The organism is Kribbella sp. NPDC058245, assembly GCF_042882005.1.
GTDB lineage: Bacteria > Actinomycetota > Actinomycetes > Propionibacteriales > Kribbellaceae > Kribbella.
Genome location: NZ_JBHVWY010000009.1, coordinates 113361 through 227983, shown reverse-complemented (window position 1 = coordinate 227983; position 114623 = coordinate 113361). Strand labels below are relative to the sequence as shown.

107 protein-coding genes (1 of these 107 only partly in view) are annotated in these 114623 nt (G+C 68.6%); 83 read left to right on the top strand and 24 right to left on the bottom strand.

Annotated elements, in window-relative coordinates:
* Positions 1-42 precede the first annotated feature (42 nt).
* Complete coding sequence (locus ACFVWG_RS22440; RefSeq protein ID WP_391545301.1) at positions 43-558, top strand: GNAT family N-acetyltransferase; 516 nt, start codon at positions 43-45, stop codon at positions 556-558.
* Positions 559-986: 428 nt separating this feature from the next.
* Here ACFVWG_RS22440 and ACFVWG_RS22435 read toward each other — a convergent pair whose 3' ends face one another.
* A complete protein-coding gene (locus tag ACFVWG_RS22435) occupies positions 987-2213 on the bottom strand; it encodes a DUF349 domain-containing protein (protein ID WP_391545300.1) in 1227 nt (408 codons plus the stop codon).
* Between the two features lie 247 nt (positions 2214-2460).
* On the opposite strand from ACFVWG_RS22435, the gene ACFVWG_RS22430 reads away from it, so the two are divergent.
* The 5 genes from ACFVWG_RS22430 to ACFVWG_RS22410 all read left to right on the top strand — a co-directional run bounded on the left by ACFVWG_RS22430 (position 2461) and on the right by ACFVWG_RS22410 (position 8390).
* Positions 2461-3150, top strand: coding sequence for an MBL fold metallo-hydrolase (locus ACFVWG_RS22430; protein ID WP_391545299.1), 690 nt, complete (start codon positions 2461-2463; stop codon positions 3148-3150).
* Between the two features lie 13 nt (positions 3151-3163).
* Positions 3164-4495, top strand: coding sequence for a histidine--tRNA ligase (hisS, locus tag ACFVWG_RS22425; RefSeq protein WP_391545298.1), 1332 nt, complete (start codon positions 3164-3166; stop codon positions 4493-4495).
* A complete protein-coding gene (gene aspS / locus ACFVWG_RS22420) occupies positions 4492-6267 on the top strand; it encodes an aspartate--tRNA ligase (protein WP_391545297.1) in 1776 nt (591 codons plus the stop codon). Before hisS ends, aspS begins: the two co-directional genes overlap by 4 nt.
* A 102-nt stretch (positions 6268-6369) precedes the next feature.
* Positions 6370-7317, top strand: a complete 948-nt coding sequence (locus tag ACFVWG_RS22415; RefSeq protein WP_391545296.1) for a glycoside hydrolase family 19 protein — start codon at positions 6370-6372, stop codon at positions 7315-7317.
* Between the two features lie 119 nt (positions 7318-7436).
* The gene (locus tag ACFVWG_RS22410; RefSeq protein WP_391545295.1) at positions 7437-8390 is read left to right on the top strand and encodes a glycoside hydrolase family 19 protein; all 954 of its coding nucleotides are present in this window, start codon (positions 7437-7439) and stop codon (positions 8388-8390) included.
* Between the two features lie 56 nt (positions 8391-8446).
* Here the strand turns inward: ACFVWG_RS22410 and ACFVWG_RS22405 are convergent, their stop codons facing one another.
* The 4 genes from ACFVWG_RS22405 to ACFVWG_RS22390 are packed head-to-tail and all read right to left on the bottom strand — an operon-like array spanning position 8447 to position 11348.
* Positions 8447-9292, bottom strand: coding sequence for a hypothetical protein (locus tag ACFVWG_RS22405; RefSeq protein WP_391545294.1), 846 nt, complete (start codon positions 9290-9292; stop codon positions 8447-8449).
* On the bottom strand, positions 9289-9885 hold the full coding sequence (locus tag ACFVWG_RS22400) for an RNA polymerase sigma factor (RefSeq protein WP_391545293.1): 597 nt from the start codon (positions 9883-9885) through the stop codon (positions 9289-9291). Before ACFVWG_RS22400 ends, ACFVWG_RS22405 begins: the two co-directional genes overlap by 4 nt.
* 41 nt (positions 9886-9926) lie before the next feature.
* The gene (locus ACFVWG_RS22395; RefSeq protein WP_391545292.1) at positions 9927-10598 is read right to left on the bottom strand and encodes a class I SAM-dependent methyltransferase; all 672 of its coding nucleotides are present in this window, start codon (positions 10596-10598) and stop codon (positions 9927-9929) included.
* Positions 10599-10646: 48 nt separating this feature from the next.
* Positions 10647-11348 (bottom strand): class I SAM-dependent methyltransferase, encoded by a 702-nt coding sequence (locus tag ACFVWG_RS22390; RefSeq protein ID WP_391545291.1) that lies wholly within the window; start codon positions 11346-11348, stop codon positions 10647-10649.
* A gap of 353 nt (positions 11349-11701) precedes the next feature.
* On the opposite strand from ACFVWG_RS22390, the gene ACFVWG_RS22385 reads away from it, so the two are divergent.
* The 3 genes from ACFVWG_RS22385 (at position 11702) to ACFVWG_RS22375 (ending at position 15100) form a co-directional block, all read left to right on the top strand.
* Positions 11702-12601, top strand: a complete 900-nt coding sequence (locus tag ACFVWG_RS22385; RefSeq protein ID WP_391545290.1) for a hypothetical protein — start codon at positions 11702-11704, stop codon at positions 12599-12601.
* Positions 12598-12951 (top strand): GntR family transcriptional regulator, encoded by a 354-nt coding sequence (locus ACFVWG_RS22380; protein WP_391545289.1) that lies wholly within the window; start codon positions 12598-12600, stop codon positions 12949-12951. Before ACFVWG_RS22385 ends, ACFVWG_RS22380 begins: the two co-directional genes overlap by 4 nt.
* A gap of 130 nt (positions 12952-13081) precedes the next feature.
* Positions 13082-15100, top strand: a complete 2019-nt coding sequence (locus ACFVWG_RS22375; protein WP_391545288.1) for a GxGYxYP domain-containing protein — start codon at positions 13082-13084, stop codon at positions 15098-15100.
* A 39-nt stretch (positions 15101-15139) separates the two neighbouring features.
* Here ACFVWG_RS22375 and ACFVWG_RS22370 read toward each other — a convergent pair whose 3' ends face one another.
* Positions 15140-16372, bottom strand: coding sequence for a vanadium-dependent haloperoxidase (locus ACFVWG_RS22370; protein WP_391545287.1), 1233 nt, complete (start codon positions 16370-16372; stop codon positions 15140-15142).
* Between the two features lie 78 nt (positions 16373-16450).
* A complete protein-coding gene (locus tag ACFVWG_RS22365; protein WP_391545286.1) occupies positions 16451-17002 on the bottom strand; it encodes a hypothetical protein in 552 nt (183 codons plus the stop codon).
* Positions 17003-17066: 64 nt separating this feature from the next.
* Between ACFVWG_RS22365 and ACFVWG_RS22360 the strand changes: the two genes are divergently transcribed.
* The 3 genes from ACFVWG_RS22360 (at position 17067) to ACFVWG_RS22350 (ending at position 22089) form a co-directional block, all read left to right on the top strand.
* Positions 17067-17873 (top strand): GNAT family N-acetyltransferase, encoded by an 807-nt coding sequence (locus ACFVWG_RS22360; RefSeq protein ID WP_391545285.1) that lies wholly within the window; start codon positions 17067-17069, stop codon positions 17871-17873.
* A 45-nt stretch (positions 17874-17918) separates the two neighbouring features.
* Complete coding sequence (locus ACFVWG_RS22355; protein ID WP_391545284.1) at positions 17919-20561, top strand: accessory Sec system translocase SecA2; 2643 nt, start codon at positions 17919-17921, stop codon at positions 20559-20561.
* Between the two features lie 145 nt (positions 20562-20706).
* Entirely contained in the window at positions 20707-22089 is a 1383-nt protein-coding gene (locus tag ACFVWG_RS22350) for a replication-associated recombination protein A (RefSeq protein WP_391545283.1), read from the top strand.
* Here the strand turns inward: ACFVWG_RS22350 and ACFVWG_RS22345 are convergent.
* Positions 22086-22520 (bottom strand): SitI3 family protein, encoded by a 435-nt coding sequence (locus ACFVWG_RS22345; RefSeq protein WP_391545282.1) that lies wholly within the window; start codon positions 22518-22520, stop codon positions 22086-22088. The two genes, ACFVWG_RS22350 and ACFVWG_RS22345, sit on opposite strands and share 4 nt — an antisense overlap.
* 401 nt (positions 22521-22921) lie before the next feature.
* Here ACFVWG_RS22345 and ACFVWG_RS22340 point away from each other — a divergent pair, with 401 nt between their 5' ends.
* The 13 genes from ACFVWG_RS22340 (at position 22922) to ACFVWG_RS22280 (ending at position 35892) form a co-directional block, all read left to right on the top strand.
* Positions 22922-23869 (top strand): hypothetical protein, encoded by a 948-nt coding sequence (locus ACFVWG_RS22340; RefSeq protein ID WP_391545281.1) that lies wholly within the window; start codon positions 22922-22924, stop codon positions 23867-23869.
* Between the two features lie 122 nt (positions 23870-23991).
* Entirely contained in the window at positions 23992-24402 is a 411-nt protein-coding gene (locus ACFVWG_RS22335) for a DUF948 domain-containing protein (RefSeq protein WP_391545280.1), read from the top strand.
* Positions 24399-24638 carry a DUF6167 family protein gene (locus ACFVWG_RS22330; RefSeq protein ID WP_391545279.1) on the top strand — a complete coding sequence of 80 codons (240 nt, stop codon included), beginning with the start codon at positions 24399-24401 and terminating at the stop codon, positions 24636-24638. The genes ACFVWG_RS22335 and ACFVWG_RS22330 overlap by 4 nt, the downstream gene beginning before the upstream one ends.
* Before the next feature lie 4 nt (positions 24639-24642).
* The gene (gene alaS / locus ACFVWG_RS22325; RefSeq protein ID WP_391545278.1) at positions 24643-27312 is read left to right on the top strand and encodes an alanine--tRNA ligase; all 2670 of its coding nucleotides are present in this window, start codon (positions 24643-24645) and stop codon (positions 27310-27312) included.
* Positions 27313-27315: 3 nt separating this feature from the next.
* Positions 27316-27774, top strand: coding sequence for a Holliday junction resolvase RuvX (gene ruvX, locus ACFVWG_RS22320; protein WP_391545277.1), 459 nt, complete (start codon positions 27316-27318; stop codon positions 27772-27774).
* Positions 27771-28946 (top strand): endolytic transglycosylase MltG, encoded by a 1176-nt coding sequence (gene mltG, locus ACFVWG_RS22315; protein ID WP_391545276.1) that lies wholly within the window; start codon positions 27771-27773, stop codon positions 28944-28946. The genes ruvX and mltG overlap by 4 nt, the downstream gene beginning before the upstream one ends.
* A complete protein-coding gene (locus ACFVWG_RS22310; RefSeq protein WP_391545275.1) occupies positions 28947-29771 on the top strand; it encodes a shikimate dehydrogenase in 825 nt (274 codons plus the stop codon).
* Positions 29758-31206 carry an FAD-binding oxidoreductase gene (locus ACFVWG_RS22305; RefSeq protein WP_391545274.1) on the top strand — a complete coding sequence of 483 codons (1449 nt, stop codon included), beginning with the start codon at positions 29758-29760 and terminating at the stop codon, positions 31204-31206. The genes ACFVWG_RS22310 and ACFVWG_RS22305 overlap by 14 nt, the downstream gene beginning before the upstream one ends.
* Positions 31207-31219: 13 nt before the next feature.
* Positions 31220-32251 carry a DUF2330 domain-containing protein gene (locus ACFVWG_RS22300; protein ID WP_391545273.1) on the top strand — a complete coding sequence of 344 codons (1032 nt, stop codon included), beginning with the start codon at positions 31220-31222 and terminating at the stop codon, positions 32249-32251.
* Positions 32241-32948, top strand: coding sequence for a prepilin peptidase (locus ACFVWG_RS22295; RefSeq protein WP_391545272.1), 708 nt, complete (start codon positions 32241-32243; stop codon positions 32946-32948). The genes ACFVWG_RS22300 and ACFVWG_RS22295 overlap by 11 nt, the downstream gene beginning before the upstream one ends.
* 86 nt (positions 32949-33034) lie before the next feature.
* Positions 33035-34627 (top strand): FAD-binding protein, encoded by a 1593-nt coding sequence (locus tag ACFVWG_RS22290; protein WP_391545271.1) that lies wholly within the window; start codon positions 33035-33037, stop codon positions 34625-34627.
* Positions 34628-34747: 120 nt separating this feature from the next.
* Positions 34748-35257: a hypothetical protein gene (locus ACFVWG_RS22285; RefSeq protein WP_391545270.1), complete on the top strand. Its 510-nt coding sequence runs from the start codon at positions 34748-34750 to the stop codon at positions 35255-35257.
* 2 nt (positions 35258-35259) lie between these two features.
* Positions 35260-35892, top strand: a complete 633-nt coding sequence (locus ACFVWG_RS22280; protein ID WP_391545269.1) for a hypothetical protein — start codon at positions 35260-35262, stop codon at positions 35890-35892.
* A 3-nt stretch (positions 35893-35895) separates the two neighbouring features.
* Here the strand turns inward: ACFVWG_RS22280 and ACFVWG_RS22275 are convergent, their stop codons facing one another.
* The gene (locus ACFVWG_RS22275; RefSeq protein ID WP_391545268.1) at positions 35896-36975 is read right to left on the bottom strand and encodes an ADP-ribosylglycohydrolase family protein; all 1080 of its coding nucleotides are present in this window, start codon (positions 36973-36975) and stop codon (positions 35896-35898) included.
* Between the two features lie 122 nt (positions 36976-37097).
* Here ACFVWG_RS22275 and ACFVWG_RS22270 point away from each other — a divergent pair, with 122 nt between their 5' ends.
* From ACFVWG_RS22270 to aroB, 6 genes are read left to right on the top strand one after another with little or no spacing between them, the layout of a single operon-like run.
* A complete protein-coding gene (locus ACFVWG_RS22270; protein ID WP_391545267.1) occupies positions 37098-37316 on the top strand; it encodes a hypothetical protein in 219 nt (72 codons plus the stop codon).
* A gap of 52 nt (positions 37317-37368) precedes the next feature.
* Positions 37369-37641, top strand: a complete 273-nt coding sequence (locus ACFVWG_RS22265) for a type II toxin-antitoxin system Phd/YefM family antitoxin (protein ID WP_391545266.1) — start codon at positions 37369-37371, stop codon at positions 37639-37641.
* Positions 37638-38057, top strand: a complete 420-nt coding sequence (locus ACFVWG_RS22260; protein ID WP_391545265.1) for a type II toxin-antitoxin system VapC family toxin — start codon at positions 37638-37640, stop codon at positions 38055-38057. The genes ACFVWG_RS22265 and ACFVWG_RS22260 overlap by 4 nt, the downstream gene beginning before the upstream one ends.
* Positions 38058-38100: 43 nt before the next feature.
* Positions 38101-39306, top strand: coding sequence for a chorismate synthase (gene aroC, locus ACFVWG_RS22255; protein ID WP_391545264.1), 1206 nt, complete (start codon positions 38101-38103; stop codon positions 39304-39306).
* Entirely contained in the window at positions 39303-39803 is a 501-nt protein-coding gene (locus ACFVWG_RS22250) for a shikimate kinase (RefSeq protein ID WP_391545263.1), read from the top strand. The genes aroC and ACFVWG_RS22250 overlap by 4 nt, the downstream gene beginning before the upstream one ends.
* Positions 39800-40903, top strand: coding sequence for a 3-dehydroquinate synthase (gene aroB, locus ACFVWG_RS22245; protein ID WP_391545262.1), 1104 nt, complete (start codon positions 39800-39802; stop codon positions 40901-40903). Before ACFVWG_RS22250 ends, aroB begins: the two co-directional genes overlap by 4 nt.
* On the opposite strand, the gene ACFVWG_RS22240 is transcribed toward aroB, so the two are convergent.
* On the bottom strand, positions 40896-42887 hold the full coding sequence (locus tag ACFVWG_RS22240) for a HelD family protein (RefSeq protein ID WP_391545261.1): 1992 nt from the start codon (positions 42885-42887) through the stop codon (positions 40896-40898). The genes aroB and ACFVWG_RS22240 overlap by 8 nt on opposite strands.
* Positions 42888-42961: 74 nt before the next feature.
* Here ACFVWG_RS22240 and ACFVWG_RS22235 point away from each other — a divergent pair, with 74 nt between their 5' ends.
* From ACFVWG_RS22235 to ACFVWG_RS22225, 3 genes are all read left to right on the top strand, one after another.
* Entirely contained in the window at positions 42962-43552 is a 591-nt protein-coding gene (locus ACFVWG_RS22235; protein WP_391545260.1) for a TetR/AcrR family transcriptional regulator, read from the top strand.
* A gap of 5 nt (positions 43553-43557) precedes the next feature.
* On the top strand, positions 43558-43995 hold the full coding sequence (gene aroQ / locus ACFVWG_RS22230; RefSeq protein ID WP_391545259.1) for a type II 3-dehydroquinate dehydratase: 438 nt from the start codon (positions 43558-43560) through the stop codon (positions 43993-43995).
* A gap of 284 nt (positions 43996-44279) precedes the next feature.
* Positions 44280-44948: a LuxR C-terminal-related transcriptional regulator gene (locus ACFVWG_RS22225; RefSeq protein WP_391545258.1), complete on the top strand. Its 669-nt coding sequence runs from the start codon at positions 44280-44282 to the stop codon at positions 44946-44948.
* Between the two features lie 53 nt (positions 44949-45001).
* On the opposite strand, the gene ACFVWG_RS22220 is transcribed toward ACFVWG_RS22225, so the two are convergent.
* Positions 45002-50728 (bottom strand): choice-of-anchor D domain-containing protein, encoded by a 5727-nt coding sequence (locus tag ACFVWG_RS22220; RefSeq protein ID WP_391545257.1) that lies wholly within the window; start codon positions 50726-50728, stop codon positions 45002-45004.
* A gap of 171 nt (positions 50729-50899) precedes the next feature.
* On the opposite strand from ACFVWG_RS22220, the gene ACFVWG_RS22215 reads away from it, so the two are divergent.
* From ACFVWG_RS22215 to ACFVWG_RS22170, 10 genes are all read left to right on the top strand, one after another.
* Positions 50900-51547, top strand: coding sequence for a DUF4255 domain-containing protein (locus tag ACFVWG_RS22215; protein ID WP_391545256.1), 648 nt, complete (start codon positions 50900-50902; stop codon positions 51545-51547).
* Positions 51544-53538 carry an ATP-binding protein gene (locus tag ACFVWG_RS22210; protein WP_391545255.1) on the top strand — a complete coding sequence of 665 codons (1995 nt, stop codon included), beginning with the start codon at positions 51544-51546 and terminating at the stop codon, positions 53536-53538. The genes ACFVWG_RS22215 and ACFVWG_RS22210 overlap by 4 nt, the downstream gene beginning before the upstream one ends.
* Positions 53539-53737: 199 nt before the next feature.
* Entirely contained in the window at positions 53738-54382 is a 645-nt protein-coding gene (locus ACFVWG_RS22205) for a hypothetical protein (RefSeq protein WP_391545254.1), read from the top strand.
* A gap of 154 nt (positions 54383-54536) precedes the next feature.
* Complete coding sequence (locus ACFVWG_RS22200; RefSeq protein WP_391545253.1) at positions 54537-56549, top strand: hypothetical protein; 2013 nt, start codon at positions 54537-54539, stop codon at positions 56547-56549.
* Positions 56533-57432 (top strand): HEAT repeat domain-containing protein, encoded by a 900-nt coding sequence (locus ACFVWG_RS22195; RefSeq protein WP_391545252.1) that lies wholly within the window; start codon positions 56533-56535, stop codon positions 57430-57432. The genes ACFVWG_RS22200 and ACFVWG_RS22195 overlap by 17 nt, the downstream gene beginning before the upstream one ends.
* Positions 57433-57475: 43 nt before the next feature.
* Complete coding sequence (locus ACFVWG_RS22190) at positions 57476-57673, top strand: hypothetical protein (protein ID WP_391545251.1); 198 nt, start codon at positions 57476-57478, stop codon at positions 57671-57673.
* 33 nt (positions 57674-57706) lie between these two features.
* Positions 57707-59263, top strand: a complete 1557-nt coding sequence (locus ACFVWG_RS22185) for a phage tail sheath family protein (RefSeq protein ID WP_391545250.1) — start codon at positions 57707-57709, stop codon at positions 59261-59263.
* A 28-nt stretch (positions 59264-59291) separates the two neighbouring features.
* Entirely contained in the window at positions 59292-59741 is a 450-nt protein-coding gene (locus tag ACFVWG_RS22180; RefSeq protein ID WP_391545249.1) for a phage tail protein, read from the top strand.
* The gene (locus tag ACFVWG_RS22175) at positions 59741-60193 is read left to right on the top strand and encodes a hypothetical protein (protein WP_391545405.1); all 453 of its coding nucleotides are present in this window, start codon (positions 59741-59743) and stop codon (positions 60191-60193) included. The genes ACFVWG_RS22180 and ACFVWG_RS22175 overlap by 1 nt, the downstream gene beginning before the upstream one ends.
* On the top strand, positions 60139-60348 hold the full coding sequence (locus tag ACFVWG_RS22170) for a DUF6760 family protein (RefSeq protein ID WP_391545248.1): 210 nt from the start codon (positions 60139-60141) through the stop codon (positions 60346-60348). The genes ACFVWG_RS22175 and ACFVWG_RS22170 overlap by 55 nt, the downstream gene beginning before the upstream one ends.
* Before the next feature lie 74 nt (positions 60349-60422).
* Here ACFVWG_RS22170 and ACFVWG_RS22165 read toward each other — a convergent pair whose 3' ends face one another.
* Positions 60423-60554: a hypothetical protein gene (locus tag ACFVWG_RS22165; RefSeq protein ID WP_391545247.1), complete on the bottom strand. Its 132-nt coding sequence runs from the start codon at positions 60552-60554 to the stop codon at positions 60423-60425.
* A 214-nt stretch (positions 60555-60768) separates the two neighbouring features.
* Between ACFVWG_RS22165 and ACFVWG_RS22160 the strand changes: the two genes are divergently transcribed.
* The 3 genes from ACFVWG_RS22160 (at position 60769) to ACFVWG_RS22150 (ending at position 63168) form a co-directional block, all read left to right on the top strand.
* A complete protein-coding gene (locus ACFVWG_RS22160) occupies positions 60769-61143 on the top strand; it encodes a hypothetical protein (protein WP_391545246.1) in 375 nt (124 codons plus the stop codon).
* A 65-nt stretch (positions 61144-61208) separates the two neighbouring features.
* Entirely contained in the window at positions 61209-62726 is a 1518-nt protein-coding gene (locus ACFVWG_RS22155; protein WP_391545245.1) for a hypothetical protein, read from the top strand.
* Positions 62727-62730: 4 nt separating this feature from the next.
* Entirely contained in the window at positions 62731-63168 is a 438-nt protein-coding gene (locus ACFVWG_RS22150) for a phage tail protein (protein ID WP_391545244.1), read from the top strand.
* A 288-nt stretch (positions 63169-63456) separates the two neighbouring features.
* On the opposite strand, the gene ACFVWG_RS22145 is transcribed toward ACFVWG_RS22150, so the two are convergent.
* Together ACFVWG_RS22145 and ACFVWG_RS22140 are read right to left on the bottom strand one after the other, a co-directional pair.
* Positions 63457-65718 (bottom strand): ATP-binding protein, encoded by a 2262-nt coding sequence (locus tag ACFVWG_RS22145; protein WP_391545243.1) that lies wholly within the window; start codon positions 65716-65718, stop codon positions 63457-63459.
* 324 nt (positions 65719-66042) lie between these two features.
* Entirely contained in the window at positions 66043-68805 is a 2763-nt protein-coding gene (locus tag ACFVWG_RS22140; RefSeq protein ID WP_391545242.1) for a BTAD domain-containing putative transcriptional regulator, read from the bottom strand.
* Between the two features lie 168 nt (positions 68806-68973).
* On the opposite strand from ACFVWG_RS22140, the gene ACFVWG_RS22135 reads away from it, so the two are divergent.
* The 7 genes from ACFVWG_RS22135 to ACFVWG_RS22105 are packed head-to-tail and all read left to right on the top strand — an operon-like array spanning position 68974 to position 75827.
* Positions 68974-69678, top strand: a complete 705-nt coding sequence (locus tag ACFVWG_RS22135) for a peptidase M23 (protein WP_391545241.1) — start codon at positions 68974-68976, stop codon at positions 69676-69678.
* Between the two features lies 1 nt (position 69679).
* Positions 69680-71512 carry a VgrG-related protein gene (locus ACFVWG_RS22130; protein ID WP_391545240.1) on the top strand — a complete coding sequence of 611 codons (1833 nt, stop codon included), beginning with the start codon at positions 69680-69682 and terminating at the stop codon, positions 71510-71512.
* A 10-nt stretch (positions 71513-71522) separates the two neighbouring features.
* On the top strand, positions 71523-71798 hold the full coding sequence (locus tag ACFVWG_RS22125; protein WP_391545239.1) for a PAAR domain-containing protein: 276 nt from the start codon (positions 71523-71525) through the stop codon (positions 71796-71798).
* Position 71799: 1 nt separating this feature from the next.
* The gene (locus ACFVWG_RS22120) at positions 71800-72222 is read left to right on the top strand and encodes a GPW/gp25 family protein (protein WP_391545238.1); all 423 of its coding nucleotides are present in this window, start codon (positions 71800-71802) and stop codon (positions 72220-72222) included.
* The gene (locus tag ACFVWG_RS22115) at positions 72219-74165 is read left to right on the top strand and encodes a putative baseplate assembly protein (protein ID WP_391545237.1); all 1947 of its coding nucleotides are present in this window, start codon (positions 72219-72221) and stop codon (positions 74163-74165) included. Before ACFVWG_RS22120 ends, ACFVWG_RS22115 begins: the two co-directional genes overlap by 4 nt.
* Before the next feature lie 5 nt (positions 74166-74170).
* Positions 74171-74716: a phage tail protein gene (locus ACFVWG_RS22110; RefSeq protein WP_391545236.1), complete on the top strand. Its 546-nt coding sequence runs from the start codon at positions 74171-74173 to the stop codon at positions 74714-74716.
* Positions 74700-75827, top strand: a complete 1128-nt coding sequence (locus ACFVWG_RS22105; protein ID WP_391545235.1) for a zinc ribbon domain-containing protein — start codon at positions 74700-74702, stop codon at positions 75825-75827. Before ACFVWG_RS22110 ends, ACFVWG_RS22105 begins: the two co-directional genes overlap by 17 nt.
* Positions 75828-75945: 118 nt before the next feature.
* On the opposite strand, the gene ACFVWG_RS22100 is transcribed toward ACFVWG_RS22105, so the two are convergent.
* The 3 genes from ACFVWG_RS22100 to ACFVWG_RS22090 form a co-directional block, all read right to left on the bottom strand.
* Positions 75946-77283, bottom strand: a complete 1338-nt coding sequence (locus tag ACFVWG_RS22100) for a hypothetical protein (protein ID WP_391545234.1) — start codon at positions 77281-77283, stop codon at positions 75946-75948.
* 82 nt (positions 77284-77365) lie between these two features.
* Complete coding sequence (locus ACFVWG_RS22095; RefSeq protein ID WP_391545233.1) at positions 77366-77968, bottom strand: NAD(P)-dependent oxidoreductase; 603 nt, start codon at positions 77966-77968, stop codon at positions 77366-77368.
* Positions 77969-77970: 2 nt separating this feature from the next.
* Positions 77971-78882 (bottom strand): EamA family transporter, encoded by a 912-nt coding sequence (locus ACFVWG_RS22090; protein ID WP_391545232.1) that lies wholly within the window; start codon positions 78880-78882, stop codon positions 77971-77973.
* A 73-nt stretch (positions 78883-78955) separates the two neighbouring features.
* Here ACFVWG_RS22090 and ACFVWG_RS22085 point away from each other — a divergent pair, with 73 nt between their 5' ends.
* Both ACFVWG_RS22085 and ACFVWG_RS22080 read left to right on the top strand, forming a co-directional pair.
* Positions 78956-79453 (top strand): MarR family winged helix-turn-helix transcriptional regulator, encoded by a 498-nt coding sequence (locus ACFVWG_RS22085; protein ID WP_391545231.1) that lies wholly within the window; start codon positions 78956-78958, stop codon positions 79451-79453.
* 2 nt (positions 79454-79455) lie between these two features.
* Positions 79456-80280 carry a methyltransferase domain-containing protein gene (locus ACFVWG_RS22080; RefSeq protein ID WP_391545230.1) on the top strand — a complete coding sequence of 275 codons (825 nt, stop codon included), beginning with the start codon at positions 79456-79458 and terminating at the stop codon, positions 80278-80280.
* Here ACFVWG_RS22080 and ACFVWG_RS22075 read toward each other — a convergent pair.
* Positions 80246-81007 carry a hypothetical protein gene (locus tag ACFVWG_RS22075; protein ID WP_391545229.1) on the bottom strand — a complete coding sequence of 254 codons (762 nt, stop codon included), beginning with the start codon at positions 81005-81007 and terminating at the stop codon, positions 80246-80248. The genes ACFVWG_RS22080 and ACFVWG_RS22075 overlap by 35 nt on opposite strands.
* Positions 81008-81301: 294 nt before the next feature.
* Here ACFVWG_RS22075 and efp point away from each other — a divergent pair, with 294 nt between their 5' ends.
* Both efp and nusB read left to right on the top strand, forming a co-directional pair.
* On the top strand, positions 81302-81865 hold the full coding sequence (gene efp / locus ACFVWG_RS22070; RefSeq protein WP_391545228.1) for an elongation factor P: 564 nt from the start codon (positions 81302-81304) through the stop codon (positions 81863-81865).
* A 6-nt stretch (positions 81866-81871) separates the two neighbouring features.
* Positions 81872-82282 carry a transcription antitermination factor NusB gene (gene nusB, locus ACFVWG_RS22065; protein ID WP_391545227.1) on the top strand — a complete coding sequence of 137 codons (411 nt, stop codon included), beginning with the start codon at positions 81872-81874 and terminating at the stop codon, positions 82280-82282.
* Between the two features lie 246 nt (positions 82283-82528).
* Here the strand turns inward: nusB and ACFVWG_RS22060 are convergent, their stop codons facing one another.
* Positions 82529-83044 carry a transcriptional regulator gene (locus tag ACFVWG_RS22060; protein ID WP_391545226.1) on the bottom strand — a complete coding sequence of 172 codons (516 nt, stop codon included), beginning with the start codon at positions 83042-83044 and terminating at the stop codon, positions 82529-82531.
* Positions 83045-83249: 205 nt separating this feature from the next.
* On the opposite strand from ACFVWG_RS22060, the gene pyrR reads away from it, so the two are divergent.
* From pyrR to ACFVWG_RS22015, 9 genes are all read left to right on the top strand, one after another.
* The gene (pyrR, locus tag ACFVWG_RS22055) at positions 83250-83873 is read left to right on the top strand and encodes a bifunctional pyr operon transcriptional regulator/uracil phosphoribosyltransferase PyrR (protein WP_391545225.1); all 624 of its coding nucleotides are present in this window, start codon (positions 83250-83252) and stop codon (positions 83871-83873) included.
* The gene (locus tag ACFVWG_RS22050) at positions 83873-84817 is read left to right on the top strand and encodes an aspartate carbamoyltransferase catalytic subunit (RefSeq protein ID WP_391545224.1); all 945 of its coding nucleotides are present in this window, start codon (positions 83873-83875) and stop codon (positions 84815-84817) included. Before pyrR ends, ACFVWG_RS22050 begins: the two co-directional genes overlap by 1 nt.
* Complete coding sequence (locus tag ACFVWG_RS22045) at positions 84814-86121, top strand: dihydroorotase (RefSeq protein ID WP_391545223.1); 1308 nt, start codon at positions 84814-84816, stop codon at positions 86119-86121. Before ACFVWG_RS22050 ends, ACFVWG_RS22045 begins: the two co-directional genes overlap by 4 nt.
* The gene (locus ACFVWG_RS22040; RefSeq protein ID WP_391545222.1) at positions 86118-86621 is read left to right on the top strand and encodes a hypothetical protein; all 504 of its coding nucleotides are present in this window, start codon (positions 86118-86120) and stop codon (positions 86619-86621) included. Before ACFVWG_RS22045 ends, ACFVWG_RS22040 begins: the two co-directional genes overlap by 4 nt.
* Complete coding sequence (carA, locus tag ACFVWG_RS22035; protein ID WP_391545221.1) at positions 86618-87739, top strand: glutamine-hydrolyzing carbamoyl-phosphate synthase small subunit; 1122 nt, start codon at positions 86618-86620, stop codon at positions 87737-87739. Before ACFVWG_RS22040 ends, carA begins: the two co-directional genes overlap by 4 nt.
* Positions 87739-91059, top strand: a complete 3321-nt coding sequence (gene carB / locus ACFVWG_RS22030; RefSeq protein ID WP_391545220.1) for a carbamoyl-phosphate synthase large subunit — start codon at positions 87739-87741, stop codon at positions 91057-91059. Before carA ends, carB begins: the two co-directional genes overlap by 1 nt.
* Entirely contained in the window at positions 91052-92110 is a 1059-nt protein-coding gene (locus tag ACFVWG_RS22025; protein WP_391545219.1) for a quinone-dependent dihydroorotate dehydrogenase, read from the top strand. Before carB ends, ACFVWG_RS22025 begins: the two co-directional genes overlap by 8 nt.
* 14 nt (positions 92111-92124) lie before the next feature.
* Positions 92125-92964: an orotidine-5'-phosphate decarboxylase gene (gene pyrF / locus ACFVWG_RS22020; RefSeq protein ID WP_391545218.1), complete on the top strand. Its 840-nt coding sequence runs from the start codon at positions 92125-92127 to the stop codon at positions 92962-92964.
* A 113-nt stretch (positions 92965-93077) separates the two neighbouring features.
* Entirely contained in the window at positions 93078-94037 is a 960-nt protein-coding gene (locus ACFVWG_RS22015; protein WP_391545217.1) for a DUF4037 domain-containing protein, read from the top strand.
* 864 nt (positions 94038-94901) lie between these two features.
* On the opposite strand, the gene ACFVWG_RS22010 is transcribed toward ACFVWG_RS22015, so the two are convergent.
* Positions 94902-95750: a LysR family transcriptional regulator gene (locus ACFVWG_RS22010; RefSeq protein WP_391545216.1), complete on the bottom strand. Its 849-nt coding sequence runs from the start codon at positions 95748-95750 to the stop codon at positions 94902-94904.
* A 68-nt stretch (positions 95751-95818) separates the two neighbouring features.
* On the opposite strand from ACFVWG_RS22010, the gene ACFVWG_RS22005 reads away from it, so the two are divergent.
* The 11 genes from ACFVWG_RS22005 to ACFVWG_RS21955 all read left to right on the top strand — a co-directional run bounded on the left by ACFVWG_RS22005 (position 95819) and on the right by ACFVWG_RS21955 (position 105720).
* Positions 95819-96757, top strand: a complete 939-nt coding sequence (locus tag ACFVWG_RS22005) for a DMT family transporter (protein ID WP_391545215.1) — start codon at positions 95819-95821, stop codon at positions 96755-96757.
* Between the two features lie 70 nt (positions 96758-96827).
* Positions 96828-97199, top strand: coding sequence for a hypothetical protein (locus tag ACFVWG_RS22000; protein ID WP_391545214.1), 372 nt, complete (start codon positions 96828-96830; stop codon positions 97197-97199).
* A gap of 56 nt (positions 97200-97255) precedes the next feature.
* Positions 97256-97627, top strand: coding sequence for a hypothetical protein (locus tag ACFVWG_RS21995; protein ID WP_391545213.1), 372 nt, complete (start codon positions 97256-97258; stop codon positions 97625-97627).
* Positions 97628-97710: 83 nt separating this feature from the next.
* A complete protein-coding gene (mihF, locus tag ACFVWG_RS21990; protein WP_391545212.1) occupies positions 97711-98025 on the top strand; it encodes an integration host factor, actinobacterial type in 315 nt (104 codons plus the stop codon).
* Between the two features lie 50 nt (positions 98026-98075).
* On the top strand, positions 98076-98699 hold the full coding sequence (gene gmk, locus ACFVWG_RS21985; RefSeq protein ID WP_391545404.1) for a guanylate kinase: 624 nt from the start codon (positions 98076-98078) through the stop codon (positions 98697-98699).
* A gap of 2 nt (positions 98700-98701) precedes the next feature.
* Positions 98702-99007, top strand: coding sequence for a DNA-directed RNA polymerase subunit omega (gene rpoZ / locus ACFVWG_RS21980; protein WP_391545211.1), 306 nt, complete (start codon positions 98702-98704; stop codon positions 99005-99007).
* Positions 99008-99109: 102 nt separating this feature from the next.
* Entirely contained in the window at positions 99110-100348 is a 1239-nt protein-coding gene (gene coaBC, locus ACFVWG_RS21975; protein WP_391545210.1) for a bifunctional phosphopantothenoylcysteine decarboxylase/phosphopantothenate--cysteine ligase CoaBC, read from the top strand.
* A gap of 40 nt (positions 100349-100388) precedes the next feature.
* A complete protein-coding gene (locus tag ACFVWG_RS21970; protein ID WP_391545209.1) occupies positions 100389-101075 on the top strand; it encodes a DUF1707 domain-containing protein in 687 nt (228 codons plus the stop codon).
* Positions 101076-101101: 26 nt separating this feature from the next.
* Positions 101102-102202: a winged helix DNA-binding domain-containing protein gene (locus tag ACFVWG_RS21965; protein WP_391545208.1), complete on the top strand. Its 1101-nt coding sequence runs from the start codon at positions 101102-101104 to the stop codon at positions 102200-102202.
* A gap of 183 nt (positions 102203-102385) precedes the next feature.
* Positions 102386-103579 carry a methionine adenosyltransferase gene (gene metK, locus ACFVWG_RS21960; protein WP_391545207.1) on the top strand — a complete coding sequence of 398 codons (1194 nt, stop codon included), beginning with the start codon at positions 102386-102388 and terminating at the stop codon, positions 103577-103579.
* Positions 103580-103692: 113 nt separating this feature from the next.
* Positions 103693-105720, top strand: a complete 2028-nt coding sequence (locus tag ACFVWG_RS21955; protein WP_391545206.1) for a primosomal protein N' — start codon at positions 103693-103695, stop codon at positions 105718-105720.
* Positions 105721-106110: 390 nt separating this feature from the next.
* Here the strand turns inward: ACFVWG_RS21955 and ACFVWG_RS21950 are convergent, their stop codons facing one another.
* Positions 106111-107100, bottom strand: a complete 990-nt coding sequence (locus tag ACFVWG_RS21950; RefSeq protein WP_391545205.1) for an ArsR/SmtB family transcription factor — start codon at positions 107098-107100, stop codon at positions 106111-106113.
* A gap of 93 nt (positions 107101-107193) precedes the next feature.
* Here ACFVWG_RS21950 and ACFVWG_RS21945 point away from each other — a divergent pair, with 93 nt between their 5' ends.
* Positions 107194-108396 carry an MDR family MFS transporter gene (locus tag ACFVWG_RS21945; protein ID WP_391545204.1) on the top strand — a complete coding sequence of 401 codons (1203 nt, stop codon included), beginning with the start codon at positions 107194-107196 and terminating at the stop codon, positions 108394-108396.
* Here the strand turns inward: ACFVWG_RS21945 and ACFVWG_RS21940 are convergent.
* Complete coding sequence (locus ACFVWG_RS21940; RefSeq protein ID WP_391545203.1) at positions 108329-109651, bottom strand: MFS transporter; 1323 nt, start codon at positions 109649-109651, stop codon at positions 108329-108331. The genes ACFVWG_RS21945 and ACFVWG_RS21940 overlap by 68 nt on opposite strands.
* 118 nt (positions 109652-109769) lie before the next feature.
* Here ACFVWG_RS21940 and ACFVWG_RS21935 point away from each other — a divergent pair, with 118 nt between their 5' ends.
* Together ACFVWG_RS21935 and ACFVWG_RS21930 are read left to right on the top strand one after the other, a co-directional pair.
* A complete protein-coding gene (locus ACFVWG_RS21935) occupies positions 109770-110765 on the top strand; it encodes an Lrp/AsnC family transcriptional regulator (protein WP_391545202.1) in 996 nt (331 codons plus the stop codon).
* Positions 110762-111373: an HAD family hydrolase gene (locus tag ACFVWG_RS21930; protein WP_391545201.1), complete on the top strand. Its 612-nt coding sequence runs from the start codon at positions 110762-110764 to the stop codon at positions 111371-111373. The genes ACFVWG_RS21935 and ACFVWG_RS21930 overlap by 4 nt, the downstream gene beginning before the upstream one ends.
* Here the strand turns inward: ACFVWG_RS21930 and ACFVWG_RS21925 are convergent.
* Positions 111360-112496, bottom strand: coding sequence for a hypothetical protein (locus ACFVWG_RS21925; RefSeq protein ID WP_391545200.1), 1137 nt, complete (start codon positions 112494-112496; stop codon positions 111360-111362). The two genes, ACFVWG_RS21930 and ACFVWG_RS21925, sit on opposite strands and share 14 nt — an antisense overlap.
* Before the next feature lie 5 nt (positions 112497-112501).
* The gene (locus ACFVWG_RS21920) at positions 112502-113785 is read right to left on the bottom strand and encodes a C39 family peptidase (RefSeq protein ID WP_391545199.1); all 1284 of its coding nucleotides are present in this window, start codon (positions 113783-113785) and stop codon (positions 112502-112504) included.
* Positions 113786-113945: 160 nt separating this feature from the next.
* On the opposite strand from ACFVWG_RS21920, the gene def reads away from it, so the two are divergent.
* Both def and fmt read left to right on the top strand, forming a co-directional pair.
* Positions 113946-114494: a peptide deformylase gene (gene def / locus ACFVWG_RS21915; protein WP_391545198.1), complete on the top strand. Its 549-nt coding sequence runs from the start codon at positions 113946-113948 to the stop codon at positions 114492-114494.
* Positions 114491-114623, top strand: partial view of a methionyl-tRNA formyltransferase gene (gene fmt, locus ACFVWG_RS21910; RefSeq protein WP_391545197.1) — the start only. The gene runs 794 nt beyond the window's last position; the window shows 133 of its 927 coding nt (coding positions 1-133); it begins with the start codon at positions 114491-114493; its stop codon lies off the right edge, out of view. Before def ends, fmt begins: the two co-directional genes overlap by 4 nt.

The window sequence follows — 114623 nt, the reverse complement described above, 5'->3', positions numbered from 1 at the left end:
AGGAGCGTCGGGCGGCGCAGACTGGGTGGGTAGTGTCGGATGGTGGCCCTGGCTTTGGTGGAACCCAGCACTGACCTGTACGACGCTTGGCGCGAGGCGCATGTGGAGTGGGGGCCGGGGCTTCATGAGGACGGGTTCGGGCTGGCGGCTTCGGATGACGTGGAGTCGGCGGAGGGGTTCGCGGCTTGGGTCGCGCGGGTGCGGGCCGGCGAGGGGACTAGCCGGTGGATTGTTGAGGACGGGCGGGTGCTCGGCGGGATCGGGCTGCGGCATCAGCTGAACGAGCGGACCGGACACATCGGGTACGGCGTTCGGCCGTCGGCGCGGGGGCGGGGTGTGGCCAGCTGGGCGTTGGGGGCGATCCTGCGGGAAGCCCGGGTGCTGGGGATGAGGCGCGTGCTGGTGGTTTGTCTGGACGACAATCCGTGGTCCGCGCGGACGATCGAGCGCAATGGTGGGGTGCTGGACGAGATCCGCGGCCCTGTCCGTCGCTACTGGATCGAGTTACCAGCGGCGGGGGAGGCGGGGTTCTTGGCAGAGGAAGGCGCCGATGGTTAGTTCGAGGGCCGGGTAGGAACCCCAGAGGTCGGGGCGGCGGATGGGGATGATGTGCCAGCCGACTTTGGCCAGGTCGGTACGGCGGGATTCGTCGCGGACCTGCTGGTGATCGGTGGAGTGCCAGGCGTCGCTGTCGTACTCGAGGCCTAGCCGGCGGCCGTCGATGGGGCGGTCGGGGTAGCCGAGGTCGAGGCGGTACCGGTGGGGGGTGCGACGAGGCTGAGCGCTTCAGCCCGCAGTTCGGGGGAGTCGGGGACACGGGGGTCGATGTACACCCCACGGATTAGCTGACGGACGTCTCCGCGCCCGAGCAACCAGGGGAGCTTCCGGCACCTGGTGTGCCTGGAAGGGGATCCCCGAGAAGTAGTACGGCAACATCCCAGCAGGATGGCTCAGATGAGCCGGGCCTGCTGGGAGTTATCCACAGGTCAGCTGAACTCGGTGAGGGCGTTCTGGGCCTGGGTGAGCCACTCGCGGCGGGCCTCGATGGACTCGCGGGCCTCGTTGGCCTTGCGGGTGTTGCCTTGGGCCTCGTGCTTGGCGGCTTGCTTCTCGAGGTCGGCGATCAGGGACTGGAGCTGCTTGACGGTGGCTTCGGCGCGGGCGCGGGCCTCCGGGTTGCTCTTGTTCCAGACCTCGTCCTCGGCGGACTTCACGGCCTGCTCGACGGCGCGCAGACGGCCGTCGATGGCGCGCATGGAGTCGCGCGGTACCTTGCCGATCGCGTCCCAGCGGTCGAGCAGGTCGCGGAGCTGGTCGCGGGCGGTCTTGGCGTCCTTGACCGGGAGGATCGCCTCGATCTCGACCAGGAGGGCCTCCTTGGCGGCCTGGTTCTGGACCTGCTCGGCGTTCTCCTCGGCCTGGATGGCGTCGCGGGCGCCGAAGAAGGTGTCCTGGGCGGCGCGGAAGCGGGCCCAGAGCTTGTCGTCGACCTCGCGCGGGGCGGGGCCGGCAGCCTTCCACTGGCGCATGAGCTCGCGGAAGCGGCCGGAGGTGGGGCCCCAGTCGGTGTTCGAGGAGAGTGTCTCGGCCTCGGCGGCGAGGCGCTCCTTGACGGTCGCGGCCTCCTCACGCTTGGACGAGAGCTCGGCGAAGTGCTGCTTGCGGTGCCGTGTGTACGTCGTCCGCGCGGACGAGAAGCGGTGCCACAGCTCGTCGTCGCTGGCCTTGTCGAGGCGCGGCAGCGCCTTCCACTCGTCGAGCAGCTCGCGCAGCCGGGTGACGCCGTGCCGCCAGTCGGTACCCGCGGCGATGGTCTCGGCCTCGGTGGCGATCTTGGTCTTGGCCGACCGCGCCTCCTCGACCTTCGCGGCGCGCTCGGCCTTGCGCTTCTCACGCTGTACGGCGAGGAGCGGGGTGAGTGCTTCGAGGCGGGCCTTGAGTCCATCCAGATCACCGACCGCCTGGGCGTCCTCGAGCGAGCTGTTGACCTTCTTCACCGCCGCCCGGGCGTCGTCCGGGGACACCGTGCCCGCCTGGACGCGCTGCTCCAGCAGCTCCACCTCGAACGCCAAGGCGTCGTACCGGCGGGTGTAGAAGGCGAGCGCCTCCTCCGGCTTCGCGTCCGGCCACTGGCCGACCGCCCGTTCACCGTCCTTCGTCCGTACGAAGACCGTTCCGTCCTCGGCTACCCGGCCCCAGCTCTCTCCGGCCACAACTCGCCCCTTCCGGCGGTATGTACTGCGCTCGTGCCCATTCTGGTCGGCCCCTGGTTCAAGCCCGCGAACAGGGTCCGGATGGGCGCGTCGGGCCTGGATCCCAACGCTTATCCCTGAACAATCACAAACTCCCAGCTCGCGCGCAACGGTGTTGCCTAACAATCCGGTTCGAAGTCGGCATCCGGGCACCGGTAACCTTGGGTGGTCCAGCAGTGATTCAGTAGTGGTTCCAGGAAGGTCTGTCGTGCTCATCGCCGGGTTCCCCGCAGGATCGTGGGGTACGAACTGCTACGTCGTCGCCACCGGCCAGGGCGCGGAGTGCATCGTGATCGACCCGGGCCAGGACGCCACCGCCGGAGTCGAGCAGGTCGTCCGGGAGAACAAGCTGAAGCCGGTCGCCGTGCTGCTGACGCACGGCCACATCGACCACATGTTCTCCGTGCTGCCGGTCTGCGGCACGTATGACGCGACCGCCTGGATCCACCCGGACGACCGGCACCTGCTGGCCGACCCGATGGCGGGCATCAGCAAGGAGTCGGCGGCGATGCTGCTCGGCGGCAAGCACGAGTTCGCCGAGCCCGACGATGTGGCGGAGCTCAAGGACGGCCAGAGCCTTGAGGTGGCCGGCCTCAACTTCACCGTCGATCACACGCCGGGTCACACGAAGGGCTCGGTCACTTTCACGACGCCGTACCTGGGCCCCGAGGACGTGCCCGCGGTGCTCTTCTCCGGTGACGTGTTGTTCGCCGGGTCGATCGGCCGGACGGATCTGCCTGGCGGCGACCATCCGGCGATGCTGCATACGTTGGCCACCAAGATCCTGCCGATGAGCGACGAGATCGTCGTCCTGCCGGGTCATGGCGGCCAGACCACGATCGGCCGGGAAAAGGCGACCAACCCCTACTTGCAGGACCTGGAGATTCCGAAATTATGAGCAAGGCCAAATCGTGAGCAAACTCAGCCCTCTTAGTGGGTTCCCCGAATTCCTTCCGGCCGACCGGATCGTCGAGCTGGAGTTCCTCGACACCATCCGGGAGACGTTCGAGCTGCACGGCTTCGCGTCGATCGAGACCCGCGCGGTCGAGCCCGTCGAGCGCCTGTCCAACCAGGGCGAGGACGCCGACAAGGAGATCTACGGTGTACGGCGGCTCGCGGCCGGCGAAGGTGAGGACGCGTCGCTCGGTCTGCACTTCGACCTGACCGTCCCGTTCGCGCGCTACGTGCTGGAGCACGGCGGCAAGCTGGCTTTCCCGTTCCGCCGCTACCAGATCCAGAAGGTCTGGCGGGGTGAGCGTCCGCAGGAGGGCCGGTACCGCGAGTTCACCCAGGCCGACATCGACATCGTCGACGGTGGTGAGCTGCCGAACCACTACGAGGTCGAGCTGCCGCTGGTGATCGCGGACGCGCTGCGCAAGCTGCCGGTGCCCGAGTTCGTGATCAAGGTGAACAACCGCAAGATCCCGGAGGGCTTCTACCGCGGTCTCGGCCTGGACGACGTCACCACCGTGCTCCGGATCGTCGACAAGATCGACAAGATCGGCCCGGAGAAGGTGGTCGAGCGGCTGATCGAGTCCGGCGCGACCGACAAGCAGGCGCGGCTGGCGGTTCAGCTGGCCGACATCTCGAGCACTGACACGTCGTTCGTCGAGCAGGTCCGCGCGCTGGGTGTCGAGCACCCGACGCTGGACGAAGGCCTCGAGCAGCTCAGCCAGGTGATGGCGGCCGCGACCGAGCACGCTCCCGGTCTGCTGCTGGCCGACCTGCGGATCGCGCGCGGTCTGGACTACTACACCGGTGCGGTCTACGAGATCTACCTCGTCGGCCAGGAGTCCTTCGGCTCGGTCGGTGGCGGCGGCCGGTACGACGCTCTCGCCTCCGACGGCAAGACGACGTACCCGGGTGTGGGCATCTCCATCGGCGTCTCCCGCCTGGTGCACCGGCTGATCAGCCAGGGGTTGCTCAAGGGCAGCCGCAGTACGCCGACCGCCGTACTGGTCGCGTTGAACGCCGAAGAGGACCGGGCCGAGGCCATGCGGACCGCAGCGCAGCTGCGCAGCCGGGGGATCCCGGTCGAGGTGGCGCCGGCGGCGGCGAAGTTCGGCAAGCAGATCAAGTTCGCCGATCGGCGCGGGATCCCGTTCGTGCTGTTCAGCACCGAGAACGGTCCCGAGATCAAGGACATCCGCAGTGGCGAGCAGACGCCCGCCGACCCCGCCACGTGGACACCTCCCGCGGCCGACGTACGACCCAGCATCGACACCATCCAGGAGAACTCGTGATCCGTACCCATTCCGCAGGCTCGTTGCGTGCTGAGCACGCCGGCCAGACCGTCACGCTGGCGGGCTGGGTGGCGCGGCGGCGTGATCACGGCGGCGTGGCGTTCATCGACCTGCGCGACTCCAGCGGCACGGTCCAGGTCGTCATCCGCGACGAGGAGGTCGCCGGGCCGCTGCGCTCGGAGTTCTGCCTGAAGATCGTCGGCGAGGTGAGCACGCGGCCGGAGGGCAACGCGAACCCGAACCTGCCGACGGGTGCGATCGAGGTCATCGCGTCCGAGGTCGAGGTGCTGAACTCCGCCGACCCGCTGCCGTTCCCGGTCGAGGAGCACCACGCGACCCCGGTGAACGAGGAGGTCCGGCTCAAGTACCGCTACCTCGACCTGCGTCGTCAGGGCCCGGGTGCGGCACTGCGGCTGCGCAGCCAGGTGAACAAGGCCGCGCGCGACGTACTGGCGAACCACGACTTCGTCGAGATCGAGACGCCGACGCTGACCAAGTCGACGCCGGAAGGTGCGCGCGACTTCCTGGTCCCGGCGCGCCTGCAGCCGGGCTCGTGGTACGCGCTGCCCCAGTCGCCGCAGCTGTTCAAGCAGCTGCTGATGGTGGCCGGGATGGAGCGGTACTACCAGATCGCCCGCTGTTACCGCGACGAGGACTTCCGTGCCGACCGGCAGCCGGAGTTCACCCAGCTCGACATCGAGATGAGCTTCGTCGACCAGGACGACATCATCGCGCTGGCCGAAGAGGTGCTGGCCGCGCTGTGGAAGCTGATCGGGTACGACGTTCAGACCCCGATCCCGCGGATGACGTACGCCGAGGCGATGGCGCGGTTCGGCAGTGACAAGCCGGACCTGCGGATGGGCCTCGAGCTCGTCGAGTGCACCGAGTACTTCAAGGACACTCCGTTCCGGGTCTTCCAGGCGCCGTACGTCGGTGCTGTCGTGATGCCAGGTGGTGCGGACCAGCCGCGCAAGCAGTTGGACGCGTGGCAGGAGTGGGCGAAGCAGCGCGGCGCCAAGGGCCTCGCGTATGTCCTCGTGGGTCAGGACGGCGAGCTCGGCGGTCCGGTCGCGAAGAACCTGTCCGAACAAGAGCGCGCGGGGCTGGCCGACCACGTCGGTGCGAAGCCGGGCGACTGCATCTTCTTCGCCGCCGGTCCGGTCAAGTCGTCGCGGGCGCTGCTCGGCGCGGCCCGGCTGGAGATCGGCCGCCGCGGTGGCCTGATCGACGAGTCGGCCTGGTCGTTCCTGTGGGTCATCGACGCGCCGCTGTTCGAGCCGGCCGACGAGGCGACCGCCGCAGGTGACGTCGCGGTGGGTTCGGGTGCGTGGACGGCCGTCCACCACGCCTTCACCTCCCCGAAGCCGGACTCGCTGGACACTTTCGACACCGACCCGGGCAACGCGCTGGCCTACGCCTACGACATCGTCTGCAACGGCAACGAGATCGGTGGTGGGTCGATCCGTATCCACCGCGAGGACGTGCAGAAGCGGGTCTTCAAGGTGATGGGCCTGACCGACGAGGAGGCGACCGAGAAGTTCGGCTTCCTGCTCGACGCGTTCAAGTTCGGCGCGCCGCCGCACGGCGGCATCGCGTTCGGCTGGGACCGGATCACCGCGCTGCTGGCCGGCACGGAGTCGATCCGCGACGTGATCGCGTTCCCGAAGTCCGGCGGTGGGTTCGACCCGCTGACCGCGGCCCCGGCGCCGATCACCCCGGCGCAGCGCAAGGAAGCCGGTGTGGACTTCAAGCCCGAGGCCAAGAAGGCCTGACGCCGTTGCGTACTTGAGCAACCGGCGGACGGCGGTGCAAAGGTGGCGGTGCGGTGACCTGACGGTCGCCGTACCCGCCCCTTCTCCCGCCCAGGAGCTGCCATGCTCAAGCGCGTTCTCGCGTCCGTCGTCGCGGTTGCCGCCGGAAGTTTCGCGATCACCGTTCCGGCGTACGCCGCGGCCTTCCAGACCACCGCGACCAATCTGAACATCCGGGCCGACGCCTATCTGTCAGCGTCGGTCGTCAAGGTGCTGGCCGGCCCGACCTCGGTCGAGGTCGACTGCCAGAAGTCCGGTGACTCGGTGACCGTCGGGTCCCGGACCACGACCTGGTGGGCCCATCTGCCGGCCCACGGCGGCTACGCCACCGTCGCGTACATCGACACCACGGGCACGAAGCTTCCCGGCGTACCGGATTGCCCGCAGGATCCGCCGCAGACCGGCGACATCACGCTGGCCGACGTCCAGGCCATGTTCGGTTCGCGGATCGCGAATCCGAGCATCGTGCAGCAGGGGCTGCCGTCGCTGAACCAGGCGATGCGGGACGCGCAGATCAACACGGTTTACCGCAAGGCCGCCTTCCTCGCGACGCTGGTGCACGAGTCGCGGCTGGAGTACAACATCCGCGAGATCGGCGACACCCGCGTGTACGGCGGTCGCGGCTACATCCAGCTGACCGGTGACTTCAACTACCGTCCCGCCGGTCAGTGGCTCGGCGTCGACCTGATCAACAACCCCGAGCTCGCGCGCGACATCCGCTACAGCGCGCAGATCGCCCGCTGGTACTGGACGGTTGCGCGCAACATCAACCCGTACGCCGACCAACTCAAGATGGGCCGTGTGAACGCAGCGATCGGCTACCCGGCCGGCGCCGAGGACCAGCGGCGCTGCGACTCGTTCCGCGCAGCCATCGCCTACCTCTCCGGCGCTCCGGCACCCGCCGTCAACTGCAGCCGCACAGCCAAGACCATGGGCGATACCTCGAAGCTCACCCGCGCCCAGTTCGACGCGCTGGCCAAGGTTCCCGGCGCCCCCGGCACCGTGGGCTGATGCACCAGGGTCGAAAGGGTTGAGAAGCGGCGGGATCTGGTGGAAAGTAACCACTGCGTGTGGTTCGCAGGAAATATTTCACCAGATCCCGCTCTTCCCTCCGCCCCAGGAGCTCCCCCATGGTCCTTCGCCGTTTCACCACCCTTCTCGCCGGTCTCGGCATCGTGGCGGCCGGTCTGGTCACCGCGACCCCCGCGCACGCGGCGGTCTTCTCGACGTACGGCAGTGGGGTGAACGTCCGCGCCGACGCCTACCTGTCCGCGGCCGTCGTCACGACGCTGCCCGGGCCGACGTCGATCGACGTCGACTGCCAGAAGCACGGTGACCGCGTCACCACCTCCGAGGGCACCAGCGAATGGTGGGCGCATGTGCCCGCGCTCGGTGGGTATGTGACAGTCGTGTACATCTCGGTCCCGGAGGACAAGCTGCCCGGCGTCGCCGAGTGCGGTGGCGATCCGGAACCGCCGGTCGGCGACATCACGTACGCCGACCTGACGGCGATGTTCCCCGGCCGGGTGGGCGTCCAGTCAACCGTCGAGACCGGCCTGCCGTCGCTGAACCAGGCGATGCGCGACGCGAACATCAACACGCCGTACCGCAGGGCCGCCTTCCTGACGACGCTCGCCCACGAGTCTCGCCTGGAGTACAACATCCACCAGGGCGGCGACACGAGCACCTACGCCGGCCGCGGGTACATCCAGCTCACCGGCTCGGCGAACTACGGCTCGGCCGGCAACTACTTCGGCATCAACCTGCTCGGCTCGCCCGACCTGGCACTCTCGCTGCAGTGGAGTGCCCCGATCGCCCGCTGGTACTGGACGGTGGCCCGCAACATCAACCCGTACGCCGACCAGCTCAAGATGGGCCGTGTCAACGCGGCAATCGGCTACCCGGCCGGTGCTGAGGACGGCCGTCGCTGTGCCTCGTTCAGTGCAGCCATCGCCTACCTCACCGGCCAGCCGGCACCCGCCGTCAACTGCAGCCGCACAGCCAAGACCATGGGCGACACCTCCAAGCTCACCCGCGCCCAGTTCGAAGCAGCAGTCAACGAAGGCACAAACGGCCTCGGCTGACCCACTCGACCACCCTGCGACCCGGCCGGACCCCCCGAGGGCCCGGCCGGTTCGTGTTACGCGTCGCCGGTCTTGGACCAGACCTGCTTCCCGCTCTTGTCGAATGCCCGCAGATCCAGCTTCAACCCATACTTGGTGATCGGAGTCCCCGGCAGCTCACCCTTGAGGTAGCCCAGGTTGTGGATCACCTTGATCGAATACCAAGGTGACGCCCCGGCGACGCCCCGGATCCGAAGTTGCACGCGGTCGACGTTGTCCGCGGCGCGGAACCGGTAGTCCGCCAGAGAGGTGATCTCGGGACCGGGACCGGCGTCGCTCCGGCTCCAGGTTCCGGCGACCGGTTCCTTCTCGTGGTACGGGCTGGCCGTGGGGCCCCACCAGATCATCAGGTCGCCCAGGCAGTGGAAGGTCAGGCCGCTGTCGCGGGTGTCGAGCGACTGCAACAGGCTCTTCCCGTTCGCCGGCATTCCCGGGTCCTTGACCCAGCGCGCGGACTGGATCTTTGCGGTGTCCGCGTCCTCCGGCTTGAACAAGTCCATCGTGTGCCCGTAGGCGTCCTCCACAGGTGTCAGACACTTGCGGGCTGCGGCGCGTGCATCGGATTCACTGGCCGCGCCGAGGTCGTTGGACACGACCTTGGAGGCGTTTGCGGGAACCTCGACAATCTTGGCCGGGGCCGGCGTACTGGCTGGTTCCGGCTCCACCGTCCCGCCGCCACCACGGCTGAGCGCGACCACGCCGGTGGCGATGACGGCGACGCCGCAGGCCGCGGCTGCGACGGGGACCCAGCGCGGCGGGCGCGGGCGGAAGGCCTTGTAGGCGCCGCGGACCGCGTTGCGGCGCAGGGTTTCGGCGTACTCGGGGTCGAGCTGCTCGACCGGCGGGGGAGAGGTGAGGTTCATCGGTGGTCCTCCAGCAAGGCGGGCAGACGGCGGCGTGCTCGGGACAGGCGGGCCTTCACGGTGCCTTCGGCGACCCCCAGGACCGCCGCGGCGTCGGCGAGCGTCAGCTGTGCCCAATAGACCAGCTCGACGGTCTCGCGCTCGTGGGCCGGAAGGGCAGACAGAGCTGCCCGAACGGCCTGGATGTGTTTCTCAGAGTCCACTCGGGCGGCGACCGCCTCGGAGTGATCTGGGTGGTGGAGTGGCGCCGGCTGCCGGAGCAGGAACTGCGCCAACCGGCGTCTGGACCGGACGCTGTTCCGGAGCTCGTTGCGGGCGATTGTCAGCAGCCATGGCTTCGCACTGCCGTGCTTCAGCGGGCCGGGGTCCGAGTGGCTGAACTGCTTCCAGGCGGTCACAAACGTCGCCTGTACGGCGTCATCGGCGTACGCGTAGGAGCCGGTGTGCCGGACCGCATACGCGTGGACGGCGGCGGCGTACCGGCTGAACAGTTCGCCGAGCGCCTCCGGTTCCTGGCGGCGCAGGGCGTCCCACAGGTCGTCGTCCCGGACCTCAGGCGGAGGGCGGTCGACCTGCCGCGAAATCGTCGTCATACCCATCAGGGTCCACACCCTGTGATGTGGTTGCCACTGAGTTAGATCGGACGGGCACGCACCCAGCTGGTGTCCGGCGTGAGGTACTCGTCCAGCCGCAGACCCGCTTCGACGAGCTGACCGGCCAGTTGCTCTTCGGTGAGGTTCTGCGTCAGCACGCGCTGCGACCAGCTCCGGCCGCCGATCGTGTGCGTCACCGTGGCCGCCACCTGGTTGCCCGGCAGATGCTCCACATCGGAGATCTCCATCCGGCCGCGCTCACTCTCCAGTACGACGGGCTTCGCCAACTGGCTCGGCAACTGCTGCTGAAGCACCACCGAGCCACCGGGCCGCACGTGGTGAGCGCAGGTCTGGAGGAGGCGCAGCCGCTCAGCGTCGTCGGCGACATTGATCAGGTAGGACATCATCAGTACGACGTCGAACTCGCGATCCAGCCGGAGTTCACCAATGGTCGCCTGGATCGTCTCGGTCTCAGGAACCCGGGCGATCATCTCCGCCGACTCGTCCACCGCGACGACCTGGTGACCGCGGGCCAGCAGTGGCCGCGTGATCCGGCCGGTGCCGCAGCCCAGCTCGAGAATGCTGCTCTTCGGCTCGATCGCCGCATCGATCAGCTCGTCCTCACCGTGCGCGATGCCCAGCTCGTACATCTCGATGGCGCTCCCGTCCGGGGTCCGCGCGCCCGGTCCGCTCCCACCTTGTCCGACTCTCATGCTTCCAGTCTTTCAGCCACTCGAAGTGTTTCGGGCAGCACCGAAAGTTCAGTTGCAGCGGAAGTGGAGGATGCCGGGGACGGTCTGCCAGACCGGGCGGTCGCCGACGGGCTCGAGCATCCGGGTGATGGGGAGGCCTGCGGCCGTGAAGGTGTTGAGGTAGGTGGAGAGCATCCGGTGGTAGGTGACGCGGGGAAGAATCGCCAACCTGGTCGGGCTGGTGAAGGGGCCTTCGTCGAAGTAGCGGCCGACGATGCGCCGGGTGGAACCGTCGACGTAGTCGATCAGTTCGCCGTCGGCCGGAGTTTTGTAGCAGGGATGGATGATGGAGGCGACGAACCAGCCGCCGGGCTTGAGGATTCGGGCGATCGAACGCACCGTGGGCTCGAGTTCCGGGATGTCCATCAGCGCCATGTAGCAGACCGCTCCGTCGAACGAGGCGTCGAGATCCCGGCTCAGGTCCTGGGCATCGTCATGGCGATACTCGATGCCGCGCGGCGTCTCCTGCTCGAGCCGAATCCCGTGCGCCAGCAGGGTTTCCGACGCGTCGAGCCCGACCACCTGCGCGCCGAGATCGGCGAGCCGACGCGCGTCCCGACCCTGCCCACAGGCAACCGCCGCCACCCGCTGGCCGCGGACATCGCCGACCAACTCGTCGAACGTCGGGTCGTTCAGCCCGGCCCCGTCGGGGTCGACGCCTTCGTGGTAGACGTCGGCCAGTTCTTCGTAAGCACTTGTGAGGTTGGGCATGCCAGGTGAACGGAGGTCCGAGTGCCAGGGTTCCGGCGTTCTGCCGAGAGCCGACAAACGCCGCGTCCGCCCGTACGACGTTGTGCGCGGTTCGACCATCTCGGCGGGCATCTCGTGGGTTAACCCATTGGCTGGTGGGTTATGGACCCGCATGCGGGTGGGGAACCCACAATCTCGTGGGTTAACCCATCCGGTTGTGGGTTGGCTAGCCGCGGGCAGCTGGCCCACCCACCATGCGATGGGCTGACCACCGCGAGGTGGGCGCCCCGGCCTCGTGGCCGTGCGACACGGCGCTTGACCCCCTCGGTTTGTATCAATACAGTTGGTACAAACCGAGGGGTGGGAGAAGCGCGATGTATGTGATCTTGGGGGCCATGGTCGTCACGATGGCGGTGCTGTGGCTGGGCCGGGGAAGGGCTGCGGCCTCTGAGGTACGGCGGATTGCCGCGGGGGCCGAGTTGCCGGGCGGCGAGGAGTTGGTGGGCTGGGCGACGGAGTGGTTCCGGCGGCGGCAGTCGATCTTGGTGCTCGCACTGCTGGTCGGGACTGCGGTAGCTGCAGTGGTGCTGTTCGCGGCTGATGCGGTGGCCGGTGGGGACCTGGGACTGGGGCCGGCGTTCGGGCGTGACTCGTTCGAGTTCACGGTGGACATCCGGTTGCTGGCTTGGTTCCTCGCGATCACGACGGCTGGTGGTGCGGTCGCGACGCTGCTGCACGGGTACCGGGCGGTGCGCCTGGCCCGGGTCGACGGGCTGCGGGCGGCCGCGTTGCGGCAGCGCAAGCTTTCCGATTATCTGAACCCGATCGAGATCGGCGTCTCCTCTGTCATTGTCGCGGTGCCGGTGGTCTGCATCGGGCTCGGTGTGATGGTGCTCCGCGGTGCGGACCGTCCGGCGCGAGGCTGGGTGCTGATCGCCAGCGGTGTGACCGCGGTGCTGCTGTGGAGCGGCGGGTTGGTGCTGCAGCGGCTCGCGTTGGGGGTCAGTCAGACGTCCGGGGATCCGGATCAACTGCTGTGGCAGGAGGCCTTGCGTGCAACAACTCTGCGAGACATCGGGGCGGCGATGATGACGGTGAGCTGGCTGTTGGGCGCGGCGGTGCCGGCGTCGTTCGGCTGGGCAGCGGAGACGACGGAGTCGTTCGTGCTGGTGGGGTACGGGATGATGCCGGTGTCGATAGGGCTGACCATGCTGGCGAGTCTGGTGGCCCTCAGTCCGTGGGGGTTGCGGCGAGTACGGCGGGTGGTCGGATGATCATCTCGGTCGATCCGGCGGCCGCGAAACCGCCGTACGAGCAAGTGAAAGACCAGATCGACGGGCTGATCCGGCGCGGAGAACTCGCGCAAGGGACTCGGCTGCCGACCGTGCGGCAGTTGGCTGGGGACCTGGGGCTTGCGGTGAACACCGTCGCCCGGGCGTACAAGGAGCTCGAAGCGGATCGGATGATCGAGACGCGCGGTCGGAACGGGACCTTCGTGCTGGCGTCGCGCAGTCGGGCCGACGACGAGGAGACGCGCGCGGCGGCGACGGTGCTGGCGCGAGCGGCACGCCGGGCCGGGGTCAGTTTGCCGGAGGCGACCGAGATCCTGCGCCAGGCCTGGTAGCGGGCCGATCTCCCGGAAACGATTCCAAATACCCACCGCAACGTTGTAACGAGCCCTGTACACGCTCTCACCCCCTTGCTACTGTCCGGCCAGATTTGACATCGATGTCAGCGACAGGGGAGTGGTCACGATGGTCTCGAGGCGAACGTTCCTGGCGGGCAGTGGTGCGGTGACGGCAGGTGGGATCGGACTGGTCCCGGGCCTGGCGGCCGCCGCAAACGCCGACACATCGACGTCCGGCAGCCCCGCCCGGCTGCTGCCGGCCTTCAACCGCCCGAAGCACCTGCACTACGGCGATGCGAGCAAGCTCAGCGGTCAGGATCAGACCCTGCTGACAACGTTGCAAGGCATCGTCAACCGTACGGAGCCGGAGCTGTACTTCCTCTACGACACAGGCACCCAGAGCACGCCGGACGCCAAGTGGCTGACCGACATGCACCTGCCGACGACGCTCTACCAGAACCCGCTCGACCTGGTCGCCAAGTACCGGCATCGGGTCCGCGGTGCGATCGTCTACGACCCCGCCGTACCGGATTCCCTCAACGTCGCCACCACCCTGGCCGGCTTGGAGGACTGCGTCGTCGCGGACGCGGGGCAGGCGAAGGCGCACGGCCTCAAGACCGTGAAGGATCTGCGCGGGAAGTTCGACGACGACCGGGTGAAGACCTACCGGTGGCAGCTCGACAACCTGTTCCCGCGGGTCACCCACAAGCTGCTCGCCGGCCTTCCGCCGACCCGCGTCGTCGCGGTCGAGAACGTGCAGTGGCAGGAGATCGCCCGCGAGACCCGCCAGATCCGGGACTCGTCCAACCGCGGCAACTACGACCTCGATGTCTCGGCCAAGCTCGGCAAGGGCAAGGTGTACGTCCGCTGGCAGGACTCGTTCAGTGACGACGGCTGGGGCCCCTCGGTCTCCGAGGTCTGGGTGAAGGCGAACGGCGTTGAGATCGCGCACTTCAAGCCGGCCACCCCGGAGGAGGCGCAGTACCTGTTCGACGGCGCCAACTCGAGCATCGGCGGTGAGGCCAACCGCTTCAGCGACGGTGGTGGCTACTACATCTACGCCTTCGACCCACCAGCCGGTACGACGTCCCTCGTGGTGACCGTGACGATGTGGAACCAGTACCTGGTCTCGATCACCGACACCGCGCCCACGCGGATCGAACCGTTCGCGTACTTCCGTGACTACGTGGTGGCCACCAAAGCCCTGGTGAGCTGGCTACCCCCTGGTGGCGAGACCGGTGCACTCCTGTCCGAGCACTTCGCCAAGTGGCCGACACTGGCGCCGTACATGGGCTGGTTCGCGAACGACGTCTCCGGTGAGTGGGACGGCGTCGACCTCGCATCGAAGGGCGGGTCGCCGGTCATCGCGGCCGACTTCTACATGAACGGGACGGTGCACGCCGGCTTCACCGCACCGATCTCGGAGAAGGTCCGGCCGGTACGGCGGATCACCAAGCCGAAGAACAAGGTCTATCTGACGCTGACCTTCGGCGAGGGCGACAACATCCAGTACTGCCAGCGCCACATGCGCGACCTGTGGGACGACCCGAAGCGTGGCGAGGCTCCGGCGAACTGGACGATCAGTCCGATGCTGCTGGAGACCGGTCCGAACCTGCTCAGCCATTTCCAGCGCACGGCGACGGCCAACGACCTCCTGGTCTGTGGACCGTCCGGTGCGGGCTACACCTACCCGGGCTCGTGGGTGCCGAGCGAGTTCACCCAGTTCCTCAAGCTGACCGGCTCGCAACTGCGCCGTACCGGCATGGATCAGGTGTACTCGTACAGCAGCCGTGAGGACGACAAGTGGGTCGTGCTCTCGGAGGAGATCGCCAGCGGGTTCGCGAAGTACACACCACTCAAGGGCATCATGCAGACCTGGGACGGCGACCTGCTGGCGGTCCGCCGGGGCGGTCTGCCGATTGCCGGCCAGTGGGGCGCACCAGGCAAGGCGGGGGAGTACAAGACCGCTCTGGACGCCCAGGTGGCCAAGTGGGACGGCACGAAGCCACTGTTCATCTCTGGCGGCATCAACGCCTGGAACTGGACACCGTCCGACATAGCCGAGCTGGCCGGCCTCCTGGACGACAAGTACGAGCTGGTGCTGGCCAACGCGTTCTTCGACCTCATGGGCCGCGTACTGCCCTAAACCCAGGATGGCGGGCGCAGGTGCGCCCGCCATCCCCAGTCAGCGGAAGAGCTTGTAGGCGTTGCGGAGTGCGTTGGCTGCGACCTCTCGGCCCAGCGTGACGCCGACAGTGTCTGCTGTGCGGGTGTGGATGCCCGACCAGACCCGTGCGTCGACGTTCTCCTGTGTCAGCTGGTGCCAGCTGTTGTAGGTGCGAGTGACACCCGGAGCGGTCGGACTGCCAATGGTGTAAGGCTTTGCGGTCCGCGCTCCGACCAGAGTGGTCAGCACCTGCTCGGCCGCGCCGGAGTAGGTGTTGTGGCCGCTCGGGTAGTCCGGATGCGCCGGAGTGTCGTGGAGTGGCGTCCATGTCGAGTCGACTGTCGCGCGCAACGCAGTGACCGGACGCCACCGCTGGTGGGTGTACTTCGTGTCCGAGGTAGCGATCTGTGTGTCCACCGAGGCGACGTGGAACAGTGCGACCAGCTTCGCCCGCTCTGCCAACGGACGGTCCGCAGCTTCTGCGACTGCGACCCGAAGCGGCGCTGTATAGAGCACGTACGACGAGCCGTACCAGAACTGAGCCGTGTCCGTTTGGGCCCGCGTGCGGGTCGTGCTGTTGAGGACTCCGTCAGTGCGGACCTCGGCCAGATCGCGGTTGTACCGCGGACTGCCCAGAGCCGGCGGTGGGCCGGGGCGGAACTGGTCGGCAGCCTTGAGCAGGAACGGCTTCGCCAGCCGGTTCCCGTACTGCGCCCCCGGGCTGTATGTCGGCGGCGTCGGCTGCCAGACGCCCGGGGCGGTGGAAGGTGGTGTGAACGGTGCGTTGACCGACGCCGGATCCAGTCCGTCGTTGGTGCGCGAGACCAGTACAGCCTTGGCCTGCTGGCGACCGGCCGTCGTACCGGCGGTCTCGTCGGCGCCATCAGGGATCCGGCCGAGTGTGGTGGCGAGAGCCTCGTCGAGCTGTGCCTTGCGAGCCGGCACGAGCGTCACCAAGGTTTCGTGCACCGCCGTGGCCAGTGCAGCCTCCTTGTACGGCGTTGCTCCAGCCGGCGACCGGGTGAGCGCACGACTGGCGGCGAGCCAGCCGATCGCCCAGGTCCGGTTGTTCGTCACCTGTGTCGGTGCGCCGGCCGCAGCGATCGTGGCAGTAGTGATGTCGTACCACTCCAGCGCGACGTCGACCGTCTGCCGGGTAGTGGTGGTGCCCGCCGCCGGTCCGGCGAGCACTGTCGATGTAATCAAAGCGGGAACGGCCGCCAGGACAAGCGCTGTGCGTAGGGTCGTCACCTCTGGATCGTGACAGCTGAACCGCGTCTCCAAAGTGCCATATCACTACTTGGAAGCTAGACATTCAGCTTGACGGATTCACCAGTGGTGGGCGACATCCACGACCAAGCGAGTGTTCGTGCCCGGACCGGCCACCGTGGTGACGCGGAACGGGAGCCGGGCGCGGACGCCGAGACCGAGCGTCGTCTGGCCCTCGAAGCTTCCGGCGTACGCGACCTGCCGGAAGGTGTCGTAGCCGCGGACGTCCGGGGCTTGGAGCGGTTTGCCCGACGGCGCCCGTACGACGATCTGCAGTTTCGCGTCGCCGCGCAGCGGGACGACGAAGCCGGAGCCGTCCTGGGTGACAGCGTTGACGTAGCGAACGTCGTACCCAGGAGCTCGGCCTTGCAGGTCGACGACGAGCCGGTCGAAACAGGCGTGCCGTCCGGTGCGGACACTGACCGCCGGCGACTGGACCATCCGGGCGTTCGCTTCGGGTAGCGATCCCCAGCCGGATGGGCAGGCGGTGGTGGTGGCGGAGACGGTCTGAGGGGCGGGGGACGAGCCGGGAGCAGCCAGTGCGACCGCGGGTAGTGCGGCCAACGCGAGCGCGGCGAGGATCGTCTTCGTGGGGATGTGGTGGATGTTCATGATGGTCCCCCTCTCAGGACTTACTCGTTGGACGCCAGTGGGGTGGGGTTGGTTCACTGCGACAATGACGCCCGACGAGCTGCTTGACGTGTTCCACCGCCGCATCCGGTTGCCGGACGCGGACACGATCCCCGGCTGGAAGGTCGAGCACGACGGGCTGGTGCATCGCTCGTACGTCGAAGGTCCGGAAGGCGCGGGTTTCGTCGAGACACCGCGTGGACTGGGCGACGACCCGGACGCCGTCATCGCCGCCGAGCTGGCGTTCTTCCGCGAGCGTGGTCTTCCGTTCGAGTGGAAGACCTACGCGTACGACGAACCGGCCGACCTTGGTGAGCGGCTGGTCCGGGCGGGGTTCACCCAGGCGGATCCAGAGACGCTGATCCTGGGTGAGGTCGACCGGATCCTGGAGCGGCCGTCCGCACTGCCCTCGAAGGCATTACTACGGGAGGCCGACGGGCAGGACGATTTCCACCGGATCGCCGTACTGATGGACACGCTCTGGAACGACGGGCTGGAGCGGATCGAGGAGCGGCTGTCGGCCGAGGCACGGATGTTCCCGGAGCGCCTCTCCGTCTTCCTGATCGAGGACGCGCTCAAGCGGTCCGACGGTCCGATCGTCTCCGCCGCCTGGATCCGGTTCCACCCCGGCACGGGGTTCGCCAGCCTCTGGGGCGGCGGCACACTCCCCGAGTGGCGGCGGCAGGGCCTCTACAGCACGCTGCTGGTCCACCGGGCCCGGCTGGCCAAGGAGCGCGGCTACGAATTCCTCCGCGCCGACGCCTCCGAGGACTCCCGCCCGATCCTGCAGAAACTGGGCCTGTACGGCGTCACCACCACCACGCCGTACGAGTGGAGCCCCGAGACACGCTGACCTGGTCGGCGGAACGACACGGCCAGGCTGTACGTTGCCGTCATTATGGCTCTGAAAATCACCTCGCGCTTTCGTCGCCTCCTCCAGCGCCCCGGGTCGATCGACCTCAGCCCGTACGAACGGCTCTCGCAGCTGGTTCTCGAGGCGGAGGAGTCCGTCGAGCCGCTGACCGACGAGGAACTGGCGGAGGCCGTCAGCGACCTCCGGACCACCGGTGGGCTGCACGAGGACGAGCAGATCGAGTTCCTGGCGCTGGCCCGGGACGCGGCCCGGCGGACGCTGGGTGAGTCGGCGTTCGACGGCCAGATCGTCGGCGCGCTGGCGATGCTGCAGGGCCGCGTGGTCGAGATGGCGACCGGTGAGGGTAAGACGCTCGCCGGTGCGTTCGCCGCGGCCGGGTACGCGATCGGTGGCCGCCGGGTGCACGTGCTCGCGGTCAACGACTACCTGGCTCGTCGCGACGCCGAGTGGATGGCCCCGATCTACGAGCTGCTCGGGGTGACCGTGTCGCACGTCGGCCAGGCGTCCACGCCCGAGGAGCGGCGGACGGCGTACCAGGCTGAGGTTTGCTACGTACCGGTCAGCGAGGTCGGCTTCGACGTCCTGCGCGACCGCCTCGTCAACGACGTGGCCGAGCGGGTGACCCAGACGCCGGACGTGGCGCTGGTCGACGAGGCCGACTCGGTGCTGATCGACGAGGCCCGGGTGCCGCTGGTGCTGGCCGGGGCGACCCGGACCGAGGAGCTCGACGACGACATCGTCCAGATCGTCCGCACCCTGCGCGCCGGCGTCGACTACGAGATCGACGGTGACGGGCGCACGGTCGCGCTGACCGACGCGGGCACGGACAAGGTCGAGAAGCTGCTCGGCGAGCGCGACGAGGCCGAAGCCGCCGCCGCTGCCGCGCTGGTCCCCGAGGTCGAGGACGAGGCACCCGCCGAAGACACCGACACCGCGGCCGACGCGGACACCGAGACAGAGGACACCGACGCTGAGGACAAGGCCGACGAGGGCAAGGCGGAGGAGACGGTCGAGCCCGAGCGCCCGGCCGTCAACCTGTACGACGACGAGAACCTCGACCGCCTGACCCAGATCAACGTCGCGCTGCACGCCGAGGTGCTGCTGCGCAAGGACGTCGACTACCTGGTCCGCGACGGCAAGGTCAGCCTGATCAACAACAACCGCGGCCGGATCGCCAAGCTGCAGCGCTGGCCCGACGGTCTGCAGGCCGCGGTGGAGGCCAAGGAGGCCGTCCCGGTCAGCGACTCCGGTGAGGTGCTCGACAGCATCACCGTGCAGGCGCTGATCAAGGACTACAAGTCACTGTGCGGCATGACCGGTACGGCGGTTGTGGTCGGCGAGTCGCTGCAGGAGTTCTACGACGTCGAGGTGGCCGTCGTACCGCCGAACAAGCCGAACATCCGCAAGGACGACCAGGACCGGCTGTACCTGACCGTCGAGCAGAAGAACGTCGCCCTGGTCGAGCACATCGCCGAGGTGCACGAGACCGGCCGCCCGATCCTGATCGGCACCCACAGTGTCGAGGAGTCCGAGCAGCTGAGCGACCGGCTCGAGGCCGCCGAGATCCCGCACGTCGTACTGAACGCGAAGAACGACGCCGAGGAGGCGGGCATCATCGCCGAGGCCGGTGTCCCCGGCACGGTGACGGTCTCCACCCAGATGGCCGGTCGCGGTACCGACATCCGCCTCGGTGGCAAGGACGAGACGCACGACAAGGACAAGGCGATCGAGCTCGGCGGCCTGTACGTCGTCGGCACCGGCCTGCACGCGTCCCGCCGGCTCGACGACCAGCTGCGTGGTCGCGCCGGCCGTCAGGGTGACCCGGGCGGTTCGCTGTTCTTCGCGAGCCTCGGCGACGAGCTCGTCATCCGGTACTCCGTTTCGTCCGGTCTGCGCCCGCATCCCGACGAGCACGGCCGGCTCACCGACCGCAAGTCGGTCGGCATCCTGGACCACGCCCAGCGCGTCGCCGACGGTGCCAACGCCGAGCTGCACCGGACGACGTGGCAGTACCACCGGCTCACCGGTCAGCAGCGTTCGATCCTGCTCGACACCCGCGAGAAGGTGCTGACCGAGGACCTGGCCGCGACCGAGCTGTCCGAGCGGGTCAAGGAGCGGTACGACGAACTGGTCGAGGAGCACGGCGAGGACAAGGTGAAGGACGCCGCTCGGCGGATCGCCCTGCACCACCTCGACCGCAAGTGGACCGACCACCTGGCGTACCTGGCCGACCTGCGCGAGGGCATCCACCTGCGCTCGCTGGCCGGCGGCATCGTGCACATGAAGCCGATCGACGAGTTCAACAAGTCGGCGATCGCCTCGTTCGACACGTTGATCGCCGACGCCTGGAAGGAAGCGGCCGAGACCTTCGCCGAGGCCGCCATCACGGATTCCGGCCTCGACGAGGAAGCCTCCGGCGTACCGCGTCCGACCGCGACCTGGACCTACCTGGTCAACGACAACCCCTTCGGTACCGAGGCCGACCGGATCCTCGGCCGGCTCCGCAACGCCATCCGCCCGCAGTCCGGCGCGGAGGCGGAGGAGATCCTGCCCGAGGAGTTCGACGAGGACGAGTTCCCCGAGGAGCTGCGCGACGCCGATGACGCCGACCTCCCCGAAGAACTGCGCGAGGCCGACGACGACGAGGACGACGCGAAGAAGAAGTAGACCCTCGACTTCGATCCAGGGACGACAGCCGTCGGAGCGATGCGAGCCCGGCGGCTGGGCGGATCCTCGGGGGGCTGACGGGTTGTGGCTGGGCGCGTGATGGTCGGGGGAGCTGTTGTCGGTGCGGGTCGATAGGCTCTTGGGTGTGAGTGAGGGCTTGTTCGATCTTCCGGGAGCTCCCGCGCCGGCGCGCGGTGGCGGCAGCTTGGCCGACGTCGACCACACGGCGGCGCCGCTGGCTGTTCGCATGCGTCCGCGGAGTCTGGACGAGCTCGTCGGCCAGCAGCACCTGCTCGCTCCGGGCTCGCCGCTGCGGCGGTTGGTCGAGGGTGACCAGCCGATGTCGCTGCTGCTGTGGGGACCGCCGGGGACCGGCAAGACCACGATCGCGGCCGTCGTCTCCCACCAGACCAACCGCAAGTTCGTCGAGCTGTCGGCGGTCACGGCCGGGGTGAAGGACGTCCGCCAGGTGATCGACGGCGCCCGGCGAGACCTGGCCCGCCCGGGCGGCACGGTCGAGACCGTGCTCTTCATCGACGAGGTCCACCGCTTCACCAAGGCGCAGCAGGACGCCCTCCTGCCCGGCGTCGAGAACCGCTGGGTCACCCTGGTCGCCGCCACCACCGAGAACCCGTTCTTCTCCGTCATCTCTCCACTCCTGTCCCGCAGCCTCCTCCTCACCCTGGAGTCGCTGACGGACGACGACATCTCGGTGCTGCTCGATCGGGCGCTGGTGGACGAGCGCGGCCTCAACGGCGAGTTCGAGCTGGCGCTTGACGCGCGCGACCACCTGCTACGGATGGCGGGCGGCGACGCCCGCCGAGCACTCACCTATCTAGAGGCCGCCGCTGGCGGAGCCCGCGCAAAGAGCGACGCTGAGACCGCGAGCCCCGCGACCATCGACCTGGAGACGCTGGAGACGGCGGTCGACCAGGCCGCCGTACGGTATGACCGCGCCGGCGACCAGCACTACGACGTCGCCTCCGCGCTGATCAAGTCGATCCGCGGCTCGGACGTCGACGCCGCGATGCACTACCTGGCCCGGATGATCGTGGCCGGTGAGGACCCGCGCTTCATCGCCCGCCGCCTGGTCATCTCGGCCAGCGAGGACATCGGCATGGGCGATCCGACCGCCCTCGGCGTAGCGGTCGCCGCGGCGGACGCCGTACAGCTGATCGGTATGCCGGAAGCCCGGATCAACCTCGCCCAAGCAGTCGTCGCCCTGGCCCTCGCCCCGAAGTCGAACGCGGTCATCACCGCCGTCGACGCGGCGATCGCCGACGTGAAGGCCGGCAAGATCGGCCCGGTCCCGTCCCACCTCCGCGACGCCCACTACGCCGGCGCCAAGAAGATCGGCCACGGAGCGTCCTACCAGTACTCGCACAACGATCCCCGCGGCGTCTCGCCCCAGCAGTACGCACCCGACGTCATCGACGGCACCGACTACTACACCCCCACCCGCCGCGGCGGCGAAGCCGCCTACGCCGACCGCGTCGAAGCCATCCGCAAAATCCTCCGCAACCGCTAGTCCTCCGGATAGGGGAGCGCCCGCCGGGTGTACTCCCACGGAACCAGCGCCAGCATCTCCGCGGTCCAGAAGCTCTCGCCCAGCAGCAGCTCCGAACCCCGCCGCAGCAACAGGATCCGCTCGAAGTCCTGCTGCAGTACGGCGTCGCCACCCTCCGCGGCGAGCACCGCAACCACGAGCCGCACCATCTCGGCGTTCTGAACCTCGAAGTCAGCGAACTTGTCGAACCGGAACCCGACCGAGATCTCCGGCTCCTCCAGCACGAAGTCCGCCGTACCGTCGAGCCGTACGGTCACCAGCAACCCACCAGCACTCTTGTACGCCGAAACCGGCGCCCGCCACGCAACCGCCACCAGCGGCGGCACCAGCAACTCCCCAACCGCCTCCGGCGCCGTGGTGCTGTTCAGCTGAAACATGTACTCGATCGCCACCCGCGCCACTGTAGAACCCCCCAGTGGTTCCACCGTGCCGAATGTGGCGTCGCCGAGTGGTTCCACCGTGCCGAATGTGGCGTCGCCGAGTGGATCCACCGTGCCGAATGTGGCGTTGCCGAGTGGATCCACCGTGCCGAGTGTGCGGACTGAGTCACTGGAAAGCCTTTGCCGGCAGCACGCTTCGCACACTCGTGGGCTCCCCGCCCAGTGGGTTCACTCGCCGGGTGGTGGGGAGCAGGGTGGCGCCAGTGGGCGGGTGGCGGGAGTGTGCTGGGGGCAAGGGGTCGCCGACGGCATGGTGGGGACATTCGCGAGGTTTCGTGCACGGTGGGTTCACTCGGCGGAGGGGTTGTGGATAACGGGATCCGGGGGGAGGGCGATTGGGGGAGAGTTGGGGAATGGGAACTACGGGCGGGCGTCAGGCCGGATGGCGGCGAGAGTTGCTGGCTGCTGGGGTCACGCGGGCACAACTGGAGTCGGACGAGTGGGACTCGCCGCATTTCGGGTATCACCGCGCCACGCGGCTTCGGGACGGGGTGCGGCAGCGAATCCATGACGCGGTTGCGGTCATGCCGCCCGGCGGTGTGATCGGCGGATGGGCTTCGGCGTACCTGCAGGGTGTCCGCTACCTCGACGGGGGATGGTCAGCAGCCGGTACGGCGTGGGGCTTGCACGGCGAGCCGGTGCTGGTAGTGATGTCGCGTGGCCGGCGGATGAACCGGCTCGGGGTCCGGGCGTTGCGGGCGATGGTGGATCCTGCAGAGGTGGTCGACGTGGCCGGGATCCGCTGTACGAACGGCGTCCGGACCGCATTCGACGTGCTGAGGCTCGCACCCGACCTGACAGAGGCTGTGGTCGGCGGCGACTGCTTGCTCCACGCCGGTCTCGTGACGGGGACAGGCATTGCGGCGTACGCCGACAGTCACCAGGGGCGGCGCGGTGTCCGTCAGGTGCGCGCGGCGCTGCCGTTGCTCGACGGGCTCGCGGCGTCGCCGCCGGAGTCCAGGCTGCGGCTGCTGTGTCACCAGGCGGGTCTGCCCGACGTTCTGGTGAATGTGCCTGTCTACGACCTCGACGGGACGTTCCTCGGGATCGTCGACCTGCTCGAGACCATGGCGGGCCTTGCCCTTGAGTACGACGGTGAGTATCACCGTGATCTCGGTCAGCAGACCAGGGACAACCACCGGGAGGAGCGGCTGGAACGGGCCGGGCTGACGATGCTCCGGGTGACGTCGCTGGACATGCAGCAGCCGGTCGGGTTGGTTCACCGTATCCGTCAGGCACACCAGGCGTGCCGGTCGTCCCCGCTACCTCGCAACTGGGTTCATCAGCTCCGCGCAGCATGACCCGAAACCCGGTTTGGTGGGGGACTGTTATGTGGGGGATGGTGTCCTGAAGAGTTGTGTTGTATGGGCGCGCGATAAGGTCGGGCGGTCCACGTGGCCGCAACGAGAGGTGGATCGTTTCCATGAGCGTCGGTGAAGTCGCAGGGCTGATAGCAGCCTGCGCACTGCTCATCCTGGTGGGCCTGCTGGCCTATCCGATCCTGAAGCTGGGCAAGGTGCTGGACGAGACCCGGATCATGGTGAAGGGCGTCGCCGATTCGAGCGTGCCGTTGCTGGGTGAGGTGACCACCACGGTGGCCACCACCAACGCGCAGCTGGCCAAGGTGGACACGATCACCGACAACGCGACCACTGTGACCACCAACGCGGCCGCACTGGTGTCGCTGTTCTCGGCGACCGCGGGCGGGCCGCTGGTGAAGGCGGCCGCGTTCACGTACGGCGTGCGCAAGGCGCTCGGTGAGAGCCAGCGCCGCGACGTGAGCCGCCGGGTGAAGGACGAGATGAAGGCCGAGCGGAAGGCGCGGAAGCGGTGAAACGGATCTTCTGGCTGATCATCGGGATCGCCGTGGGTGTCTACGCGGTGACCCGGCTGAAGAAGCGGGCCCAGGTGCTCGCCCCGGAGGCTGTGCAGGAGTCGGCGGCCAAGCTCGCCGCCGCGGTCCGGCACTTCGGTGACCAGGTCCGCGAGGGCATGGCCGAGCGGGAAGCAGAACTGAAGGACGCGTTGGGTATCGACGCGGCGGCGAACGAACGTGAGGACTACCGGTAACACCATGGAAACCAGTGAGATCAGGCGGCGGTTCCTGAGCTACTTCGAGGACCGCGGCCACACGGTGGTGCCGAGTGCGCCGTTGCCGTCGCCGGACCCGAACCTGCTGTTCAACGTGGCCGGGATGGCCCAGTTCGTGCCGTACTTCGTCGGCCAGCAGACCCCGCCGTACGCGCGCGCGACCAGCGTGCAGAAGTGCGTGCGGACGCTCGACATCGAAGAGGTCGGCAAGACCACCCGGCACGGCACGTTCTTCCAGATGAACGGCAACTTCTCCTTCGGTGACTACTTCAAGGAGGAGGCGGTCCAGTTCGCCTGGGAGCTCGTCACCAAGTCCCAGGCCGACGGCGGCTACGGCTTCGACGAGTCCAAGCTCTACGCCTCGGTGTACTACGAGGACGACGAGGCGATCGACATCTGGAAGCGGGTCGCCGGGCTGCCCGACGACCGGATCGTCCGGCTCGGGATGAAGGACAACTTCTGGTCGATGGGCATTCCCGGCCCGTGCGGCCCGTGCTCGGAGATCCTGATCGACCGCGGCCCGGAGTTCGGCGCGGACCGGGACTGGGAGGCGGGCGACCGCTACCTGGAGTTCTGGAACCTCGTCTTCATGCAGAACATCCGCGGTGAGGGTGGCGGCAAGGAGGGCTACCCGATCCTCGGTGAGCTGCCGAAGAAGAACATCGACACCGGTCTCGGCCTCGAGCGCGTCGCGTACCTGCTGCAGGGCGTCGACAACATGTACGAGATCGACGAGATCTTCCCGGTGATCGAGCAGGCCTCGGAGCTGACCGGCCGCAAGTACGGCGTGGACCAGGTCGACGACGTGCGGTTCCGCGTCATCGCCGACCACGTCCGCAGCGCGCTGATGCTGATCGGCGACGGCGTCACCCCGGGCAACGAGCAGGGCGGTTACGTCCTGCGCCGGCTGCTCCGCCGCGCGATCCGCTCGGTCCGCCTGCTGGGTTACGAGGACCCGAGCCTGGTCGAGTTGCTGCCGGTCAGCCTGCAGCAGATGAAGAAGTCGTACCCGGAGCTGGAGGCCGATTTCGGCCGGATCAGCCAGGTCGCCTACACCGAGGAGGAGGCCTTCCGCCGCACCCTCACGGCCGGTACGACGATCTTCGACCTGGCCGTGAAGGAGACCAAGGCCGGCGGTGCACACCAGCTCGAGGGCGCGAAGGCGTTCCAGCTGCACGACACCTACGGTTTCCCGATCGACCTGACCGTCGAGATGGCCTCCGAGCAGGGCCTGAACGTCGACACCGAGGGCTTCCGGTCGCTGATGAAGGAACAGCGCGACCGGGCCAAGGCCGACGCCCGCGCCAAGAAGGCCGGGCACGCGGACACCTCGGGCTACCGCGAGCTGCGGGAGTCCGGTGTCACCGAGTTCACCGGCTACCAGGAGCTCACGACGGACTCGCGGGTCCGCGGTCTGCTCCGCGACGGTGTGGTCGCCAACGCGGCCGAGCACGGCGAGACCGTCGAGGTCGTGCTGGAGAAGACCCCGTTCTACGCCGAGTCCGGTGGCCAGATCGCCGACGAGGGCGTGATCGTGGCCGACGGCGTGAAGCTGAAGGTGCTCGACGTCCAGCGTCCGGTCAAGGGCCTGATCGTGCACAAGGTCGAGGTTGTCGAGGGCGTTCTGCGTCCGGGTCTCGACGTGCACGCCGAGGTCGACCACGACTGGCGGGTCTCGGCCTGCCAGGCGCACTCCGGCACGCACGTCGTGCACGCCGCGTTGCGCCAGGTGCTCGGCCCGAACGCGCTGCAGAGCGGTTCGTACAACAAGCCCGGTTACCTGCGGCTCGACTTCGCCTGGGGCTCGGCGCTGGACCAGGCCACCCGCTCGGAGATCGAGGAGGTGGCGAACCTCGCCGTACGGCAGGACCTGCCGGTCGCGGCGCAGTACATGACGCTCCCAGAGGCTCGGGAGTGGGGCGCGCTGGCGCTGTTCGGCGAGACGTACGACGAGCAGGTCCGCGTCGTCGAGATCGGCGGCCCCTGGTCGCGTGAGCTCTGCGGTGGCACGCACGTCAAGCACTCCTCGCAGGTCGGCGCGCTGACCATCACCAGCGAGTCCTCGGTCGGCGCCGGTGTGCGCCGCGTCGAGGCCTTCGTCGGCATGGACGCGCTCCACTACCTCGGCAAGGAGCGGGCGCTGGTCCGCCTGCTCAGCGAGAACCTGAAGGCCCGTCCGGAGGAGCTGCCCGCGAAGGTCGCCGACCTGGCCGAGCGGCTGCGCGCGGCGGAGAAGGAGCTTCAGCAGATCCGCGCCGCGCAGGTGCTGGAGGCCGCGGCCGAGCTGGCGAGCAGCCCCAAGGACGTCTTCGGCGTCCAGTACGTCGGCCACCGCGCACCCGACGGCGTGAACGGCGGGGACCTGCGCAAGCTGGCCCTCGACATCCGCGGCCGGATGGGCGAGGGCAAGCCGGCTGTGGTTGCCGTCCTGAGCGTCAACGACGGCAAGCCCGGCATCGTGATCGCGCTGAACGACACCGCCCGCGAGTGGCGGCTGTCGGCCGGTGACCTGGTCCGCGTCGCCGCCGAGAAGCTCGGTGGCAAGGGCGGCGGCAAGGACGATGTCGCTCAGGGTGGTGGCACGGACGCGTCCGGTGCCGACGCCGCGCTGGCCGCCGTCGAGTACACCGTCGGTCACCTGGTCACGGGCTAGTCCATGAGGACAGGCGTGCGGATCGCGCTGGATATCGGAGACGCCCGGATCGGCGTCGCCAGCAGCGATCCGCACGGAATCCTGGCGACCCCGGTGGAGACGGTCCGCCGGGGGCCCGGTGATCTGGGTAGGATCGCGGCACTCGCCGCCGAACTGGAGGCGTTCGAGATCGTGATCGGGCTGCCGCGCTCCCTGTCCGGGGGCGAGGGACCGGCCGCGGTGAAGATCCGGGAGACGGCGAAGCAGGTGCAGGACTTGGTGCAGGTGGGGAACGCAGCGCTGGCGGTGCGCCTGGTGGACGAACGGTTCACCACGGTCACCGCCGAGCGGATGCTGCGCGAGCGTGGGAAGAAGGGCGCCAAACGGCGCGCGGTGGTCGACCAGGCCGCGGCGGTCGTGATTCTGCAGCACGCGCTCGACCTCGAGCGGGAGTCCGGGAACCCACCGGGGAGGGCCTTGTGACGAGACCGACGGTGGACAACGACGACGACCTGGACCTCGGGCTGCGGCCGGAGAGCCGGCTCGAGCGGCGCGCGAACCGGCGCAGGCAGCGCGCCCGGCGCGGCTTCGGCTGTTTCGCGGTGATCATCTCGCTGCTGGTCGTGGGCGCCCTGGTGGGCGGTGCCGTGGTCGGCTTCGGCAAGGGCAAGGACGCGCTGGAGAAGGTCTTCGCCGCCCCGGACTACGACGGCGAAGGCACCGGCGTGGTGACGGTCGAGATCACCAAGGGCCAGAGCAACTCCTCGATCGCGGACACGCTGGAGAAGAAGGAGGTCGTGAAGAGCGCCAAGGCGTTCGAGCGGGTCGCCCGCAACGACAGCCGCTCTCTGCAGATCCAGGCCGCGACGTACACGCTGCGCAAGCACATGTCGGCCAAGGCCGCCCTCGAGCTGATGCTGAACACCGAGGAGTCGATCAAGGTCCTGCGGTTCAGCGTCCCGGCCGGAAAGACCAAGGCCGAGGTGATCAAGATCCTCGAGGCGCCGAAGCTGAAGCTGCCGGCGGGTGCCGCGGCCGCCGCGATGGGCAAACCGGCCTCGCTCGGACTGCCGGCGTACTCGAACGGCAACGCCGAGGGCTTCCTGTTCCCGGGCACGTACGACGTGCCGAAGGGCGCGACCGCGTACTCGATGATCAAGCAGATGACCGCGGAGTACGCGAAGAACGCGGCGGCGCTGAACTTCGTCAAGACCGCGCAGGCCAAGGACATCGACCCGTACCGGGCGCTGATCGTGGCGAGCATCGTCCAGGGTGAGTCCAACCGCAAACAGGACTACGCCAAGGTCGCCCGGGTGATCTACAACCGGCTCCAGGCCGGGATGAAGCTGCAGATGGACTCGACCGTGCACTACGCGGTCGGTCGTGGTGGTGGCGTCTTCACCACCGACGAGCAGCGGAACTCCGATTCGCCGTACAACACGTACAAGTTCAAGGACCTGCCGCCGACGCCGATCAGCTCGCCGACGAAGGACACGATGCGGGCCGCGATCAACCCGGCGAAGGGCCCGTGGATGTACTTCACCCTGGTCAATCTGGACACCGGCGAGACCGCCTTCGCGACCACGCCGTCCGAGCACCAGGCGAACGTCGCGAAGCTGCAAGCGTGGTGTGCCGCCAACAAGGGCCGGTGCTAGGTGACGCGTTGCGCCGTGCTCGGGTCGCCGATCGCGCACTCGTTGTCCCCGGCGATGCATCGGGCCGCGTACGCCGAGCTCGGGCTCGACTGGCGGTACGACGCCTTCGAGGTGGCCGAGGACGAGCTGCGCGGGTTCGTCGCGTCGCTCGATGACGACGTCCGCGGGTTGTCGCTGACGATGCCGTTGAAGCGGGTCGCGCTCGAGCTCGTCGACACTGTCGACCCGATCGCGGAGCTGATCGGTGCCGCGAACACGATGATCTTCGAGGCCGACGGATCACGGTCCGCGCACAACACCGACGTACCGGGGCTCGTGAACGCGTTCGCCGAGCGTGGCATCACGGTCGCGGACACGGCCATCGTGGTGGGCGGGGGAGCGACGGCAGCGTCGACGCTCGCCGCCCTGCGGAGCATGAAAGTCAGCGAGGTGACCCTCGTCGTCCGCGACCCGTCGCGAGCGGAGCGGCTGCTCGATCTCGCCGCCGAACTGGGAGTCCGGACTTCGGTTGCAGATTTTTCCCAGATCGATCGAACCGGAGGGTTCGATCTGTGCGTCTCAACAGTGCCTGGTGGAGCAATCGATCAATGGGCGGACCACTTCGCGAACGTCGCTCCGGTGGTGTTCGACGTGGCCTACCACCCGTGGCCGACCCAGCTCGCCATCGCGGCACATCGGATCGGTACAGAGCTGTTGAACGGGCTTGATCTCCTTGTGCACCAGGCAACTCTGCAAGTGGAGATGATGACTGGTAGGTCGCCGGCACCGCTGGCGGCCATGAGGGCCGCTGCCCGTGAGGAGCTCAACGATCGTGAGCCAGCTTGACCGCCGTACCGTTCTGAAGGCAGGCGCCGTCGCGGCTGTCGCGCTGACCGCCGCACCGGAGGCGATGGCGGCAACGACCGCCGCGCCGAACTGGAACCGGCTGTCCAGATCGTTGCAGGGCGGCAAGCTGTTCATGCCCTCCACGCCCGGATATGCCGCTGCCCACCAACTCTTCAACCCACGCTGGGATTCGGTCCAGCCGGCCGCGGTCGTGCGCGCCGCCAAGACCGCCGACGTGATCAGCACGATCAACTTCGCGCGTGACAACAAGCTGGTGCTGGTGCCGAAGGGCGGCGGGCACTCGTACGTCGGCGCATCCGTGATCAGCAAGGGAATTCAGCTCGATGTCGGTGCGCTGCGCGGCATGACGTATGCCGGCAACGGCGTCCTGACGGTCGGTGCGGGAGCCCGCCTGTACGACGTTCACGCGTTCCTCGACAAGCACGGGCGATCGCTACCGACGGGGACCTGCCCGACCGTCGGCGTCGCCGGCCTCACCCTCGGCGGCGGGATGGGGATCCACACCCGCGCCTGGGGCCTGACCTGTGACCGCCTGGTCGGCATGAGCGTGGTCACCGCCGACGGCAAGGCGCGCGTGATCAACACCAAGTCCGACCCGGATCTGTTCTGGGCGCTGCGCGGTGGCGGTGGCGGGAACCTCGCCGTCGTCACGTCGTTCCAGTTCGCGACGATCCCCGGCCCGAAGCTCGGCTTCTTCCGGCTGACCTGGCCGGAGGCCAAGGCCGCCGCGGTTGTGGCCGGCTGGCAGAAGTTCATCGAGAAGGCGCCCAGTACGTCGTGGGGCAACCTGCACCTCGATGCCAAGAGCAACGGAACCGTCTCGGTCCACGTCCTCGGTGTTTCCACCACGGGCAACGCGGCCGCCGCGGCCGCGCAGCTGGAGTCGTTCGTCGGCTCGAAGGCGACCGTCCGATCGATCACGGTGAAGACGCACATGGAGGCCGTGAAGTACGTCGGCGGTGGCACCACCAGCCCGCGGACCGGCTTCCTGGCCGGCTCCGACGTGCTGCGCGCCCCGATGAACGCGTCCTCGATCAACGCACTGATCAGCACGGTCAAGTCCGCTGCGCGCGCCAAGCTCCCGGCCGCCGCGATCATCGACCCGCTCGGCGGCCAGGCTGCCAAGCAGCCCGCCGGTGGCGCGGCCTGGCCGTGGCGTTCCGCGCTCGGCGTCATCCAGTGGTACGTCGGCACGGCCGCGCACCCGTCGTCCGCGCAGCTCAAGGCCGCGCAGACCTTCATCGACCAGGGCCACGGCGCCGTCCGCTCGTTCTCGGCCGGCGGCTACGCCAACTACCCCGAGGCCCGCCGCGGCGTCGCGACGTACTACGGCGCCAGCCTGGCCCGCCTGCGCGAGGTCAAGAAGAAGTACGACCCGACCGGCTTCTTCCACACCCCGTACACCTTCGTGTAGCTAGTCTCCCGCCATGAGGTTTTGGCGGGGGACAGCAGGAGTGATCGCGCTCGGGTTCGTGGCGGCCGGGGTGACGCCTGCGTGGGCGTGTGCCTGCGGCGGCTACCTACCGAGCTTGGAGTCGCGGGCCCGGGCGTCGGGTGAGAAGGCCTTGGTCCGGTACGACGAGAGCGGGTCCGAGGAGATCACGCTCTCGATGGCGATCAACGGCTCATCGAAGAAGGCGGCCTGGATCATGCCGGTGCCGAACCCGGCCAAGCTCGAACTGGGAGACGCGAACCTGTTCCCGCGGCTCGAGGAGGTGACGGAGCCGAAGGTCGTCGAGCGTACGACGTACTGGCCGTTCCGTGGCCTCAAGCTGTTCGAGAACGACGGTGGTTCGGCCGGCGCCGCGCCAGGCGGCGTGAACGTGCGCGAGCAGATGACGCTCGGCCCGTTCGAGATCGCTCGCCTCACTGGTGGTCCGACGGGGGTGACGAAGTGGCTCGCCGCGAACGGCTACGTCGTACCGGACAGCCTCGCGACGAACCTGACGCCGTACCTCACCGAGGGTTGGGAGATCGTGGCCGCGAAGCTGGCCCCGAAGTCGGCGGATGAGAGCCTCGCCGGGTCGACTCCGCCGCTGCGACTGCGGTTCGCGTCGGACAAGATCGTCTACCCGATGCGGCTCAGCAAAGGCGCGACCACCCCACAAGCCGTGACCGTGTACGTCGCCGCCCCACACCGCGTCGACCCGACCGCCCTGCCGGTCGCCAACATCCAGCCGACCCTCCTGTACGCCGGTCGTGCCAGCGACCCCGCGATGTCCGCGCCGGCCGACTTCCTGACCGCGTTCGAGGTCATCTACCGCCAGCCGAGCCAGATCACCTCCGACTTCGCCTTCGCCAAGTCCGCAACCGATGACCCCTACCAGCGGGTCGAGTACATCACCCGCAACGAAGCCGGTTGGAGCACCATCGCCGCACTGGTCGTCGTGGTCCTCCTGATCGTCGGCGGTTTTGTCCTGTTCCGCAGGCGGTCTAGGCTCCAGGATCGTGCCGGCTGACAACGCATTGCTCGCCGCAGGGGCCGGAGTGGTCCTCTGCGGGCCGGCGGCGTTCGTGCTCGGCCCGTGGCTGATGCGGCGGATCCCTGAGCCGGTGCTGGAGGAAGGCGACACCAAGATCCTGTACGCCGACCTGGCCGGTCCGCGGGCGGCGTACTGGTGTGGTGGGCTCGCTGCGGTCGCCGGTGGACTGCTCGGCTGGGAGCTCGGCACGGACGCTGCGCTGGTGGCTTGGCTGCTGCTCGCGGTGGCCGGAGCGGTGCTTGGGTACATCGACGCGCGGACGCGGTTCCTGCCCTCGGCGATCATCTGGCCGACGTACGGCGTTGTTGCGCTGGCGCTCGTCGGCGCGGCACTGGTGTCGGGGGAGTGGGGGTCGCTGCGGCGGGCGGCGATCGCGGGGTTGATCGGGTTCGGGGTGTTCTTCCTGCTGTGGTGGGTGTTCCCGCGCGGAGTGGGCTTCGGCGATGTGCGGTTGTCCGGGTTGCTGGGGCTCGCGCTCGGTTGGCTGGGCTGGGGAGAGTTCGCGAGCGGCCTGTACGGCGGGTTCTTCCTCGGTGCCGTGGTCGGGGTCGTGCTGATCGTGGCGCGGGTGATGACGCGCAAGCAGCTGGTCCCGTTCGGCCCGTACATGCTGATCGGTGCGCTCGCCGGGGTGTTCGTCGGCTCTCCGTTGGAGCGGCTCTACACCGGATAGGGGATGGCCCCGCTCCGCCAGATGGTTGATGTGGGCCAGGCGCTGACTTTTCTAGGGTCGAAGTATTCGATCTCTGGAGGTAAGTGATGCCAGTCAGTCGTCGCGGCCTGTTGGCCGGAACCGCCGTCGCCGGCGCCGCCCTCGCCGTACCGGGGACAGCGCGCGCCACAGCGACGGCCGCCACCGCTGGGGCTGTCAGCGAGAAGATCCGGTCCGGTGACGTGCGCTACCAAGACCTTGTCCAGCGCGGGCAGAACCTGCGGTTCGTCGCGCGGCCCGAATACGCCCGGGTGATCACGTCGACCGAGGACGCCGTCCAGGCGGTTCAGGAGGCGGTCCGGGCCGGCAAGCGGATCGCCGCCCGCGGCGGCGGGCACTGCTTCGAGGACTTCGTCGACAATTCCGAGGTCGAGGTGCTGCTCGACATGTCGACGTACAACGAAGTCACGTTCGACCAGCGGTACCGGGCGTTCTCGATCGGGGCGGGTGCGATCCTCGAGACCGTCTACAAGGAACTGTTCTACGGCTGGGGTGTGACGCTGCCGGCCGGCGGCTGCCTCGGTGTCGGCGTCGGCGGCCACTTCAGCGGCGGTGGGTACGGGCCGCTGTCGCGCAAGTACGGCTCCGTCGTCGACTACCTGTACGGCGTTGAGATCGTCATCGTGGACGCTCGGGGTCGGGCCCGGGCCGTGGTCGCGACCAGGGACAACGAGCACCGCGACCTGTGGTGGGCCCACACCGGTGGTGGCGGCGGCAACTTCGGCGTGGTCACCCGCTACCTGATGCGCTCGGCCGGGGCGACCGGCCGGGTCCCGGCGGAGTCGTTGCCCAAGGCACCTTCTGCGCTGCTGTCCAGCGTCATCATCTACGACTGGACGAAGATGACCCGGGCCTCGTTCATCCGGACGCTGCAGAACTGGCTGGACTTCTTCGCCACGCACAACACCGCGGACTCGCCGTACGCGAGTCTCTACGCGCCACTCCTGGTGTCGCACTCCTCGGCCGGGAACTTCCTGCTCTCCACCCAGATCGACGCCGGGGCTCCGAACGCGGCCGAGCTGATGAAGGCGTTCAACGCGGCTATGGTCGAGGGCGTCGACCCGAAACCGCAGGTGATCGACGCGGGTGAGGGACCGTTCCTGCGGATGACGATCCAGCGCTCGATCGCGGAGTCGCCGGCGGGGAATCGCCAGAAGTACAAGGCGGCGTACCTGCGCAAGAGCTACCGCCCCGCGCAGCTCGACGCGATCTACGACGGCATGACCGACGCGTCGTACCAGGAGCCTGGCTCGGTCCTGATCCTGGTCCCGTACGGCGGCAAGGTGAACTCGGTCGCGTCGACCGCGACCGCGTCGGCGCAGCGCGACGTCATGGCCAAGCTGGTGATGTGTGCGAGTTGGACCGCCGCTGCCGACGACGCGAAGAACCTCGCCTGGGTGCGCAAGGTCTACGCCAGCATCTACCGCGAGACCGGCGGCGCGCCGGTGCCGAACGCGATCAACGCCGGGTCGTACATCAACTACCCCGACACCGATCTGGCCGATCCGGCGTACAACAAGTCCGGGGTGCCGTGGCACGACCTGTACTACCTGGGCAACTACCCGCGGCTCCAGCAGATCAAGTCCACCTGGGATCCGCGCAACGTGTTCCACCACAAGATGTCGATCGAGCCTCTGTGACCGGGGTGGGGTGGGGAAGGAATCCAGCACCGTGAAATGACGGTGAGAGCGCGGTGAGATGCCTCGCCCCGAGAGTGGAAGGACGCGAACACCACCACTTCGGGGGAGACAACTCTCATCATGACTTTTCGACGCGTTCAGCTGGCCGCCGGCGTTGTACTGGCCGGCCTCGCTCTGACACTCAGCGGCTGCTCGGATTCCGGTTCGACCGACGCCGGCAAGCAGCCCACCACCCAGCAGTCCGCGCCGACCGCTCCGACAGCTCCGACCTCGGCGCCGTCGGACGACGGTGCGGACAAGGCCAGCGATCAGGGCGGTGACAGCAAGGACTTCTGTACGGCGTTCGCGGCCGGCAGCGATGCCATCCGCAAATGGAACGAGCCCCAGAGCGACCCGGAGTACCGGGCCAAGCTGGTCAAGCAGTTCCAGGACCTGGCCGACAAGGCGCCGAGCGAGCTGACAGCGCCGATGCAGGTCATCGCCGACGCCTACGAGAAGATCCAGTCGGGCCAGGTGAAGGAGGACGACGAGGCGACGATCACGAAGTACGCCGGCGCCCTCCAGACGGTGAACACGTGGATCGTGGCCAACTGCGCGGACTTCAAGCCGTCGACCCCCGCAGGCGGCTGAGCATGCGGATCAAGGCACTGCTGGCCGCCGGTTTCGAGCTCGGCCTGCTGATCACCCTGCTGACGAGCTGCGCGGAGACGCCGGCCGGCCCGCCGGTCACGGCGCCGCTCACCTCGACCACCCCGACCACCCCGACCACCAGTACGACCTCCGGTACGCCGGAGACCAGCGGCCCGTCACAGGGGACCGGGCCGCTGCCGGCGGTGTGTGCGGCGCAGTCGGTACCGGCGTTGTGCGTGACCTTCAACCTGACAGGGGCGACCAGCGTGACAGGGTCGAACTGGGTGTACGCCGAGATCCCGGATGCGGATCTGCCGGACTCGACCTGCCCCGAGTACGGCGCCAGCACGCTCGAGTCGGACACCCCGGGGTTGCCGAAGGTCACCAAGGTGATCGGCAGTCAGTCGGTCGAAGCGTCGTTCGCGGCGGACAAGGCCGGCGACGGTGCCGGGATCGCCGGTGCCGAGGCCAGCGGGTCGCTCGTGGTCGACGACGTGACGTACGAGGCCGAGGACGGTGAGGCGAAGCTCGACCTCAACCGCGACGGCTCCGGCAAGCTGGACCTGCCCCGGCTGGTCGGTGGTTCAGGCAGCCTGTCGGGCAGCATCAGCTGGCGCTGTATCGACCCGAAGTAGTTGCTAGCTGGGCGGGTAGCGCGCCCGCCAGCCGGCCTCACTGTGCAGGCGTTGCGGCTGGGAGAACTCCAGCACGAAGTCGTCTGCCAGTTGGAGGATCACTGGACGGCCCTCGACGGCGAAGACGAGCTCTGGGGGGAGCGCGGCTTCGCCGTGGAGGGCACCCAGGATGTTCCCGCAGATGGAGCCCGTGGAGTCGCTGTCCCCGCTGTGCGTCACCGCCAACGCCAGCGCATCCAAGAACTGCTCCGGCTCCCGGTAGGCGAGTGCCGCATAGACGCCGATCGCCAACGCCTCCTCCGCGACCCAGCCTCCGCCCAGCTCCTCCACCCGCACCGGTCCGTGTCCAGGAGCGGTTGCCGCCTGATGACGTGCCGCGGCGAGCGCCGTACTGGTCTCCTCGTGCCCCTCGCGTGCAGCAAGCAACGCGGCAGTCGTGTCGAGTGCCGCATCGAGCTCGGCTCCCCGACACAGCTCATGGATCAATGCCGCGAGGGCTCCCGACGCCAGCTTTCCGGTCGGATGACCGTGGGTGTACCCCGCCACTTCGGCCGCCGTGTCGAACACCCACTCGGTACTGAACCTCTCCGGTAGCAAACCGACCGGCGCGACTCGCATCACCCCGCCACAGCCCTTGGAGTCGTTAACTGCTTGCAGACCGAACTGTGTGTTCCGAGAGCCGGTGAGAGCACTCAGGCAGGTGTTGCCGGGGGCGCGGCGTGCGTACAGCCACTGCTCACCCTGCAACCACCCGTCACGCTCACCACTGGGACCCGGTAGCAGTTGGGTATCGAGCCACCGGTCGTACGCCCGGTGCACCACGGCCACCGTGAACCCGATCCCGCGCTCCGTTCGCACACCCGCGCGGATCAGCCCCTCCACCGTGAACAGCGTCATCTGGGTGTCGTCGGTGATCGTCCCCGGCGGCCATCCGGCCTGCCCACTCACAAACGAGCGCAGCCGCTCCGGATGCGCCGCCACGATCGCCCGCCCCTGCTCGAACTCCACCGGAGCCCCCAGCGCGTCCCCGATCGCCCCGCCCAGCAAGGACCCGCGCACCCGGCTCTGCCACTCCAGACTCATGCCAAGACCCTATCCATGGTGGTGCCAGCGCTACCCCCAAGACGGGATTCAGCGCCAGGGTGCAACCATTCACGGACTTCTACGGTCGTAGTACAAGAACAACGACCCGCAAGGAGCGCACGATGACCACCAGATTCCGTCGGAACGCCGCCCGCGTGGCCGCGGCGGCCCTGGCTACCACCGCGCTCACCGGTGCCGCGCTGGCCGGTGCCTCCGCCGCCACCGCATCCACCACCTGCTCGCAGTCGCCGATCGTGCCGTCGTCGGTTGTGAAGGCCTTCGACACCGTCCTCAAGTTCCGCAACGGCTTCAACCCGGATGCCACCACCACCTGCCGCTGACTTGCCGAGGTCCGTCCAGTCTGTCTAGACTGAGGTCTCGAGGTGATGGGTGATGGGGACCGGGAGACTGCGCCAGAGTCATTGGCAATTGCAGGAAGCGAAACAACAGCTCAGTGAGTTGATCCGGGCTGTCCAGGCCGTTGGCCCACAGTTCGTGACGAAGCACGGCGAGGAGGTTGCCGTGGTGCTGGACATCGCCGAGTACCGGCGGTTGATGGGGGAGGATCACATGAGTTTCAAGGACTTTCTGATGGCAGGGCCCGATCTGAGCGCGCTCGAGATCGACCGCTCCGACGCTCCGGCGCGGCAGGTCGACTTCGAATGAGTTGCTTCCTCCTCGACACGAACGTCGTGTCGGAGCTGCGCCGTCCGCGGCCCGATCCCGGGGTGATCGACTGGATCGACGCGGTGCGGTCGAGTGACCTGCGCCTGAGCGTGCTGACCGTCGGTGAGATCAGCCAGGGGATCGAGCGTCTTGCGCTGAGGGATGCACCGCAGGCGCAGGCGATCGCTCAGTGGCGCGATCGTCTGATCAACGGGTACGGCGATCGGATCGTGCCGGTGTCCCGCGAGGTGGCGGAGACCTGGGGCCGGCTGAACGCGGTGCGTCCGCTGCCGGTGATCGACAGTCTGCTGGCGGCGACGGCCATCGTCCACGACTGGACTCTCGTCACCCGCGACTCGGCGGCGCACACCGGTACCGGTGTCAAGCTGCTGGATCCGTTCTCCTCGCGGAGCTGAGACCGGCGTCCGGGAGGCGGGGCGGGCGTGGGAGGATGGCGGCATGCTGCGCTGGCTCACCGCCGGCGAGTCGCACGGACAAGCGCTCGTCGCCGTACTCGAAGGTCTTCCCGCTGGAGTCCAGGTCACCACGGACGATGTGGCCGATGCTCTGGCCCGTCGTCGGCTGGGTTATGGGCGTGGTGCCCGGATGAAGTTCGAACGGGACGAAGTCACGTTCCTCGGCGGATTCCGGCACGGGCTGTCCATGGGCAGCCCGGTCGCGATCCAGGTCGGGAACACCGAGTGGCCGAAGTGGCAGCAGGTGATGAGCGCCGATCCGGTGGATCCGGCAACTCTCGCCGAGCTCGCGCGGAACGCGCCGCTGACCCGGCCGCGGCCCGGTCACGCCGACCTGGCGGGCATGCAGAAGTACGGATTCGACGAGGCCCGGCCGGTTCTCGAGCGCGCCAGCGCCCGCGAAACAGCTGCTCGCGTCGCGCTCGGAGAGGTCGCCGCGAGATTCCTGCGGCAGGCCTACGGAGTGACCATCGTCAGCCACGTGGTCGAGCTCGGCACGGTCAAAGCGCCGTACGGGTCGCTTCCATCGTACGCCGATGTCGCCAAGCTGGACGAGGATCCGGTGCGCTGCCTGGACGCGGACGCGAGCAAGCAGATGGTCGCCGAGATCGACGCCGCCCAGAAGGCCGGTGACACCCTTGGCGGGGTGGTCGAGGTCGTCGTGGACGGCCTCCCGCCGGGTCTTGGCAGCTACGTGCACTGGGACCGGCGGCTGGACTCGAAGCTGGCTGGTGCGTTGATGGGCATCCAGGCGATCAAGGGCGTCGAGCTCGGCGACGGGTTCGAGCTGGCCCGGACGCCGGGTTCGAAGGCGCACGACGAGATCGTCGCCGAGGACGGGACCGTTCGCCGTACCAGCGGCCGCTCTGGCGGGACCGAGGGCGGGATGAGCACCGGTGAGACGCTGCGCGTCCGCGCCGCGATGAAGCCGATCGCGACCGTGCCGCGCGCACTGCGCACGATCGACACCAGCACGGGTGAGGCCGCGGCCGCGCATCACCAACGCTCCGACGTCTGCGCCGTACCGGCTGCCGGGATCGTCGCCGAGGCGATGGTGGCCCTGGTGCTGGCCGAGGTCGCGCTGGAGAAGTTCGGTGGGGACTCGGTCGTTGAGACCGCGCGCAACCACAAGTCGTACCTGGCGGCGCTGCCGACCACGATCACGCCGCGGGAGTGGACCGAGCAGTGAGCCCTGTCGTCGTTCTCGTCGGCCCGCCTGGTTCAGGCAAGTCGACCATTGCCGCCCTGCTCGCCGAGCGGCTGCAGGTTCCGCATCGCGATACGGATGCCGACGTCGAAGCCGGTGCCGGCAAGCCGATCTCGGACATCTTCGTCGATGCCGGCGAGGAGCACTTCCGTGCGTTGGAGCGCGCCGCGATTGTCGCCGCGCTGGCCGACTCCGGCGTCGTGCTTTCCCTTGGTGGCGGCGCGATTCTCGACCCGGCCACCCGCGCTGATCTGGCCGGGCACACCGTGGTCTATCTGGATGTCTCTCTCACCGAGGCTGCCAAGCGCGTCGGCATGAGTGTCGCCCGGCCGCTGCTGCTCGGCAACGTCCGCACGCAGCTGCGCACGCTGATGGAAGCCCGTCGCCCCCTGTACGCCGAAGTGGCGAAGCTGACCGTCGTGACCGACAACAAAACCCCGGCCGCGATCGCCGACGAGATCCAGGAGCACCTCGGATGAGCGCTGACGGTGCGACCCGGATTCGGGTGGCCGCGGCGGCGCCGTACGACGTTGTCATCGGCAACAATCTGCTGGGTGAACTGCCCGGGCTGCTGGGGGAGGGTGTGCAGCGGGTCGCGATCATCCACCCGCGCGCGCTGCGGACCAGCGGTGACGCGATCCGCGACGATCTGACCGGTTCCGGTTTCACCGCGCACGCGATCGAGATCCCGGACGCCGAAGAGGCGAAGTCCGCCGAGGTGCTGGCCTACTGCTGGTCGGTGCTCGGGCAGGCCGGGTTCACCCGGTCGGACGCGATCGTGTCGATCGGCGGCGGGACGACGACCGACCTGGCCGGATTCGTTGCCGCGACGTGGCTCCGCGGGGTCAAGGTCGTGCACATCCCGACGACGCTGCTCGGTATGGTCGACGCGGCCGTCGGTGGCAAGACCGGCATCAACACCGCCGAGGGCAAGAACCTGGTCGGCGCCTTCTGGGAACCTGCCGGTGTGCTGTGCGACCTCGCCGCGCTGGAAACCCTTCCACGCAACGATTATGTGAGCGGTCTCGCCGAGGTCGTGAAGTGCGGCTTCATCGCCGACCCCGTCATCCTCGACCTCGTCGAGAAGGACCCGGCCGGCGCTTCGACCCCGGCGTACGATGCCACCTCCGAACTGATCGCCCGCTCCATCCAGGTCAAGGCCGACTCCGTTGGTGCCGACCTCCGCGAGCGCACCACGACAGCCGGCGGCGCCATCGGTCGCGAGGCCCTCAACTACGGCCACACCCTCGGCCACGCCATCGAGCGCACCGAACGCTACAAGTGGCGCCACGGCGCCGCGATCAGCATCGGCATGGTCTTCGTCGCCGAACTGGCCCGAGCTGCCGGCCGGCTCGACGACGCGACGGCCGACCGCCACCGCGCCGTACTGGAGTCCCTCGGCCTCCCCGTCTCCTACCGAGCCGACGCCTGGCCGCACCTCCAGGACGCCATGAAGCTCGACAAGAAGACCCGAGCCGACCGCCTCCGCTTCGTCATCCTCGACGGCCTGGCCAAGCCCACCATCCTCGAAGCCCCCGACCCCAGTCTCCTGATCGCCGCGTACGGCGAAATCAGCTGAGCTCCTTGGGGAGTGGACGCGCGTGGAGCACGTCCAGCCTTGAGACGGCTCGGGTGAGGATGACATAGAGGCGGTTGAGGCCGCGGGGTTCGGCTTCGACGATCTCGGCGGGTTCGACGGCGATCACGTGGTCGTACTCGAGGCCCTTCGCCAGGCTTGCCGGTACGACGGCGACCCGGCCATCGCCGTCCGGGGCGACGGTGTCGATCCCGGCAGCCTTCAAGGTGTCCGTCAGCTCGGGGACGCGGCGGTCGGCGGCGATGATGCCGATCGAGCCTTCGTGGGGGAGCGCTCTCCGGACTGCCGCTACGACGTCGAGGTTCTGGGTGATCGTGAGTTGGCCGTCGGTGCGGAAGGACGTGGTCTGCGGGACCTCGACCGGCAACGCCTTCAGGAGGCGGTTGGCCAACTCGACCACGGAGGCCGGTACGCGGTAGCCGGTGGTCAGTGCGACCACCTCGGCCTGGGGTTTGCCTAGGTGGGCGAGTTGTTCGGACCAGGTCCGCGCCGCCCACGAGGTCGTCCCTTGGGCGAGATCCCCGAGCACGGTGATCGAACCGTGCTCACTCCGCCGGGCGATCGCGCGGCATTCCATCGGGGAGAGGTCCTGCGCCTCGTCCACGATCACGTGCCCGTACGTCTCGCCGCGCTCCAGGAGAGCGCTCACCTCGTCCAGCAGTACGGCGTCCGCCACCGTCCAGCGCGCGGTCTTCGCCTTCCGTGGCCGCGGCCACGCGATCGCGTCCTGCTCCTCGGCGTTCAGGATCCCGGCGGCGGCCCGGGAGAGCAGAGAGCGCTCTCCGAGGGTCTCGGCCAGGAACTCGTCGGCCTTCACCGCCGGCCAGACCGCATCGACCGCCGGCGTCACCGCCCGCGCCATCTTCCGCAGCCAGATCCCGTTGCAGTTCTGTCCCCGTGCCTCGGCCTGCCGCTGCAGCGACGCCACCACGCGCGCGATCACGCGCTCCCGCCCGATCAGGTACGTCGTCGCGTCCGCCCGCGCCTCCGCCACCATCGCCGCGAACTCGTACTGATTAACCCGCCACTTGTACGACGAGTCCGGTACCACCACCGCCTCCGCCGGTACCGAGATCCGCTCATAGAGCGCTCTACGGAGGATCTCGGCCATCCGCACGTCATGCTTCACCACCTCAGCAGCCGGCTCATCGCCAGCTGAAGCGGCAATCCGCCCGGCGAGCATCTCCGAGACCGTGGTCTGGTCGACATCGACCTCACCCAACGTCGGCAGCACCGCAGAGATGTAGTGCAGAAACGCCCGGTTCGGCCCGAGCACCAACACGCCATTCCGCTGCAACCGCCCCCGATGCGCATACAGCAGGTACGCCGCCCGATGCAGCCCGACCGCGGTCTTCCCCGTCCCCGGCGCACCCTGCACACACACCGACACCTCCAACGAGGTCCGGACGACGTCGTCCTGCTCCGGCTGGATCGTCGCCACGATGTCTCGCATCGGCCCCACCCGCGCGCGCTCGATTTCCCGCCGTACCAGCTCGCTTCCGAACCCAGACTCCCCAGACTGCGTCGAGTCCAGTTGCTCGTCCTCGAAGCTGGTGAGCGTGTTCCCGGCCCAGCCGAACCGGCGGCGCGTGGCCAGGCCGCGGGGCTCGGTGGGGGAGGCCTGGTAGAAGGTCGTCGAGACCGGCGCCCGCCAGTCGATCACCATCGGCGGCCGGCCGATCGCGTCCGAGATGTGCCGTCGGCCGAGATAGTAGGTCTGGCCCCGATGCTCGCCGGCGGCGGAGGAAACGCCGTACCGGACGAGGCCGAAGTACGGCGGGTTGTCACCCTCCTCGGCCAGGTCCCGCGCCAGCGTCTTGAGGTAGTAGCCCAGCCGCTCGGCCGTGTACCGGTCGCCCCAGGTGTCCTCGCCGACGACCACGTTCTCCCGTGCCCCGCTCACCATCCGCCGCAGCGCCTCCCGGCACTCCTCGGCGTACTCCTGCTCCTCCGCCAGACCCCGCATCGCCCTCCCTCAGAAACCAACTCAGTCTCAAAAGATTAACCCGGTCAATCTTTTGCCTAGGTTAACATAGCTCTGTGACCGGACTCCGAGAGCGCAAGAAGCAGCAGACGTACGACGCCCTGTCCGAGGCGGCGATCGCGCTCTTCCTCGACCGCGGCTTCGACGAGGTCTCGGTCGCCGACATCGCGGCCGCCGTCGATGTCTCCAAACCGACCCTGTTCAAGTACTTCGCGACCAAGCAGGACCTCGTCATGCACCGCATCGCCGACCACCGCCACGAGGCGGCGCGCCTGGTCCAGGCGGCGCCCGAATCAGCGGTCGAGACCCTCGCCGAACACTTCCGCAGCGGCCTCAACGACCGGCAGCCGACCACCGGCCTGAACGACCACCCGCAGGTCCTGGCCTACTACAAGCTCGTCTTCAGTACGGCGGCGCTCGCGACCCGGCTCCGGAAGTTCATGGACGACGACGAGCACGCGCTGGCCGTCGTACTGGGCGGTGACCTTGATGCCGAACTGCTTGCGGCCCAGCTTCTCTCGACCCAGCGCATCCTGAGCTACCGCAACTGGAGCGCGATCTCCGGCGGCCAGTCGGCCAGCAAGCGATACCCAGCCGCGCTGAGAGAAGCAGAGAGCGCTTTCTCGCGGATCCGGCCACTAAGGTGAATGCCGTGAGCAAGAGAGTGCTGGTGCTGAACGGACCGAACCTCGGACGCCTGGGCTCCCGCGAGCCGGAGAAGTACGGGTCGGCGACGCTGGCCGACGTGGCCGCCGAGTGCGAGAAGCTCGGTGCCGAGCTCGGGTTCGAGGTCGAGGTGCGGCAGACCGACGACGAGGCCGAGTTGGTCGGCTGGCTGCACGAGGCCGCCGACGGCCGGATCCCCGTCGTCCTGAACCCGGCCGCGTTCACGCACTACTCGTACTCGCTGCGCGACGCGATCGCCCAGCGGACCGCCCCGCTGATCGAGATCCACCTCACCAACCCCGCGACGCGCGAGGAGTTCCGGCACACCAGTGTCGTGGCCGGCGTCGCCACCGGCACGATCGCCGGGTTCGGCGTGGACTCCTACCGCCTCGCCTTGCGCGCGCTCACCAACCTCAGCGACTGATCCGGCACAACCAATCTGCCCTTTCGTGCATCGTGGAGGGTGAAGGGCAGTTTTGCGCGGCCTGATCGGGGGTGTTTCAGGGCGTGCAGGGCCAAGAGATCGGGGTGAGACGCCGGTGAAACGCCGGTGCTTCACGCTAGGCGTTGGGTCGTGATACCGGCCGTCACCGGCTCTTAAGGCTGGCTGAAGGTGCAAGGGCACGATCGGAATCGACGATTTTGGGGGTTCGTGTGACTACGGATTCGATCCGTTCCGTTCAACAACGCTCTGGGGGAGTGACAAGCATGACGACGCAGCAACGTATTCCTGTTTGGGTGAAGGCGCTGGACCCGCTGTCGCAGTTCGGGCTGGTGCACGCACTCAGGCAGCGTCCGGAGATCGCTCTGATCAGTGACGCCGAGCTGACGGCACTGATGGCGCAGCAGCAGGACCAGCGCACCGCCCCGCCAGTGGTCGCGTTGGTCGCAGTTGACGCTCTGGACGCCGGTGCGGTCCAGGTTCTCCGGGCCGCAACGCAGCGCGGCTGCCGCCGGACCGTGCTGATCGGCAGCACGATCGACGACGACGCGCTGATGACCGCGGTCGAGCTGGGGGTGTCCGGGGTCCTGAGGCGGACCGAGGCGACGGCCGACCGCATCGTGCACCTGCTGCAGGCCGCCGCCGCCGGCGACGGAAGCCTGCCGCCGGACCTGCTGGGCCGGTTGCTCGGTCAGGTGTCGCGCATGCAGCGGCACGTACTGGCACCGCGCGGGTTGTCCCACACCGGTCTGTCCGACCGCGAGACGCAGGTCCTGCGCCTCGTGGCCGACGGCAAGGACACCCAGGAGATCGCCCGGGAGCTTTCGTACTCGGAGCGGACGGTGAAGAACGTCCTGCACGACGTCACCAGCCGTCTGCAGCTGAAGAACCGCTCGCACGCTGTCGCTTACGCGCTGCGTGAGGGCCTGATCTGACCAACCTTCTATCCGCCGGCCCTCGCACAAGCGAGGGCCGGTTCTTTTTGCCATCACCAGCGGAGTACGAAGTTCGGCGGCTGGTAGGTGAGTGGCATCACCAGCACCGGCTGGCTCTTCACCGGGAGCGGTTTCCCGGCGGCGTCGACGAGCCCCGGCACAGTCGCCGTCAGCACCCGCTGGCCGAGCACGTCCCGCCGGTAGACGAGCACCGGTACGGCGAACTTCCCGGTCTTGTCGGCCACCGCAGGCTGGCCCCCGAGACCGACATCCCACCCCAGTACGGCGGGCCGGTTCGGCGGGAAGTTGGTCCCCGTCGCGAGAACGATCTGCCCCGGCCGCGCCACCGGCGGCTCGGCGAGCAGGGTCGGCGTCAACGCCGTACCGGAGACCTTGACCGGCACCGGGAACGGCGCCACCGCGCCGGTCGCCGTCGCGCTCACCTGCACCACCCCGGCCCGTGCGCCCACGAGCTGCGGAGCGAACCGGACGGCGATCACGCAGGTCTTGCCTGGTTGTAGCGGAGCGCAGGTCACAGCCGGCCGGAAGTCGGGCAGCGACGAGACCCCGCTGAGTGTCAGCGGCACCGTGCCCGTATTCGTGACGACGATCGACTTCGGTGCACTCGGCACCGTGAGCACCTGCGGGCCGAACACCAGGGCCTGCGGTGCCACGGTCATCGAGGCCACCGCGGTTCCCGGCGTACCGGATCCGCTCAGCCCGACCGTCACCGCCGCCGGACTCTTCACTGCCGGATCCGCGGAGGTCGGCGTGAAGGCCACGCTCCCCGTTCGGTTTCCGGCAGCCCGCGGCGCGAACGTCGTCGGTACGTCGCACGTCGCGCCCGGCATGACCGTCGTACACGCGCCCAGCTTGATGCCGAAGTCAGCGCCCTTCACGGTGGCAGCCACGTTCAGCGCCACGTCGCCGGTGTTCTGCAGCTTGAGCGGCTGCGGCGAGGATGCCTTGCCGACCTCGACCGCGGGGAACGCCAGAGAGAGCGGTGCCACCGCAAAGCGGGCGCCTGGGGGCAGCGGAGTTCCGCTACCGGTCAGCCCGACCGCGACCGAAGGCCCGGCCAGGTAGCCGGACTTGCTCGGCAACGTCAGCGTCCCGGTCGCCGGACCCACCGCGGTCGGCGCGAACCGCGCGTCGATCGTGCAGCTCTGACCCCGGTGCAGTGTCTGCGCACAGACGTTGCTCCCAGCAACAAACGGCGCCGCCGCTGTGGCCGGCCCGGCCGCTGCCGGGCCGTACCCGATGTTCTTCACGACCATCTCGCGCGCACTCGACGACTGACCGATCTGTACGGCGCCGAAGTCGGCCGCCGCCGGCGTCGCCACCAACTGCGCGGTCCGCCGCCGGGTAAAGATGTCGTACTGGCCTTCGTCGGCCGTGCCGGCGACCAGGTCGGACGTCGACTCGAAGGCCGTGAACGCTCCGTCGGCGCTGAGCGAGGGCAGCCTGCTGATGCCCTCCTCGACCACGGCGCCTTCCTCGTTCAACGACACCCGTTCGGTGAAGCGCTCACTCGCAGCTGCTCCGGCGAAGTCCGGCTCGAGGTACCGCACGTACACGCCTTGCTTGTCATTGCCGGGCTGCTCGACGAGGTCGGTGGCAAGCGAGGAGAACCCGACCGTCGACCCGTCGTCCGAGAGCGACGGGTCGCTGCTCCAGCCGTCGCTGTCCTCGGTCGGCTTGCCGGCCGCGGCCGAGGCCAGCACGGCCTTGTCAGTGGTCAGGTCCCGGACCCAGATCCGGCTCGGGTGCGGCGCGGGCTCGTCGGCTGCCTTCGCTTTCGCCTTGCGGGCGGCCTCGCCCGGCTGGCTGACGCCGTCGGTCTGGAAGGCGACCCGGTCCCCGGAAGCCGACAGCGACGGATCCTGCGCGTCGTCGGTCCCGACGTTGCCATCGGCAAGCTTCGAGGCCAGGATCGTCGTCCCCGCGGTGCGGTCCCGTCGGTACACCTGCAGGCTGGCCGACTGCGCGTCGGTGCCGTAGTCCCCGGTGAACGCGACGTACCGGCCGTTGGCCGACAAGGACGGCTCGTAGCCGAACGTCACTGCGCCGTTGGCGTCCTTGGTGACGATCTCCGGCGCACCGGCAAAGGTGCCGTCACCGGCAGTGTCGGTCCGGGTCAGCACGACCTGCTGATAGCCGGTGCCGGTGAAGCGGAACGGCTTGGCGGTCCCTTCGCCTTCCGTGGTCAGGTACGCCGACCCCGCGTCGACCGCGCTCGGGCGGTACCCGACGACCGCCGTACATGCGGTGTCGGCCGGCAGACGCTCACCGTCCACACAGGGCCTTGGCCGGTTGGGATCGGTCGTGGTCGGGGTGAGGAGCGCGAAGTCGCAGCCGGACTTCAGAACGATGTCCTGGATGCGGTTCTGCGCCGGCACCGTGACCGCCAGGTACGCCGTCGCGCCGACCGGAACCTGGTCCGCATCGGCCACCACGTTGCCCGCCGAGGTGGTTCCGGTCGAGGCTGATGGCATCGTGCCCGGCACCGCGATCGGCGTACAGGCCGCCGCCCGTACCTTCGGCTGACTTCTGATGTGGACGCAGTTGTTGTTCGCGACCAGGGCGATCGCGGCCTGGCCCTCCGGCGTCGCTCCGTTGATCCGGAGGATGCCGTTGCCAGCGCCCGCGCAGGAGTCGAAGTGCACGTCGATCGTGCAGGTCGCGTTGGCGGCCAGGTCGCCTTCGCAGGTGGTCCCGGTCACCCAGAAGCCGGAGCCGAGGGCGGCATCGACCTCAGGTTTGGCGGCGAAGTGGATCGGCCGCTCGGTACCGACGGTCAGGGTCTTGGTGCCGCCGGCCCCCAGGTCGATCAGCGACCGGATCTGGTGCGTGGAACCGTCGAACTCCTGGAGGTTCAGCGAGAGCTGCTCATCGGACCGCGGATCGAGTTTGGCGCCGAAGGCAACGGTCTTGCCATCGCCGGAGAGGTCGGGCTTGCACTCGTTGAGGAGGAACCCGTAGCTGCAGGGCCGCTGGTACCGCAGGTCGGTGGTGGTGCCGGTGACCTCGTGTTTGGCCGCCGCGCCGGCGACCACCATGTGCTCGGCGCGGCCGTCGCGCGAATCGTAGGCGACCCGGGTGCCGTCCGCCGAGATGGCCGGCGGCCCGACCTCGCTGTGTTGCCCGAACAACGTGACATCGGAGTTGGCCTGGTTGCGGACGTTGATCTGGTTGTACGGCGAGTCGCCGGTGCTCGTCCGGGTGCGATAGGCGACGTACTGGCCGTTGTCACTGATCGCCGGGTCGCGGTGTTCCGCGCTGTTGGTGGACACATGCTTGGTGTCACCCGGCATCTTGACGTCACTACTGCCGTGCCCGACCAGATCGGTGTAAGGCGGAATGATCACCGAGCCACTGTCGTCGAACAGCTCGACGAGGCCCTTGCGGTCACCGATCGCCCGCGGCGTGAAATTCAGCAGGAACGAGCAGGTCTGCCCGGGGTGGATCGTGACGCCGACGCACTGGTCGGAGGCCATCGCGAACTCGTCCCCGTTGATCCGCGGCTTGGTGAACCGCAGTGCCGTGATCCCGGTGTTGGTGACCGTGTACGGCACCGGCCCGGCCGTCGTACCGACCTTGGCGGTACCGAAGTCGACCGGGTCCGGCGCGACGGTCATCGCGCCACGGCGCTGCGCGAAGAACACGTCCGACTCGTCGTCGGCGTCGGTGTACTGGTCGACCCGGTCGTCGCTGGCGAAGGTGGCCAGCGTCCCGTTCTGGTTGACCGAGACGAAGTGATCGTCGGTGCCGCTGCCAGGTCCGCTCGAGCGTGGTGAGATCAGCTCGTTGACGCCGCGGCCGCCCGCGAAGTCCCTGGTGAGATCGCGGGCGATGAGCCGCTTGCCCGCCAGTGCGCCGGGACCGAGGTCGCTGGCACTGGACAGATAGACGACCGTGTGGCCGTCGCCGGACAGTTGGGGATCGGTGGATTCGCTGTTGGCGGTCTGCCCGTTGGTGTCGGCCGAGGCGAGGACGCTCTGCTTCGCCACGACGTCGCGGACCCAGACCTGATCGGAGATGTCGTTGAGCGATGCTCCGCGGAACGCGATGCGGGTGCCGTCGTCGGACAGCGAGGATTCGGTCGCGTTGTACTCCGGGGTGCCCCGCGTGGTCAGCGAGACAAGGGTGGTCTCGCCCGGCTTGTAGGTGCGGTCGCCGGCGCTGTCGGTGTCGTGCAGATAGATCTGCGCCGAGCCCTTCGGGCTGGGGTCGTTCGAAGGCCGTCCGTACGGCGACGTGGAGGTGTACCCGACCCAGCGCCCGGTGGCCGACACGGTCACCTGGGTTCCGTCCATCGGTACGCCGTTCGCACCGGTCACGCTGACCACCTGACCGGGCCCGAAGGCGCCGGAGGCACTGGGGTCGTGCCAGGCGGCGATGACGCGACGGGCGGCGTGCCCACCGATCCGGTAGACGGTGTCACCGACGTGGAGGCTGGCCGAGAACGGGGCGATCTCGGAGTACTTGTACTCGACGTAGGCCGTGCAGCTCGACTGCGCGGGGATCGGCTCGCCCGGGTGGCAGGCGAACTCGGAGGTGCCCTCGGGCAGCACGAGCTTCATCTCGCAACCCTTGGAGGTGAGGTTGGGGATCTGCGGCGTGGACATCGAGTTGCTGATGGTGAAGCCTGCCGCACCGGGCTCGCCCGCGGTGACCGCACCGAGCGGGAACCAGGGATGCGGATGGGCGCTGTCGGCCGGCTGCGGATCGCGATGCTGGGACTGACCCTGCTGGGCCGGGCCGGTGCAGTTGGGCGTCGCAGCTGCGGCGTCGGCCGCGGTGGCACCTGCAGCCGGTGGCGGGAAGGCAGCCAGTCGCGGGCACTCGCCCCCGGCGGTCATGGCGATCGCGGTCTGCCCGCTCGCAGCGGTTGACGCGAAGCGCAGGACACCCGTCGACTCGACGCTGCAGTCGGCGCCGCCGGTGTACTTGATCGTCACCGAGCAGGTGGCGTCCGGTTGCAGTACCGCGGCGCAGGTGCTGGAGCCGATGGTGAACTCGGGGTCGCCCTCGATCACGGGGCCTGTGTCCGGGTACACGATGGGCAGCACGCTGGTGTTCTTCAGCGTCACGGTCTGCTCGCCCGACCGATCGAACGCCCAGAAGTCCATCACGGGGTAGAGCCCGTTACCGCTGTTGGCGGGCAGGCCGTTGATGGTCAGTTCGAGCTCGTCCGAGGCAATCGACTGCCGGATCGGCGCGGCCAGCGTCGTACCGTCGCGGGACAGCTTGGGTGCGCAGACTGTCTGGCCGGGGTCGATCGGGCAGGCGAGGAGGCGCTGATACGGCAGATCGTTCGCGTTCCCCGTGACCTGGGTGAGCTTGGTGTTGTCCGGCGTCCGGCGATTGAGCGCGTAGAGCTGCGCTTCGCGCACCGGCTCCTGCCCGTTGCTGCCGAAGCGGCCGCCCGCGAACGCGACCAGACCGGCGTCGCCCGACATCGACGGCATCACTGCCGTCAGGTTCTCGAGACCGGGCAGCACCGTGGTCTTCTCGGGCTCCTTCGGATCCTGCAGATCGTGGAACCACAGACTCGGCGTCTCACCGGCCGCAGCCTCGAAGATGACGTAGCGCCCGTCGCTGCTGACAGTCGACCGATAGGCCGGGCTCTGACTTGCCGGCGCCGATACGGTGTGGATGATCGGTGGGTCCTGGTCGGCGGCTTCCGCTCCACGGGTGATGGTGACAACGGCGATCACCGCCGCGAGCAGGGCGGCGGTGGTGATGAGGGCGGTCGGGACACGCGGGATACGGCTCACGCCGTCCAGCAAACTGGTTGTGGCGGGGGAGCGGCAGAGCGTCGCGTGCGGCTTGCGGGGCAGTGCGTCCTGCCCGACCGCGCAACCTGCCTGAACGGGCAGCCCCAAGGGCCCTCGGTACGGCGCGTGCGCACCTGCCGCCGGTGTGGTTGCCGACTTTACCGTGGCACGGTGATCTCCGAAGCCGATGCCGCCCTCGCCGCGTTGCTGCGCCGCGAGCTGCTCGACGCCTCCCGGGTCCAGGTCGTGTTCGACCCGCCGACCAAGGAGTGGGCGGCCAAGCGCAACGGCCCGGCGGTGAACCTGTTCCTGTACGACATCCGCGAGGACACCCGGCGCCGGTCGAGCGGACTGGTACCGCGCTTCGGTGACGACGGTCGCGTGGTCGCGCGGCAAACGCCGCCGCGGATCTTCCGGCTGTTCTACCTGCTCAGCGTGTGGGGGCAGCGGGCCGAGGACGAGCACCGCCTGCTCGGACAGCTGCTGGACACGTTGCTCGTGCACGACCTGGTTCCGGCCGATCTGTTGCCGGAGGCCCCTTCTCCGGTGGGGCTGTCGGTCGGGCTGCCGCCGGAGGACGACCGGTCGTTCGCCGATGTCTGGTCCGCGCTCGGTGGTGAGCTGCGACCGTCGATCGATGTCGTGCTGTCGCTGCCGATCGAGGCCGGGCGCTCGAAGGAGACCGCGCCCGCGATCGTGGAGCCGCTGCACGTCGCACTGTCCGATCGGGACGCGCCTGAGAACGCCGGAGAGAGCGCTCCCCAGTCCGTTCCCGTCGCTCCCAAGCGGGTCGGCCGCAAGCGGGCCGCGCGCGGATGAGCGCGCACCTGCGGCACCTGCTCGGACGGCTCAGCCTGGTCGAGGACCGGGTCCGCGTGCTGGTCGAGCTGCGTCGCCGTACCGATGCCGCACCCGACGACGCGTTCCGCGGCCTCTACCTCAGCCCGGCCGTGATCGACGGCATCCTGGCCGGCCGCCCTACATCGCCCCCAGACCTGACCGACCGTCTGGCCGCCGTGGAGGCGGAAGCCGATACCGCCGAAGTCGACGGGTCGACACCGCGACTTCGCCGCCTCGTCCACGCCTTCGGCCTGACCGAGCTCGACACCGAGATCTTGCTGACCGTCCTCGCACCTGATCTCGATGCGCGCTTCGAACAGCTCTACGGCTACCTGAACGACGACGTCTCCCAACGCCGCGCGACCGCCCGTCTGGTGTTCGACCTCCTCGGCGTACCGGCTGCAGATCCCTTGGCCCGTGGGCGATTCGACGTCTCCGCGCCCCTGATGGCAGGCGGCCTCATCGAGATCGAGTCGCCAACCCGTCCCTTCCTCGGTCGTGCTCTCCGCGTCCCCGACCCAGTCACGGCGTACCTGGTCGGCGGCTACGCCACCGAACCGCTCCTGCTCGACGTCACCGTCCCGCCACCACTCATCGTGTACGGCGAACTCGAGGAGCGCATCGTCCGCGGCCTGCAACCCGGCCGCCCGGTCTACCTCCGCGATCGCCCCGGCAGCGCAGGCCCCGGCCTCGCCGCGGCAGCCTTCTCCAAACTCGACCTAGGCGTCCTCGCCCTCGACCTCACCAAGCTGCCCAAGGACACCGACCCCATCGTCTTCGCCCGTACGGCGGCCCGCCAAGCGCGACTGCGGTCGTCCGGAATCCTTGCCGGGCCAGTCGAATCCACACCCCTCGACGTGCTCCGGGCACTCGCTGCGGCACCCGTGCAGGTTGTCCTCACCGGCGTACCGACCTGGGATCCGAACTGGGCAAACGTCGTACCGGCAACGCTCGAGCCCCCCGTCCTCACCGAATCGCAGCGCACCACGCTCTGGCACGCTTTGTTGCCCACGGCATCAGCCGACCTGGACGCCGCGGGGGAGACCAGCACGTTCCGGCTGGGCGTCGACCAGATCGTCCGCACCGCCGAGGCCGCGACCACCCGCGCCGAGGTCGACGGCGTCCTCGTCACCGGCGACGTACTGCGAGCCGGCGCCCGCTCCCAGAACGGCGCCGGCCTCGAACGCCTGGCCCGCCGCATCCAGCCCGCCGTCTCCTGGAACGACCTCGTCCTCCCCTCCGAGCAGCTCGCACGCCTGCACGAGCTGGCGATTCGCGCCCGGTACCGCGAACAAGTCATCCGCGGCTGGGGCATGCGCCCCGGCGGCGGCCGCGGCGCCGGCGTCTCCGCCCTGTTCACCGGCGAATCCGGTACCGGCAAAACCCTCTCCGCAGAAGTCATCGCCGCCGAACTGGGCGTCGACCTGTACGTCGTCGACCTCGCCACCGTCATCGACAAGTACATCGGCGAGACCGAGAAGAACCTCGAACGCGTCTTCACCGAAGCCACCGGCGTCAACGGCGTCCTCCTCTTCGACGAAGCCGACGCCATCTTCGGCAAACGCTCCGAGGTCTCCGACGCCCGCGACCGCTACGCCAACGTCGAAGTCGCGTACCTCCTCCAGCGCATGGAGTCCTTCGACGGCCTCGCCATCCTCACCACCAACCTCCGCGCCAACCTCGACGAGGCCTTCAGCCGCCGCCTCGACCTCATCATCCACTTCCCCCAGCCCGAAGCGCCCGAACGCCTCCTGCTGTGGGACCGCTGCCTCGGCCGCACCGTCCCTCGCGACGTCACCCTCGACCTGAACGCCGCAGCCCGCTTCGAACTCTCCGGCGGCGACATCCGCTCCGCCGCCGTCACCGCCGCCTACTACGCCGCCGCCAACGCCCGCCCAGTCATCACCCAAGACCTCCTCACCGCCATCGACCACGAATACACAAAACTCGGCCGCCTCCCACCCGGTTGATCACCGGCGAGTGGTGGTCGCACAATTCGTTCACGTTCTACTGCGACGCAGCTGGTTCCCGTCACCATTTCGAGAACTACCGGAGGCGAAGGCCGCTCGGCTCGACGCGACGGCCGAGTTGGCCACAATGGCGTCCTAGGACGGACGCGACTGAACGCTCGGACGCCGGCTGTCAGCGGATTTTCACAGGAGGAGAGCTGTGACTGCGGCTTCTTCGGAGCAAGAGGCTCATCGGAACGGGCGACGGGCTCAGCGGGCGGTGGAGCGTGGGGAGGCACCTGAAGAGATCGGGCAGATCGTGCCACCGCTTCAGTCCGTGATGGGTGACCAGTGGCGTGCCATCGCGGCGGCGGAGCAGTTGTCGGACACGGATCTGGGGAGGTTCGCCGACGTCGCCGTGTATGAGAACGAGCCGCTGTTCACCCGCCACGGCCAGCTCGACTTTCCGGCGGACCTGCCTGTTGCCGAGATCAACCGGGAACTGATCAGCGCCGCTCTCTCTTTGCTGGACCGCATCGACCGTCAGGTCGCGGTACCGAACCACCTTGTACGGATGGTGTCCATCACGTCCTGGTGGACCGATGACGATCAGTGGGGCGCCTGCAGCGATGGGACGACCGAGATCATCCGGCCCGGCATCTTCGTCGCCAACCTGAACCACGAGCGGATGAAGGGCTTCAGGCTGCACCGCCCGCACTCCACTGCTGCGTCCTTCGTCGCGCAGGTGACCGGCCCGGCTTACGAAGTCCTCGAGGAACGGTTGCTGGAGGCCAACGCCTGGTGCCCGAACTGGGTCTACGTCGCGCCGCCTGGCCGGCTGCCCGCAGCCGCAGTCGAGGGCTGACCCAAGGACGAGACCCGCAGAGGGTGCCTGGACTTGGTTAGGCGCATACACGAATCCGTGGTCGGTGCGGCTGTGACGTTTCCCCTTGTGGATAAGGGATTAGGGCCCGATGGCGATTTGCGCGGGCTCGTACGGTGTGCGTAAACTAGAACGCATGTTCGACGATGATCTGACGCTGCTCACGACGACCGACCTGCTGGAGTCGGCCGCCGAGCAGCGTGCGTTGTCGAACCGGGCCGACGCCCGGGCGCTCGAACACGCACTGGTTTACGCCGACCGTTTCCACCCCGCTTCCTGTACGTCGCGGGCTGGTCGCCGTTCGTTCGAGGGTCGTGAGCGTGGTGTGGTGCTGGGTGGTGAAGGCTGCCCGGAGATCCTGGAGTTCGCGATCGGTGAGTTCGCGGTCGTGATGGGTGTCTCACCCGGGGTCGGGCGCGGGATCATCGGTGACGCCTTGGCGTTGCGTCACCGGTTCCCGTTGATGTGGGTGAAGGTTTTGTCGGGTGAGGCGACGCCGTGGAAGGCGTGCCAGATCGTGCGTGACTGCGTCGGCTTGTCCGAGGAGGCTGCCGGGTTTGTCGATGGCCGGGTCGCGGACTTGATCGACACGATCACCCCGTACCGCCTGGATAAGATCGTCAAGGCCGCGAAGATGCACGCAGACCCTGATGGCGCTCGTGCCGCGGCGGCCGCGAAGGTCCGCGAACGCGGAGTGTTCGTCGGCCGTTCCGATGAGCACGGAACCAAAACCATCTATATCCGTACGTCGGTCGGCGCGGCCACCCGGTTCGACGCCGTCATCGACGCGCTCGGCGACGCCCAGCAGACCCTGGGCGATACCCGCTCGGCACAGTTCCGCCGTGCTGAGGCGGTAGGCATTCTGGCCGACCCCGTCTTCGCCCAAGAACTCCTAGCCCAAACCCGCCACGCCGCTGGCAGCGCCACCACTCCGGACACCCAAGACGCGCCGGACACCCAAGACGCGCCGGACACCGCAGGCACGCCGGACACCAGGGGCACGCCGGCCCCAAGTCCGGCAACCCCGCAGCCGCCCACCACGGGCCCCGAGCCTTCGAGCTCCACCGCTCCGGGCTCCCGCAGCGTCCCGGCCCCGCGTGCTAGTCACCGAAGCGCCGCGGCCTCGAGCCCTCCAACCCCGAACTCCACCGCTTCGGGGGCTCCCTGTCCGACGCCCACCTCGGACAGTGCAGCGGCCCTGCAGGATGTCAGTCCGGAGTCACGACGGCGCTACGCCGGTGGCGAGGATGACTGGGACGACGGGTACTCGGCGAGCATGGTCGAGCCTGAGCTGGATGATGAGGCCGACCGGGATGCTCCGCACCCAAGCACCAGCAACCTGCCGGACCCCTTGGACCGCCCCGATCACCCGAACCGCTGGCCAGTGGAACCGTTCGATGCCGCCTCGACCCCTGAAACCGACAGCGACACCGGCGAGCCCATGGACGCCACAGCACAACGCGCACTCGCCAGCCGGCTCGCGCAGATCAAACGCGACGCCCACGACCGGCTCACATCTGTTGCGACGCCAGGCGCTCCCGCACGCCCAAATACCGCCACGCGCCCGGCTAAGACCGAAATCTACGTCCACCTCACCGCCCAAACCCTCACAGCCGCCGCTGCTGGCGATCGCGACGGCGTGATCCGGGTCGAAGGGCACGGGCCCTTACTGGCCTCGCAATTGGGTGAGCTGATCGGGTACGAGCCTTACGTGGTGAAGCCGGTCATCGATCTCAATGAGGCGGTCTCGGTCAATTGCTATGAAGCCACCGACCGGATCCGGGAACGCGTCAAACTCACTCACCCGGTCGAACTGTTCCCTTATGGCACCCGCGAAACCAGTAAGTCCATCGACCTCGACCACATCACGCCGTACGACCCTCTTGGTCCGCCAGGTCAAACCAGTACCGCCAACCTCGCGCCGCTGAGCCGCTACGGCCACCGGGTGAAGACCCACGCGTCCGGATGGAAGGTACACCGGATCAACCCCACCACCCTCGAATGGAGAACACCCCATGGCTTCGTCTTCCACGTCAGCCCCACCGGCACCCACCGCATCACCAAATCCCCATCGGGGCCGATCCCCGTCGACAACAGTTGCGTGATCTCGCTCGCAGAGGAAGGGTCGCAGTGTGGACCGCATAGATGAGCTGATCGGTCGCCTGATCGATGAGGCGCAGTGGGAGTCGGCGGCCGGTGAGCTACTGACCGAGTTCTCCAGAGGCGATTCGCTGGAGCGGCTTGTGCCGATGCTTCGCAGTGGGATACCTGCCGTGGTGAAGGCAGGTGCGTGGATTGCTTCCGAGCTCGGCGAGCGTGCGGCGCCGCTGCTCGGCGAGATGACGGTGCTCCTTGACCACCCGTTGCGCTACGTACGGTTGTTCGCCATCGACACTGTCCTGGCTACGGCAGGTGCCAACGACGGACCGGCTGTCGTCAAAGCTGTTGCGTTGACTGGTGATCAGGACACGGCGGTGCGGTGGAAGGCAGTGAAGTTCCTGGCGCGAGTCGGTGACGGGCAGCTCGCCGCCGCGGTGGACCATCTGGCCGAGGGACGATTGCGGAGCCGCCTCGAGTGGCTCCGGTCAGGTGATGGAATCGGCGTCGCCGTCGGTCTCCGGGACACTGACGCCGAGGTCCGCCTCTTCGCTGCCGCGGCGGCTGCCCGGCGTGCCGACTCTGACTTCGACCTCCTCGTGCTCGCCGCGGCCGTGTCAGACGAGGAAGTTGCCTCGTTCGCCCAGGAGCAACTCGATCTCCTTGCGCTGAAAACGAAGCTGCCCCTGAATTCTTACGACATCGTCCGAATCGGCCGTTCCGCGACCACGATCAGACTGGGCATCGCCGGTCGTACGGGTGTAGTGCGCGGGATCTCCACCCCGCAGGTGTTCGGGGTCGTGGTTGACGAACTGGTCTACACGGTCGACCTCGCCGACCTGACGCCGACCGGTGAACGAGCGCGGTCGGAGGACTTCAGGTCGGGGGAGAGCATCAAGGTCAGGCCGCAGCGGTACGGCAGCGAGGGCCGATGACGATGATGCTGTTGACGCGCACTTTCGACTGGCAGATGACGGTGTGCTGCGGATGGTGTCGGTGCTGGACTGGCGGGTGAACGGCGAGACACTGGGCGGCTCCTGTACCGACGGGACCACCGAGCTGATCAACCTCGGATTCGAGCGCATCGCGCCGGTAGTGCCCGAATGTGCACTGCGGACTGCCCCTGGCCTCGTCCGCGCGGACGTACCCATGCCGACCGTCGAAGGGAACCCTTGAGGGCGAGACCCAGACCAGCTCGAAGGAGTGAAAATGCCGACCTACCTGTCGCCCGGTGTCTACGTCGAGGAGGTGGAGGCCGGGCAGCGGCCGATCGAAGGCGTCGGTACCGCGGTTGCCGCGTTCGTCGGCTTCGCCGAGAAGGGCCCGCTGAACACCCCGACGCTGATCACCAACTGGACGCAGTTCACCCAGACGTTCGGTGATTTCGTCGAGGGGTCGTACCTGGCGCACGCCGTCTTCGGCTACATCCAGAACGGCGGCTCGGCGGCGTACATCATCCGGATCGGTGGCGAGTCGGCCGGCAACGGCGAGGCGCCCAAGGAGTTGCCGGCCGGTGCGCCGCAGACCACGCTCGGCCACTACAAGGTGACCGCGATCGAGAGCGCCAACGGCAAGAGTCCCGATGTCACCGTCGAGGTCGCCGACAGCGGTACGGAGAACGCTCCCGAGGGCGCGATCAAGCTGACGGTGCGTGCGAACGGCCGCCCGACCGAGGAGTACGACCCGGTCGTCCCGGACCGGCGTTCGGACAAGGCGAGCAACGTCGCGACCGTGGTCAACGCCAAGTCCAAGCTGGTCAAGGTCGAGGAGCTGGCCCAGTCGGCCGCGCTCGAGCCCGTTGCCAAGGGCAAGAAGTCGCTGGTGGCGCCGCCGTCCGCGGCCGCGACCGGCGAGGGTGTCGGTGCCGCCGACTACGTCGGTGACGTCGCCGACCGGACCGGATTCTCCAGCCTGGAAGCGATCGACGACGTGACGATCGTCGCCGTACCGGATCTGATGAGCGCCTACCAGCGCGGCGCGATCGACCTGGAGACCGTGCACTCGGTCCAGCAGGCCGTCATCACGCACTGCGAGCTGATGGGCAACCGGATGGCGATCATCGACCCGCCGCCCGGGCTGAACGCCCAGCAGATCAAGGACTGGCGGATGAACCAGGCCGGTTACGACAGCCGGTACGCCGCTCTGTACTGGCCCTGGGCCAAGACCTTCGACCCGGCGACCGGCCGCAACATCCTGGTTCCGCCATCGGGTCACGCGGCCGGCATCTGGGCGCGTACCGACGAGTCCCGCGGGGTCCACAAGGCTCCGGCCAACGAGGTCGTCCGCGGCGCGATCGCGCTCGAGACCACGATCACCAAGGCCGAGCACGATCTGCTGAACCCGGTCGGTGTCAACGCGCTCCGGGCGTTCCCGGGTCGCGGCATCCGGATCTGGGGCGCTCGCACGCTCTCGTCGGACCCGGCATGGCGCTACATCAACGTCCGCCGGCTCTTCAACTACATGGAGGAGTCGATCCTCAACGGCACCCAGTGGGTGGTGTTCGAGCCGAACGACGACGCGTTGTGGGCGCGCATCCGCCGTACCATCAGCGCCTTCCTGGTGAACGAGTGGCGCAAGGGCGCGCTCTTCGGGCTCACCCCGGACGAGGCGTTCTACGTGAAGTGCGACCGCGAGACCAACCCGGCCGAGGCGATCGACGCCGGCCAGGTGGTCTGCCAGATCGGCATCGCGCCGGTGAAGCCGGCCGAGTTCGTCGTCTTCCAGCTGTCGCAGTTCTCCGGCGGCACCAGCCTCGTCAACGAGTAACCAGAGCTTCTAGGAAAGGGAGATTCCGATGCCACTCGCTGACGCCATGGACATGGCGACCGCGTATTCGTTCAGCGTCTCGATCGACGGGGTCCAGGTGCCCTACGTCATGGAGGTCTCCGGCCTGAAGGCCGAGGTCGACATGATCACGTACTCCGAACAGGCCATGGACGGCAAGTTCGTGTCCCGCCAGGTCATGGGCCGGGCCAAGCCGTCGTCGTTCACCGTGACGCGGGGCCTGACCGATTCCAAGACCGTCACCGATTGGCTGAAGTCGGTCATGCAAGGTGACATCAAGGGCGCCCGGAAGACCGCCGAGGTCTGCATCTACACCTCGAACGGCGAGCCCCTGAAGCGGCTGAACTTCCGCAACTGCTGGATCAAGGACGTCGAGCTCGGCGGCACGCTGAAGGCCGGTTCGACCGAAGCGCTGACCGAGAAGTTCACCGTGTGCTGGGACGAGATGGAGTACGCGTGATGCGTCGCGCCCACAACACGACGCTGGTGGCGGACGCGGCTCCCACTCCGGAGCCCGCGCCCGCCCCGGCGGCGGCGCCCACCCTGCGCACCGAGTTCGACTTCGAACTGCCGCGCGGGTACGTCGACGCGGACGGCGTCGTACACAAGTCGGGAACGATGCGGCTGGCAACAGCTCGCGACGAACTGATTCCCCTGTACGACGCTCGTGTCCAGGAGAACCCGGCCTTCACGACAGTCGTTCTGCTGGCCCGGGTCATCACCCGCCTGGGCGACCTGCCGCGGATCGACGCGCAGTTGGTCGAGAACATGTTCGCCTCCGACGTCGCGTTCCTGCAGGACCTCTACCGCCGCATCAACTCCGAGGGCCACACCCGCGCCGCCGTCACCTGCCCGTCGTGCGAACAGTCCTTCGCCGTCGACATCGCCGGTGGCCGCCTGGGGGAATCCTGACGTACGCGACCGGCCGCCTGCAGGAGGAGATCGCGTACGTCGCCTATCACTTCCACTGGCGCCTGGACGACATCCTCGACCTCGAACACCCGCAGCGGCAGTCCTTCGTCGCTGAGATCTCCAAGATCAACCGCCGCATCACCGAGGGGGACTGATGATCGGCCAGCTAGCCGAGGGCGCTCCGTCGACCCTGCGCCCGCCCAGCGGTGACTGGATCTCGTCCTGGCGCTCACCCGCCTTCACCGGCGACATGGCCCATCAGCTGGACCCGGCCGCGCCCAGCGGCCTCCTCTCCGACCTGATCAGCACCGGACAGCCCAGCCTGTACGGCGCTGAGTCGGCTCTCGACGTACGTCCCCACAGCTCGTTCCCGGGTGCCCCCACTGGTGAGGCCGCGAGTCCCGCCGAGACCCCGGCACCCGCAGGTCCCATCGGCCGCGTCATCCAAGCAGTCCGCAACGCCCTCACCGGCACCCGGAGCCCAACCGCTGGCGGAGCCGCGTCTGCACTCGTCGGCGCACCCGCCGCAGCCGGTGCCGGTGCCCTACCCGGCTCGCCCGGTTCCGCTGGAGGTGGTGCTGCGTCTGCGCTCCTCGGCGCACCCGGCTCAACTGGTGCCGGTGCCGCTGCCCTTCTCGGCGCACCCGCCTCGCCCGGTTCCGCTGCAGGTGCTGCTGCGTCTGCCCTTCTCGGCGCACGTGGCGCGACCGCCTCAGGCGCCGGTGGCGCTGTGGCTGCACTTCTCGGCACAACCGGCTCGAGCGGTTCTAGCGCGGGTGCTACCTCGGGACTTCTCGGTGCACCCGGCTCCGGTGCAGGTGGTGCTGTCGCTGCCCTTCTCGGCGCACCTGGTATGGCTGCCTCAGGCGCCGATGGCGCTGCGTCTGCGCTCCTCGGTGCACCCAGCTCGGCTGGTGGTGGCGCCGGTGGTGGTGCGTCGGGACTCCTAGGCTCAGCTACGTCTGCGCTTGGACTGGCAAGGCCTCCGACAAACTCGGGGTCGGCCGGCTCCGCCGTGTCCGATGCGGCACGCGGGAGTGAGCCGACCTTCGCCGAAGTGCTCGCCGGTGGCCGCGCCGTAACAGCAGGGTCTGCACCATCGCTCGGCGCAGCCCCTGCGCTCGCCTCGTCTCTCGCTTCCGCGATCGGATCAACCTCCGCGTCCGACTCGGCTGCCGCACTTCTGGGCACTTCGGGTGCGGCCGGCTCATTGCCGCTTGCGTCGGCAGATTCCGGTACGGCGCTCTCGGGCGGCGCGGCCCCGTTAGGTTCCAGCCCAGGGGCATCGGATGCAGGCGCTGGTGTTGCGGCGCTGCTCGGCACTCCCGGTTCGCCGGGCTCGATGCCGTTGGCGCGACTCGCTGCTCCCGGACTGAGTCAGGTCACCGCAGCACTCCCCAACGACGCCCGGCGCGCACTCACCGTCCCAACCCTCCAGAACCTGCTGCCGACCCTCGCGCCGATCACCAGCACCGGATCCGACGCTGGGTCCGGTTCGGCCGACGTGGCTCAGGCTCTCGAGGCGATTGCTCCCGATACGACCGCTGCCGGTCTACCGGTGGCCTCTCAGTCGGCCGGCCCGGCGGCTCCGGCAGGGGCGCCTGCCGGTCTCTCCCGTCGCCGGGCCGGCCTCGGGGCCCCACTAGCCGGACCACTCCCATCCCAAGCACTCCCGGTCGCCTCCGCACCGGCCCTCTCCGGTATCCCTTCAGCCGCAGACCTCGCCGCCGCCGGTGCCACTGAGGTAGCGATCCCCGGTTCCACCGCCGGTTCTGGGGGCTCCGGCGGTGCCGCTGCGTCCGCCGTACCGGGTGCTGCACTACCTCTGGCACTCGCTCGATCTGTTGCTAGCAGCAACCAAATGCTTCCGGTACCGCCCGTCGTGACCGGCGCCTTCCAAGACGTCGCCGGCGCGGCCGGCGCAACCGTGCCGCTGCTCGGAGAGCGCGCACTCAGCTCCGACGTCACCGAGATGCTCCCACCTGCGGCCGGCAACGACACCTCCACACCGGCCCAGCCGATCACGTACCTCCCACCCCACTCGGTCGACAACGCAGGCCCATCCGGCGCCACAGGCTTCGGAGGCCCGGCTGCACCCGGAGTTGGCCGCACCGCATCCCCAGGCGGCAGCATGCCAACGGCCGCGGCGGCCCAGGGGAGTATGACCACCGCCGGTACCCCGGCCGGTGACGCCGGGCGTCCGCTGGCGGTGGCCCGGCCGCCCGCTGCGGGGTCTGCCGCGGCGGGCGGTCTGGTCGAAGGCAGCGTGGTCCAGAGCGTGAGCGCCGACGACAGCGCCACCTCGATCGCAATCCCACCCGCCGCACCCGAGGCCCCCGCCGCATCCCCCGCAACAGCAGCAGCCAGTACGGCGGCCGCCGCGGGAACGCCGGCGGGAAACGGGGGAGCGCTCTCTGCCGCAGACGTCGACGGTCTCGCCCGTCGCCTGTACGAGCCGATCGCCCGCCGCCTGAAGGCCGAACTGGTCGTCGACCGGGACCGAACCGGCACCCTGATGGATCGGATGTGGTGAAGCAATGAGTGGAACCGACGTGATGCCGGCGGTCGGCGTCCGCTTCATGGTGCAGGTGGATGAGGTCGACCTCGGCCTGTTCACCAGTTGCGAAGGACTCGGCGTCGAGGTCGTGATCGAGCAACGCAACGAAGGCGGTAACAACGCCTACATGATGCAGATCCCGTCCCGCCTCAAGTTCCCGAACATCAAACTGACGCGTCCGCTCACCAAAGAGACCGAGCGCGTCGCCAAATGGATCTCCGGGCTGGCCGCCGGCGTCCGGCGCCGTACCGGCCAAATCACCGCCATGACCACCGACGGCACCGTCGTCGCCCGCTGGGGCCTGATCGACGTCATCCCCGTCCGCTGGACCGGCCCCACCTTCGCCAAAGGCCCCGCCGACGTCCTCACCGAAACCATCGAGATAGCCCACCACGGCTTCATCGACACCGGCGCCTAGTCCCCATCGACCTTGTGCACGGGTCGACCGCCCGTCGGCGGCAAATGTGGTCGGTGGGACCTCAAGGTCGGCGCCAACCTGCACGCCAGCACTCGCCATCTGATGGGTTACCCAGGCAGATTGTGGGTTCTGCACCCGCATGGGAGTACAGAACCCGCAACCGCATGGGTCAACCCATCAGATGCGGTACGGCGGTAGCTCGACCCGCGGCCTGGCTGCAGCCCCGCACCTTGCAATCAATCTTGCACAAGAGTTCTTGAGTAATCGCTAGGGGCGCTCGCCGGTAGGTCAAAGGGCGAGGAGCTCGGCAGCGAGGGGCTCGGGGGACTGGTGGCGGGCGAGGGTGGCGATCCGGTCGGTTTCGGGGCCTAGGGCTGCTCGGCATTGGGTCCAGGCGGTGGCTTCGGCGTGGAGACGGTCGGCGATGAAGACGGGGGCGCCGATCTCTTCGCGCTGACGGTCGCAGACCGCGAGCAGCCGGACGGCGAACTCGTACGAGCCCTCTGCGGCGGCCAAGATGGCGAGGAGACCGAAGCAATCCAGTACGCCGGTCGAATAGCCGATCCCGCGCGCGATCCGGAGCGCCTCGATTGCCCGGATGCGGGCTTGTGTGAGATCGCCGGCCTGGAAGTCGAGCAGGCCGAGACTGCCCATGGCCAGCACCTTGCCCTGCTCGTCGTTCACCTCGGCCCAGACGTCGTACGCCTCGTCGAAGTAGGCCCGGGCCTCGGCCGGATAGCCGAGCTGGCGCAACGCCATCCCGTTGCAGTTCAGCGCGGCTCCCAGTACGACGCCCATCTGGAGCTCGCGAGTGAGCGCTTCCGCTTCACGCCCGAACTGCAAAGCGCCGTACACGTCGTCGAGCGCGAGACTGGTCAGCGTCATTCCTTGGGAAGCGATCGCGAGACCGCGCTTGTCGTCGAGAGAGCTGTAGATGGTCGCGCTCTCCAGCCCTATCTCGAGCGCCTCGGCGAACCCGCCGGCGAACCGGGTCTGTGCAGCCAGCCCGGCCAGAGCCGCTGCCCGCTCGAGGGTCGGTTCCGTCAGCCCGGCCAGCGAGGCTCGCAGCCACGCCCGCGCCTGACCCATCAGCCCGCGGAACAGCCAATGCCACGACAACGGCGCGACGATCTCACCGACCCGTGCAGGATCGTTGCCCTCGGCAAGACACCAGTCGATCGCCGCAACGAGGTTCGGTTCCTCCAGCCGCAGTACGCGCCCAGTCACCTGCTGGCGCAAGGCGAACCGCTGATGCAGCGTCGCAGCGTGCCTGCTGAACCGTGCCAGCTCCACACACCAGCGAACATGCCGATTCCGTACGGCGGTCTCCTCGCCGGCCGCGCGCAATTGTTCGAGGCCGTACTCGCGCACGATCTCCAGCAGGCTGAACCGTTCGTCGGCGTCCATCGTGACCAGGCTGCGGTCGACCAGGATCGCGAGCAGTTCGGCCACCTCGTCGGTCTCGATGCCGTCACCAGCGAGTACCTGCTCTGCTGCGTCCAGCGCACAGCCACCGGCGAACACCGCCATCCTCCGCAGCACCGTGCGTACGGGCGGCTCGAGCAGTTCGTGGCTCCAGTCCAACGCTGCACGCAGACTCGAATGGCGAGGTCCGGCGTCACGGAACCCGCGGACCAGCAGCCGGAGCCGGTCGTCGATCCGGGCCGCGAGTTGCTCCACCGACAGCGTTCGAGTAAGACCCGCGGCCAGCTCGATCCCCAGCGGCAGCCGATCGACCGCATCGCAAATCCGTTGTACTGCTGGGCTTTGCTCGATGCCGCTGCGATCGCAGAACAGCTGAGCAGCGGCCGCAGCCGGCAACGGTCCGACCCGCCGAACCTGCTCATCGGAGATCCCCAGTGGATGCTGCGACGTGACCAGAATCGACAGGTCGACTGCCTTGAACCGCAACGCATCGATCGTCGGTACGACGGCCTTCGCGAGGTGCTCGGCGTTGTCGACGACGAGCAGGGCGCCGGTCAGCAGCTCAGCCGAATGACCGAGCGATTCGCCACCGCCATCGGCCCCGACGGCACCGGCCAAGGCTGCGACGAGGTTGTCACCTTGGCGCAGCGGGGCGAGGTCCAGCCACGCCACCGAACGGCCTTGCTCGGCTGCCTGCGCCGCCACTTCCCGGGCCAGTCTGGTCTTGCCGGCCCCCGGTCCACCGAGCAGCGTGATCAGTGTCGGTTGGCGCAGCTCGCGCAGGAGCGCGGCCTGCTCGCGGTCGCGGCCGACGAAGTTCTTCGCTGCCGTAGGCAACGGAATTCGTGGCGCCGGTGGACGGTGGCCGCGTAGGTCGGCTTCGAGCGCGACCGTCTCCGGTGTGGGGTCGATGCCGAGCTCGTCCGCGAGGCGAGATCGCAAGCTCCGCAAGCGATCGAGCGCATCCGCTTGCTGGCCCGCGCGAGCCAGTGCGAGGGCGGACAGCCCGACCAGCCGTTCGTGCAGGGGATGGACCGCGATCATCCGCTCGAGCTCCGTACCGACCGGGCGCCCGAGAGCGAGCCCGGCCTCGGCCCAGGCCAGCTGAACGTCGTACGGCGTCAACTGTGGTGAGCGCTCTCTCGGCGGCGCTCAGGTCGGCAGGCTCGGCCAGCAAACTGAAGCCGGCCGGAGTACGGCGCAGTGCGGCGGAATGGTCGCCGAGCGCGCTGCGCAATCGCGAGGCCAGTACCCGCAATCGGGCAGCGGGCCGGGCGGCTTCCTCGTCGGCCCAGAGATCGCGGATCAAGATCTCATCGGCAACAGCCTCACCACGTGCAAGCGCAAGCCGTACGGCGAGTGCCCGCGCGAGCGGTTGCCTTATGGGTAAGGGCTCCTGGGGTACGGCGACGATCTCGGCCGGACCGAGGACGAGCACCTCGAGCGTACTCATGCGGGGGCGGCCAGGATCTCGGCGGTGAGGGTTTCCGGCGACTGGCGCCGGGTTTGGTCGGCCAGGCGATCGGCTTCAGGGCCTAGGGCTTCGCGGCACGTTGTCCAAGCAACGGAGAGAGCGCTTACTTCGTCGGCAACCTGGATCGGGCTGCTCAGTTCCTCACGCTGATGCTCGACGACCGCGAGCAGCCGGACGGCCTCTGCGTGGTTGCCCTCGGCGGCCTCGACCGTGGCCAGCAATGCCAAGCCGTCCAGGATTCCGAGCAGGCCGCCGATGCCTCGCGCCATCCGAAGGCAGAACAGCGCGCGGCGTCGTCCTTCCGCAGTGTCGCCGGCCTGGACTGCCAGTACGCCGAGGTGGTTGGAGGCGAGCACGAGTCCCTCGTCGTCCCGGACCCCGCCCCAGATGTCGTACGCCTCCTCGAACAGTTGCTTCGCCTCGGCCGGGTAGCCGAGCATACGAAGCGCCACACCGCTGCAGTTGAGGGAGGCGCCGAGCACGATGGACAGGTCGAGAGTGCGGGCCATCTTCCCGGCGCGGTCGGCGTAGTCGAGGGCGCCGTACACGTCGTCAAGTCCGAGACTGGTCAGCGTCAGCACGTGATAGGTCCGAGCGAGGCCGCGATCGTTGCCCAGGGCCTGTTGGATCTCGGCACATTCCAGTCCGGCGTGGAGAGCTTCGTCGTACCGGCCGACGCTGCGGGCCTGGAAGGCGAATCCGCGAAGGGCGTCGCCGCGCTCGACCGTGCCGGCCGGGAGAGCCGGAAGTGAGGCCCACAGCCATTCGCTCGCCTGCGCCATCATTCCGCGTGACATCCAGTGCCAGCCCAGCGGCGCGACGAACTCGCTGACCCGGCCGGGGTCGTTGCCGTCGCCCATGCACCAGTCGATGGCGGCGAGCATGTTGGGTTCTTCCAGCCGGACCCGCCGGGCGAGCTCTGGTTCGCCCAAGAGCTGGCGCTGATCCTGCGGACCGTAGGCTCCGCCGAACTTGGCGAGCTCTACACACCAGGCGGCGTGCCGGTCCCGGAGCGCGCTCTCTTCTCCGGAGTCGCGCAGTTGGTCGAGCGCGTATTCGCGAACTGTTTCCAGCAACCCGATTCGCTCGCCGTCGCTGGTGATCAGGCTCCGATCAGCCAGCTCGGCAAGCACCCGCTCAACTTCATCAGGCCCGATCGGGTCCCCTGCGGAGGGGGCGGCCAGGACGAAGGTGGCGGCTTCGGGGGTACAGCCGGCGGCGAAGACGGCGAGGCGGCGGAGAGCGACTTGTTCCTGGGGGCTGAGGAGCTCGTAGCTCCAGTTGAGGGCTGAGCGGAGGCTGACGTGGCGGGGACCGGCGTCGCGGAGGCCCCGGACCAGGAGGCGGAGGCGGTGATCGATGCGTTGGGCGATCTGTTCTACCGACAGGGTTCGGGTGAGGCCGGCGGCTAGTTCGATACCGAGCGGGAGGCGGTCGACCGCCGTACAGATTCGTTCGACGGCGGGGCTCGGGTCGGCGCCGCTGCGGTCGCAGAAGAGTTGGGAGGCCTCGGCGGCGGTGAGGGCGGCGACGCGGTGGAGCTGCTCGTCGGTCAGGCGGAGAGGGCGTTGTGAGGTGACCAGGATCGATAGGCCGGTCGCTTTGAAGCGCAGTACGTCGATGATCGGGGCGAGCTGCTCGACCAGGTGCTCGGCGTTGTCGACGACGAGGAGTGCGCCGGACAGCAGTTCGGCGGAGTGCCCGATCGAGTGGTCACCGCTGGTTGCTCCGGCAGCACCAGCGAGAGCGCTCTCCAGGTCGTCTCCCGGCTGGGCGGGGGCCAGGTCCAGCCAGGCGACACGGCGCTCGGCCTCAGTGGTGCGGCCGGCGATCTCGCGGGCGAGCCGGGTCTTGCCGGCGCCGGGTCCGCCGAGGAGCGTGATCAGGCCCGGCCGCCGGATCAGTTGCAGCAGCTCCGCCTGTTCCTTCCGACGGCCGACGAAGGTCCGCGTTGCTGAGGGCAACGACGTACGGAGCTTCGGGGGAGCGGTCAGTTCGGCGCGCAGCCCTTCCTCGAGTGCCACTGTCTCGGGGGCCGGGTCGATGCCCAGTTCGTCGGCCAGGCGCACCCGCAGCGCGTGCAACTGGTCGATGGCAGCGGCGTGGCGGCCCGCCCGGAAGAGGGCTTGGGCGAAGAAGCCGACCAGGCGTTCGTGCAGCGGATGGATACCGACCAGCCGTTCGAGCTCTGGTTCGACGTATTTGCCGAGCGCGAGACCGGACTCGGCCCAGGCCAGGTGGAGTTCCAGTCGGAGGGATTCCAGATGCTGCCGTTCCGCGACGACGAACGGGATGCCGTCGAGATCGGCGAGCGGATCGCCGCGCCAGTGCGCAAGCGCGGCAGCCGTCGTACTGAAGACCTTGGCCTGGTCGCCGCTGCGGCGAAAGGGGGCCAGGGCAGAGAGCGCTTTCTCAACCGCGTCCAGGTCGGCCGGTGTCGCCTGCAGACTGAACCCTGCCGGCGTTCGTTCCAGTGCACCGGAATGGTCCCCGAGGGCGCTGCGCAGCCGGGAGGCCAGCACGCGCAACCGGGCGAGCGGCCGGGCTGCGTCGTCATCACCCCAGAGATCCCGGATCAAGATGTCGTCGGCAACAGGCTTGCCGCGGGCCAGTCCCAGCCGGACGGCGAGCGCCCGGGTGAGCGGTTGCCGGACCTGCACCGGCTCGTGGGCATGCGTCACCAACTCGGCGGGGCCGAGAACGTTGATGTGCAGGAGCGGTTGCCCCGTCGCTCTCACCCCCAGAGGAGAACGTCGTAAGGGCATCCTAATTCGTCTGCCCTTTCGGGAAGAGGGGAGGTCCCTCGGTGCGGCGCTGGTGCACCTGCCCGGGCGGTGGCCGGATCCCTAGCCTCGGAAGCAGCGTCCGGTTGGAGAGCCGGGCGGTGACGAGGGGTGGTGCGGGCGGTGGCACGTGGAAATCTGGCGAAGGCCTACCTGGAGATCCACGAGGCGAAACCGGTCAAGGGCGCCGGTGCGGCGCTGGGGGCGTCCCAGGGCACGATCGCGTTCCAGTTCAACCCCAACGAGCTCACCGTCAAGAAGAGCGCCCAGTGGAAGAGCGAGCCGGCCCGTGGATCGAAGAAGGCCGCGCCGCCGGAGTTCCAGGGGCCGGATCCCGGCAAGCTGACCGTGGAGATGTTCTTCGACGCCACCGACACCATGAACGACTCGGTGGTGAAAGCGGTGAAAGCGCTCTTCGAGTGCTGCGCCCCGACCGACAACAGCCTGGGCAAGAACAAGCCGGTCCCGCCGCTGGTGGTCTTCCACTGGGGCGCGCTCGACTTCTTCCCCAGTTTCATCACCTCGGTCACTGCGAAGTACACGCTCTTCACCCCCGAGGGAACGCCGGTCCGGGCGACCTGCACGGTCGATCTGCAGGAGATGCCGACGATCACGCCCAAGCAGAACCCGACCTCGGGCAGCCTGACCGCACGCCGTACCCATGTGTTGCTGGAGGGCGAGACCCTGGCCGCCGTCGCGTACGCCGAGTACGGCGACCCGGCGATGTGGCGGCCGCTGGCCGCGGCGAACGAGATCGACGACCCGCACCGGGTCGCCCCCGGCAGCACGTTGCTGCTGCCGTCCCCGGACGAACTGCTGGCGGGCTGAGATGGCCAACGCCAACATCACCAGCACGCTCGGGATCAGCGTCGCCGGGAGAGCGCTCCCCGATGATCTCCTGGCGCTCGTCGCCGGGGTCTGGGTGGACGACAACCTGCACCTGCCGGACATGTTCACGCTGCGCTTCCGCGACCCGGACCGGCTGGTGCTGGCCAAGTCGCACCTCGCGATGGGCGTAGAGATCAAGCTGTCCGTGCACGCGCTGCAGGAGAGCGCTCCCTGTGATCTCCTGACCGCCGAGGTGACCGCGCTCGAGGTCGAGGTGGACAGCACCGGGACGTTCACGGTCGTGCGCGGGTACGACGCCGCGCACCGGATGCTGCGCGGGACCCGGAGCATGACCTACCAGCAGTCGACGATCAGCGACATCGTCAAGAAGGTTGCTCAGCGCAATAACATTCGGACGGCCAAGATCGACGCGACCAGCACCGTGCACGACCTGGTCAGCCAGGCGAACCAGACCGACTGGGACTTCCTGCGCGCGCTCGCCGACAACGTCGGCTACCACCTCGCGATCGAGAACAAGACGCTCACGTTCACCAAGCCGGTCGACGCGTCGACGGCCCCGAGCGGTACCGACGGCACGCAGCCGCAGATGCTTGAACTCGGCGCGGATCTGCTCCGGTTGCGTACCGCGGTGACCGCGGCCGGGCAGGTGCCCTCGGTGGAGGTTCGGGGCTGGGACGACGTCAGCCAGAGAGCGGTTTCTGCGACCGCGCCGGTGCAGACGAAGACCGCGCAGATCGGTGCGAAGCCCGCGGAGCTGGCCAGTTCGTTCGGCGCGCAGCCGTGGGTGGTCACGCATGTCCCGCACCGCACGCAGGCGACCGCTGAGGCGGCTGCCAAGGCTCTGGCCGAGCGTGTGGCCGGGACCTTCGCGGAGCTGGAAGGTGTTTGCCGCGGCAACCCCAACCTGCACGCCGGATCAGCCGTTGCCCTCAGCAACCTTGGTGCGCCGTTCGACGGCAAGTACACGCTCTCCCGGGTCCGGCACGTCTTCGACAACGACAGCGGGTACACCACGCACATCGCGGTCACCGGGCAGCAGGACCGCTCGATGCTCGGCCTGAGCGGCGGGTCCGGTTCGGAGCGGCAGAGCATCGTCACCGGGGTCGTCACCGACATCAAGGATCCCGACAAGCTCGGCCGGGTGAAGATCCGGCTGCCGTGGATGCACGACGACTTCGCCACCACCTGGTCGCGGGTTCTCCAGGCCGGCGCCGGCAGCAACCGCGGGTCGATGATCATCCCCGAGGTGAACGACGAGGTCCTGGTCGCGCTCGACCACGGCTCCATCGACGCGCCGTACGTGCTCGGTGGACTTTACAGCGCCAAGAACCTCCCGTACGCCGGTCAGTCGGAGAGCGTGGACTCGGGCGCGGGCCAGGTGAGCCGGCGCGCGGTGGTCAGCCGGACCGGGCATTCGCTCGAACTGCTGGAGGCCGCGGCGCAGAACGGCATCTGGCTGCAGACCGGCGACGGCAAGCTGAAGGTCTCGATGGACGCCGGCAAGGGTCCGGTGATCACCGTGCACAGTGATGGCCGGGTCGTGGTGGAGGCCAAGGACAGCGTCGACATCACGGCCGAGAACGGCAGCGTCAAGATCACCGGCGGAGACAAGATAGCGCTCTCCGCACGGGCCGGGATCACGCTCGACGGCGGGACCGGCGATGTGAACGTCAAGGGCGTCAAGGTCGCCCTGCAGGGGACCGCGGAGGCGACTCTGTCGGCAGCCAAGGTCGCGGTCAGCGGCCAGGCCGCGACCGAGGTCACCGGTGGCGCGGCCCTCACGCTCCAGGCCGCACTCGTGAAAATCAACTGAGGGGACTGCCATGCCAGGACCAGCGGCGCGGGTGGGGGACCCGACCGGACACGGCGGTGCGCTCGGACCACCGGGTGTGCCGACGGTACTGATCGGCGGGATGCCGGCCGCGACGGTCGGGACCCCGCACATCTGCGCGATCCCGCTGCATCCGCCGTCGGCGGTGATCCCGCCGGGTTCGATGACGGTGCTGATCGGCGGCCTGCCCGCCGCCCGGCTCGGGGACATGACCGCCTGCGGTGCGCCCATCGCGATGGGCGCACCCACTGTGCTGATCGGAGGATGAGGTGAGTTCGGAGTTCGTCGGCGCCGGCTGGGCGTTCCCGTTGCGTACGGACGCCACCGGGCGGGTCGCGCTGGTCCGGGCCGACCGGGAGATCGAGGAGAGCATCCGGCTCATCCTCGGGACGTCGCCGGGTGAGCGGCCGATGCGGCCGGAGTTCGGCTGCGGGATCCAGGACCACATCTTCGCGCCGGCGAACGCGACCACGGCAGGCAAGATCGTCGCCGACGTCCGGATCGCGCTGGACCGCTGGGAGCCGCGGATCGACCTGCTCGACGTGCGGGTGCACTTCGACCAGGTCGACGAGGGAGCGCTCTATATCGATCTTCACTACACGATCCGGGGCAGCAACAGCCCGCGGAACCTGGTCTTCCCGTTCTACCTGATCCCCGAACACATCGAGCTCGACGCCGGAGCCTCCCAATGACACTGACCGCGCCGAATCTCGACGACCGCCGGTTCCAGCAGTTGGTGGACGACGCCAAGCGGATGATCCAGCAGCGCTGCCCGGAGTGGACCGACCACAACGTGTCCGACCCCGGTGTCACGTTGGTGGAGGCGTTCGCCACGATGGTCGATCAGCTGATGTACCGGCTGAACCGCGTACCGGAGCGCAACTACCTGCGCTTCCTCGACCTGATCGGTGTCAAGCTGTTCGCGCCGGCCGCGGCCCGCGCCGACGTGACGTTCTGGCTGTCCGCGGCCCAGCCCGAGACGATCACCGTCCGGGCCGGGACCGAGGTCGCCACGTTGCGCACCGAGCACGACGAGGCGGTCGGTTTCAGTACCGTCGAGGACCTGCCGATCGTCGCCACCGCACTGCAAACCGTTGCCACTGGCAACGTTGGTGGCGGGGCGATGGACCGGACCGTCGAGCTGCAGGACAAGATCGGGTTCGAGTGTTTCCCTGAGCCGCCGGCGCCGGGGAGCGCTCTCTACGTGGGTCTCACCGAGGCCGCGCCGTCCAACGCGGTGCTGCTCCGGATCGACTGCGAGGTCGAAGGTATCGGTGTCGATCCGCTGGATCCGCCGCTGCGCTGGGAAGCCTGGAACGGCGAGGACTGGGTGCCCTGCGAGGTCGACCGCGATGGTACCGGCGGCCTCAACCGGGCCGGCGACATCGTCCTGCACATTCCCCGCGACCACGTGCCCTCGGTGGTCGCGCAGCAGCGCGCCGGCTGGCTGCGCTGCGTCCTGACCGAGCCGGATGTCGACCAGCCCTTCTACAGCGAGTCCCCGAAGGTTCGCTCGATCGAGGCTTCGACGATCGGCGGTACGGCGATCGCGGAGCACGCCGAGGCAGTCCTGTTCGAGGAGATCGGTCGCAGCGACGGCAGCGCCGGTCAGCGGTTCCTCCTCGAGCGTCGCCCGATAGCGCTCTCTGCGGATCCCGAAGTTCTCCGGGTCGGCACCGATGACGGCTGGCACGACTGGACCCTCGTCGACAGCTTCGCCGCCTCCACGGCCGAGGATCACCACTTCGCCCTCGATCGACAGACCGGCCAGGTGTTGTTCGGCCCGGCGGTTCGGCAGCCCGATGGCGCGTTGACGTCGTACGGGGCGGTGCCGCCGAAGGGCGCCGTACTGCGGCTCGACCGGTACCGGATCGGTGGTGGCGGCGCGGGAAACGTGGCAGCACACGCTCTCCGCGTTCTGAAGAGTTCGCTCCCGTTCGTGTCCGAGGTCGACAACCGCAGGCCCGCGATCGGCGGCGTCGACGGCGAGCAGGTGTCCGATGCGATGCAGCGCGGACCGCTCTCCCTCCGTACAGCGTCGCGCGCGGTGACGGCCGAGGACTACGAGCTGCTCGCGCGTGAGGCGACGCCCGAGCTCGGCCGCGTGCACTGCGTGCCCGGTGACGAGAGTGACCCCAATGTCGTTCGCCTGCTGGTGATTCCGCGCCTAGCCGGCGACCCACAGGCCCAGACGGACTTCGGTGCGCTCCGGCCTTCCGATGAGGTGCTGCAGCGACTGGCCGATCACCTGGAGCCGCGCCGGATGCTTGGCGCCCGCCTGCTGATCGAACCGCCGTACTACCGCGCGGTGACGGTCGTCGCGCGGCTGACAGCCGCAGCGGATGCGTCGTCGGAGCGAGTACGCCCGGAAGCGCTCGCTGCTGTCTACCGCCTGCTGCACCCGCAGGTCGGTGGTCCGCGCGAAGACGGCTGGCCGCTCGGCCGCGCCGTACAGACCGGTGACATTCATGCGGCACTGCAGCGGGTGCGCGGTGTCGAGTCGGTGGAGGACGTGCGGCTGTACCTGGCGGACCCGGTCCTCGGGACGCGCAGTGAGACTCCGGTCGAGCGGATCGACCTGGCCCGGACGGAGCTGGTGTTCTCGTTCGAGCACCAGATCCTGGTGCGGAGGTAGCGCCGATGCGTGGTCTGGTCGACGGTCTGCACAATCCCCATCCACTGCTCGCGATCCTGCCCGGCATCTACGGTGAGGACGATCTGGCGGCGCGACTGACCACAGTCTTCGATGACGCGCTGGCGCCGATCGTGTCCACGCTGGACAACTTCCCGGCGTACCTGGATCCCGCACTGGCACCAGAGGACTTCGTTGAGGTGCTGGGGTCCTGGGTGGCGGCGTTCACTGATCCACGCATCCCTGCTGACCGGCAGCGGTTGCTGGTCGCGGCCGCGGTCGAGCTGCATCGCTCCCGCGGCGCAGCAGCCGCACTGCGCGAGACGCTGCGGCTGGCCTGTGGGATCGATGCCGACGTCACAGAGTCCGGCGGTACGGCGTGGTCCGCGCAAGCGCAGTCCACCCCACCGGGCTCAGATCTGCCGCGACTCGTCGTACGGGTGCCGGCACAAGCAGATGAGGCGGTAGTCCGCCGCATCGTCGAAGCGCTACGGCCGGCGAACCTGCCGGCCCGGATCGAGGTCGTGGAGGCCAGCGATGATCCTGTGCAGTGACTGTGGTGAGCAGAACGAGGACGGTACGGTCTTCTGCGCGCGGTGCGGCGTCTTCCTCGAGTGGGAAGGCGAGAAGGTCGAGGCACCGGGTGCGGCAACCACGCAGGTCGTGGTGCAACCGCAGGAGGCGCCCCAACCTCCAGAGGAGGTACCAGTAGCAGCGGCCGCGGTGGCGCAAGAGACTGCGGCACCGGCTGCGGAGAGCGCTCCACCGCAGCGGCCTGTTCCGCTGCCGGCACCGGAGCAGACTGCTCGGCAGCCAGAGGTGCAGCAGCAGCCTGCGCGGCAGCCGGGGTCGCGGCAACCGCAGACGGTCAAGCGGAAGATGCCCCGCCGGTCCAAGTCGCCGGTGATCATTCCGACCGGATCCCGGATCTGCGGTGGCTGTGGGATGCCCAACGAGAGCACCCGGCGGTTCTGCGCCAAGTGCGGCTTCAGCCTGGTCGACGCGAAGGTGATGCGGAAGACCGCCTGGTGGCGCCGCCTGCTCGGCCGTGAACGCATCTACGCCGCCGGCACGCGCTTCCGGCCGGGCAACGCCCGACGGCGGTTCCGTGGCGCGACGCGGGTTGGCGTCGTACTGGCGTTGCTGGCCGGAGGTGGCATCCTGGCGTTTCCCCAGCGTCCGCTGGTGATGAAGGGCGTCCATGCCGTGCAGGACATGGTGAGCAAGCCGCAGCCGGTGCACCTGACGAACATCAAGGGCAGTGGGGCCGTCGGCAAGCAAGTCCCGGCGCTGGCCTTCGACGGCGCGAACAACACCTACTGGGGAGCGCCCCGGGTCGGCAAGGACGCGAAGGCCGGTCCCTACCTGACCGGGACGTTCCAGCAGCCGGTCCGGCTCACCAACATCGGAGTCTGGGCCGGCGTCTCCGACCAGACCCCGAAGTTCGTCGCGGGGCCGCGGCCGGCCGAGCTGGAGATCACCGTGTTCACCGGTGGCAAGCCGGTGATCAAGCGGCTGCGCCTTGCGGACAGCTCGAAGTACCAGAAGTTCACGCTGAAGGTCTCCGACGCCCGCGGCGTCCAGATCGCCGTCGTCCGCAGCACCAACCCGAGCCGCGCGACGCTGACCGCGATCGCCGAGATCGACCTCTTCGGCAAGCCCTGAGAACACCAGCCCTGAGAACACCAGCCCTGAGAACACCAGCCCTGAGAACACCAGTACAGCAAGAAGCCCGGGACCTCGTGGGGGAGGTCCCGGGCTTCTCTTGTGGGGAGGGAGAGGTTCAGCTGGTGGCAGCGGGCTTGGCGGGCGGCGGTACGTCGACCAGGTTGCCGCCGACCATGATCGCGTTCTGGCAGATGGTTGCCCCCGGCGCCGGAGCGGTGCAGTCCAGGTGGACGACGACCTTCTGGCCGGGCTGCAGAACCGCCAGCGGCGCGATGTAGCGGTAGTCCTGGATGTTGCGGAAGTACTGCGGCTGGACGCCGCCCAGCGACTCCTTGTCCCGGCGCAGGTCGAGGAAGCCGGTGCTGCCCTGGGACTCGAAGTTCACGTCGGTGATCCGGAGCATCTTGCCCGCAGGGACTGTGTAGGTTGACTGATCGGACCCGCCCGGCTTCGCACTCAGCGGCCAGCGCTGCGCGAACGGCGTACCGACGGCTGCGGCGGCCTGAGCGGCGATCTGCTTGTCCCGCTCGGTCTGGGCCTGGTTCTGGGTGTTCTGGCCCTTCTGGGTGTTGTTGGACTGCTGCTGCGCGACCTGGGCCGTCTCCTGCGCCTTGACCGCCGTGTCCTTCGCTGCGGCAGTGTCCTTCTTGATGGCGGCCAGCGGCTTCTCCACCGCGTGCTGGGCGGCGGACTCCACCGACGGACGCAGTACGGCGAACCAGAGGCCGGTCAGCAGCGCAGCGGCGGCCAGTACGCCGGCGATCGCTTTGCCGGTCCACGACGGCAGGATCGGGTCCTGGACCATCATGCCGTCGACCTTGGTGATGGTGGCGCCGGGCTGACCGCCCCGCGCGACCTGTGTGACGACGATGCTGAATTGCCGCGTCTTCGGCGTACCGCGCCAGATGCGATCCAGCGGCCGCGCCTTCACCTTGGCGAACGCAGCTGCACCGGGCTGGACCTCAATGGTGCTGGGGGAGAAGCGGAACTCGACCACAGCGTCCGGGTCCTTGCCGGACAGCTCCACCGTCACCGGCTGATTGCCCCGGTTGTCGATGGACACCGTGTGCCGGCCGACGCGCGAGCCATGCGACGTACGCGGTGTGAGCTCCGCCGTCAGGTCGCTGAACGGCTGCACATGAACCATGGCCTCCGGTACCGCCGTGTCGGCCGGATGCTCCTTCGGCTCGACCAGTACGCCGAACGGCACGTCACCAGCCTGTACGACGGCCTCCTGGGGGACCGTGATCGTCACCGTGGCACTGCCCTCGGCGTCCGGGTACAGCGACAGCACGGCCGGTTCGATCACCGCGTACGCGGCCAGATCCCCGACCGGCGTCAGCGTGTAGGCCTCGACCACCGAGCCCCGGTTCGCCACCGTGACCCGGCACTGAGCCGCGACACCTGGCACCACGACGAGTTCCGCAACATCCAACCGCGCTGAAGTAGACACGCATCAAGGATCGAGTCAGACGCGTTCCAGCACAGCGAGCCGCCGTACAGCCGATCGGGCAGCCCGAATAGCCCTAGTAGCCCTAGTAGCCCACCGTGAACCGCCGGCCACGGTGCTGTGCCCGCTCTGCCTCGTCGACGAGCGCCATGGCGAAGTCCTCCATCGAGAGGGACGACGTGCCGTCCGCGGCGACCACCAGCTCGTCAGTACCCAGTCGATAGTTGCCTGTGCGGATGCCTGGTTCAAGGAGTGCCGGGGGACTGACATAGGTCCAGTCCACGTCAGTGGCGGTGCGCACCAGGTCCAGTTGCTCGTTGCAGGCCTCAGCGATCGGCCTGAGCTCCGCAGGGAAGTCAGGCTGCTCAGCCAGCGTCCGGCCGGTCCCGGGGACGGTCAGACTTGCTGCACCGCCGACCAGGATCAGACGGACGCGGCTGAAGCGGAGTCCGTTCAGGAGACCTTTCGCGGCGAGTGTCAGCTCGGCTTCCTGGCCGGCATGCGGTCTGGTCGCACTGATCACCACGTCGTGCCCTTGGGACAGCTCTGCCACGTCGGCAGCGTCAGAAGCATCACCCTGCACCGTGCCTGCCCTGCTGACGGCAGTGACGTGGTGGCCGCGGTTGAGGGCTTCTTGGGAGACACGGCTGCCGACCGCGCCGGTGGCGCCGAAGACGAGGATGCGCATGCTCAGCACCTTCCAGCAGTAGCAGGAATGAGAGCCGGAGTCGCCGTCTGAGGCTTGGGCGAGCGCCTGCGGAGCTGGGCGGTGACTAGGGCGACCAGGACGATCAGGCCGCCGATCAGCTGGGCAGTGGAGAGACGCTGGTCGAGTACTAGCCAGCCGAGGAGGGTGGCGACCACTGGGCTGAGTAGACCGAGGAAGGTGACGTCGGTGGGGCCTAGCGCGCGCAGACCGCGGAACCAGAGGGCGTAGGCGAGTGCGGAGCCGATGATGGTCAGGTACGCGTAGCCGCCGACGTTGGCCAGCGTCAGGTGAGCCGGGGGCGCGCCTTCGACCAGGTAGGCGACTGGGAGCAGCACCAGGCCACCGGCCACGAGCTGCCAGCCGGTGGTGGCCAGTAGGGGAGCAGGGGAGGCCCAGCGCTTACTCAGTACGACGCCGGCCGCCATCACGACCGCACCCCCGAGAGCGGCGAGAACACCCCACATGTCGAGCCGCGCGTCGGCCCGCAGTACCAGCAGGCTCACCCCGAACACACCGGCGACCGCAGCCAGCACCTTGCGGGTCGACAGCCGCTCCTTGAGCAGACCGGTCGACAGCATCATCACCACGAGCGGCTGAATCGCGCCGACCGTGGCAGCGACCCCACCCGGCAACCGGTAGGCGCCGACGAAGAGCAGGGCGAAGAACGCGCCGATGTTCAGCGTGCCCAGCACGAGCGAGCGCCACCACCAGTGGCCGTGCGGCAGTTTCCGGGTGATCGCGATCAGCAGCAGACCGGCCGGCAGGGCGCGGATCACGGCGGCGAGCAGCGGGCGGTGGGGCGGAAGCAGTTCCGTCGTGACGAGGTACGTCGTTCCCCAGAGCATCGGCGTGATCGCCGTGACGAGGAGGAGAGCCAGTCGATTGTTTAGCACTAAGATAAAGTACCTCAGCGCTAAGATACTTTTCAATACCTCAGCGCTAAGCAATCTGGACTACTGTGAAGCCATGCCCGATCACGTCGACCAGATCCTCGAGCAGTGGGCCGAGCAGCGTCCGGACGTGGACGCCTCGCCGATGGCTGTGATCGGCCGGCTCAAGCGCCTGGCGCAGCTCACCGACAACGAGCTCCGCCGCAACTACGCACGGCACGACCTGGACTCGGCCTCCTTCGACGTACTGGCCACGCTGCGGCGGAGCAACTCCGAGCACACCCTCACTCCGGCCGGGCTGATGCGGTCGTCGATGGTGACCTCGGGGGCCATCACGCAGCGGCTGGACCGGTTGGAGGCGCGCGGTCTGGTCAGCCGCAAGCCCAGTGATACCGACGGGCGTGGTGTGCAGGTCACACTGACCGCTGAGGGGCTCCGGCTCATCGACGCCGTCCTACCGACCCACCTCGAGACCGAAGAGCGCCTGCTCGCCGCACTGTCCAAGAGCGAGCGTGTGCGGCTCGCGGACACCCTGCGGGCACTGCTCGAGTCCCTCGGCGACAAAACGGACTGACCATGCCAGCGCGCGGAGACGACCCAGCCCGGGCTGTCTCGCTGCGCGCTCGGCTCACTCGCCGGCTGGTCGCCGAAGGAACCATCCGGAGCGAGCGAGTGGCTGCCGCGTTCCAAGCCGTCCCGCGGCACCTGTTCGTCCCGCGGGTACCACTCCGGGTCGCGTACGCCGATGACGTGGTGCCGATGAAGCGCGACGCGGACGGCATGGTCATCAGCTCGGTGTCACAGCCGAGCATCGTCGCGGTCATGCTGGAACAGGCGGCGATCCGGCCGGACGATCACGTGCTGGAGATCGGCTCCGGTGGCTACAACGCCGCCCTTCTGCGGGAGCTGGCCGGACGAGTCACCACGGTCGACATCGACCCGGACGTGGTCGGACGAGCCCATGCAGGACTCAGAAGGGCCGGGTACGACGATGTCCGCGTCGTACAGGCAGATGGTGAGTTCGGTGTGCCCGACGACGCGCCGTACGACCGCATCGTGGTGACGGTGAGCGCCTGGGACGTTCCGACGGCCTGGGTCGACCAGCTCACGCCAGGCGGCCGCATCGTCGTACCGCTGCGGTTGGGGGAGCAGACGCGGTCTGTCGCGTTCGAAGAGGTCGCCGGGCACCTGGAGAGCTTGTCTGCGGTCAGATGCGGCTTCGTGAACATGCAGGGCGTCGGGGCGCACCCGGAGGACGACGTACCGGACCTAAGAGCTTGGGAGACAGCTGAGCTGTCGGTGCAGGCGCATCGGCCTGGTGCCGAGCTGCCGCCGGGGGTTCATCTGGTCCGGCGGCACCACACCTTTACTGTGCGCCGGTTGGCCGCGGCGGGTTCCTGACGGTCTCCCACAGCTCGTCGATGTCGGAGCGGTCGTCGGGCTCGGGAGTGTCCACCCAGCCGCTGGCCCAGGTGTCCTCGTCCCGGTCGACGGCGAACATCGACTCCGCGATCGCGGCCGAACCGACGTACCTGGTCTCGTCCTCGACCACCTCGGCGGCGGGAGCCTGCTTTGCCGCGGCGGCCGGGGCGACGAGGTTGCGCGCGTACTTCTGGGCTTCGAGCAGACCGAGGTCCAGCTCGTCCGACAGCACCCGGACGGCGGTGACCTCGTTACCGCTCTTCATCAGTTCGCGCACCCGGGCGTCCAGGTTCGGCTTCGGCTGCGGTCCGCGCTGCTGGTAGTTGTGCTGCGGGATTGTCGGCTGCCAGGTGGCGGGCGGCTGGTAAGGACCAGGCTGGTACGGCGCCGGCTGGTACTGCTGCGGTAGCGCCGGCTGACCCGGGGTCATCCGCTCACCGGGGTGTGCGTGCTGGCGGCCTGCCTGCATCAGCGCCTGCAGTGCGGCGCCGGCCTGCTGACTGCCCGCGAGCTGTCCCTGCGGGCCGGTCGGCTGCGTGAACTGGCCCTGGAACTGCAGCGGCTGGTTGCCGCCCTGCTGGGCCTGGATGCGCTCGATGAGCTTCTGCACCCGCGGCGAGGGCTGCCCCTTCGAGGTGCTCTGCTTCTTCACCGCGCCGATGATCGAGACGACGACGAAGATGATGACGAAGATCGCGAATTCCATGCCCGGCCTCCCAGCGGTCCTGCCCGTGAGGCCAGCGTAGGCGCTGCGAGTGGCGCGAGTCGGAGGAACAGGCCTCCGACCGCTACAATCCGGTGTTAGAGCGCGTCAGAGAACCCAGCGCCTACTGCGCGGCACTCGGCACGGCACCTCGCCGCACTGGTGCAAAGGGCAAGATGCTCCACATCTAACCCTTCGCCCCAGCACGCCGATCCACCGCACCGAGCACCTGCTCGCTACGGCGCTGAGTCCTCTGACGCACTCTTACCGCTGATCGATTTCGAAGGGTATACCCGCGTGGCTTCGACGAACGACCTCAAGAACGGCATGGTGCTCAACCTGGATGGGCAGCTGTGGTCTGTCGTCTGGTTCCAGCACCACAAGCCCGGTAAGGGCGGTGCGGTCATGCGCACCAAGCTCAAGAACGTGCTGAGCGGCAAGGTCGTCGACAAGACCTTCAACGCCGACGTCAAGGTCGACGTGGCCAACGTCGACAAGCGCGACATGACGTACCTGTACAACGACGGCGGCTCCTACGTCTTCATGGACAGCTCCACCTACGAGCAGGTGAGCATCACCCCCGAGGTCGTCGGCGACGCCTCGCACTTCCTGCTGGAGAACCAGGACGCCATCGTGGCCGTCCACGAGGAGCTCCCGCTGTACGTCGAGCTCCCGGCCTCGGTCGAGCTGCTGGTGGAGTACACCGAGCCCGGCCTGCAGGGCGACCGCTCGACCGGTGGCACCAAGCCGGCCAAGCTCGAGACCGGGTTCACGATCCAGGTCCCGCTGTTCCTGACCACCGGCGAAAAGGTCAAGGTGGACACCCGGACCGGGGACTACCTCGGCCGCGTCACGTCCTGATCGGCGATGTCTGCCCGGAGCAAGGCCCGTAAACGGGCACTGGACGTCCTGTTCGAGTCCGAGGTCAGGGGGCTGCCGGTCGGCGGCACCCTGTCCGACCGGATCGAGGACAACGACCCGCCGGTGAACGAGTTCACCGTCGCACTGGTCGAGGGCGTCGCCAAGAACATCCACGCGATCGACGACCTGCTGTCGGCCCACTCGGTGGGTTGGTCGCTGGACCGGATGCCGGCCGTGGACCGCAACGTCCTGCGGATCGGTGCCTACGAGCTGCTGTACGACGACCAGGTCCCGGACGTGGTCGCGGTGAGCGAGGCAGTGGCGCTGGCGCGGGACCTGTCGACCGACGAGTCCCCGGCGTTCGTGAACGGGCTGCTGGCCCGGCTGCTGCAGCTGAAGCCGACGCTCGGCATCTGACCTGCAGGGTTGAGGGGGGCGAGCCCTCTGGCACTCCTCTTCGGTGGCCCGGTGACCGTCTCGGTACGGTCCCGGGCCGGCGCTTGCGTCCCCGTGGTGCTGGCGCGGGGGGAACGGCCCCGGCCTCGTTTCAGCAGGTGAGGTGTGAATCCTGCCGATGGTGGTGCTGGTACTGCGTTACTGCTGGGGTTGAGCGGGCTGGGCGGCCGTGGGCAAGCTGCTACGAGCCCCGACCGTCATCGCCGCTCAGGCGCCGGCAGCCTCGGTGGTGTCTTCGACGTCACCCTTCGCCTCGGGGTTCAGGACTCCCCAGGAGATGAAGCGCTCGGTCAGAGTCGTCGGCGACTCGTCGTAGATGACCGCCAGGGTGCGCATGTCGTCCTGACGGATCGACAGCACCTTGCCGTTGTAGTCGCCCCGCTGGGCCTGGATGGTGGCTGCGTACCGCGTCAACGGTCCGGCGTCGCCGGCGTCGAGGTGGTGCAGAGCCTCCAGGTCGAGGATCAGTCGCGGCGGAGCAGCGGCAGCCGCTGCGGCCTTGGCCGAACCCGGGAGCAGCTCGCCGACCGGGACGCCGTAGAAATCGGCGAGCTCGGCAAGCTTCTGGACGGTGACAGCACGGTCGCCACGCTCGTACGAGCCGACCACCACTGCCTTCCAGCGACCCTTGGACTTCTCTTCCACGCCATGCAGCGAGAGACCTTGCTGCTGGCGGATGGCGCGTAGCTTGCCACCCAGTGTCTTCGCGTATTCGCTCGGCACTTGGTTCTTCCCTCCGAACTCTTTCTTGTGGTCCGGACCGCTGGAAACGGGCCGGTCGGTGAAACCCCGCTCGGTTACACAGAGTAACAATATTCTGGGTCAGAGGCCAGAGTCAAGACGGCGTGTCACATCCGATACCATGTCAAGCGGTCCGAACGTCCTTTAAAGACCTGTCCCGAGAGGCAGGAAAGGAGGAACGGTAGCGATGAGCCCTGCCCCGGTACCCGTACCGCGCACAGTGCTGGATGCTTCCGACATTTCCCGGGCACTGACCCGGATCGCGCACGAGATTCTCGAGCGCAACCGTGGTGCCGACCCTGTCGTGCTCCTCGGTATCCCCACCCGCGGGGTGGGGCTGGCCGCCCGCATCTCCGAGCGGATCGCCGCGGTGGAGGGGCAGAGCGTGCCCACGGGGTCACTCGATGTGACCATGTACCGCGACGACATCGGCCTCAAACCGGCCCGTGCTCTCGAGCACACCGACATTCCGCCTGGCGGAATCGACGGCAAGGTCGTGGTCCTGGTGGACGACGTGCTGTTCTCCGGTCGGACGATCCGCGCCGCCCTGGACGCGATCGGCGACATCGGCCGTCCGAAGGCGGTCCAGTTGGCCGTCCTGGTCGACCGCGGTCACCGCGAACTGCCGATCCGCGCCGACTATGTGGGCAAGAACCTGCCCACCTCCCTGGTCGAGCGGGTGACCGTGCACCTGACCGAGTACGACGGCACCGACGCCGTACTGATCGCTGACAAAACCCCCGCAACGTCCGAAAACACGCCGACCACGACCGCGAGTCCTTCGGACGTCAGAGATGGGGTGAGGTCCTGATGCGGCATTTGCTGAGCGCGGGTGACCTGAGTCTGGATGAGGCTCAGCTGATCCTGGACACCGCCGAGGAGATGCGCTCGCTGGCGGACCGGCCGATCAAGAAGCTGCCGGCCCTGCGCGGCCGGACCGTGGTGAACCTCTTCTTCGAGGACTCCACCCGGACCCGGATCTCGTTCGAGGCGGCGGCCAAGCGGCTGTCGGCCGATGTGATCAACTTCTCCGCCAAGGGCTCGAGCGTCAGCAAGGGCGAGAGCCTGAAGGACACCGCGCTGACCCTGCAGGCGATGGGCGCCGACGGCGTCGTCTGCCGGCACGGCTCCTCCGGGGCGCCGCACCTGCTCGCGACCTCGGGCTGGATGACCGGCTCGGTCGTCAATGCGGGCGACGGGACGCACGAGCACCCGACGCAGGCCCTGCTGGACGCCTTCACGATGCGCCGCCACCTCGGCTCGCTGGACGGCCGCCGGATCACGATCGTCGGCGACGTACTGCACTCGCGGGTCGCCCGGTCCAACGTGTTGCTGCTGGCAACGCTCGGCGCCGAGGTCACCGTGGTCGCCCCGCCGACGCTGCTGCCGGTCGACATGTCGCTGTGGCCCTGTACGACGTCCTATGACTTCGACTCGGTCTTGGCCAAGAGCGACGCGGTGATGATGCTGCGCGTCCAGCGCGAGCGGATGGGGGAGGCGTTCTTCCCGAGCGCCCGGGAGTACACCCGCCGCTACGGACTCGATGTGCACCGGATGGCGCAACTGCCCGACGAGGCGATCGTGCTGCACCCCGGCCCGATGAACCGCGGCATGGAGATCAGCGCCGAGGTCGCCGACTCCACCCGCTCGGTGATCGTCGAACAGGTCACCAACGGCGTGGCCATCCGGATGGCCGTCCTTTATCTGCTGTTGTCAGGAAGCAACGAATCTTCTTCAGAGGAGCAGACTGCATGACCGCGTACTTGATCACCGGCGCCGGCATTGTGGGCGGTGAGGTGGCGGATCTGCTGATCGACAACGGGGAGATCGTTGCTGTCGGCACCGGGCTTGACGCGCCGGCCGATGCGGAGACGATCGACGCGAAGGGTTTGATCGCGCTGCCGGGGCTGGTCGACCTGCACACGCACCTGCGGGAGCCGGGCCGCGAGGACGCGGAGACCGTTCTCACCGGTACTCGCGCCGCCGCGCTCGGTGGATTCACCGCGGTCTTCGCGATGGCCAACACCGACCCGGTCGCCGACACCGCCGGTGTCGTCGAGCAGGTCTGGCGCCTCGGGCGCGAGGCCGGGTACGCCGACGTGTTCCCGATCGGCGCGGTCACCGTCGGCCGCCAGGGCACGCAGCTGGCCGAGCTCGGCGCGATGGCGGACTCGGCGGCTCGGGTCCGGGTCTTCTCCGACGACGGCGACTGCGTCTGGGACGCGGCGCTGATGCGGCGCGCCCTCGAGTACGTGAAGGCCTTCGGCGGCACCATCGCCCAGCACGCGCAGGAGCCGCGCCTGACCAAGGGCGCGCAGATGAACGAGGGAGCGCTCTCCGGCGTTCTCGGGCTGCAGGGCTGGCCGAGTGTCGCCGAAGAGGCGATCATCGCCCGCGACATCCTGCTCAACCACCACGTCGGCTCCAAGCTGCACATCTGCCACCTGTCCACCAAGGGTTCGGTCGACATCGTCCGGGCCGCCAAGAAGCGCGGGCTCGAGGTGACCGCCGAGGTCACCCCGCACCACCTGCTGCTGACCGAGGACCTGGCCAGCACCTACAACCCGGTCTTCAAGGTGAACCCGCCGCTGCGCACCAAGGAGGACGTGGAGGCGGTTCGCGAGGGCCTGGCCGACGGCACCATCGACATCGTCGCCACCGACCACGCGCCGCACCCGGTCGAGGACAAGGACTGCGAGTGGAGCGCGGCCGCGTTCGGCATGCTCGGCCTGGAGACCGCTCTCTCGGTCGTTCAGCACGCGATGGTCGACACCAAGCTGCTGACCTGGGCCGACGTCGCCGACCGGATGAGCTACCGCCCGGCCGCGATCGGCCAGATCAGCGACCACGGTCAGCCGCTCACGGCGGGCGCCCCGGCGAACGTCGTACTGGTGGATCCGGCCGCGCAGCGCGAGATCAAGTCGGCCGAGTCCGCGTCGCTGTCGCGGAACACGCCGTTCCACGGGATGACGCTGCCGGGCAAGGTGGTCGCGACGTTCCTCCGCGGCGAACCGACCGTCCTGAACGGCAGCGCAGTCAATAAAGAGGCTGCCAAGTGAAGACCTTCTTCGGCATTGCCGGCACGGTCTTGGTGATCGCTGCCGCGTACTACGGGATGTACCGGGGCTGGCGGAACCGCCAGGCCCGGCAGTCCGAGCTGGCGCCGCTGCCCGAGGTGCCCGTGCAAACTTCGGGGGACAAGACCCGCGGCGTGGAAGGCGTGTACGTCGCCACCACGTCGGCCGGCGACTGGATGGACCGGATCGCCGTGCACGAACTGGGCGTCCGCAGTACCGCGGACCTGGCCGTCAGCGAGGCCGGCCTGATCTTCCACCGGCAGGGCGCGGCGGATGTCTTCATCCCCGCCGGCCACCTGACCGCCGTCCGGACCGACCGTGGCATCGCCGGCAAGGTGACCGCGGAGAAGTCCGGTCTGGTGGTGGTCACCTGGAGCCACGACGGCAAGGAGCTGGACACCGGCTTCCGCCCCCGTCGCAAGGCCGACACCGCACCCCTGACCGAATCCATCGCGACCTTGATCGGAGCCGAGCAATCATGAGCCAGCCCGCACTCCTGGTCCTTGAGGACGGCCGGTCGTTCGCCGGTACGTCGTACGGGGCTACTGGCGAGACCTTCGGCGAGGCGGTGTTCACCACCGGGATGACCGGCTACCAGGAGACGCTGACCGACCCGTCCTACCACCGTCAGATCGTCACCCAGACGGCGCCGCACATCGGCAACACCGGGGTGAACGACGAGGACGACGAGTCGCACAAGATCTGGGTCGCCGGGTACGTCGTCCGCGACCCTGCCCGCGTGCCGTCCAACTGGCGCGCCACCCGCTCGCTCGACGACCAGCTGAAGTCGCAGGGCATCGTCGGCATCTCGGGGATCGACACCCGCGCGCTGACCCGGCACCTGCGCGAACGCGGCGCGATGCGGGCCGGGATCTCCACCTCGGTGCTCGACCCCGCGGAGCTCCTGGCGAAGGTGCTCGAGCAGCCCGCGATGGCCGGCGCCGATCTGGCCTCGGAGGTCACCACCTTCGAGCCGTACGTCGTTGCTGCCGAAGGGGAGAAGCGGTTCACCGTGGTCGCCCTCGACCTCGGGATCAAGGCGATGACACCGAAGCGGATGGCCGAGCGCGGCATCGAGGTGCACGTGCTGCCGGCCACGGCGACGCTCGAGGAGGTGCTGGCGGTGAACCCGGACGGCATCTTCATGAGCAACGGCCCCGGCGACCCCGAGACCACCGAGCATCCGACCACGCTGCTGAAGGCGCTACTGGAGCGCGGTACGCCGTACTTCGGGATCTGCTTCGGCAACCAGGTGTTCGGGCGCGCGCTCGGGCTGGGGACCTTCAAGCTCAAGTACGGGCACCGCGGGATCAACCAGCCGGTGCTCGATCGCGCCACCGGCAAGGTCGAGATCACCGCGCAGAACCACGGCTTCGCTGTGGACGCACCCCTTGAGGGGACGATCGAAACGCCGTACGGGCTGGCCGAGGTCAGCCACGTCTCGCTGAACGACAACGTCGTCGAAGGACTCAAGCTCACCGGTCATGACGGCCGGGTGCTCGCGTTCTCTGTGCAGTACCACCCCGAAGCCGCAGCAGGGCCGCACGATTCGGCGTACCTGTTCGATCGGTTCGTAGAGTTGATGGAGGGGCGGGCCTGATGCCACGTCGTACAGATATCGAGTCGGTCCTCGTCATCGGCTCCGGCCCGATCGTGATCGGCCAGGCCTGCGAGTTCGACTACTCCGGTACCCAGGCCTGCCGGGTACTGCGGGAGGAGGGGTTCCGGGTCATCCTGGTGAACTCCAACCCGGCCACGATCATGACGGACCCGGAGTTCGCCGACGCCACGTACGTCGAGCCGATCACCCCCGAGTACGTCGAGAAGGTGATCGAGAAGGAGCGCCCGAACGCGCTGCTCGCCACCCTGGGCGGCCAGACCGCGCTGAACGCGGCGATCGCGCTGCACGACAACGGCGTTCTGGAGAAGTACGGCGTGGAGCTGATCGGCGCGAGCGTCGACGCGATCCAGCGCGGTGAGAACCGGGAGTCGTTCAAGCACATCGTCGAGAAGCTCGGCGCCGAGACCGCGCGCTCGGTCATCTGCCACACGCTCGACGACGTGATGGGTGCGGCCGACGAACTCGGCTACCCGCTGGTGGTGCGGCCCTCGTTCACGATGGGCGGCGTCGGCTCCGGGATGGCCTACGACGAGTCCGGCCTGCGGCAGATCGCCGGGGCCGGCCTGCACGCGTCGCCGACCACCGAGGTGCTGATCGAGGAGTCGATCCTCGGGTGGAAGGAGTACGAGCTGGAGGTGATGCGCGACAAGGCCGACAACGTCGTGATCATCTGCTCGATCGAGAACGTCGACCCGATGGGTGTGCACACTGGTGACTCGGTCACGGTCGCGCCGGCGATGACGCTGACGGACCGCGAGTACCAGATCATGCGCGACCTCTCGATCGGCATCATCCGCGAGGTCGGCGTCGACACCGGCGGCTGCAACATCCAGTTCGCGGTGAACCCGGCCGACGGCCGGCTGATCGTGATCGAGATGAACCCGCGGGTGTCCCGCTCGTCGGCGCTGGCCTCGAAGGCGACCGGCTTCCCGATCGCGAAGATCGCCGCCAAGGTCGCCATCGGCTACACCCTCGACGAGATCCCGAACGACATCACCCAGCAGACCCCGGCGAGCTTCGAGCCGGTGCTGGACTACGTGGTGGTGAAGGTGCCGCGGTTCGCGTTCGAGAAGTTCCCGGCCGCGGACGCCACGCTGACCACGCACATGAAGAGCGTCGGCGAGGCGATGGCGATCGGCCGCAACTACACCGAGGCGCTGCAGAAGGCGCTGCGGTCGCTGGAGAAGCCGGAGGCCAGGTTCACCTGGGCCGGCGAACCCGCCAGCGACCTTCAACCGCTCCTCGAAGCGATCAGGACGCCGCAGGACGGCCGGCTGCGGATCATCATGGACGCGATCCGCGCCGGTGCGACGCCGGAGCAGATCTTCGACGCGACGAAGATCGACCCGTGGTTCGTGGACCAGATGTACCTGATCCACGAGACCGCTCTCCAGGTTGCCGCCGCGCCGCGGCTGACGCCCGACGTGATCAAGCTCGCGAAGCGGCACGGGTTCTCCGACCTGCAGCTGGCCGAGATCCGCGGGCTGACGGAGGACGTCGTACGGGGTGTCCGGCAGGCACTCGGGATCCGGCCGGTCTACAAGACGGTCGACACGTGTGCGGCCGAGTTCGCGGCCACGACGCCGTACCACTACTCGTCGTACGACGAGGAGAGCGAGGTCGCGCCGCGCACCGAACCCGCCGTCCTGATCCTCGGCTCCGGGCCGAACCGGATCGGGCAGGGCATCGAGTTCGACTACTCGTGTGTGCACGCGTCGATGGCGCTACGCGACGCCGGGTACTGCACGATCATGGTCAACTGCAACCCGGAGACGGTCTCGACCGACTACGACACCTCCGACCGGCTGTACTTCGAGCCGCTCACCTGCGAGGACGTCCTCGAGATCGTGTACGCCGAGATGCAGGCCGGCCCGGTCGCCGGAGTGATCGTCCAGTTGGGTGGTCAGACCCCGCTGGGGCTGGCGCAGCGGCTCGCGGACGCCGGGGTACCGATCGTCGGGACGTCGCCGGCTGCGATCCACCTGGCCGAGGAGCGGGGTGCGTTCGGCAAGGTCCTCGCGGCCGCCGGGTTGCCCGCGCCGAAGCACGGGATCGCGCTCTCTGCGGAGGAGGCGCACGGGGTTGCCGAGGAGATCGGGTTCCCGGTGCTCGTCCGGCCGTCGTACGTGCTCGGCGGGCGCGGGATGGAGATCGTCTACAGCCGCGACGAGCTTTCGGCCGCGCTGGAGCGGTTGGGTGGCGGTGAGGCCTTCGAGCACCCGGTGCTGGTCGACCGATTCCTCGACGACGCGGTCGAGATCGACGTCGACGGACTCTTCGACGGGACCGAGCTATTCCTGGGCGGCGTGATGGAGCACATCGAGGAGGCCGGGGTGCACTCGGGCGACTCGTCCTGCGCGCTGCCGCCGATCACGCTCGGGAACGCCGACATCGAGAAGATCCGGCAGTCGACCGAGGCGATCGCGCGCGGCGTCGGCGTACGGGGTCTGCTGAACGTGCAGTACGCGCTCGCCGGCGACGTGCTCTACGTGCTGGAGGCGAACCCGCGGGCCTCGCGGACGGTGCCGTTCGTGTCGAAGGCGACGGCCACACCGCTGGCCAAGGCCGCGGCCCGGGTGATGCTCGGAGCAACGATCGCCGAGTTGCGGGCCGAGGGCATGCTGCCGGCCGTTGGCGACGGCGGGACGTTGCCGCCGAACGCGCCGATCGCGGTGAAGGAAGCCGTGATGCCGTTCAACCGGTTCCGCACCATCGACGGCCGGTCGGTGGACACCGTGCTCGGGCCGGAGATGCGCTCGACCGGTGAGGTGATGGGCTTCGACGACACCTTCGGGATCGCCTTCGCCAAGTCGCAGGCCGGGGCGTCGCAGCCGCTGCCGGGCTCGGGCAAGGTGTTCGTGTCGGTGGCCAACCGGGACAAACGGCACATGATCTTCCCGGTGAAGCGGCTGGCCGATCTGGGCTTCCAGATCTACGCGACCGAAGGTACGGCGGATGTGCTGCGCCGCAACGGGGTCGACGCCGTGACGGTTCGCAAGAGCAGCCAGGGGCCGGGGCCGAACGGTGAACCGACGATCGTGCAGATGGTCCAGGACGGTGAGCTGAACCTGATCGTCAACACGCCGATCGGGATCACGCAGGGTGGCTCGCCACGGCTGGACGGGTACGAGATCCGCTCGGCGGCGGTGGCGCGCAACATCCCGTGCATCACCACGGTGCAGGGGCTCGCGGCCGCCGTACAGGGGATCGAGGCGCAGCGGACCGGGAACATCGGAGTGCGCTCTCTGCAGGACTGGGTGCCGCGGATCCGCGGTGAGCGGGCCACCGACCGTGGCTAGTCTTTACGGCAAGGTCCTGCGCCCGGTGCTGTACCGGCTGGGCAAGGGTGATGCGGAGATCGCGCACGAGCAGACGCTGCACGGCCTGCGTCGGCTCGGGCGCGTTCCCGGCGCGGTGAGCGCTCTCTCGCGATCTTTCGGGGCGATCCCGGCCTCGGCGGCACGGACGGTCTTCGGGATTCGGTTCCCGGGGCCGGTCGGGCTGGCGGCGGGGATGGACAAGAACGGGATCGCGTTGCCGGCCTGGCGGGCGCTCGGGTTCGGGTTCGTCGAGGTCGGCACGGTGACCGCGCAGCCGCAGCCGGGGAACGAGAAACCGCGGCTGTTCCGGCTGGTCGAGGACGAGGCCGTCATCAACCGGATGGGGTTCAACAACCTCGGTTCGGCGGCGCTGGCCGAGCGGTTGTCGGCGTACGGGCCGCTCGGGTACCCGCTGGGTGTCTCGATCGGCAAGTCGAAGGTGACGCCACTGGACCAGGCGGTCGACGACTACGTGATGTCGCTGCGCCGGCTCTACCAGTACGGCGACTACTTCGCGGTCAATGTGTCGTCGCCGAACACGCCGGGATTGCGCTCTCTCCAGGACTCCGGACAGCTCCGTGAACTCCTCACCGCGCTGTCCGACGAAGCGGTTGCCCTAGGCAATGGAACCGCCAAGCCGGTGCTGGTGAAGATCGCGCCGGACCTCACTCCCTCGGCGATCGACGAACTGCTGCAGGTCTGCACGGACGTCGGCGTCGCGGGGATCATCGCCACCAACACCACCATCGGCCGGCCGGGGGTCGAGTCACATCCGCTGGCTAGCGAGGCCGGTGGGTTGTCCGGACGGCCACTGACCGAGATCGCGGCCAAGACGGTCGCGCACATCCACGCGGAAACCGGGGGAGCGCTCCCCGTGATCGGGGTCGGCGGAATCGTGGACCCGGACGACGCCGTACGGCTGCTGGATGCCGGGGCCAGCTTGGTGCAGGTCTACTCGGGCCTGATCTACCGCGGTCCTGGCTTGATTCGCCAGATCAACAGGAGCCAGATCAATCGGAGACTGCCATGAACTTGGAGACGGACATGAGGAACGAACCCTTCGGCACCCGGCTCCGGGCTGCCATGGACGCGCGCGGACCGCTCTGCCTCGGCATCGACCCGCACCAGCACCTGCTCGACCTGTGGGGCCTGCCGGACACCGCTGAGGGCCTTGCGTCCTTCACCTACGGCATCGTCGACGCACTAGCCGACCGGGTCGCGGTGTTCAAGCCGCAGTCGGCGTTCTTCGAGCGGTTCGGGTCGGCCGGGATCGCCGTCCTCGAGCAGGCGACGATCCGGCTGCGTGAGGCCGGCGCGCTGGTGATCATCGACGCCAAGCGCGGCGACATCGGTACGACGATGGCCGGCTACGCGGCGGCGTACCTGGCCGAGAAGGGGCCGCTGGCGTGTGACGCGCTGACGGTCAGCCCCTACCTCGGCTTCGGTTCGTTGCAGCCGGCGATCGACGAGGCCCGGGCCGCGGGTGCGGGCCTGTTCGTGCTCGCGCTCACCTCGAACCCGGAGGGACCGCAGTTCCAGTCGGCGCGGACTGTTGACGGGCCGACGGTGGCGGGTGCGGTGCTGGACGGGCTGCGTGGGCTGAACGATGCCGACGGTTCCTCGTTCGGGTCGTTCGGTGCAGTGGTCGGCGCGACGATCGGGCAGACCGACGAGGACCTGGACATTCGCGGTCCGCTGCTCGCGCCGGGTCTCGGCGCGCAGGGCGGCACGGTCGAGGGGCTGGCCGCGATCTTCGGTGCGGCCGCGCGCAACGTCGTACCGTCGAGCACCCGGGAGATCCTGTCGGCCGGGCCGAGCGCGGCCGGTCTGCAGGAGGCAGCCGATCGGGCCAACGACTCGTACCGAACCGGCCTGGGCTACTGACAGAACGCCGTAATTCACGGTAGAATTTCCTTTGTGGAAAGGGCGCGATGAATTTCGCGCCCTTTCTGTATTTCTCTTGAATTCCCCGGCCCGGGCATGCGATCTTTCTCGGCATGGGGATTTCGGGACTGGAATTGTGCCGGCGGTTCTACGCCGAGGTGGTCGGCCCGCTGATCGACGTACCGCACAGTGCGGCGTTGATCGGGCGCGGGTCGGAGGTGCTCGGGTTCGACGACGACATGTCGCCGGACCACAACTGCGAGGCGCGGGTCGTGCTGTTCGTCGAGGACGCCGCCTGGTCGCCGCCTGAGGTGCCGGGGGAGTTCCTCGGCCGCACGACACTGCTCGAGGTGCACACGCTGGAAGCGTTCTTCACCCAGCAGCTCGGATTCGATCCGTCGGCGGGGCTCGCCGTCCAGGATTGGTTCACCATTCCGGAGCAGCATTTACTGATCCTGACCGCGGGTGAGGTCTTTCATGATGACCTCGGTCTGCAGGCTGTGCGGGACCGGTTGGCGTATTACCCCGACGACGTCTGGCGCTATCTGATGATCGCGGCCTGGTGGCGCGTGCATCCGGAGATGAACCTGGCCGGCCGCGCCGGATACGTCGGTGACGAACTCGGATCGGCGCTGATCGGAGCACACCTCGTCGACGGGCTGATGCGCGTGTGTTTCCTGATCGAGCGCCAGTACGCGCCGTACGCGAAATGGTTCGGTACGGCGTTCGCCCGGCTCGCGTGTGGACCCGAACTTCTCCCGATCCTGTGCGCCGTGGTCCAGGCCGACGGTTGGCAGGACCGGGAGAAGGCGCTGATGGCTGCCTACGAGGCGGTCGGCACGCTCCACAACGAGCGCGGCATCACGGCGCCGGTCGAGCTGGGCATCGAGCAGATGTGGAACCGGCCGTTCAAAGTCGTCTGGGGAGATTTCCCGAGAGCGCTCTCCGACCGGATCTCGGATCCCGAGGTGCGCGCCATCGCCGACCGCTGGCCGGTCGGTGGGATCGAGCGCGTCCGCGACCAGTTCTGGAAGCCGGCCGATCGCCTCAAGGTTGCTGCCTTCTTCGGTTAACCACCCGGGTTCGCTCCGATGCGGCCGGTCCGGTACGGCGGGGTGGTTGCTCGCCGATCCGAATGCGGCCGGCCACGTGGGCGTTCGGTTGCGCGCCGCTGCGGCCGATTGACAGTGACGGGTGGCTGGGCCCGGCGCGTGGCTGAGGGGGATGGTTCCGTCGGCGACCACGGTGGCCGTTGCCTGAGCTTCCGGGCTTCGGTTGCCGCCGGTAACAACGAGGCCTGAAAAGTGACCCATCGTGGCGAACGCTCCCGCCCAGGCCCTCGCCCCCCTCCGCATCTGATGGGTTCACCCACGAGCTTGTGGGTTCTGCACCCGCATGCGAGTCCAAAACCCACAACCTCATGGGTTAACCCATCAGATGGCCGGGGCCGAGGTTGCCTGAGGTGCTCCCGCGCCGGCTAACCCTCGCGACCCCTCGCTAATTGGTGGATCTTCGTCACCGAGTCCCCAAAACTCACCAACTAACGCGACCGACCCCACAATTCGGTCCGGCTGCGCGTTATCAGTGACTTTTTCGGCGCATGGACCCGAAAAGTTCACCGATAACGCGAAACATGCCCCGCGCCGGTCGTCCAGTTCGCTGGGTGGAACGTTGTGTCCACATGGCGACCAGAACCGTCTACTCGGCGCAGATCTTGGACCCCAGCCACAACCCGGAAGCCCAAACAACGGCCACCGTGGTCACCGACCGAACCATCCCCCTCAGCCAGGCACCCACGCGAGCCACCCGCCACTGTAAATCGGCCGCAGCGGCGAGCAACCACAAACGCACGCCCCCGGCCGCAGTCGGATCGGCGAGCAACCACCCCGCCGTACCAGCCCGGCCGCATCAGGGGTGCTCGCCAGGCCGAGGGGACGTTAGGCGTACAGGGAGGTGAGGAGATCGACGGCTGCTTGGGTGGCGGGGTGGGGGTCGTGGCGGTGCCAGATGAGGTGGACGTCGACCGGGGGAGCGTCGCGGACGCGGCGGTAGACGATGCCGTCGCGGCGGTACTGCGTGGTGGTGGCTTGGGCGGTCACGCCGATGCAGCGGCCGGATGCGATCGCCGTGAGCCAGTCGTCCACTTCCTGGATGTGTTCGATCCGCGGGCGGGCGTTTTCGGGCCACAGGTCGATCGTCGTGCTGCCGGTACGGCGGTCGATGACGAGGACCCGGTCACGTAGCTGGTCGAGGGTGACCGTGCGTTTGCGGGTCAACGGGTCGTCGGCGGGGAGGACGGCGTACCGGTCCTCTTGCGCGATGGTGATGTGGGCGAAGCGGCGCAGGTCGAGATGGGCCCGGACAACGGCGAGGTCGCAGAGCCCTTCGGCCAGTCCGCCGGTGGCGGTGTTGGTGCGGACGAGTTGGAGTTCGATGCCGGGGTGCTCAGCCGCCCACCGGCGCTGGAACTCGGCCGTGTGCCGCCCCAGCGCCGACCAGGCGTGACCCAGCCGCAACCGGGTGTGCCCACTTGTTGCCTCGCGCACTAATTCCTCGACGTCGGTGAGCAGTTGCCGGGCTCGCGCCAGCACGCGGATGCCGGCGCTCGTGGGCGTCACCGAGCGGCTGGTGCGATGAAGGAGCCGGACCCCGAGCCGCTCTTCCAGCGAGAGCACATTCCGCGAGACCGCCGCCTGGCTGATCCCCAACTCGATCCCCGCGTCGGTGAACGTGCCCGCGTCGACCACGGCGACCAGGCACCGCAGTTGTCGCAGCTCCACATCCATAACCACAGCGTATAGATCCACGGGCCGCCGCATTTTGCGGATCGCTGTGCTGAGCGCACGCTCGCAGCATGCGTACCCCGCCCGGGTCGAACACCCCGACCGAATCCGACTCCCGCCTGTCCGGAGTCCTGCTGATGCTGACCAGTGGCCTGTCGAGCCAGGTCGGCGCCTCGGTGGCTGCCCAGGCCTTCCCCGTGATCGGCCCGGTCGGCGTCGTGGCGATCCGGCAGTGGATGGCCGGGGTCGTACTGCTCGCGGTCGGACGGCCGCGACTCCGGCAGATCACCGCGCGCCAATGGCGACCCGTCCTCGCGCTGGCTCTCGTCTTCGCGGTCATGAACGTCTCGCTCTACACCGCGATCGATCGGGTTGGTCTCGGCCTCGCTGTCACGCTGGAGTTCCTCGGCCCGCTCGCGGTCGCGCTGCTCGGTTCACGGCGGGTGATCGATCTGGTGTGCGCGCTGGCCGCGGCTCCCGCCGTACTGGTGCTGACTCGTCCGCAGGCGACCACCGACTACCTCGGCGTCGCGTTCGGACTACTCGCTGCCGTCTGCTGGGCCTGCTACATCCTGCTGAACCGCACGGTGGGCCGTGAGCTCCCCGGTGCGACCGGCTCGGCGGCCGCGGCAGCCGTGTCCGGACTGGCCTACGTGCCGGTCGGGGCAGTCGTCCTCTACCACCACCCGCCGACGCTCGCAGCCGTCGCGTACGCCCTCACAGCCGGCGTCCTGTCCTCGGCCGTCCCGTTCCTGGTCGACGTCCTCGCGCTGCGGAGGGTCCCCGCACAGTTCTTCGGGGTCTTCATGAGCATCAACCCCGTGCTCGCTGCCTTCGTCGGGTACGTCGTCCTGCACCAGCAGCTCGCCGTACCGGACTGGATCGCGATCGCGGTGATCGTCGCCACGAATGTCGTCGCCGTCTCGGCCGGGCGACGACGCACCACCGCACGGCCCGGTTCCGACTCGGGACTGCGACCTTCTTCACGGCGCGCCGTGGGGGTGGGCTGACCCCGCGGTTCGGGAGGGTGGTGGTGACGGGGAGCGATGGGTTCTCCGCACGGAACAGCGAAGGATTGCGATGCGGAAGCTGGGAGCCCTCGCGGCGGCAGTGACGATGAGCGCGGTCGCGTTGACGGCGTGTTCGGGCGGTGACTACTGCGGCGATCTGAAGGCGTATGCCCAGTCGGCGAAGGGGCTCGACGTCAAGAACCCTGATCAGGTCGCCAAGGCACGCAAGAACGCCGAGAAGGTCGCGAAGTCGGCGCCGTCGGACCTGAAGGACGACTGGGCCGTGCTGCTGAACTACGCCAAGAAGGCCGAGGAGGCCAAGGGCGACACCGCCAAGCTGTCCGAGCTCGCCAAGTCCGAGGGCAGCAAGATGGGCACCGCCTCCACCGCGATCTCCCAGCAGGCCAAGGACACCTGCAAGCTGGACCTCGAGAACCCGTAACGGTGTCGGAAAGTATTCGTTTCCGATCGTTTGGTCACGGCCGGTAGCTTCTGGGTATGCGAACCATCGCCACGGCCGTGACCCTGCTCGCAACGACCGCCCTGCTGACCTCGTGCACCGAGGAGCAGGCGTACTGCGTGGACCTCGCCGGGTACGCCGCCAGCGCCACTGGCGTCGACCCGACCAAGGCGGCCGACTACGTGAAGATCCTGGACGACGCCAAGAAGCTCCAGGAGTCCGCGCCGGCCGATGTGAAGGACGACTGGGGAGTCGTCGTGACGTTCGCCGAGAAGGCGCAGAAGGCCGGTTCGGACCGGGTCGAGCTGGCCCGGCTGAGCAAGCAGACGGGCACCGTGCTGACGGCGTACAAGGCGATCACCACGCACGCGAAGGACGCCTGCAAGGTCGACCTTCCGGCGCTCAACTGACGGCGTGCCGTGATCGGGTCCTGTGGGTGGCCGGAGCCGTGTTAGGTTCCCTTGCGAAGCCATACAACGGGACAGGTGAAACGGTGCCACTTCCTTCTTTGACCCCGGAGCAGCGAGCGGCGGCTCTGGACAAGGCCGCGGCGGCGCGGCGCGAGCGAGCCGAGATCAAGAACCGGATCCGGCACTCGGGAGCGTCTCCGACGGAGGTGCTCCACGAGGGGCAGACCAACGACGTGATCGGCAAGATGCGGGTCAGCGCCCTGCTGCAGTGCGTCCCCGGCGTGGGCAAGGTGCGCGCCCAGCAGATCATGGAGCGCGCCGGAATCTCCGAGACGCGGCGGGTCCGCGGCCTCGGGTCGAACCAGATCGCCGCGCTGATGCGCGAATTCGCCGAGTGAGCCGCACCGAAACCCTGGCCGGCTCGTTGGACACTGGTGTGACGATGACCATGGACTCCGAGAACCTGAGCCAGGACCCGACCCCCGCCGGTGACGGGCCCGGCCCGGCGCGGCTGACCGTGCTGGCCGGACCGACCGCGGTCGGCAAGGGCACGGTCGCGACCGACATCCGGGAGCGGTTCCCCGACATCTGGATCTCGGTCTCGGCGACCACCCGCAAGCCGCGCCCGAACGAGGTGCACGGCGTGCACTACCTGTTCGTCTCCGACGCGGAGTTCGACCGGATGATCGCCGCCGGTGAGCTGCTCGAATGGGCGGTCGTGCACAAGGCCGCCCGGTACGGGACGCCCAAGCAGCCGGTGCTGGACAAGCTGGCCGAGGGCCGCCCGGCGCTGCTCGAGATCGACCTGCAGGGCGCGCGGCAGGTGCGGGAAACGATGCCGGAGGCGCACTTCGTCTTCCTGGCCCCGCCGTCGTGGGACGAGTTGGTACGGCGCCTGGTCGGTCGCGGGACCGAAACGGCTGAGGAGCGGGAGCGTAGGCTGGAGACGGCGACGCTGGAACTGGCCGCCGAGAAGGAGTTCGACGTCACGATCGTGAACGCCTCGGTTCGGGAAGCCTCCGATCACTTGGTAAAGTTGATTCGATCACCCCATATCTCTGGAAAGAGCTGAACTTGTCTGGCACCCAGCCTGTCGTTGCCATCGGTATCACCTCTCCGCCGATCGACGACCTGCTCACCCACACCGACTCCAAGTACAAGCTGGTTCTGTACTCGGCCAAGCGTGCGCGGCAGATCAACGCCTACTACTCCCAGCTCGGCGAGGGCCTGCTGGAGTACGTCGGTCCGCTGGTCGAGACCCACGTCCAGGAGAAGCCGCTCTCGATCGCGATGCGCGAGATCAACGAGGGCGTCCTGACCTGCACGGACATCGACCCCGAGGCCGAGGCGGAAGCCGCGGCCGCGGAGAAGACCGCCTAACTCACTACGCGATGACACCGGTGATCGGAGCCGACCATGTCCGTTTCCGGTGACATGCACCCCTTGACCCCCGGCGAGGCTACCGCCCCGGGGGTTTCAGGCGTGCCCAAGGTCAAGCCGAATGTCGTCCTCGGCGTCGGCGGCGGGATCGCGGCGTACAAGGTCTGCGATCTGCTGCGACGGCTGACCGAGTCGGGCCACAGCGTCCGGGTGGTGCCGACCGCGGCCGCGCTGGAGTTCGTCGGGGCCGCGACCTGGGCCGCGCTGTCCGGGCAGCCGGTCACCGCGGATCCGTTCGACAACGTGCAGGAAGTGCCGCATGTGCGGATCGGGAAGGCGGCCGAGCTGGTCGTCGTCGCGCCGGCCACGGCCAACCTGATCGCCAAGGCCGCGCACGGTCTGGCCGACGACCTGCTCACCAACACGCTGCTGACGGCGCGCTGCCCGATCCTGTTCGCGGCCGCGATGCACACCGAGATGTGGGAGCACCCGGCCACCCAGGCCAACGTCGCGACTCTGCGTTCGCGCGGCATCACCGTGCTCGAACCGGCGGTCGGCCGGCTCACCGGTGCCGACACCGGCCGCGGCCGGCTGCCCGAACCCTCGGAGATCTTCGCGATCAGCCAGCTGATGCTCGCCGACGAAGCGGCCCGTGCGGCAGGCCAGTCGGTCGCCGATCTGACCGGCAAGCACGTCCTGATCAGCGCCGGCGGCACCCGTGAGCACCTCGACCCGGTCCGCTACCTCGGCAACTCGTCATCCGGCAAGCAGGGTTACGCGCTGGCCCGGATCGCGGCCGCCCGCGGCGCCAAGGTCACTCTGGTCGCGGCCAACTCCGAGCTCGCCGACCCCGCCGGCGTCCAGGTCGTCCCCGTCACCAGCACCCGCGACTTGTACGACGAGATCATCGGCCGCGCCGCTGATGCCGACGCGATCGTGATGGCGGCCGCGCCGGCTGACTTCCGCCCGGCAGATGTGGCCGAGCACAAGATCAAGAAGACCGCGGACGGTTCAGTCCCTGCGGTCACGCTGGTACAGAACCCGGACATCCTGGCGACAGTCGCGCACGACCGCCGCCGTACCGGCCAGGTGATCGTCGGGTTCGCCGCCGAGACCGGCGACGCGGAGCACTCGGTGCTTGAGCTCGGCCGGGCCAAGCTCGAGCGCAAGGGCTGCGACCTGCTGGTCGTGAACGACGTCTCCGGCGGCAAGGTCTTCGGCAGCGACAACAACGAAGCGGTCATCCTGGATCGCTCGGGGAGCGCTCTCCCCGTGCCCTCCGGCAGCAAGGACGCGTTGGCCGGCGTGATCTGGAATCTCGTCGCCACCCACTGGTCCTGAACGAGGCCTTCTGCCCGGCTCGACGATCTAGGCTTGCACCATGGTTTCTGAGCCGCCACTCCCTGAACCGCCCGCTGTCCCCGCGCCGGTGGAACTGCGCGCGTCGGATGCTGATCGAGAGCGGATCGCCGACATCCTGCGGGACGCGTTGGCCGAAGGCCGGCTCCAGCTGGTCGAGTTCGAGTCGCGGCTCGAGGATGCGCACTCGGCTCGCACGCACGCCGAACTCGAGCAGCTCGTCTACGATCTGCCGGTCCACGTCCAGCCGGCGGCGGCCGTCGTACCGGCCGATGACCGGATCGGTGGCCGGCCGACCTCGGGGACCGGGATCGCGATCATGGGCGGCTTCGAGCGCAAGGGTGCCTGGACGATCGCCCGTCAGTTCACCGCCACAGCGTTCTGGGGCGGCGGCAAGATCGACCTGCGGGAGGCGAACTTCGAGGCGCCGGTGACCGTGATCCGGGCGTTCGCGGTGATGGGCGGGATCAGCGTGATCGTGCCGCCGGAGGTCGACCTGGAGGTGCGCGGCGTCGGCATCATGGGCGGCTTCGACCACAGTGCGACAGGCATCGGTACGCCGGGCGCTCCGCGCGTCGTGGTGACCGGGTTCTCGTTCTGGGGCGGTGTCGAGGTCGAGCGCAAGGTGACCAAGGCCGAGCGCCGCAGGCTCAAGGACGAGCGCAAAGCGCAACGCGAACTGGAGAAGCAGGCAGAGGACGATTCCTGACCGCTACTCCACCTAGGGTTTCGGCCATGGAGATCTCCTGGCCGGCGGTGGTGGCACGGCGGATGCGACGGCACTGTCTGACCGAACCCGCGGCGAGTCCGGTCGACGCCGTACGAGCTATGTGTGGAGCGCACGCTCAGGTTCTCGCGGCCGGTGAGACCTCGGTGGCGCTGCGGGTGGCGGGCGCTACTCGCGAGACCGTACAGAACGACGCCGGTCTGGTGAAGACCTTCGGTCCGCGCGGAACCGTGCACCTGCTGCCGGTCGAGGATCTGCCGATGTGGACGGGAGCGCTCTCCGCGTTACCCGCCGGGCAGCAGCCGCCGGAGATCATGCGGATGACGCTCAGCCAGCAGTCCGAGGTGATCGCAGCAATCGGGGAAGCGCTCTCTGACACAGAGCTCACGGTCGAGGAACTGTCGGTCGAGGTGGTCCGCCGTACCGGATCGTGGGCAGGAGACCTGGTGATGCCCGCGTTCCAGACGTGGTGGCCGCGCTGGCGGCAGATGATCCCGGCGGCGGCCAACGCGGGCGTGCTCTGCTACGGCACGAACCGCGGCCGGGCGACGACGTACACGACTCCGCAGCGGCGTGGTCCCTTCGTGCCGATGAACGGCGAGAGAGCGCTCACTGCGTTGCTCCACAGCTATCTGTTCGCCTACGGGCCCGCCACCCCGCAGCAGTTCGCGCGCTGGATCAGGACCACGCCGACCGTGGTGAAGCCGTACTTCGAGGGACTCCCGGAGACCGAGTTCGGCTTCGTCGCGCCCGGCGACGAGGAGTTCGCCGAGGAGCCGGGAGAGAGCGTGCACCTGCTGCCGTACTTCGACGCGTACGGCGTCGGCTGCTTCCCGCGTGAGCTCGTCTTCCCCGGGAAGGTGTTCGGGCGTGCCACCAATCGAGGGCAGGCGGGCAACTACCCGCTGCTGCTGATCGACGGTTCGGTCGCCGGTGTCTGGCACCAGAAGAAGAGCGGCCGCACCCTACAGATCACCGTCGAGCCGCTGGTCCGGCTGAACCGCTCGCGACGGGCCGCGCTGGCCGCCGCAGCGGCCCGAACAGCGACGATCCATGGCAGTAAGGCCACCCTTACAGTGGGCGAGATCACGGTCGGACCGCACGCCTGAGACCGCGCGGTCGTCTGATATATGGACATCGATCCCGGGATTTGGACAGATTCGGAGCGTCCCCGGGACTCTGCGCGGATTGGCTGGCATACTCGCCGAAGATGCATCGCCAACCGTCGGTGCATGGGGGGATCGCGGGGCCGCGGGAGCGGCCGCGTGGCACAAAGGAACCGAGGGAGAACTGTGGCGAGCCGCCTTTTCACGTCCGAGTCGGTGACCGAAGGTCATCCGGACAAGATCGCTGACCAGATCAGCGACTCCATTCTCGACGCGCTGCTGACGGCGGACCCGAAGAGCCGCGTCGCGGTCGAGACACTCGTCACGACCGGTCTGGTCGTGGTGGCCGGCGAGGTGACCACGTCGGCGTACGTCGACATCCCCGGGATCGTGCGCAAGCGCATCCTGGAGATCGGCTACGACTCGTCGCTGAAGGGGTTCGACGGCGCGTCCTGTGGGGTGTCGGTCGCGATCGGCAGCCAGTCGCCGGACATCGCGCAGGGGGTCGACACGGCGTACGAGACGCGCTCGGACGCGTCGAAGGACGAGCTGGACCTGCAGGGGGCAGGCGACCAGGGTTTGATGTTCGGCTACGCGTCCAACGAGACGCCGGAGCTGATGCCGCTGCCGATCACCATCGCGCACCGGCTGTCCGCACGGCTGACCGAGGTCCGCAAGGACGGCACGCTGGCCTACCTGCGCCCGGACGGCAAGACCCAGGTCACGGTCGAGTACGACGGTGACAAGGCGGTCCGGATCGACACCGTGGTGGTCTCCAGCCAGCACGCCGCCGACATCAACCTCGAGTCGATGCTGTCGCCGGACATCAAGAAGCACGTCGTCGACCCGGTGCTCGAGCAGTTCGACATCGACGCGACCAACTACAAGCTGCTGGTGAACCCGACCGGCCGCTTCGAGGTCGGCGGCCCGATGGGTGACGCCGGCCTGACCGGCCGCAAGATCATCATCGACACCTACGGCGGCATGGCCCGTCACGGCGGTGGCGCGTTCTCCGGCAAGGACCCGTCGAAGGTCGACCGTTCCGCGGCGTACGCGATGCGCTGGGTGGCCAAGAACATCGTCGCGGCCGGGCTGGCCGACCGTGTCGAGTGCCAGGTCGCGTACGCGATCGGCAAGGCCGCGCCGGTCGGCTTCTACGTCGACACGTTCGGGACCGAGAAGATCCCGGTCGAGCAGATCGCCGCCGCCGTGGCCGAGGTCTTCGACCTGCGCCCGGCCGCGATCATCCGCGACCTGGACCTGCTCCGCCCGATCTACGCCCAGACCGCCGCGAACGGCCACTTCGGCCGCACCGGCGAGGACTTCACCTGGGAGCGCACCGACCGCGTCGAGGCCCTCAAGGCCGCGGTCAGCAAGTAGGTACGACGTACCGCTCGGCCCGGCTGCCCTTCGGGGGAGCCGGGCCGTTGGTTTATCCACAGGCTGGGGGCGGCGTGCGACGGAGTGTCGGTCGGGCCGACTAGCATTTGCCGGTGACATCGGACCCGCCGGAGCAACTGACGCTGCTGCGGGACACTGTGCGCAAATCCCGGACGAAGGAACCCGCCGGGATCACGTCGTCGTTGCCGGTGGCCCGGATCGCGGTCGACCTCTCGCTCCCGCATCTGGACCGGCCGTTCGACTACCTCGTCGCCGACGACCTGGCCGACGCGGCTCAGCCTGGCGCCCGGGTGAAGGTGCGGTTCGCCGGCAAGGACCTGGACGGGTTCGTCCTGGAGCGACTGGCCGAGTCCGACCACGACGGCAAGCTCTCCCGGATCCGCAAGGTCGTCTCACCCGAGCAGGTGCTGACGCCTGAGGTCGCCGACCTGTGCCGTGCGGTCGCCGACCGGTACGCCGGTGTCCTGGCTGACGTCACCCGTCTGGCGGTCCCGCCCCGGCACGCCAAGGTCGAGGCCGAGCCGTTGCGCTGCGACCAGCCCCCGCGGCCGCCCGCGTCCACGTCGCGTTCGGAATGGTCGCCGTACCCGCCGGGCTTTCTCGACGCGCTCGCCCGTGCGGAGACGCCGCGCGCGGTCTGGACCGCTGTACCGGGGGCTGACTGGCCGCTCGCCTTCGCCCAAGCTGCCGCGGTGTGTTCGGCGGCCGGCCGGGGTGCGTTGCTGCTGGCGCCCGATGCGCGTGATCTTGAGCGGCTCGCAGCAGCCTGTACGGCGGTGCTCGGGGAGGGCGGGTTCGTCGTGTTGTCGGCCGATCTCGGGCCGACCGCGCGATACCGGGCGTTCCTGGCTGCACTGCGAGGGAATGCGCGGGTGGTGATCGGGACGCGGGCCGCGGCCTTCGCGCCGGTCGCGAACCTGGGGCTCGTGGCAATGTGGGACGACGGTGACGACTCGTACGCCGAGCAGCGCGCACCGTACCCGCATGCTCGTGAAGTGCTGTTGTTGCGGGCGTTCAAGCAGAGCTGTGCGGCGTTGTTCGGCGGGTTCGCGCGGTCGGCCGAAGCGGCGGCGGTGATCGAGTCGGGGTTCGCGGCGGAGCTGATCGCGGACCGCACGGCGATCCGGGCCGCGGCCCCAGAGGTGCACATCACCGGGGAGTCGGATCACGAACTAGCCCGCGACCCAGCCGCCCGGGCGGCGCGAATCCCACACCGGGCCTTCGAGATCGCGCGTGAAGGGCTGAAGACGGGGCCGGTGCTGATCCAGGTGCCCCGCGCCGGGTATCTGCCGAGCCTGGTCTGCCAGACGTGTCGTGCGCCGTCTCGCTGTGCGACGTGTGCCGGGACACTGCGTCGTACCGGTGGTTCGGGCCCACCGAGCTGCAGCATCTGCGGCCGCCCCGCCGCAGACCACCGCTGCCCGGAGTGCGGCGACACCCGGATGCGCGCCGCCGTCGTCGGCGCACTCCGCACGGCGGAGGAGCTGGGCCGCGCGTTTCCCGGCATCGTCGTACGGACGTCGGGCAGCGAGCACATGCTCGACCACATCTCGGGCCAGCCAGCTCTGATCGTCACCACGCCAGGCGCCGAACCAGTTGCCGAAGGCGGCTACACCGCGGCGCTCCTGATGGACACCTGGCTGATGCTGTCGCGCCCCGATCTCCGCGCCCCGGAGGAAGCCGTCCGCCGCTGGCTCAACGCAGCCGCCCTCGTCCGTCCGGCGCGCGACGGCGGCCAGGTCATCCTGGTCGGCGATCCGTCCGACATCCCTCTCCAGGCGATCGTCCGCTGGAGCCCCGAAGGGTTCGCTACCCGCGAGATCGAAGAACGCCGTACGGCGCGCCTCGCGCCCGCCGCCAAACTCGCGGAACTCACGGGACCCTCAGCAGCGGTCACCGACCTCATCGACCGCCTTCGCCCCCTGCTGCCCGCCACTGCCGGACTCGAAGTCCTGGGCCCGGTCGAGGTCGACGACGAGACCGTCCGAGCGATCGTCCGCACCCCTCGAGTTGCGGGCCCTCAACTGGCCAGGGCCCTCAAGGAAGCCCAAGCCGCCCGCACCACCAAGAAAAACCCCGGCTCCGTCCGCATCCAGGTCGATCCCCCAAGCTTCGGCTAACCCAGCCTCCCCCCGGCAGATGCACTTGTGCATCCCGGAGACCAGAAGTGGTGGCCTGAGACCTGGTGTATCAGGGTTCCGGCCGTCACTTGCTGTCTCCGGCCACCAGTTGTGGCTTGGCGGTGGTTGTGGTCGCTGGAGACGAGAAGTGGTGGCGTGAGACCTGGTGTATCGGGGTTCCGGCCGTCATTTGCTGTCTCCGGCCACCACATGTGGCTTGGCGGTGGTTGTGGTCGCTGGAGACGAGAAGTGGTGGCGTGAGACCTGGTGTATCGGGGTTCCGGCCGTCACTTGCTGCCTCCGGCCACCAGTTGTGGCTGGGACAAGGGCACCGCGGTTGGAGGCGCTGTACCGGCAGCTCGAAGGGGTGGCAATCGTTCTCGACCAAGGTCACGCGGTGGCGGCCAGGGGGCTGGCGGCGGCGAGGAGTTGGGTGCCTAGGCGCGTGCGGTGGTAGAGGACGGCTCGGCCGTCGCGGCGCGAGTCGACCAGGCCGGCGTTGCGGAGGATGCTCAGGTGGACGCTGAGGGTGGGGGCGGAGACGCCTAGCTGGTGGGCCAGGTGGGTGGTCGACATCGGCAGGTCCAGGTGGCTGACGATGGCGGCTCGGGTACGTCCGACGAGGTCGGCGAGCGGGGAGTCGGTGGTGTCCTGGCGGTCCTCCCACAGCCGGCCGAGGCCGCGCGGCGGGTAGGTGATCGTCGGGACGTGCGGCGCCCCGGTCACTGGCAACGCAGCCGGCCAGGTAAAGACGCACGGCACCAGCAGAACGCCTTGCCCGGCAAGGGGTTCGCCGTCGCAGCAGTACGGCCGGTCGATCTCGATCGTGTCCCCGTGGAACCGGACCGCCGGATGCAGATTGCGGAACAGCCGCTCGATCCCGCCGCTGGCCAGCTCGTCCAGGCGGAACGCGAGATCCTCCTGCAGCAGCGCCCGCATCCGTCGCCAGTCGGGCTCGATTGCGCGCCGGAAGTACGACGAGAGCGCCGCCGTGATCTCGGAGACCGCTCTCTCCGGATCTCTGATCAGCGGCAGCACCAGCGGATGCGGGTTGTCGACGTACAGGGTGTGGAGCTCGCGCGCCACCAGATCATGCGGCGTCGCCGCGATCGCGGCGAGGCCGGACTCGAGGCTGGTGGAGCGGCGCGGGGGAGCGGGCGTCATGAAGTCGGGGATGTAGCCGACCGGCGGAATGAGGGCCCTGAGCAACGTCAGGTCCGGACCCTCGATGATCGGCCGGACCTTTTGCAGCCACGGTCCGTGCACACTGCGTGCCGTGTTGTTGCTCAGCGCCCGGACGCTCGTGACCGCTTCCCAGATCGGCGAGAGCGCGAACCGGATCCGGCCCACGTCGCCCGCGTTCAGCCTCAGCGTGATCACGAGATCATCGTAGAGCGCTCTCGGGCCGGCCGACAGGATTAGCCCTGAGACTAATCATCGACAGTGACCCTAGGTGGTCCCGACAGTAGATCCATGAGTACAGTCACGGCCCCGCCGCGAACCCTGCCCCGCGCGTTTTGGGCGCTCTGGGTCTGCCAACTGGTCAACCGGCTCGGCAGCTTCGTGCAACCGTTCCTCGTCCTCTACCTGACCCAGGACCGCCACCTCTCAGCCGGTACGGCGGGCGCCGTGGCCGCCGCGGTCGGCGCCGGAAGCGTGGTCTCGCAGCTCGTCGGCGGCTGGCTCTCCGACCGCGTCGGCCGCCGCGCCACCATGCTGGTCTGCTTCTTCGGTACGGCGGCCGCCCTGATCCTGCTCGGCTCCGCCCGATCGATGCCGATGATCTGGGCCGCGGCCTTCGCAGTCGGCCTCCTCGGTGATCTCTTCCGCCCCGCTGTCCAGGCGACCGTGGCCGATCTCCTGCAACCGGGAGAGCGCGTTCGCGCGTACGGCCTGCTGTTCTGGGCGATCAACCTCGGCTTCTCGGTCTCGACCGTCAGCGCCGGCGTACTCGCCTCGCTCGGCTACGGCCTGCTCTTCTGGCTGAACGCCGCCACCTCCGTCGTCGCCGGCATCGTCATCTGGACAATGGTCCCGGAGAGCCGTCCAAAGCTCGAGGAGGGCACCACCCGCCGGCCCCTGCTGCCCGTCGTACTGCGGGACCGCGTCTTCCTCACCATGGCGCTGATCGAGGTCGGCTACGCCACGATCTACTTCCAGGGCTACTCGACGCTCCCGCTCGCGATGGCCCACGACGGTCTCAGAGCCTCGTGGTACGGCACGGTGATCGCCTTGAACGGCATCGTGATCGTCCTCCTGCAGCCCCTGCTCAACAAGTGGCTCACAAGGTTCGACCGCCCCAAGCTGCTGGCGGTCTCGATGCTCGTCGTCGGTCTCGGCTTCGGCCTCGGTGCGATCGTGCATTCCGTCTGGGGCTACGCATTGTCTGTTGCGGTCTGGTCGATCGGCGAGATCGGCTTCGCCGCGGTGATCGGCGCTGTCTTCGCCGACCTCGCCCCGGCCGACCTCCGCGGCGGCTACATGGGTGTCTCCGGCATGGCCTTCGGCCTCGGTACCGTCATCGGTCCCCTGGCCGGCCCCAACGCCCTCCAGCACCTCGGCGCCACCACCACCTGGATCGGCGTCGCCCTCCTCGGCGTAGTCGTGTTCATTGCCCAGTACGCGCTCTCTCCCGCGATCCACGCCCGATCTGCTCAGAACGCGGCGACCGCATGAAGTGAACGGATGCGACCGTGGCGAGGATGACCAAGGTCGCGACCAGGAACGCTCCCTGCGGTGTCGCTGGGTGTCGCAGAAAGATCGAGCCCAGTACGGCGACGCCCAGCGTGCCGCCGAACTGCTGAACCGCGTTGAGCAAACCCGCCGCGGAGCCGGTCTCCTGCGGCTGCACGCGGTGCAATGCCTCGGTGAAGAACGCCGTGGTGAAGAGCCCGGCGCCGGCGCCGCAGATTCCCAAGGCCGGTACCAGCCAGTGGCGTGTCCCGACCAACCCGATCAGCAGGACGCCGAGGCCGACGTACATGAGGCGTGATCCGAAACGCTGGATCAGCCACTGGCCTGCGCACAGAGACGCAATGCCGGAGGCGGCTGACCACGGCAGGAGGACCAGACTCGCCTGCATCACGCTGCGGTGCAGCGTGAGTTGCTGATGCAGTACGACGACCAACGTCAGGCCGCTCAGTACGGCGAAGAACAAGGCCGACGTCACGAGCGCCGCTCCGAATCCGCTCCGCCTGAACAGACTCAGCTCGATCAGACGACCGCGGCTGCGGCGCTGCTGCAGCACGCAACCGCCGAGTACGGCGAGCCCTGCCGGGAGCAGGAACCAGTCGCGCGACTGGAGGATCGGGAACACCAGGAGAGCGCTCCCTGCGATCAGCAATGTCGTTCCGAGCACATCCGGCGACGGCCGTAGCGGCGTTCGCGATTCGGGCAGCAAATGGGCGAGTCCGAGGACACCGAGCCCTAGTGGGACGTTGACCAGGAACACCACCCGCCAAGAGCTCGCCTCAGTGATCACTCCGCCGAGCAACGGTCCCGAGATCCCGGCCAGCCCCATGACCGGCCCGATGAGTCCGAGCGCCTTCGGTAGTTCCGGACCATCGAACGAGGAGCGGATCAGCCCGATCGTCTGCGGGATGATCGCCGCCGCGGTCAGGCCCTGGACAGCCCGTGCCCCGATCAGTACGCCGGACTGGGTCGCCAGGGCACATGCGGTCGACGCCAGCACGAAGCCGACCACCCCGAGCCGGAACAGCCGGCGCCGCCCGTAGCTGTCGCCGAGCCGCCCACCGGTGATCAGCAAAGCCGCGAACGGCAGCGTGTACGCCGCGCTGAACCACTGGATGTCGGTCGTTGGTCCGCCGAGTTCGGTGTGGATCACCGGCGCGGCGACCTGGACGATCGTGGCGTCGAGAAGGTTCATCGCCTCGGCCGTCAGCAAGGCGACCAGCCCTATCCACTTCCGCATCACTGCCTCCACTGTGTCGGTGGCAGTACGGTCGCCTGGGCGGCCTCCGACATTCCAGCTGGACGGCCTGGCCTGCAGAGATCTTCCCTCAGAGAGCGCTCTAGGTGATGATCTTTCCATGCTGGACGAGATTGACCGGGCCCTGATCCACGCGCTGCAGGTCGCCGGGCGGGCGCCGTACAGCCGGATCGGTGCGGTACTCGGGGTATCGACGCAGACCGTCGCGAGGCGCTATCAGCGGCTGCGCGCCGACGCCGGCCTCCGCGTGATCGGACTGCCTGACCCGCACCGGGCCGGACGATCCCAATGGCTGATCCGGCTGACCGCGACCCCGCGAGCGGCGCAAGATCTCGCGGGAGCGCTCTCCCGCCGTTCCGACACCAGCTGGATCAAGCTGGCCTCCGGCGGTACCGAGATCGTGGCAATCGTCCACACCACCCCGGCCGACGGCAATACCCTCCTCCTGCACGACATCCCGCGGACCGCGGGCATCACCTCGGTCTCCGCCCACTACCTCCTCCACCTGTACGTCGGCGGCCCGACCGCCTGGGGTGCGCGCGCAACGACCCTCACCCCGGAACAGGAGGGAGCGCTCTCCGTGCCGCTCTCTGGGCCGCTCTCAGGGCAGTTCTCCGGGCAGTTCTCAGGTACCTCCGCGGAGGTGCTCCCGACCGACCAGAAGCTGCTGACAGCTCTCGGGGTCGACGGCCGCGCCACGATCGCCGACCTCGCCGTCCAGACCGGCTGGGCGCCGGCCACGGTCACGCGGCGCCTGGCCGACCTGGAGGGCAGCGGCGCGATCTTCTTCGACGTGGACGTCGCCCCGCAGGCCCTCGGCGCGACCACCGCCGCGATGCTCTGGCTGTCAGTCCCGCCCGCCCACACGGACGCGGTAGCACGCGCTCTCGCCGAACACGAAGAGCTCGCCTTCGTGGCCGCAACCACCGGCCGCACGAACCTCGCCGCCCACGCCCTCTGCCCGAGCCCCGACGCCCTCCACACCTATCTGACCGAACGGGTCGGCGCGATCTCCCAGATCACCGCCCTCGAGACCGCCCCCATCCTGCGCACCGTGAAGTCCGCAGCGCCGGTCCACGTAGGGTTGCGTGCATGACGATCGACGCGGTGGTGTTCGACATCGGTGGCGTGCTGCTGGACTGGAGTCCGGACTACCTGTACGCCGACCTGATCCCGGACGTGGATCAGCGAAGCCGGTTCCTGACCGAGGTGGCGACGCCGGCGTGGAATGCGCAGCAGGATGCGGGGCGGGCGTGGTCGGAGGCGGTGGCCGAGCTGGTGGGGCAGCATCCGCAGCACCGCGAGTGGATCGAGGCGTACGACACCGGCTGGCTCAAGATGGTCAAGGGCGTCTTCGAGGACACCGCTGAACTGCTCAACGAGATCCGCGCGCTCGGCCTGCCGACGTACGCGTTGACGAACTTCTCCCAGGAGAAATGGGAGGTGGCGCAGGAGGCGTTCCCGATCTTGACCGTGTTCGACGGCGAGGTCGTGTCGGGGGCCGAGCAAACGATGAAGCCGGGCGAGAAGATCTACCGGATCCTGCTCGAGCGTTTCGACCTCGACCCGGCGCGGACGTTCTACACCGACGACATGCAGTACAACGTCGACGGCGCTCGCGCGGTCGGGATCGACGCCGAGTTGTTCACCGGCGCGGCCGATCTCCGCGCCCACCTGCGTGACCGCGGGCTCAACTTGCAGTAGCGGAGATGGCTTCGGTGTACGCCGGACTTCCGTTCAGGTCGGCGGCTTCGACGTACACCATGTTGTCCTGGCACGTCATCGGCGTGAGTGCGATCCCGGGTTTGCCGCTGTAGATCCGCTGCGGTTTCGCAAGTCCGGCCGTCCACCGGTTGATCTGGAACGACTCCTCGCCGCTGCTGCCGACCGCGCGCGTCTCCCAGAGGATCCAGTTGCCACAGGCAAGGATCGTGTCGGTCGCGACGACGCCGAGTGCGCGCGACGGCGCGTCCGCGGACTCGCGCAGATACGCCTTGCTCTGGTACTGATCCGGATCCGAGGCGGCTACCTCGGACCAAACCGTTGCCCCACCCACCGAAGCGCCACTCCACTGGATGCACTTGGTTGCCGCGGGCACCGGCCGGGCCGGGCCGCCGGACAGCGAGGCGGTCAGGACTTGCTTGCATCGGCCGGCGGTCTCGGGTGCGGTGATCTCGCTGAAGGTCACCGTGTCTGACGACACCACCGGATCCGCGATGTATCCCGGCGCGGCCACGCAGCCCACCTCCCGCGACGTCAACGAGGCAAGGGAAGCAACGATCAGGCACGACCGGTTCCTCGCATCAGTCGTGCTGTAGGCGAACGTTCCGTCGTACGCGCCGATCTCCGGCTCCGAGACGGGCGGCAGCTTGCCGAGCCCACTGGCGCTGCCGGTGCTCAAGTCGTACCGGACGACGTTGATCTTGGGGTCAGCGCCCTCGGACCGGATGTCCTCGACCAGCGCCCAGTGGTCGTCGATCACGACCGGCGACTGCGCCACGAACCCTTTGGCAGGGATGTGCCGCACGAGCACCTTCTTACTCGACTTGTCGGCAATCGTGGTGGTGCCGGCCTCGTCGCTGCTCCGCGTCACGACGTACTTGCGTTGCTGCGTGACGAGGTGCTGCCCATCGACCGGCTGCCGCAACACCTTCGCCCACACCGGTACGGCGGTATTCGTCTGTGCCGGCGGAGTGGTCGACGGCGGGGGAGTGCTCCCCGACGAAGGCGTAGACGGCTGCGGCTCCGGAGACGAAGTGTCCGAGGACGAGCAGCCGGCCACACCGAGAACCAGCAAGATGCCTACGGCAACGGTGGTACGACGCATTCAGGTCACAGTCCGATGTTCTGGAAGGAGTTGGCCAGCGTCGCGTTGAACAGGGCCGAGGCCGGGATGTTCTTCGGGCCGTCGGTGACGTTGCCGCGGCTGTTGAACCGGCGCTCGTTGAACACCTCGAAGATCCCGATGGTGCCCTTGGCCCGGTCGTACCCGCGGCCGACCTGGTAGTGACCGCTGTGGTTGAACGCCAGGTACGGGAAGTACCGCTTCAGCAGCTGCACGTGCTCGATCACCGGCGCCGGCTTGCCGTCACCGAGGTGGTTCTGGTGGACGGTGAAGAACTTCTGCGTGTTCCAGTGCGAGACGTTCTGGACGACGTACGTCCCGGCCGCGAGGTCCCAGTTGGTCTTCACGTTGGTCTGCTGCACCATCGCGGAGATCCCGGTCCCGGAGGTGGTCGAGCCGAGGTCCTTGGCCCACGACCCCTGGGTGTCCTTCTGGTTGTCGTCGGCCCAGTCGATCGACTGGAACGTCGCCGGACCACACCAGTAGCCCTTGTCCTGCGAGGTCTGGAAGCCCTTCATGATGTACGACGACGCCGGCAGCTTCACGACCTGCACCGGTGGCTGCGGAGCCGGGGTCGGTGTGGTCGGCCCGGTCGTCGGCGTGGTCCGCGTCGGAGTCGCAGTCGGGGAGGGCGTCGGTGTCGGGGTGGCCTCGGTGGATGAACGCTCAGAGTCAGAGCCCGCATCCAGCAGCCGGAGCGCACGCGCCTTCTCCCGGCCTTCCCACGCGGCCTGCGTCTCGTCGAGCTCGACGCTCACCCGCTCATCCTTCGGCAACGCCGCCCGCTCGGCCACGAAGGCCTGCGGAGTCTGGTCGCCGGTGTCGATGTCCTGCTCGACCCCGTCGGTCTCGTCGGCCGAGACATCCGGCGCGGTCACCGTCTCCTGGACCTGCGCGCCGGTCGGCAGCTTGTCCACGAACCCGAGCCCGAGGCAGTAGTTCTCCTCCTGGAGCTTGAAGCACCGCAGCATCGAAGCGGCCTGCGTAGCCGAGTCCTCAGCCTGCAGATCATCCGGCGAGGTGTCGACCACCTGCTGGCTCAGCTCGCTCCACGACTCCGCGGCCGGTGGCGTGGCAACCGCCGTACTGGCAACTGTCGGTTCCGAAGTGGGAGCAGCAGAGGGTGTGATGGTCGGTTCGGCAGCTGGGGCCGGTGTGGCCGGCCGGATCAGCTCCGGATCGCGGGGCTGGTACGCGAATGCGGTCAGGGGCGCCTGGGCCAGAAGTGCTCCCAGGACGATCAGAGTGGCCCCCCGTGCTGCTGTGGGCATTGTGGCTCCCGTTAGGCGTGGGACGACAGTGACTGTAGGTACGCCTGGGAACACAGTACGTGTCTGAGGCAACAAATGGCAGCCCCCTCCGGTCCCGGCGGCCCGCTTCGGGCCGACTAGACTTGCTCGGTCCTGGTCAGTGGAACGTTGTGGAGAGTCTGTGTCGGTCCAACCCATCCGCCTGTTCGGCGACCCCGTACTGACCACGAAGGCGGTGCCGGTCGTCGACTTCGACGCCGAGCTGCGCCGCCTGGTCGCGGACCTCGCGGACACCATGCAGGCAGCGCCCGGCTCCGGCCTGGCCGCGCCGCAGATCGGCGTCGGACTGCGCGTCTTCACCTGGCACGTCGACGGCGAACTGGGCCACCTGGTCAACCCGGAGCTCACCCTGTCCGCCGACGAGCAGTTCGGCCCCGAGGGGTGCCTGTCCATCCCCGGCCTGACCTTCGACTGCCGCCGCGCCCAGTCCGTGGTCGCCCGTGGCTTCAACATGTACGGCGATCCCGTCGTCATCGAGGGTTCCGAGTACCTGGCCCGCGCGATCCAGCACGAGACCGACCACCTGGACGGCATCCTGTTCGTCGACCGCCTCGACACCGCGACCCGCAAACAGGCGATGAAGGCGATCCGCGAAGCCGAGTGGTCCGGCCTCTCCGGCCCGCCGCAGCTCAAGGTCTCGCCCCACCCCACGAACGGATTCGGCTTGTGAGAGTTGTTTTTGCCGGTACGCCGGAACCCGCCGTCACGGCGCTGCGCGCGATCGTTGCCAGCCGCCACGAACTGGTTGCCGTGGTCACCCGACCTGACGCTCCGGCCGGGCGCGGTCGCAAGCTGGTTG

Bases quoted from the DNA above. Each gene is read 5' to 3' on its own strand.
- ACFVWG_RS22340 (WP_391545281.1), top strand. From the start codon at position 22,922: ATGGGAACTACGGGCGGGCGTCAGGCCGGATGGCGGCGAGAGTTGCTG.
- ACFVWG_RS22395 (WP_391545292.1), bottom strand. From the start codon at position 10,598: ATGAGAGTCGGACAAGGTGGGAGCGGACCGGGCGCGCGGACCCCGGAC.
- ACFVWG_RS22210 (WP_391545255.1), top strand. From the start codon at position 51,544: ATGAGCGCGCACCTGCGGCACCTGCTCGGACGGCTCAGCCTGGTCGAG.
- ACFVWG_RS21930 (WP_391545201.1), top strand. From the start codon at position 110,762: ATGACGATCGACGCGGTGGTGTTCGACATCGGTGGCGTGCTGCTGGAC.
- ACFVWG_RS22015 (WP_391545217.1), top strand. From the start codon at position 93,078: ATGGGGATTTCGGGACTGGAATTGTGCCGGCGGTTCTACGCCGAGGTG.
- ACFVWG_RS22200 (WP_391545253.1), top strand. From the start codon at position 54,537: ATGTTCGACGATGATCTGACGCTGCTCACGACGACCGACCTGCTGGAG.
- pyrR (WP_391545225.1), top strand. From the start codon at position 83,250: ATGAGCCCTGCCCCGGTACCCGTACCGCGCACAGTGCTGGATGCTTCC.
- ACFVWG_RS21945 (WP_391545204.1), top strand. From the start codon at position 107,194: ATGAGTACAGTCACGGCCCCGCCGCGAACCCTGCCCCGCGCGTTTTGG.
- ACFVWG_RS21965 (WP_391545208.1), top strand. From the start codon at position 101,102: ATGGAGATCTCCTGGCCGGCGGTGGTGGCACGGCGGATGCGACGGCAC.
- ACFVWG_RS22010 (WP_391545216.1), bottom strand. From the start codon at position 95,750: ATGGATGTGGAGCTGCGACAACTGCGGTGCCTGGTCGCCGTGGTCGAC.
- ACFVWG_RS22280 (WP_391545269.1), top strand. From the start codon at position 35,260: ATGCGGATCAAGGCACTGCTGGCCGCCGGTTTCGAGCTCGGCCTGCTG.
- ACFVWG_RS22050 (WP_391545224.1), top strand. From the start codon at position 83,873: ATGCGGCATTTGCTGAGCGCGGGTGACCTGAGTCTGGATGAGGCTCAG.
- ACFVWG_RS22085 (WP_391545231.1), top strand. From the start codon at position 78,956: ATGCCCGATCACGTCGACCAGATCCTCGAGCAGTGGGCCGAGCAGCGT.
- ACFVWG_RS22080 (WP_391545230.1), top strand. From the start codon at position 79,456: ATGCCAGCGCGCGGAGACGACCCAGCCCGGGCTGTCTCGCTGCGCGCT.
- ACFVWG_RS22265 (WP_391545266.1), top strand. From the start codon at position 37,369: ATGGGGACCGGGAGACTGCGCCAGAGTCATTGGCAATTGCAGGAAGCG.
- alaS (WP_391545278.1), top strand. From the start codon at position 24,643: ATGGAAACCAGTGAGATCAGGCGGCGGTTCCTGAGCTACTTCGAGGAC.
- ACFVWG_RS22110 (WP_391545236.1), top strand. From the start codon at position 74,171: ATGCGTGGTCTGGTCGACGGTCTGCACAATCCCCATCCACTGCTCGCG.
- ACFVWG_RS22285 (WP_391545270.1), top strand. From the start codon at position 34,748: ATGACTTTTCGACGCGTTCAGCTGGCCGCCGGCGTTGTACTGGCCGGC.
- ruvX (WP_391545277.1), top strand. From the start codon at position 27,316: ATGAGGACAGGCGTGCGGATCGCGCTGGATATCGGAGACGCCCGGATC.
- pyrF (WP_391545218.1), top strand. From the start codon at position 92,125: ATGAGGAACGAACCCTTCGGCACCCGGCTCCGGGCTGCCATGGACGCG.
- ACFVWG_RS22270 (WP_391545267.1), top strand. From the start codon at position 37,098: ATGACCACCAGATTCCGTCGGAACGCCGCCCGCGTGGCCGCGGCGGCC.
- gmk (WP_391545404.1), top strand. From the start codon at position 98,076: ATGGACTCCGAGAACCTGAGCCAGGACCCGACCCCCGCCGGTGACGGG.
- ACFVWG_RS22380 (WP_391545289.1), top strand. From the start codon at position 12,598: ATGATCATCTCGGTCGATCCGGCGGCCGCGAAACCGCCGTACGAGCAA.
- ACFVWG_RS22400 (WP_391545293.1), bottom strand. From the start codon at position 9,885: ATGACGACGATTTCGCGGCAGGTCGACCGCCCTCCGCCTGAGGTCCGG.
- ACFVWG_RS22385 (WP_391545290.1), top strand. From the start codon at position 11,702: ATGTATGTGATCTTGGGGGCCATGGTCGTCACGATGGCGGTGCTGTGG.
- ACFVWG_RS22095 (WP_391545233.1), bottom strand. From the start codon at position 77,968: ATGCGCATCCTCGTCTTCGGCGCCACCGGCGCGGTCGGCAGCCGTGTC.
- ACFVWG_RS22335 (WP_391545280.1), top strand. From the start codon at position 23,992: ATGAGCGTCGGTGAAGTCGCAGGGCTGATAGCAGCCTGCGCACTGCTC.
- ACFVWG_RS22150 (WP_391545244.1), top strand. From the start codon at position 62,731: ATGAGTGGAACCGACGTGATGCCGGCGGTCGGCGTCCGCTTCATGGTG.
- ACFVWG_RS22360 (WP_391545285.1), top strand. From the start codon at position 17,067: ATGACGCCCGACGAGCTGCTTGACGTGTTCCACCGCCGCATCCGGTTG.
- ACFVWG_RS22005 (WP_391545215.1), top strand. From the start codon at position 95,819: ATGCGTACCCCGCCCGGGTCGAACACCCCGACCGAATCCGACTCCCGC.
- ACFVWG_RS22045 (WP_391545223.1), top strand. From the start codon at position 84,814: ATGACCGCGTACTTGATCACCGGCGCCGGCATTGTGGGCGGTGAGGTG.
- ACFVWG_RS21935 (WP_391545202.1), top strand. From the start codon at position 109,770: ATGCTGGACGAGATTGACCGGGCCCTGATCCACGCGCTGCAGGTCGCC.
- ACFVWG_RS21940 (WP_391545203.1), bottom strand. From the start codon at position 109,651: ATGCGGAAGTGGATAGGGCTGGTCGCCTTGCTGACGGCCGAGGCGATG.
- aroB (WP_391545262.1), top strand. From the start codon at position 39,800: ATGAGCGCTGACGGTGCGACCCGGATTCGGGTGGCCGCGGCGGCGCCG.
- ACFVWG_RS22290 (WP_391545271.1), top strand. From the start codon at position 33,035: ATGCCAGTCAGTCGTCGCGGCCTGTTGGCCGGAACCGCCGTCGCCGGC.
- ACFVWG_RS22390 (WP_391545291.1), bottom strand. From the start codon at position 11,348: ATGCCCAACCTCACAAGTGCTTACGAAGAACTGGCCGACGTCTACCAC.
- ACFVWG_RS22225 (WP_391545258.1), top strand. From the start codon at position 44,280: ATGACGACGCAGCAACGTATTCCTGTTTGGGTGAAGGCGCTGGACCCG.
- ACFVWG_RS22175 (WP_391545405.1), top strand. From the start codon at position 59,741: ATGCGTCGCGCCCACAACACGACGCTGGTGGCGGACGCGGCTCCCACT.
- carA (WP_391545221.1), top strand. From the start codon at position 86,618: ATGAGCCAGCCCGCACTCCTGGTCCTTGAGGACGGCCGGTCGTTCGCC.
- ACFVWG_RS22180 (WP_391545249.1), top strand. From the start codon at position 59,292: ATGCCACTCGCTGACGCCATGGACATGGCGACCGCGTATTCGTTCAGC.
- aroC (WP_391545264.1), top strand. From the start codon at position 38,101: ATGCTGCGCTGGCTCACCGCCGGCGAGTCGCACGGACAAGCGCTCGTC.
- ACFVWG_RS21920 (WP_391545199.1), bottom strand. From the start codon at position 113,785: ATGCCCACAGCAGCACGGGGGGCCACTCTGATCGTCCTGGGAGCACTT.
- ACFVWG_RS22115 (WP_391545237.1), top strand. From the start codon at position 72,219: ATGACACTGACCGCGCCGAATCTCGACGACCGCCGGTTCCAGCAGTTG.
- ACFVWG_RS22125 (WP_391545239.1), top strand. From the start codon at position 71,523: ATGCCAGGACCAGCGGCGCGGGTGGGGGACCCGACCGGACACGGCGGT.
- carB (WP_391545220.1), top strand. From the start codon at position 87,739: ATGCCACGTCGTACAGATATCGAGTCGGTCCTCGTCATCGGCTCCGGC.
- ACFVWG_RS21970 (WP_391545209.1), top strand. From the start codon at position 100,389: ATGGTTTCTGAGCCGCCACTCCCTGAACCGCCCGCTGTCCCCGCGCCG.
- ACFVWG_RS22300 (WP_391545273.1), top strand. From the start codon at position 31,220: ATGAGGTTTTGGCGGGGGACAGCAGGAGTGATCGCGCTCGGGTTCGTG.
- ACFVWG_RS21995 (WP_391545213.1), top strand. From the start codon at position 97,256: ATGCGAACCATCGCCACGGCCGTGACCCTGCTCGCAACGACCGCCCTG.
- ACFVWG_RS22130 (WP_391545240.1), top strand. From the start codon at position 69,680: ATGGCCAACGCCAACATCACCAGCACGCTCGGGATCAGCGTCGCCGGG.
- ACFVWG_RS22375 (WP_391545288.1), top strand. From the start codon at position 13,082: ATGGTCTCGAGGCGAACGTTCCTGGCGGGCAGTGGTGCGGTGACGGCA.
- ACFVWG_RS22410 (WP_391545295.1), top strand. From the start codon at position 7,437: ATGGTCCTTCGCCGTTTCACCACCCTTCTCGCCGGTCTCGGCATCGTG.
- ACFVWG_RS22260 (WP_391545265.1), top strand. From the start codon at position 37,638: ATGAGTTGCTTCCTCCTCGACACGAACGTCGTGTCGGAGCTGCGCCGT.
- ACFVWG_RS22355 (WP_391545284.1), top strand. From the start codon at position 17,919: ATGGCTCTGAAAATCACCTCGCGCTTTCGTCGCCTCCTCCAGCGCCCC.
- ACFVWG_RS22000 (WP_391545214.1), top strand. From the start codon at position 96,828: ATGCGGAAGCTGGGAGCCCTCGCGGCGGCAGTGACGATGAGCGCGGTC.
- nusB (WP_391545227.1), top strand. From the start codon at position 81,872: ATGTCTGCCCGGAGCAAGGCCCGTAAACGGGCACTGGACGTCCTGTTC.
- ACFVWG_RS22105 (WP_391545235.1), top strand. From the start codon at position 74,700: ATGATCCTGTGCAGTGACTGTGGTGAGCAGAACGAGGACGGTACGGTC.
- ACFVWG_RS22185 (WP_391545250.1), top strand. From the start codon at position 57,707: ATGCCGACCTACCTGTCGCCCGGTGTCTACGTCGAGGAGGTGGAGGCC.
- ACFVWG_RS22075 (WP_391545229.1), bottom strand. From the start codon at position 81,007: ATGGAATTCGCGATCTTCGTCATCATCTTCGTCGTCGTCTCGATCATC.
- ACFVWG_RS21925 (WP_391545200.1), bottom strand. From the start codon at position 112,496: ATGCGTCGTACCACCGTTGCCGTAGGCATCTTGCTGGTTCTCGGTGTG.
- ACFVWG_RS22275 (WP_391545268.1), bottom strand. From the start codon at position 36,975: ATGAGTCTGGAGTGGCAGAGCCGGGTGCGCGGGTCCTTGCTGGGCGGG.
- ACFVWG_RS22365 (WP_391545286.1), bottom strand. From the start codon at position 17,002: ATGAACATCCACCACATCCCCACGAAGACGATCCTCGCCGCGCTCGCG.
- ACFVWG_RS22415 (WP_391545296.1), top strand. From the start codon at position 6,370: ATGCTCAAGCGCGTTCTCGCGTCCGTCGTCGCGGTTGCCGCCGGAAGT.
- ACFVWG_RS22240 (WP_391545261.1), bottom strand. From the start codon at position 42,887: ATGCGGGGTCTGGCGGAGGAGCAGGAGTACGCCGAGGAGTGCCGGGAG.
- ACFVWG_RS22405 (WP_391545294.1), bottom strand. From the start codon at position 9,292: ATGAACCTCACCTCTCCCCCGCCGGTCGAGCAGCTCGACCCCGAGTAC.